General features: G+C 55.4%; 103 protein-coding genes, 8 tRNA genes, 3 rRNA genes, 4 pseudogenes and 1 other annotated feature (2 of these 119 cut by a window edge). Of the genes and pseudogenes, 76 read left to right on the top strand and 42 right to left on the bottom strand.

What is annotated here, in order from left to right:
* Positions 1–282, bottom strand: the 5' portion of a protein-coding gene (gene mutS / locus ACL2XG_RS10885; protein ID WP_413722177.1) for a DNA mismatch repair protein MutS. Its footprint begins 2283 nt before the window's first position; 282 of the gene's 2565 nt are visible here — the first part of the coding sequence; its start codon is at positions 280–282; the stop codon falls past the left edge of the window.
* 113 nt (positions 283–395) lie between these two features.
* Here mutS and ACL2XG_RS10880 point away from each other — a divergent pair.
* From ACL2XG_RS10880 to ACL2XG_RS10865, 4 genes and pseudogenes are all read left to right on the top strand, one after another.
* A pseudogene (locus ACL2XG_RS10880) lies at positions 396–557 on the top strand (integrase); the annotation flags it as partial.
* A 2-nt stretch (positions 558–559) separates the two neighbouring features.
* Positions 560–1731 (top strand): IS3 family transposase gene (locus tag ACL2XG_RS10875; protein WP_413723549.1). Its coding sequence is split into 2 segments (ribosomal slippage): positions 560–839 and positions 839–1731, totalling 1173 coding nucleotides; the frame shifts between segments, so codons are not numbered across the junction.
* 75 nt (positions 1732–1806) lie between these two features.
* On the top strand, positions 1807–2166 hold the full coding sequence (locus ACL2XG_RS10870) for a hypothetical protein (protein ID WP_413722178.1): 360 nt from the start codon (positions 1807–1809) through the stop codon (positions 2164–2166).
* Between the two features lie 2 nt (positions 2167–2168).
* Entirely contained in the window at positions 2169–2519 is a 351-nt protein-coding gene (locus ACL2XG_RS10865; protein ID WP_413722179.1) for a hypothetical protein, read from the top strand.
* A 66-nt stretch (positions 2520–2585) separates the two neighbouring features.
* Here the strand turns inward: ACL2XG_RS10865 and ACL2XG_RS10860 are convergent.
* Both ACL2XG_RS10860 and ACL2XG_RS10855 read right to left on the bottom strand, forming a co-directional pair.
* Positions 2586–3228 (bottom strand): annotated as a pseudogene (locus tag ACL2XG_RS10860) (transposase); the annotation flags it as partial.
* Positions 3229–3687: 459 nt separating this feature from the next.
* Positions 3688–4176: a MarR family winged helix-turn-helix transcriptional regulator gene (locus tag ACL2XG_RS10855; protein ID WP_413722180.1), complete on the bottom strand. Its 489-nt coding sequence runs from the start codon at positions 4174–4176 to the stop codon at positions 3688–3690.
* A 147-nt stretch (positions 4177–4323) separates the two neighbouring features.
* On the opposite strand from ACL2XG_RS10855, the gene ACL2XG_RS10850 reads away from it, so the two are divergent.
* From ACL2XG_RS10850 to ACL2XG_RS10835, 4 genes are all read left to right on the top strand, one after another.
* Positions 4324–5082: an alpha/beta hydrolase gene (locus ACL2XG_RS10850; RefSeq protein WP_410016326.1), complete on the top strand. Its 759-nt coding sequence runs from the start codon at positions 4324–4326 to the stop codon at positions 5080–5082.
* Between the two features lie 230 nt (positions 5083–5312).
* Positions 5313–5654 (top strand): zinc ribbon domain-containing protein YjdM, encoded by a 342-nt coding sequence (locus ACL2XG_RS10845; RefSeq protein ID WP_410016325.1) that lies wholly within the window; start codon positions 5313–5315, stop codon positions 5652–5654.
* A gap of 550 nt (positions 5655–6204) precedes the next feature.
* Complete coding sequence (locus ACL2XG_RS10840; protein WP_413722181.1) at positions 6205–7581, top strand: hypothetical protein; 1377 nt, start codon at positions 6205–6207, stop codon at positions 7579–7581.
* A gap of 820 nt (positions 7582–8401) precedes the next feature.
* Complete coding sequence (locus ACL2XG_RS10835; protein ID WP_413722182.1) at positions 8402–9415, top strand: hypothetical protein; 1014 nt, start codon at positions 8402–8404, stop codon at positions 9413–9415.
* A gap of 70 nt (positions 9416–9485) precedes the next feature.
* Here ACL2XG_RS10835 and ACL2XG_RS10830 read toward each other — a convergent pair whose 3' ends face one another.
* A complete protein-coding gene (locus ACL2XG_RS10830; RefSeq protein ID WP_410016322.1) occupies positions 9486–10145 on the bottom strand; it encodes an amino acid ABC transporter permease in 660 nt (219 codons plus the stop codon).
* 26 nt (positions 10146–10171) lie between these two features.
* A complete protein-coding gene (locus ACL2XG_RS10825) occupies positions 10172–10942 on the bottom strand; it encodes an amino acid ABC transporter substrate-binding protein (protein ID WP_413722183.1) in 771 nt (256 codons plus the stop codon).
* Positions 10943–11230: 288 nt separating this feature from the next.
* Here ACL2XG_RS10825 and pncC point away from each other — a divergent pair, with 288 nt between their 5' ends.
* The 12 genes from pncC to luxS all read left to right on the top strand — a co-directional run bounded on the left by pncC (position 11231) and on the right by luxS (position 20702).
* Positions 11231–11719 (top strand): nicotinamide-nucleotide amidase, encoded by a 489-nt coding sequence (pncC, locus tag ACL2XG_RS10820; protein WP_413722184.1) that lies wholly within the window; start codon positions 11231–11233, stop codon positions 11717–11719.
* Positions 11720–11828: 109 nt separating this feature from the next.
* On the top strand, positions 11829–12899 hold the full coding sequence (recA, locus tag ACL2XG_RS10815; protein ID WP_410016319.1) for a recombinase RecA: 1071 nt from the start codon (positions 11829–11831) through the stop codon (positions 12897–12899).
* Between the two features lie 51 nt (positions 12900–12950).
* Positions 12951–13442 carry a regulatory protein RecX gene (locus ACL2XG_RS10810; protein WP_410016318.1) on the top strand — a complete coding sequence of 164 codons (492 nt, stop codon included), beginning with the start codon at positions 12951–12953 and terminating at the stop codon, positions 13440–13442.
* 142 nt (positions 13443–13584) lie between these two features.
* Positions 13585–16212, top strand: coding sequence for an alanine--tRNA ligase (alaS, locus tag ACL2XG_RS10805; RefSeq protein ID WP_413722185.1), 2628 nt, complete (start codon positions 13585–13587; stop codon positions 16210–16212).
* 250 nt (positions 16213–16462) lie between these two features.
* Complete coding sequence (gene csrA, locus ACL2XG_RS10800) at positions 16463–16648, top strand: carbon storage regulator CsrA (RefSeq protein WP_132926210.1); 186 nt, start codon at positions 16463–16465, stop codon at positions 16646–16648.
* Between the two features lie 275 nt (positions 16649–16923).
* Positions 16924–17016, top strand: a tRNA-Ser gene (locus tag ACL2XG_RS10795).
* Between the two features lie 12 nt (positions 17017–17028).
* Positions 17029–17105, top strand: a tRNA-Arg gene (locus ACL2XG_RS10790).
* 49 nt (positions 17106–17154) lie between these two features.
* Positions 17155–17231 (top strand) — tRNA-Arg (locus tag ACL2XG_RS10785).
* 42 nt (positions 17232–17273) lie between these two features.
* A tRNA-Arg gene (locus ACL2XG_RS10780) sits at positions 17274–17350 on the top strand.
* 248 nt (positions 17351–17598) lie between these two features.
* Positions 17599–18165 carry a fructose-1-phosphate/6-phosphogluconate phosphatase gene (yqaB, locus tag ACL2XG_RS10775; protein WP_410016316.1) on the top strand — a complete coding sequence of 189 codons (567 nt, stop codon included), beginning with the start codon at positions 17599–17601 and terminating at the stop codon, positions 18163–18165.
* 299 nt (positions 18166–18464) lie between these two features.
* The gene (gene gshA, locus ACL2XG_RS10770) at positions 18465–20027 is read left to right on the top strand and encodes a glutamate--cysteine ligase (protein WP_413722186.1); all 1563 of its coding nucleotides are present in this window, start codon (positions 18465–18467) and stop codon (positions 20025–20027) included.
* 159 nt (positions 20028–20186) lie between these two features.
* The gene (gene luxS / locus ACL2XG_RS10765) at positions 20187–20702 is read left to right on the top strand and encodes an S-ribosylhomocysteine lyase (RefSeq protein WP_410016314.1); all 516 of its coding nucleotides are present in this window, start codon (positions 20187–20189) and stop codon (positions 20700–20702) included.
* 94 nt (positions 20703–20796) lie between these two features.
* Here luxS and ACL2XG_RS10760 read toward each other — a convergent pair whose 3' ends face one another.
* Positions 20797–22086: an HlyC/CorC family transporter gene (locus tag ACL2XG_RS10760; protein WP_410016313.1), complete on the bottom strand. Its 1290-nt coding sequence runs from the start codon at positions 22084–22086 to the stop codon at positions 20797–20799.
* 71 nt (positions 22087–22157) lie between these two features.
* On the bottom strand, positions 22158–22949 hold the full coding sequence (locus tag ACL2XG_RS10755; protein ID WP_410016312.1) for an inner membrane protein YpjD: 792 nt from the start codon (positions 22947–22949) through the stop codon (positions 22158–22160).
* Positions 22950–23115: 166 nt separating this feature from the next.
* On the opposite strand from ACL2XG_RS10755, the gene ffh reads away from it, so the two are divergent.
* The 7 genes from ffh (at position 23116) to tyrA (ending at position 29522) form a co-directional block, all read left to right on the top strand.
* Positions 23116–24477 (top strand): signal recognition particle protein, encoded by a 1362-nt coding sequence (gene ffh / locus ACL2XG_RS10750; RefSeq protein ID WP_410016311.1) that lies wholly within the window; start codon positions 23116–23118, stop codon positions 24475–24477.
* Positions 24478–24601: 124 nt separating this feature from the next.
* Positions 24602–24850 carry a 30S ribosomal protein S16 gene (gene rpsP, locus ACL2XG_RS10745; RefSeq protein WP_162363866.1) on the top strand — a complete coding sequence of 83 codons (249 nt, stop codon included), beginning with the start codon at positions 24602–24604 and terminating at the stop codon, positions 24848–24850.
* An 18-nt stretch (positions 24851–24868) separates the two neighbouring features.
* A complete protein-coding gene (gene rimM / locus ACL2XG_RS10740) occupies positions 24869–25417 on the top strand; it encodes a ribosome maturation factor RimM (RefSeq protein ID WP_410016310.1) in 549 nt (182 codons plus the stop codon).
* A 40-nt stretch (positions 25418–25457) separates the two neighbouring features.
* On the top strand, positions 25458–26210 hold the full coding sequence (gene trmD / locus ACL2XG_RS10735) for a tRNA (guanosine(37)-N1)-methyltransferase TrmD (protein WP_413722187.1): 753 nt from the start codon (positions 25458–25460) through the stop codon (positions 26208–26210).
* A gap of 66 nt (positions 26211–26276) precedes the next feature.
* The gene (gene rplS, locus ACL2XG_RS10730) at positions 26277–26627 is read left to right on the top strand and encodes a 50S ribosomal protein L19 (protein WP_331123114.1); all 351 of its coding nucleotides are present in this window, start codon (positions 26277–26279) and stop codon (positions 26625–26627) included.
* Positions 26628–27317: 690 nt separating this feature from the next.
* On the top strand, positions 27318–28394 hold the full coding sequence (locus tag ACL2XG_RS10725) for a 3-deoxy-7-phosphoheptulonate synthase (protein WP_410016308.1): 1077 nt from the start codon (positions 27318–27320) through the stop codon (positions 28392–28394).
* A gap of 6 nt (positions 28395–28400) precedes the next feature.
* Positions 28401–29522 carry a bifunctional chorismate mutase/prephenate dehydrogenase gene (gene tyrA, locus ACL2XG_RS10720; RefSeq protein ID WP_410016307.1) on the top strand — a complete coding sequence of 374 codons (1122 nt, stop codon included), beginning with the start codon at positions 28401–28403 and terminating at the stop codon, positions 29520–29522.
* A 67-nt stretch (positions 29523–29589) separates the two neighbouring features.
* On the opposite strand, the gene pheA is transcribed toward tyrA, so the two are convergent.
* The 4 genes from pheA to bamD all read right to left on the bottom strand — a co-directional run bounded on the left by pheA (position 29590) and on the right by bamD (position 32433).
* Positions 29590–30747, bottom strand: coding sequence for a bifunctional chorismate mutase/prephenate dehydratase (gene pheA, locus ACL2XG_RS10715; RefSeq protein WP_413722188.1), 1158 nt, complete (start codon positions 30745–30747; stop codon positions 29590–29592).
* Positions 30748–30772: 25 nt separating this feature from the next.
* Positions 30773–30898: a sequence feature (Phe leader region), on the bottom strand.
* Positions 30850–30897: a hypothetical protein gene (locus tag ACL2XG_RS10710; protein ID WP_218586196.1), complete on the bottom strand. Its 48-nt coding sequence runs from the start codon at positions 30895–30897 to the stop codon at positions 30850–30852. Its footprint overlaps the feature before it by 48 nt.
* A gap of 154 nt (positions 30899–31052) precedes the next feature.
* A complete protein-coding gene (raiA, locus tag ACL2XG_RS10705; protein WP_410016305.1) occupies positions 31053–31388 on the bottom strand; it encodes a ribosome-associated translation inhibitor RaiA in 336 nt (111 codons plus the stop codon).
* A gap of 313 nt (positions 31389–31701) precedes the next feature.
* Positions 31702–32433 carry an outer membrane protein assembly factor BamD gene (bamD, locus tag ACL2XG_RS10700; RefSeq protein ID WP_410016304.1) on the bottom strand — a complete coding sequence of 244 codons (732 nt, stop codon included), beginning with the start codon at positions 32431–32433 and terminating at the stop codon, positions 31702–31704.
* Between the two features lie 130 nt (positions 32434–32563).
* On the opposite strand from bamD, the gene rluD reads away from it, so the two are divergent.
* The 9 genes from rluD (at position 32564) to ACL2XG_RS10655 (ending at position 44679) form a co-directional block, all read left to right on the top strand.
* Positions 32564–33538, top strand: a complete 975-nt coding sequence (gene rluD, locus ACL2XG_RS10695; RefSeq protein WP_410016303.1) for a 23S rRNA pseudouridine(1911/1915/1917) synthase RluD — start codon at positions 32564–32566, stop codon at positions 33536–33538.
* 2 nt (positions 33539–33540) lie between these two features.
* Entirely contained in the window at positions 33541–34272 is a 732-nt protein-coding gene (gene yfiH, locus ACL2XG_RS10690; protein ID WP_413722189.1) for a purine nucleoside phosphorylase YfiH, read from the top strand.
* A 129-nt stretch (positions 34273–34401) separates the two neighbouring features.
* Positions 34402–36975 carry an ATP-dependent chaperone ClpB gene (clpB, locus tag ACL2XG_RS10685; RefSeq protein WP_410016301.1) on the top strand — a complete coding sequence of 858 codons (2574 nt, stop codon included), beginning with the start codon at positions 34402–34404 and terminating at the stop codon, positions 36973–36975.
* A 555-nt stretch (positions 36976–37530) separates the two neighbouring features.
* Positions 37531–39073 (top strand): 16S ribosomal RNA (locus ACL2XG_RS10680).
* 114 nt (positions 39074–39187) lie between these two features.
* Positions 39188–39263 (top strand) — tRNA-Glu (locus ACL2XG_RS10675).
* Between the two features lie 314 nt (positions 39264–39577).
* A 23S ribosomal RNA gene (locus tag ACL2XG_RS10670) occupies positions 39578–42570 on the top strand.
* Between the two features lie 230 nt (positions 42571–42800).
* Positions 42801–42916: ribosomal RNA gene (gene rrf, locus ACL2XG_RS10665) — 5S ribosomal RNA — on the top strand.
* The 16S, 23S and 5S rRNA genes sit together here with 2 tRNA genes alongside, the layout of an rRNA operon.
* Positions 42917–43351: 435 nt before the next feature.
* Positions 43352–43428, top strand: a tRNA-Asp gene (locus tag ACL2XG_RS10660).
* Positions 43429–43833: 405 nt separating this feature from the next.
* On the top strand, positions 43834–44679 hold the full coding sequence (locus tag ACL2XG_RS10655) for an endonuclease/exonuclease/phosphatase family protein (protein WP_410016300.1): 846 nt from the start codon (positions 43834–43836) through the stop codon (positions 44677–44679).
* Between the two features lie 72 nt (positions 44680–44751).
* Here the strand turns inward: ACL2XG_RS10655 and mltD are convergent, their stop codons facing one another.
* Both mltD and gloB read right to left on the bottom strand, forming a co-directional pair.
* Entirely contained in the window at positions 44752–46155 is a 1404-nt protein-coding gene (gene mltD / locus ACL2XG_RS10650; RefSeq protein WP_413722190.1) for a murein transglycosylase D, read from the bottom strand.
* Positions 46156–46226: 71 nt separating this feature from the next.
* Positions 46227–46979 carry a hydroxyacylglutathione hydrolase gene (gloB, locus tag ACL2XG_RS10645; protein ID WP_413722191.1) on the bottom strand — a complete coding sequence of 251 codons (753 nt, stop codon included), beginning with the start codon at positions 46977–46979 and terminating at the stop codon, positions 46227–46229.
* A 49-nt stretch (positions 46980–47028) separates the two neighbouring features.
* Here gloB and ACL2XG_RS10640 point away from each other — a divergent pair, with 49 nt between their 5' ends.
* Positions 47029–47739: a class I SAM-dependent methyltransferase gene (locus tag ACL2XG_RS10640; protein WP_410016297.1), complete on the top strand. Its 711-nt coding sequence runs from the start codon at positions 47029–47031 to the stop codon at positions 47737–47739.
* A gap of 8 nt (positions 47740–47747) precedes the next feature.
* Here ACL2XG_RS10640 and rnhA read toward each other — a convergent pair.
* A pseudogene (gene rnhA / locus ACL2XG_RS10635) lies at positions 47748–48316 on the bottom strand (ribonuclease HI).
* Here rnhA and dnaQ point away from each other — a divergent pair.
* Together dnaQ and ACL2XG_RS10625 are read left to right on the top strand one after the other, a co-directional pair.
* The gene (dnaQ, locus tag ACL2XG_RS10630; protein WP_410016296.1) at positions 48261–49028 is read left to right on the top strand and encodes a DNA polymerase III subunit epsilon; all 768 of its coding nucleotides are present in this window, start codon (positions 48261–48263) and stop codon (positions 49026–49028) included. The pseudogene rnhA and the gene dnaQ sit on opposite strands and share 56 nt — an antisense overlap.
* Before the next feature lie 135 nt (positions 49029–49163).
* Positions 49164–49240, top strand: a tRNA-Asp gene (locus ACL2XG_RS10625).
* 155 nt (positions 49241–49395) lie between these two features.
* On the opposite strand, the gene ACL2XG_RS10620 is transcribed toward ACL2XG_RS10625, so the two are convergent.
* Positions 49396–49779 carry a tautomerase family protein gene (locus tag ACL2XG_RS10620; RefSeq protein WP_410016295.1) on the bottom strand — a complete coding sequence of 128 codons (384 nt, stop codon included), beginning with the start codon at positions 49777–49779 and terminating at the stop codon, positions 49396–49398.
* Positions 49780–50017: 238 nt separating this feature from the next.
* On the opposite strand from ACL2XG_RS10620, the gene puuE reads away from it, so the two are divergent.
* Positions 50018–51004, top strand: coding sequence for an allantoinase PuuE (gene puuE, locus ACL2XG_RS10615; protein WP_413722192.1), 987 nt, complete (start codon positions 50018–50020; stop codon positions 51002–51004).
* Positions 51005–51051: 47 nt separating this feature from the next.
* On the opposite strand, the gene hpxZ is transcribed toward puuE, so the two are convergent.
* Positions 51052–51435 (bottom strand): oxalurate catabolism protein HpxZ, encoded by a 384-nt coding sequence (gene hpxZ / locus ACL2XG_RS10610; RefSeq protein WP_410016293.1) that lies wholly within the window; start codon positions 51433–51435, stop codon positions 51052–51054.
* Between the two features lie 594 nt (positions 51436–52029).
* On the opposite strand from hpxZ, the gene uraD reads away from it, so the two are divergent.
* Positions 52030–52530 (top strand): 2-oxo-4-hydroxy-4-carboxy-5-ureidoimidazoline decarboxylase, encoded by a 501-nt coding sequence (gene uraD / locus ACL2XG_RS10605; RefSeq protein WP_413722193.1) that lies wholly within the window; start codon positions 52030–52032, stop codon positions 52528–52530.
* Positions 52524–52871: a hydroxyisourate hydrolase gene (uraH, locus tag ACL2XG_RS10600; RefSeq protein WP_413723591.1), complete on the top strand. Its 348-nt coding sequence runs from the start codon at positions 52524–52526 to the stop codon at positions 52869–52871. Before uraD ends, uraH begins: the two co-directional genes overlap by 7 nt.
* Here the strand turns inward: uraH and ACL2XG_RS10595 are convergent.
* Together ACL2XG_RS10595 and ACL2XG_RS10590 are read right to left on the bottom strand one after the other, a co-directional pair.
* Positions 52868–53668, bottom strand: coding sequence for an amidohydrolase (locus ACL2XG_RS10595; RefSeq protein WP_410016290.1), 801 nt, complete (start codon positions 53666–53668; stop codon positions 52868–52870). The genes uraH and ACL2XG_RS10595 overlap by 4 nt on opposite strands.
* Positions 53656–54813, bottom strand: a complete 1158-nt coding sequence (locus tag ACL2XG_RS10590; RefSeq protein WP_413722195.1) for a pyridoxal phosphate-dependent aminotransferase — start codon at positions 54811–54813, stop codon at positions 53656–53658. Before ACL2XG_RS10590 ends, ACL2XG_RS10595 begins: the two co-directional genes overlap by 13 nt.
* A gap of 294 nt (positions 54814–55107) precedes the next feature.
* On the opposite strand from ACL2XG_RS10590, the gene ACL2XG_RS10585 reads away from it, so the two are divergent.
* The 3 genes from ACL2XG_RS10585 (at position 55108) to ACL2XG_RS10575 (ending at position 57352) form a co-directional block, all read left to right on the top strand.
* Positions 55108–55692 carry a YceI family protein gene (locus ACL2XG_RS10585; protein ID WP_413722196.1) on the top strand — a complete coding sequence of 195 codons (585 nt, stop codon included), beginning with the start codon at positions 55108–55110 and terminating at the stop codon, positions 55690–55692.
* Positions 55693–55962: 270 nt separating this feature from the next.
* Entirely contained in the window at positions 55963–56547 is a 585-nt protein-coding gene (gene lpcA, locus ACL2XG_RS10580) for a D-sedoheptulose 7-phosphate isomerase (RefSeq protein ID WP_413722197.1), read from the top strand.
* 37 nt (positions 56548–56584) lie between these two features.
* On the top strand, positions 56585–57352 hold the full coding sequence (locus ACL2XG_RS10575) for a class II glutamine amidotransferase (RefSeq protein ID WP_410016286.1): 768 nt from the start codon (positions 56585–56587) through the stop codon (positions 57350–57352).
* Here the strand turns inward: ACL2XG_RS10575 and dpaA are convergent.
* Complete coding sequence (gene dpaA / locus ACL2XG_RS10570) at positions 57323–58060, bottom strand: peptidoglycan meso-diaminopimelic acid protein amidase (protein WP_410016285.1); 738 nt, start codon at positions 58058–58060, stop codon at positions 57323–57325. The two genes, ACL2XG_RS10575 and dpaA, sit on opposite strands and share 30 nt — an antisense overlap.
* Before the next feature lie 185 nt (positions 58061–58245).
* Between dpaA and dinB the strand changes: the two genes are divergently transcribed.
* The gene (gene dinB / locus ACL2XG_RS10565; protein WP_413722198.1) at positions 58246–59331 is read left to right on the top strand and encodes a DNA polymerase IV; all 1086 of its coding nucleotides are present in this window, start codon (positions 58246–58248) and stop codon (positions 59329–59331) included.
* 19 nt (positions 59332–59350) lie between these two features.
* On the opposite strand, the gene pepD is transcribed toward dinB, so the two are convergent.
* Positions 59351–60811, bottom strand: a complete 1461-nt coding sequence (pepD, locus tag ACL2XG_RS10560) for a beta-Ala-His dipeptidase (protein WP_410016283.1) — start codon at positions 60809–60811, stop codon at positions 59351–59353.
* 233 nt (positions 60812–61044) lie between these two features.
* On the opposite strand from pepD, the gene gpt reads away from it, so the two are divergent.
* The 5 genes from gpt to proA all read left to right on the top strand — a co-directional run bounded on the left by gpt (position 61045) and on the right by proA (position 65890).
* Positions 61045–61503, top strand: a complete 459-nt coding sequence (gpt, locus tag ACL2XG_RS10555; RefSeq protein WP_162367625.1) for a xanthine phosphoribosyltransferase — start codon at positions 61045–61047, stop codon at positions 61501–61503.
* Between the two features lie 182 nt (positions 61504–61685).
* The gene (gene frsA / locus ACL2XG_RS10550; RefSeq protein WP_413722199.1) at positions 61686–62933 is read left to right on the top strand and encodes an esterase FrsA; all 1248 of its coding nucleotides are present in this window, start codon (positions 61686–61688) and stop codon (positions 62931–62933) included.
* A gap of 75 nt (positions 62934–63008) precedes the next feature.
* Positions 63009–63410: a sigma factor-binding protein Crl gene (crl, locus tag ACL2XG_RS10545; protein ID WP_410016281.1), complete on the top strand. Its 402-nt coding sequence runs from the start codon at positions 63009–63011 to the stop codon at positions 63408–63410.
* 113 nt (positions 63411–63523) lie between these two features.
* Positions 63524–64627, top strand: coding sequence for a glutamate 5-kinase (gene proB, locus ACL2XG_RS10540; RefSeq protein WP_410016280.1), 1104 nt, complete (start codon positions 63524–63526; stop codon positions 64625–64627).
* A 9-nt stretch (positions 64628–64636) separates the two neighbouring features.
* On the top strand, positions 64637–65890 hold the full coding sequence (proA, locus tag ACL2XG_RS10535) for a glutamate-5-semialdehyde dehydrogenase (RefSeq protein WP_413722200.1): 1254 nt from the start codon (positions 64637–64639) through the stop codon (positions 65888–65890).
* 240 nt (positions 65891–66130) lie between these two features.
* On the opposite strand, the gene ACL2XG_RS10530 is transcribed toward proA, so the two are convergent.
* A complete protein-coding gene (locus ACL2XG_RS10530; protein ID WP_413722201.1) occupies positions 66131–66553 on the bottom strand; it encodes a VOC family protein in 423 nt (140 codons plus the stop codon).
* Between the two features lie 255 nt (positions 66554–66808).
* Here ACL2XG_RS10530 and ACL2XG_RS10525 point away from each other — a divergent pair.
* The 3 genes from ACL2XG_RS10525 (at position 66809) to ACL2XG_RS10515 (ending at position 69200) form a co-directional block, all read left to right on the top strand.
* A tRNA-Thr gene (locus tag ACL2XG_RS10525) sits at positions 66809–66884 on the top strand.
* Between the two features lie 170 nt (positions 66885–67054).
* Positions 67055–67321, top strand: coding sequence for a hypothetical protein (locus tag ACL2XG_RS10520; protein WP_413722202.1), 267 nt, complete (start codon positions 67055–67057; stop codon positions 67319–67321).
* Positions 67322–67538: 217 nt separating this feature from the next.
* Positions 67539–69200 carry a methyl-accepting chemotaxis protein gene (locus ACL2XG_RS10515; protein ID WP_413722203.1) on the top strand — a complete coding sequence of 554 codons (1662 nt, stop codon included), beginning with the start codon at positions 67539–67541 and terminating at the stop codon, positions 69198–69200.
* A gap of 123 nt (positions 69201–69323) precedes the next feature.
* Here ACL2XG_RS10515 and ACL2XG_RS10510 read toward each other — a convergent pair whose 3' ends face one another.
* Together ACL2XG_RS10510 and ACL2XG_RS10505 are read right to left on the bottom strand one after the other, a co-directional pair.
* Positions 69324–70769, bottom strand: a complete 1446-nt coding sequence (locus ACL2XG_RS10510) for a DASS family sodium-coupled anion symporter (protein WP_413722204.1) — start codon at positions 70767–70769, stop codon at positions 69324–69326.
* A gap of 119 nt (positions 70770–70888) precedes the next feature.
* Positions 70889–71833 (bottom strand): 2-hydroxyacid dehydrogenase, encoded by a 945-nt coding sequence (locus ACL2XG_RS10505; RefSeq protein WP_413722205.1) that lies wholly within the window; start codon positions 71831–71833, stop codon positions 70889–70891.
* 1091 nt (positions 71834–72924) lie between these two features.
* Here ACL2XG_RS10505 and ACL2XG_RS10500 point away from each other — a divergent pair.
* The 3 genes from ACL2XG_RS10500 (at position 72925) to ACL2XG_RS10490 (ending at position 75701) form a co-directional block, all read left to right on the top strand.
* Positions 72925–73398 carry a YhcH/YjgK/YiaL family protein gene (locus ACL2XG_RS10500; RefSeq protein ID WP_413722206.1) on the top strand — a complete coding sequence of 158 codons (474 nt, stop codon included), beginning with the start codon at positions 72925–72927 and terminating at the stop codon, positions 73396–73398.
* Between the two features lie 30 nt (positions 73399–73428).
* Entirely contained in the window at positions 73429–74205 is a 777-nt protein-coding gene (locus ACL2XG_RS10495) for an SDR family oxidoreductase (RefSeq protein ID WP_413722207.1), read from the top strand.
* Between the two features lie 374 nt (positions 74206–74579).
* A complete protein-coding gene (locus ACL2XG_RS10490; protein ID WP_413722208.1) occupies positions 74580–75701 on the top strand; it encodes a JmjC domain-containing protein in 1122 nt (373 codons plus the stop codon).
* A 188-nt stretch (positions 75702–75889) separates the two neighbouring features.
* On the opposite strand, the gene ACL2XG_RS10485 is transcribed toward ACL2XG_RS10490, so the two are convergent.
* Positions 75890–76183, bottom strand: a complete 294-nt coding sequence (locus tag ACL2XG_RS10485) for a CsbD family protein (protein ID WP_410016270.1) — start codon at positions 76181–76183, stop codon at positions 75890–75892.
* A gap of 913 nt (positions 76184–77096) precedes the next feature.
* Between ACL2XG_RS10485 and ACL2XG_RS10480 the strand changes: the two genes are divergently transcribed.
* A complete protein-coding gene (locus tag ACL2XG_RS10480) occupies positions 77097–80924 on the top strand; it encodes an NAD(P)-binding protein (RefSeq protein WP_413722209.1) in 3828 nt (1275 codons plus the stop codon).
* Positions 80925–81042: 118 nt separating this feature from the next.
* A complete protein-coding gene (locus ACL2XG_RS10475; protein WP_413722210.1) occupies positions 81043–81675 on the top strand; it encodes an aspartate/glutamate racemase family protein in 633 nt (210 codons plus the stop codon).
* Between the two features lie 71 nt (positions 81676–81746).
* On the opposite strand, the gene ACL2XG_RS10470 is transcribed toward ACL2XG_RS10475, so the two are convergent.
* The 5 genes from ACL2XG_RS10470 to ACL2XG_RS10450 all read right to left on the bottom strand — a co-directional run bounded on the left by ACL2XG_RS10470 (position 81747) and on the right by ACL2XG_RS10450 (position 87710).
* Positions 81747–82820, bottom strand: coding sequence for an ABC transporter permease (locus ACL2XG_RS10470; protein ID WP_413722211.1), 1074 nt, complete (start codon positions 82818–82820; stop codon positions 81747–81749).
* Entirely contained in the window at positions 82813–84369 is a 1557-nt protein-coding gene (locus ACL2XG_RS10465; protein WP_413722212.1) for a sugar ABC transporter ATP-binding protein, read from the bottom strand. Before ACL2XG_RS10465 ends, ACL2XG_RS10470 begins: the two co-directional genes overlap by 8 nt.
* 182 nt (positions 84370–84551) lie before the next feature.
* On the bottom strand, positions 84552–85514 hold the full coding sequence (locus ACL2XG_RS10460; RefSeq protein WP_413722213.1) for a sugar ABC transporter substrate-binding protein: 963 nt from the start codon (positions 85512–85514) through the stop codon (positions 84552–84554).
* 153 nt (positions 85515–85667) lie between these two features.
* Complete coding sequence (locus ACL2XG_RS10455; protein ID WP_413722214.1) at positions 85668–86873, bottom strand: PfkB family carbohydrate kinase; 1206 nt, start codon at positions 86871–86873, stop codon at positions 85668–85670.
* Between the two features lie 360 nt (positions 86874–87233).
* Positions 87234–87710: a carboxymuconolactone decarboxylase family protein gene (locus tag ACL2XG_RS10450; protein ID WP_410016263.1), complete on the bottom strand. Its 477-nt coding sequence runs from the start codon at positions 87708–87710 to the stop codon at positions 87234–87236.
* A 134-nt stretch (positions 87711–87844) separates the two neighbouring features.
* On the opposite strand from ACL2XG_RS10450, the gene ACL2XG_RS10445 reads away from it, so the two are divergent.
* A complete protein-coding gene (locus ACL2XG_RS10445; RefSeq protein ID WP_413722215.1) occupies positions 87845–88744 on the top strand; it encodes a LysR family transcriptional regulator in 900 nt (299 codons plus the stop codon).
* Between the two features lie 42 nt (positions 88745–88786).
* Here the strand turns inward: ACL2XG_RS10445 and ACL2XG_RS10440 are convergent, their stop codons facing one another.
* Complete coding sequence (locus tag ACL2XG_RS10440) at positions 88787–89275, bottom strand: RrF2 family transcriptional regulator (RefSeq protein WP_413722216.1); 489 nt, start codon at positions 89273–89275, stop codon at positions 88787–88789.
* A 153-nt stretch (positions 89276–89428) separates the two neighbouring features.
* Here ACL2XG_RS10440 and ACL2XG_RS10435 point away from each other — a divergent pair, with 153 nt between their 5' ends.
* Positions 89429–89926 (top strand): cupin domain-containing protein, encoded by a 498-nt coding sequence (locus ACL2XG_RS10435; RefSeq protein ID WP_410016260.1) that lies wholly within the window; start codon positions 89429–89431, stop codon positions 89924–89926.
* A 129-nt stretch (positions 89927–90055) separates the two neighbouring features.
* On the opposite strand, the gene ACL2XG_RS10430 is transcribed toward ACL2XG_RS10435, so the two are convergent.
* Both ACL2XG_RS10430 and ACL2XG_RS10425 read right to left on the bottom strand, forming a co-directional pair.
* Positions 90056–91024, bottom strand: a complete 969-nt coding sequence (locus ACL2XG_RS10430; protein ID WP_413722217.1) for an alpha/beta hydrolase — start codon at positions 91022–91024, stop codon at positions 90056–90058.
* 87 nt (positions 91025–91111) lie between these two features.
* Positions 91112–91270, bottom strand: a pseudogene (locus ACL2XG_RS10425) (GMC oxidoreductase); the annotation flags it as partial.
* 352 nt (positions 91271–91622) lie between these two features.
* Here ACL2XG_RS10425 and ACL2XG_RS10420 point away from each other — a divergent pair.
* The 8 genes from ACL2XG_RS10420 (at position 91623) to ACL2XG_RS10385 (ending at position 101328) form a co-directional block, all read left to right on the top strand.
* Positions 91623–92756, top strand: a complete 1134-nt coding sequence (locus ACL2XG_RS10420; RefSeq protein WP_413722218.1) for a transporter substrate-binding protein — start codon at positions 91623–91625, stop codon at positions 92754–92756.
* Positions 92753–93346, top strand: coding sequence for an ANTAR domain-containing response regulator (locus ACL2XG_RS10415; RefSeq protein ID WP_413722219.1), 594 nt, complete (start codon positions 92753–92755; stop codon positions 93344–93346). Before ACL2XG_RS10420 ends, ACL2XG_RS10415 begins: the two co-directional genes overlap by 4 nt.
* A 2-nt stretch (positions 93347–93348) precedes the next feature.
* On the top strand, positions 93349–94191 hold the full coding sequence (locus tag ACL2XG_RS10410; protein WP_413722220.1) for an ABC transporter permease: 843 nt from the start codon (positions 93349–93351) through the stop codon (positions 94189–94191).
* On the top strand, positions 94191–95126 hold the full coding sequence (locus ACL2XG_RS10405; protein ID WP_413722221.1) for an ABC transporter permease: 936 nt from the start codon (positions 94191–94193) through the stop codon (positions 95124–95126). The genes ACL2XG_RS10410 and ACL2XG_RS10405 overlap by 1 nt, the downstream gene beginning before the upstream one ends.
* Positions 95123–96730 carry an ABC transporter substrate-binding protein gene (locus ACL2XG_RS10400; protein WP_413722222.1) on the top strand — a complete coding sequence of 536 codons (1608 nt, stop codon included), beginning with the start codon at positions 95123–95125 and terminating at the stop codon, positions 96728–96730. The genes ACL2XG_RS10405 and ACL2XG_RS10400 overlap by 4 nt, the downstream gene beginning before the upstream one ends.
* 53 nt (positions 96731–96783) lie before the next feature.
* Positions 96784–97731, top strand: coding sequence for an acetamidase/formamidase family protein (locus ACL2XG_RS10395; RefSeq protein ID WP_413722223.1), 948 nt, complete (start codon positions 96784–96786; stop codon positions 97729–97731).
* Positions 97732–97741: 10 nt separating this feature from the next.
* Positions 97742–99460 carry an ABC transporter ATP-binding protein gene (locus ACL2XG_RS10390; RefSeq protein ID WP_413722224.1) on the top strand — a complete coding sequence of 573 codons (1719 nt, stop codon included), beginning with the start codon at positions 97742–97744 and terminating at the stop codon, positions 99458–99460.
* Between the two features lie 146 nt (positions 99461–99606).
* The gene (locus ACL2XG_RS10385; RefSeq protein WP_413722225.1) at positions 99607–101328 is read left to right on the top strand and encodes a lysophospholipid acyltransferase family protein; all 1722 of its coding nucleotides are present in this window, start codon (positions 99607–99609) and stop codon (positions 101326–101328) included.
* On the opposite strand, the gene ACL2XG_RS10380 is transcribed toward ACL2XG_RS10385, so the two are convergent.
* Complete coding sequence (locus tag ACL2XG_RS10380; RefSeq protein ID WP_413722226.1) at positions 101325–102407, bottom strand: MBL fold metallo-hydrolase; 1083 nt, start codon at positions 102405–102407, stop codon at positions 101325–101327. The two genes, ACL2XG_RS10385 and ACL2XG_RS10380, sit on opposite strands and share 4 nt — an antisense overlap.
* Positions 102408–102627: 220 nt before the next feature.
* Between ACL2XG_RS10380 and ACL2XG_RS10375 the strand changes: the two genes are divergently transcribed.
* Both ACL2XG_RS10375 and ACL2XG_RS10370 read left to right on the top strand, forming a co-directional pair.
* Entirely contained in the window at positions 102628–103203 is a 576-nt protein-coding gene (locus ACL2XG_RS10375; RefSeq protein ID WP_413722227.1) for a TetR/AcrR family transcriptional regulator, read from the top strand.
* A 635-nt stretch (positions 103204–103838) separates the two neighbouring features.
* A complete protein-coding gene (locus ACL2XG_RS10370; protein ID WP_410016253.1) occupies positions 103839–104603 on the top strand; it encodes an SDR family NAD(P)-dependent oxidoreductase in 765 nt (254 codons plus the stop codon).
* A gap of 96 nt (positions 104604–104699) precedes the next feature.
* Here the strand turns inward: ACL2XG_RS10370 and ACL2XG_RS10365 are convergent, their stop codons facing one another.
* Positions 104700–105356, bottom strand: coding sequence for a LexA family protein (locus ACL2XG_RS10365; RefSeq protein ID WP_410016252.1), 657 nt, complete (start codon positions 105354–105356; stop codon positions 104700–104702).
* 213 nt (positions 105357–105569) lie between these two features.
* Between ACL2XG_RS10365 and ACL2XG_RS10360 the strand changes: the two genes are divergently transcribed.
* Entirely contained in the window at positions 105570–105794 is a 225-nt protein-coding gene (locus ACL2XG_RS10360; protein ID WP_410016251.1) for a PerC family transcriptional regulator, read from the top strand.
* A 63-nt stretch (positions 105795–105857) separates the two neighbouring features.
* Complete coding sequence (locus ACL2XG_RS10355; protein ID WP_413722228.1) at positions 105858–106088, top strand: phage holin; 231 nt, start codon at positions 105858–105860, stop codon at positions 106086–106088.
* A 157-nt stretch (positions 106089–106245) separates the two neighbouring features.
* On the opposite strand, the gene ACL2XG_RS10350 is transcribed toward ACL2XG_RS10355, so the two are convergent.
* On the bottom strand, positions 106246–106488 hold the full coding sequence (locus ACL2XG_RS10350) for a DinI-like family protein (protein WP_410016249.1): 243 nt from the start codon (positions 106486–106488) through the stop codon (positions 106246–106248).
* Positions 106489–106739: 251 nt separating this feature from the next.
* Here ACL2XG_RS10350 and ACL2XG_RS10345 point away from each other — a divergent pair, with 251 nt between their 5' ends.
* Both ACL2XG_RS10345 and ACL2XG_RS10340 read left to right on the top strand, forming a co-directional pair.
* On the top strand, positions 106740–107591 hold the full coding sequence (locus ACL2XG_RS10345; protein ID WP_413722229.1) for a hypothetical protein: 852 nt from the start codon (positions 106740–106742) through the stop codon (positions 107589–107591).
* Between the two features lie 216 nt (positions 107592–107807).
* Positions 107808–108629 (top strand): alpha/beta fold hydrolase, encoded by an 822-nt coding sequence (locus tag ACL2XG_RS10340; protein ID WP_410016247.1) that lies wholly within the window; start codon positions 107808–107810, stop codon positions 108627–108629.
* 63 nt (positions 108630–108692) lie between these two features.
* Here the strand turns inward: ACL2XG_RS10340 and azuC are convergent, their stop codons facing one another.
* The 7 genes from azuC to ACL2XG_RS10305 form a co-directional block, all read right to left on the bottom strand.
* Positions 108693–108776, bottom strand: coding sequence for a stress response protein AzuC (gene azuC, locus ACL2XG_RS10335; RefSeq protein ID WP_162367771.1), 84 nt, complete (start codon positions 108774–108776; stop codon positions 108693–108695).
* Between the two features lie 173 nt (positions 108777–108949).
* Positions 108950–109351, bottom strand: coding sequence for an acyl-CoA thioesterase (locus ACL2XG_RS10330; protein WP_410016246.1), 402 nt, complete (start codon positions 109349–109351; stop codon positions 108950–108952).
* Positions 109352–109451: 100 nt separating this feature from the next.
* Complete coding sequence (locus tag ACL2XG_RS10325; RefSeq protein WP_410016245.1) at positions 109452–110246, bottom strand: SDR family NAD(P)-dependent oxidoreductase; 795 nt, start codon at positions 110244–110246, stop codon at positions 109452–109454.
* A 243-nt stretch (positions 110247–110489) separates the two neighbouring features.
* Positions 110490–111377 carry a LysR family transcriptional regulator gene (locus ACL2XG_RS10320; RefSeq protein WP_413722230.1) on the bottom strand — a complete coding sequence of 296 codons (888 nt, stop codon included), beginning with the start codon at positions 111375–111377 and terminating at the stop codon, positions 110490–110492.
* Positions 111378–111503: 126 nt separating this feature from the next.
* Positions 111504–111986: a hypothetical protein gene (locus ACL2XG_RS10315; RefSeq protein ID WP_413722231.1), complete on the bottom strand. Its 483-nt coding sequence runs from the start codon at positions 111984–111986 to the stop codon at positions 111504–111506.
* A gap of 21 nt (positions 111987–112007) precedes the next feature.
* The gene (locus ACL2XG_RS10310) at positions 112008–112841 is read right to left on the bottom strand and encodes a hypothetical protein (protein ID WP_413722232.1); all 834 of its coding nucleotides are present in this window, start codon (positions 112839–112841) and stop codon (positions 112008–112010) included.
* Positions 112842–113020: 179 nt separating this feature from the next.
* Complete coding sequence (locus ACL2XG_RS10305) at positions 113021–113941, bottom strand: hypothetical protein (RefSeq protein WP_413722233.1); 921 nt, start codon at positions 113939–113941, stop codon at positions 113021–113023.
* Positions 113942–114300: 359 nt separating this feature from the next.
* On the opposite strand from ACL2XG_RS10305, the gene ACL2XG_RS10300 reads away from it, so the two are divergent.
* Positions 114301–115343 carry the 5' portion of a fatty acid desaturase gene (locus ACL2XG_RS10300; RefSeq protein WP_413722234.1) on the top strand. It continues 31 nt past the right edge of the window, so 1043 of the gene's 1074 nt are visible here — the first part of the coding sequence; its start codon is at positions 114301–114303; its stop codon lies beyond the right edge, outside the window.

The following is a 115343-nucleotide window of genomic DNA, read 5'->3' as shown; positions in this document are numbered from 1 at the left end:
CTCGCAAATGGCCACCGACTCGCCCAGCTGTACCAGCTTGGCCAGGTAGGTCTCCACCGCATGGTAAGGCACCCCGGCCATGGGGATCGGTTCGCCGGCGGATTGGCCGCGCCGGGTCAGCGAAATATCCATCAGCTGCGAGGCGCGCCGGGCGTCGTCAAAGAACAGCTCGTAGAAATCGCCCATCCGATAAAACAGCAAGATGTCAGGATGCTGCGCCTTGAGGCGCAGGTACTGCTGCATCATTGGGGTGTGTGCGTCGAAATTCTCTAGTGTACTCATCAGTTTATGATGTCCATTTTATTAAATTTTAAAGAGTTAGTGATATTTGTTGTTCTCATTGAGTTTCACTTTGTCTCATTGGATCTCATGAAATCCTACATTTCGTTTCATAAATGCGTAGGGAGCATGATAACGGAGTCTTTAGGGCAGGAAAACAAGAGGCAAAGCCACTGTCGTTTAAAGCGATAGAAATGATGAAGCCAGGTGACAAAGATAAAGCTGATATTGGCGAAAATCGTGGTTTACGTGTCTCCTGTGGTGCAACCGGGGTTAAGTGATCCTACCCAGATTTGACGGACATGCTGTTAAAAATAAGCTGCGCAATCAATACACGCCCGAGTTTCGCGAGCAAGCGTTGGCACTGGCCGACACCGTCGGCGTGGCTCAAGGTGCCCGAGAACTTAATCTCTATGAATCACAACTTTATACGTGGCGTTCTAAAACCCGCCGGCAGAACAACAACGGTGAGCGGGAACAACAGCAACTCGCCGTGATCGCCCGCCTTAAGCGCCAACTCGCCGAGAAAGATGAGGAATTGGCTATATTCCAAAAGGCGACCATATACTTCGCCAATCGCCTGAAATGAAGTATGTGTTTATGGAAAATCATCAGGCAATATTTAGGGTAAAAAGCATGGCGCGTGTGTTGCATGCTTCTCGCAGTGGTTTCTATGCTTGGCTGGCTCGTCAAAGAGTACCGTCATCTCGCCAGCAGGCCAGGCAAACCCGCGATACCCGAGTCCTTGCTGCATTTAATCAAGCCAAACAGCGTTATGGCGCACCGAGACTCACCCTGGACTTACGCGAAGCCGGTTTTGGCTGGAATCGCAAAACAGTGGCGGACAGTCTACGTCGCCAGGGGCTGAAGGCGCGTGCAGCACGGCGTTTTAAAGCCACGACGAATAGCAATCAGAGTCTGCCGGTGGCCCCCCACCTGTTGAATCAATGCCTTAACGCTGACATTCCGAATCAGAAATGGGTGGGTGACATTACGTACTTGTGGACAGAAGAAGGTTGGTTATATCTTTCTGTTATTATAGATCTTTATTCGCGCGCGGTAGTGGGTTGGTCCATGTCTGAACGGATGACGGCAAAACTGGCCTGCGATGCAATGAAAATGGCGTTACAGAGAAGAAAAAAACCTCGTGGTATCATTGTCCACACTGACAGAGGCAGCCAGCATTGTTCCCGAGATTACAGTAATATCTTAAAAGACAATAAGTTAAAGCCAAGTATGAGCGCTAAAGGTTGTTGTTATGATAATGCCTGCGCTGAAAGCTTTTTCCATAGCCTGAAGGTTGAGCTAAGCCATGGAGAATATTTTGCCAGCAGACAGGAAATAAAAGACGCGGTGTTCAGTTACATTGAAATTGACTATAACCGCTACCGTCGGCACAGTGCCAATGGTAGGCTAAGCCCGGAACAATATGAACGAAAGAATCTCGCTTAGGGCTGTGTCCGTTATTGCTGGGTAGGATCAGAATTACTGGAACTCATTTTTGCGACAAGCACATAAGGAATTGTCATGCTCAAGAAACTCGCGGTTATCGTCTGCATGTTTAGCTTAACGGGTTGTGTGGTCGCCGATATGGATTCCAGCAATTATACAAGCGTCCCTTATGTGCAGATCTTTCAGAAAAAAGGGCAGCACGGTCATACCGATCGTGCGCAGCGAACTCGGGATCTTCATGCCTGTGGCGTGCCTGAAAACGAAAACCCTGACTCGCCTCGCTGGCAACGTGTTGGCGTCGCGCCGGGGCAAACCGTGGATCAGGCATTAGCCCGAGCGCATAAACTTGAACAATGTATGCGCGATAAAGGGTATGACACGCTTGAATTTTCAGAGTGCGGTCCGCTAAAGGCCCCGACAGGAAAATGTAATTAACCATGCTGAATAAAGCCGTACTGTTTTTCTGCACTCTGCTCACTGGTTGCGTGGTCGCCGATATGGATTCCAGCAATTACACCTATTTCCCGTATGCACATACCATTCAGAAACCGGGCCAGCTCGGGCATACAGACGTTGCGCAGCGTACACGGGATCTCTACAGCTGCGGGCTGGATAAAAATATTGCGCCGGATTATTTTAGCCGGAATTATGTTCATCCTGGAGAAAGTCTTGAGCAGCATAAAAATCGTATCGGGAAAATAGAAAGTTGTATGCAGAGAAAAGGTTACATATTGCTTGACTACGGTGAATGCGGTCCGCTGAAAGCCCCGACAGGAAAATGTAATTAACGCTTCGTCTCTATTGATCGCGCTTTTCTGGCCCAACTCCACCGTTGGGCCAGATTATCAGCCTATCGCCTTCGTGAGGATATCCCGTTCCAGCTGTAACCGCTGTACTTGCTGTTTAAGCTGAGTAATTTCATCGAACAGAGCATCGCGCGTATCCTCAGGCGAAGCCACGTTACGTTTGCGCATGGATTGATATGCCTCGTCACCAAGCATTTCATCCTTCCATTTGTACAATACCTGCCGGCTGACGCCAAGCTTCTGTGCGATGACCCGCGCCGGGATGCGGCGCATGCACAGGTCCCTGACCGCCTGCCGCCTCTGTTCGGGCTCAAAAGTAATGTTATGCTTTTTGGTACTCGTGATCATCCGGAGCCTGCCGGGATGCAACTCGTCAATCCGGCGCACCAGAAGCTCACTGCAAGGGTATCCCAGTGTCCTGCAAGTAAAGGGTATCCCAGTGTCCTGCAAGTAAATGCTAAACAACAAGCGTGGGTCAGATAGTGCTCTACAGCAGCCTGTTTTTGCTCGGTCGTATAGCGGGACACCCGCCACTTTTTCCAGTTAATTCTCCTGAGAATTCCCATGCACGAACCCAGCGAATAAGGTTTTTACGAAACGGATACCCCAGCTCGCGAACAACCGGCGACGCTTTTCTGCCATATTTGACATAGAGTTCAACAGCACGGATACGCTCTTCGAACGAATACATGGACTACCTCCAAAGCAGTCCAAGTTTTCGTCCGCACTCCCGGTGGTCATAATTACATCGGTAGCGACACATAGAAATCCCCTCTGTATTCAGATTAGGATAAAATTCTACTTAGGCATGCACTGGTTTTTCGGGGGGATTACCATGGTTGTTCTCATGAATTATCACTCTATCGCAAGGACAATCGCTACATCTTACATTCAGGTCCAGCGCCCATGATAACGGAGTCTCCATGGCAGGGAAACCAGCGGGAATGCCCTATCGTCAAAACCGGCAACGTCCCGCACGTCACCCGACCGTGGTGTGCATCCAGCCCGGTGAGTTGCGACAGCGTCGCCGGCAGGGGCGCTGTGCCGCCGCCGGGCTGAAACCGAAAAATAGCCCAGGTAAATAGCCCGTGCTTTAAGCGACGGCGTCCCAGGGAGGCGATGGCACCCCCTACGCCGGATAGCGCGCCGTTCAGGCCGGTTTTTTCGCGCCGTGCCGGCTGACGATATTTTCCCGCAGCCTATTAATTTCCTGATTGAGCCTCTGCAACTGGGCAAGCTCCATATCGGCGTTGCAAAACAGCGCCTCGGACAGGCACGATGACGGCTCTTCCAGCCGTTGTCCTTTGTCGGTGATGGAGATCATGACCTGCCGCTCGTCCTCGGGATTGCGCACGCGTTCGATAAATCCCTCCGTTTCCAGCCGTTTTAGCAGCGGCGTCAGCGTACTGGTTTCCAGCCCCAGCGCGTCGCCAATGCTGCCGATGGATTGTTTGCCCTGTTCCCACAAGACATTCAGCACCAGATACTGCGGATAGGTCACGCCCATGGCGTCAAGCATCGGTTTATAAAGCCGCTTGATGGCGATGGAGGTGGAGTAAATGGCATAGCAAAGCTGCTCCGCCAGACGGGGACGATGTACCACGGCATGCTCCTTAAGCACCAGTCTGAACAGTATCATACCACCGTTAATCGCTTATTAGCTATCGCGATAACAAATAGCTTGACATCAAAGGGTGTGCTGCTAATGTTAATAGCATATTACTTATCGCGATAATTGTTATTGAGATAATTAATATCCACACCAACTATCAACGAGGAAAACTTTATGCTGAAGAAAACGCTGACACGTCTGGCCGCCGTCATGGCATTGTCTTTCGCCACCCTGGGCACCGCGCTGGCAAGTCCCGTTAAAAATATTGTCCTGGTCCATGGCGCTTTTGCCGATGGTTCCGGTTGGCAAGAGGTGACCCGCATCCTGGACAAGGCCGGCTATCATGTTGCCATTGTGCAGGAGCCGCAAACGTCTTTGGCCGACGACGTCGCGGCCACCCGCCGGATTCTCGGCCAGCAACAGGGCAAATCGCTGCTGGTCGGGCACAGCTATGGCGGCTTTATTATCAGCGAAGCCGGCCAGGATCCTTCCGTTGCCGGCCTGGTGTACATTGCCGCTTTACAGCCTGAAAAAGGGGAAACGCTCGCCGGTCTGTCAGGCAAAATCCCTCCGGCCACGAAAGGCATCGCCGAAACCGCCGACCATTTCCTCTACCTGAAACCCGAACTTTATCACGCCGATTTCGCAGCCGATCTGCCGGTGGGCCAGGCCAGCTTTATGGCACGCTCCCAGGTCATGCCCGCCGCCGCTATTTTCACCACGCCTGCGGCGGAACCGGCCTGGAAAACCAAACCCAGCTGGGCGTTGGTCGCGACGCAGGACCGGGCCATTAATCCGGATCTGGAGCGGTTCATGGCCAAACGCGCGCAAAGCCATGTCGTTGAAGTCAAGGCCAGCCATGCGGTCTTCGCCTCACAGCCGCGGCAGGTCGCGGCGCTGATTGAGAAGGCCGCGCAAAGCCTGTCCGAGTAACGCCGGCCGATAACGTCACCGCAAATCCAAGCCATTATCCCGGCGGTAAACGGGAAATGGCTTCAACCCCACTGAGTGAAATGCCAAGGCAACACGGATAACCACCGTCGCCATCCGCCAGGCCATGCTGTTCTCCGGCCCGGTAAACAAGGTAGAATCCCCGCGTGCCGTCATGGTGACGGCTCATCAGCAAGAGTTTGTCTCGTTATTGTTCTTATTAAGGAGTTAAAGTGAATCAATTACCCCATTGCCCCCAATGCGGATCCGCCTTCACCTGGCAGGACGCGGAGCACTACAACTGTCCGGAATGCGGGCATGAATGGTCGGCAACGGCGGATGCGACTGCCGCCGGGGAAGGGTTGATCGTTAAGGATGCCAACGGCAACCTGCTGGCGGACGGCGACACGGTTACCGTTATAAAAGATTTAAAGGTGAAAGGCAGCGCCTCGTCGCTGAAAATCGGCACAAAAGTAAAAGGCATTCGACTGGTTGAAGGCGATCATAATATTGATTGCAAAATCGACGGCTTCGGTGCGATGAAGCTGAAATCGGAATTTGTCAAAAAAAGCTGAATGGCAACCGGCGGTTATCCCTGGTTTGCGCCAGTATCAGGGATGGACGGGACCTTGATGGTAAACGAGACGATACCTGGGCGGCGGCTCGGGTTGTTGCCCGTGCCCTCACATCGCGGGTAAAAATCGCCTGCATGTCCCCTGTGCAGTGCATGCTCTATCTTAAGATTAATTATTATTTATTTTAAATTACATTCATACCAACTGAAATATATATCTCTGTTCAGGTACATAAGTTATTTCAAGGCAAAAAAGTTTAATTGCATGACAAAAATTAAATCCCACGCCATGATACGCATCGCCCAGACGGGCATGGCCGATATATAATTTCAGGATCTGCCTTTTGCGGACATGATATGTGGAATAAAATAGTATGTTACCTTGCTATCAGATAAATACAGCAGGTTATGGCGCACTGCCTATAAAAGAAGACACGGATGAGGATAAGGTTGATAGCCGGTTTCAGGACAATTCCCATGCGTCACATGCGCTAGAACAATCCCTAAAGTTACAGCAAGACCTCGCCGGTATAGAGGTTGCCACCGAACCATTGATAAAACATGCAACCAGTATTTGCCGCCAGCTGGATGCATTGGCGGGCGATTTATTAGCGACGCTGAAGGCCGATGAATTACCGGACGCGGAACGTATGCTGGATAGCGTAACGACTCTGCTTGAAAAGGGAGGAGACATTACGTTATCCACCTGCCCGGGCACGGCGGAGCATCAACTGGCGCTGCATCTTCGCCATGAGCTGCGTCAGCATCCCGGGGCGACGTTTTATGACCGCGGGCGTGTAATGATTGATTTTATCGGCGCCGTCATGAGCAATGATTATACCATTGTGACCGGTACCGGTGCGCGCCGCATCGCTAATGTTATTACCGTGGCGACGCGCACCGGCACTATTGTTGCTTTTACTACCCTGCTGCGGCAAATGGTCGGTTTTGCTGTGGAAAAGAATTTCTTCTTGCTGGGCGCGACAGCCTCGTTACCGCCACGCCTGGTCGCGGGCATTGTCTCGATGTTGTTGGGACCCGCGCTTAACCTGGCCGGCGCGGTGCGTGATGAAAGGAACGGCACCGCCACCGTCGTCTCGCGCGCCTCCCGCATTGCCATGGGATTATTAAGCTCCGGCGCGCTGATGCTGGTGGCAAGCCACCGGCCAGGTTTTACTCTTGGAACGCTGATGGGATCCGTGGGGGCGCAGACGCTGACCTATACCTTGATGCGGGATCTGCTTCAACTGTTTTTTCCCTTGCACGATAATGGCGGTCTGAATGCCGGCGGCCTTATCTGTTCCAGCCTGTTTTACGGCCTGGCGCAGGGGGGGCTGGGCGTCGCCATGACGGGGCTCGCACCGCATTCGGGCGCCGGCTATGTCATGGATGAAGCCGAACGGATCACCAAACAGATGATGGATTGGGCTTCCGCCGCCAGTGCGGCCGCGGTGGTTATACAGCCGAATATTGTCCATGACCTCCTGCGCGGCGCGTTGAATGCCCTAACCGAGGTATTTGACGATCTGCAGCGCCCGGCGCTGATGCGCTGGTTCGCCGCTACGCCGGCAACGCCACTGCTTCGTCGTCGCACCGGCCATTCTTGCGCCCCCAATACACCGACGTCGCGCCGGGAAGGGGTACGCGTCGGGCTAAGCCGGCCGCGCATCGGCAACGGCCACTGGCCGACCGCCGGGCAGGCCGCAGAACAATTTCTCACCACCAATGCCATGCGTACCTCCTTCTTTACCGCAGTGACCAGCATCGCCCTGACGGCGGCCTCGGTATTGGGTACCACCCGTTTGACCAATACCGATCAGCTTTTGGTGGTCAATACGCTTATCGCCGCCGTGGTGATGGTGGGCTATCCGGCTTTTATCGCGGCCCATGATAAACCACAGGCAACACCTGTCGCCGCGAAGGTGTGAGCAAGGCTAATGTGTTCTTTTGAAAGACGTCGATGTCTGCCCATCCGCTGGCACAGGCCAATCGGCTTTCTCCCGCTGTTGCGACGCGCTGGCTTTCAGCGACGATAGCGCTAATGGTTAAAAAAAAAGCATAAATCTTAACAGTTATAACGTCTCTGCCGGTACAGGACGGGCTGCTATGGTAAATGAACAGTCCGTTCCCCTTCGACCTGGCGCCGCTTGGTTAAAATACTATAATTTTTTTCAATAAACTGATATTAAAAGACTTAATGTAAGTTACTTGCATAGCCATTTGATTAAATTTATTCATCATTTTTTTGATGGAAAAGTTTGAATGGTCCGTTTATGGTTATCTGACAACCTCCGGAAAATAATGACCGGCCCTATTTTTTGATATTCACTGTCCGCTGGAGAATGCCATGGGGTAATATTAATACAGATACAGGCATCCAGCTTGATGCGGCGCGCTGATTAGCCACAAAAGCAAGTTGCATTAATTGATACACCATAATATGTCGCAGCAGCGTGAGAGGCAATCATCCCTGGATTTTTTTGCCAGTCACACCTGTGCCATCGGATAATATCGATCGCGGAAATGTGATGTGAACAGACGTTTTGCCGCCCGGTGGAGTCGATATGCCCATGGCGAAAGTAGTGCGAGTAAAAATTGATGCGCCCTTTGTTATATATTTTCTGATTTGGCAAAATACGCATTTGACAGGCACGCGAAGACTATAATACAACCTATAAATATTGTTGATTTATCATCAGAAAGGGATGATCGGTCATGGCTATTTATTAACTGTTGCTGGGGTGGGGCATGGACGGATCATTGATTTTCTGTCAAGACGCTATTTTGAGATTTCGTTCGGATTATGATGATTTGACGGCTATCCCATTGTTGTCTTTACAGTCGTGCCTGGAGGAAAATGATCCCTTTTTCTTGCTAAAATTTTTTCGTCATCCGGTTATCATTGAGCAAGATACCACTTTATCCCATATGATGCTGGCTATTGAGCCTTGGGCGATAATGTTAGGCATCTATCTTGATATAGACGTTATGGCCTATATTGATGAAGTGAGAAAACCCTCCCAGGCGCAATCCATATTTGACTGGATCGGCCTGCAAAAAGTGACATCGATTCATCGCGCTTATCAGCACCAGGACAGTAAGCCCGGTGACGTTTTTCCAACCTATTCAAACCGCGAACGCATTCCAACCAAGCGGTTTGATATTGAAGTCAACTACAGCGCCAATGGTTATAAAAATAATGATAAAGAACATTATAGTATCAGCGGCGATATCCATACCATCAAAAACGTACCTGTGGTGGTAAGCGACAGACAAGTCTTGGCCAGCTATGGTTATGAAAATGACAATCTCATGAATCGGGAATATGCAGGAGTGTCGGTTAATAATAAAATAAGATATATCCAGGGAGAAATGAATTTTTGTTTTTATGAGGTGATGGAAGCATTATTCAGTGATGGACTATTCTATTCATCCCCGCAGGCCGCAAATGCTAATCTGGCGATGATAAAAAAAATGGCGGAAATGCTGGACAGTAACGAACCCGATGGCCTGGAAGAACATGCCGATGAGAATTCAGATAATACTGACAACGTCTATACCGATAAAAAAATAGCCATCTCTATTGCGGAAGGCGTGCTGGATCCGCTGATCGACCATATCGAAGCAGAAAAAATGTATTGGCGCTACATAAAATCATTGTGTGATTCCAATAGCGAGCGGCCGGTAAGAATCGGCCGTATTGAGGAAGCCAGATTGCCGGAATATCGCTTTTCCAACTTTATCATGGAGGATGTCGATTGAGGCTATCGCGGCGTTGCGTATTCCAGCTTAAAAATATTGACGCCAGTGACGGCGTCAATACACAACAACTTTATTCGTAACGTCGGAAATAGACTTCCAGCCTGGCCTGTAGTTTGCTGAGCACGGTGCTGAACATGAGGTAAATAAATGCTGCCTCAATATACAGTATCAGGGGTTCATAAGTGACGGACACGATACGCTGCGCCGCCAGGAACATTTCCGGCACGGTGATCACCGCCGCCAATGAAGTATCCTTGATCAGCGAAATAAAGGAGTTGGCCAGCGGCGGCAGCGACACAAATACCGACTGCGGCAAGATTACGCGGCGCATGGCCTGGTTGCTGCTCATGCCGATGGCGTAGGCCGCTTCCCATTGTACCTTGGGGACCGACAGTATGGCGCCGCGGATAATTTCCGAGCTATAGGCGCCGACGCTGAGGATAAACCCTATCAGCGCAGCCGGAAAAGCGTCCAGGGTGATGCCGGCGCTGGGCAAACCATAAAAAATCAGGAATAACTGCACCAACAGCGGCGTACCGCGTATCACCCAGACATAAAAGTCCATTATCCCTTTTAGCGGCTGCGGACCGTACAGGCGGATCAGCGCCACCACGAAACCCACCGCCAGCCCGCCGATAAAGGAAAGTATCGCCAGCGGCAAGGTAAACATGACTCCAGCGGCGAACAATCGCCAGAAGGAGTCCAACATCAGTTGTAGCCACGGCGGCATCTGCTAGAACTCCTGCTGCAAAAACATTATTGAGAAATGTCCTGACCGAAGTAACGAATGGCGATGGTTTTATAGGTGCCGTCCGCTTTGACTTCATCCAGCGCGGTATTCAGCGCTTTCACCAGATCGGGCTGATTTTTGCGGATCAGGATGCCTGAAGGGGCGTTGGCGTCCTGGGTGGCGACGATTTTCAGCGGCGCGTCCGGTTTGTGTTTTTTGAAGTCCAGGAAGGACAGGTTATCGTTAAGCGTTGCGGTCGCGCGGCGGCTCAATACCAAATCCAGCGACTGGTTAAAACCGTCGGTGGGCACCAGCTCGGCACCGTACTTGGTGGCCACCTGGGAATAATTACTGGTCAGGCTTTGGGCGGCTTTCTGGCCTTTGAGGTCGTCGAAACTCTTGATGGTCGTATTGTCGTCACGCACGATCAGCACGACTTTCGAGTCGATGTAGGGCTTGGAAAAATCATATTTCGCCTGGCGTTCAGGCGTAATGCCCACCTGGTTTATCACGGCGTCATAACGCTTGGCGTCCAGGCCGGCGATCAGGCCGTCCCAGCGTCCTTCGATAAACTTCGCCTTAACGCCGAGTTTCGCGGCGACCGCCCGGCCGAGATCAACGTCAAATCCCACCAGCTTATCGCTGCTATCATGGTAGGTATAAGGCGCGTAGGTACCTTCGGTGCCGAAGGTGATGGTGCCGGCGGCTTTAATCGCCGCGAGGCCGTCTTCCGCCTGCGCCTGTACTGCGGTGACAAGCAGCGAACCGACTAAAAGTGCTAATGTCGTTTTTTTCATCGTTATTCCTGAAGTGACAAGGTTAAGGGCGCGCAACGCGCGCATGCCTGAAGATGTCGGGAATGCTAATCCACTTTGGATCTTCCAATAAATGTTATTAAGTAATTAGAAAGTACATAAAATTATAACAGATAGTTTAATAAGAACTTTAGTGCATCAATACAGTGGTTACAAGCGAAAAATGCGGCCTCCGTAACCCGGCCGGTTCAGGTTATACTCAATGACAACGATAGCCGCGACGGCGGACCTTTTCCCGTTTGACACCTCTGTTATCAGGATGGGAGTATCATGAACGACAGCGATCTTTTAATGCTCAGCACCCGGATTGGGGCGGCGCTGAAACAGACCGGCAGTGTTATCACCTGCGCCGAGTCCTGCACCGGCGGGTGGGTGGCCAAGGTCCTCACCGACGTCGCCGGCAGTTCAGGCTGGTTCGAGCGCGGGTTTGTCACTTACAGTAACCAGGCCAAATCCGAGATGCTGGGCGTCAAGGTCAGTACCCTCGAACAGCATGGCGCGGTCAGCGATCCGGTGGTATTGGAAATGGCCCGTGGCGCGCTGGCGGCGGCGGGGGCGGATTACGCCGTAGCCATTAGCGGTATCGCGGGGCCGGACGGAGGAACGCTGGAGAAGCCGGTCGGCACCGTGTGGTTTGGTTTTGCCGGCCGGCACCGGACGGTGTTCTCGCAGTTGATGCATTTTGACGGTGATCGGGATGCGGTGCGGCGTCAGGCGGTACATTTCGCGTTAAAAACCGTCATAGACACATTTCTCTGAAAATGTACTTGATACTGTATGATTGTACAGTATAATTAGCATCAGTATCGGCATAGATGTTTGGCGAAAAGAGGGTAGCGATGTCGCTCCCTGCTTGATAGGAGTTGAAATGGCTATTGATGAGAATAAACAAAAGGCGTTAGCAGCAGCGTTAAGCCAGATTGAAAAACAGTTTGGCAAGGGCTCTATCATGCGCCTGGGTGAAGATCGTTCAATGGATGTTGAAACAATCTCCACGGGTTCTCTTTCCCTTGATATTGCACTGGGCGCCGGCGGCTTGCCCATGGGACGCATCGTTGAAATCTATGGGCCGGAATCGTCGGGTAAAACCACCCTGACCCTGCAGGTGATTGCCTCCGCGCAGCGTGAAGGTAAAACCTGCGCGTTTATCGATGCCGAGCACGCCCTTGATCCTATCTACGCAAAAAAACTTGGCGTGGATATCGACAACCTGCTGTGTTCGCAGCCCGACACCGGCGAACAGGCCCTGGAAATCTGCGACGCCCTGACCCGTTCCGGCGCGGTTGACGTTATCATCGTCGACTCCGTGGCGGCGCTGACCCCGAAAGCTGAAATCGAAGGCGAAATCGGCGACTCGCACATGGGGCTGGCGGCACGTATGATGAGCCAGGCCATGCGTAAACTGGCGGGTAACCTGAAAAACGCCAATACGCTGTTGATATTTATCAACCAGATTCGCATGAAGATCGGCGTCATGTTCGGTAACCCGGAAACCACCACCGGCGGTAACGCGCTGAAATTCTACGCTTCGGTACGTCTAGACATACGCCGCATCGGCTCCGTCAAAGAAGGCGAAGTGGTGGTGGGCAGCGAAACACGCGTTAAAGTGGTGAAGAACAAAGTCGCCGCGCCGTTTAAGCAGGCTGAATTCCAAATCCTCTATGGCGAGGGTATCAATATCCGCGGTGAACTGGTGGACTTGGGCGTTAAGCACAAACTCATCGAAAAAGCTGGGGCATGGTATAGCTACAACGGTGAAAAAATCGGTCAGGGCAAGGCCAATGCCTGCGTGTTCCTGAAGGAGCGCCCGGAAATTGCGGCGGAGCTGGATAAAAAACTGCGTGATATGCTGTTAAACAGCCCTGAAACGACCAGTTTTGCCGGCGAAAGCGACGATATTGATGAAAGCGCGGCCCGTGAGAGCAGTGAAGAGGCATAATGCCGCCCGGGCAGGGGACCGGGGGCGGTTTGTCCCCTGGGTCGCCGGCTTATGAGCACATTGCTCGATCGCGCCTTACGTTTGCTCACGCTGCGCGATCACAGCGAAGCGGAGCTGCGTCGTAAACTGGCGACGCAGCCGGCCGCCAGGCAGAGATTCAAAGCAAGAGCGGTCGTTAAGGCAGCGGATGCGCTGGAGATCACAGAAGACGATATTCAGGAAGTTATTGACTATTGCCTGCAAAATGACTGGCTGGACGATGCCCGTTTCGCCCTGCGTTATGTGAACAGTCGCAGCAAAAGAGGCTATGGCGAACAAAAGATCCGCATGGAACTGTTGCAAAAGGGAATAGACAGGGAAATCATAGATAACGCCTTTACCGAAGCACAAATCGATCGGTCGGCGCAGGCGCAGGATGTTGCCTGGAAAAAATTCGGCCAACCGCTTCCCCCCGATCGGGAGGCCCGGGCCAAAGTGCAGCGTTACCTTCTTTCCCGCGGTTTTTCCTACGATGAGATTCGATCAATTTATATAAATTTTTAATTTGATGGCCTGTGGGATTTTACTTCCCCTCCAAGAAAATTTATCTTATTCCCACTTTTGAGTTCGTGAACGCTACTGTAGCGCCCCAATACTGCGCTATTCTGTTTCCGATCCGTTCGTTTAGCTTGATTCCAGGACAACTATGAGCAAGAGCACCGCTGAGATCCGTCAAGCGTTTCTCGATTTTTTCCATAGCAAAGGCCACCAGGTAGTTGCAAGTAGCTCCCTGGTGCCAGATAACGATCCGACATTGCTTTTTACCAATGCCGGCATGAACCAATTCAAGGATGTTTTCCTCGGGCTGGATAAACGCCAATACCGGCGTGCCACCACATCCCAGCGCTGCGTGCGCGCGGGCGGTAAACATAACGACCTGGAAAATGTCGGGTATACCGCGCGCCACCATACCTTTTTTGAGATGCTGGGTAATTTCAGCTTCGGCGACTACTTCAAGCAGGACGCCATCAACTTTGCGTGGGAACTCCTTACCGGCGCCGCCTGGTTCAACCTGCCGAAGGAAAAGCTCTGGGTGACCGTCTATGCCACCGACGACGAGGCCTATAACATTTGGGCGCGGGACGTCGGCGTGCCAGAAGAACGCATTATCCGCATTGGCGACAATAAAGGCGGCGCCTATGCGTCGGATAACTTCTGGCAGATGGGCGATACCGGTCCCTGCGGCCCGTGCTCGGAAATTTTCTACGATCATGGCGATCATATCTGGGGCGGTCCTCCGGGAAGCCCGGAGGAAGACGGCGATCGGTACATTGAAATCTGGAATTTAGTGTTTATGCAGTTTAACCGTCAATCAGACGGTACCATGCTGCCGCTGCCCAAGCCCTCGGTGGATACCGGCATGGGACTGGAGCGCATATCCGCGGTGCTGCAACACGTTAACTCGAATTATGACATCGACCTGTTCCGTACGCTTATCGAGGCGGTGGCGCAGGTGACCGGTTGCGCCGACCTGGGCAGCAAATCGTTACGCGTGATCGCCGACCATATCCGCTCCTGCGCCTTCCTGATTGCTGACGGCGTGGTGCCGTCCAACGAAGGCCGCGGCTATGTCCTGCGGCGCATCATCCGCCGCGCCGTACGGCATGGCAACATGCTGGGCGCCGGGGATGCCTTCTTCCATCGGCTGGTTGCGCCGCTGATTGACGTGATGGGTCCGGCCGCCGCGGAGTTGAAACAGCAGCAGGCAAGGGTTGAGCAGGTGCTGCAAACCGAGGAAGAACAATTCGCCCGTACGCTGGAGCGCGGCCTGGCCTTGCTGGACGAGGAACTGGGCAAGCTTAAGGGCGATACCCTGGACGGTGAAACCGCCTTTCGCCTGTATGATACCTATGGTTTCCCGCTGGACCTGACCGCCGATGTCTGTCGTGAGCGGCAACTGAAGGTGGACGAAGAGGGCTTTGAGCGGGCCATGGATGCGCAGCGCCGCCGCGCCCGCGAGTCCAGCGGTTTCGGCGCCGACTACAACAGCATGCTGCGCGTGGATAAAGCCACCCGGTTCTTCGGTTATGACGAAGCGCAGCATACCGGCACCGTGGTCGCGTTGTTTCGCAACGGTGAGCCGGTGCAGTCCATACGCCAGGGTGACGACGCCGTCGTGGTCCTGGACGAAACGCCGTTTTATGGCGAATCCGGCGGCCAGGTGGGCGACAAGGGCGAGCTTAAGGCCATGCAGGGGCTGTTTACGGTCGACGATACGCAAAAGTATGGCCAGGCGTTTGGGCACGTCGGCCGGCTGGCCATGGGCGAACTCAAGGTCGGGGATGCGGTGAGCGCCAGCGTGGACGAAGCGCGCCGCTCCCGTATTCGCCTTAACCATTCCGCCACCCACTTGTTGCACGCGGCGCTACGGCAGGTGCTGGGCTCCCATGTGGCGCAAAAAGGCTCTCTGGTCAACGATCAATACCTGCGTTTCGATTTCTCCCACTTTGAAGCGATGAAACCCCAGCAGATCCGTGCCGTGGAGGATATCGTCAACCAGCAAATCCGCCGGAACCTGCCCATCGAGACCGAGATCATGGATCTGGAGGCCGCGCGCGGCACCGGGGCCATGGCGCTTTTCGGCGAGAAGTACGACGCTAAGGTACGGGTGCTGCGCATGGGTGATTTCTCCACCGAACTGTGCGGCGGTATCCATGCCAGCCGCACCGGGGATATCGGCCTGTTCCGCATCATCTCCGAATCCGGCACCGCGGCCGGCATCCGCCGCATTGAAGCCGTGACCGGCGAAGGGGCTTTAGCCAGCCTGCATCAGCAAAGCGATTTGATTCATGGCATCGCCCAGTTGGTCAAAGGGGATAACCAAAGCCTGGCGGATAAGGTAAAAGCCCTGATCGAGCGCTCCCGGCAGTTGGAGAAAGAGATCCAGCAGCTCAAAAGCCAGCAGGCGGCGCAGGAAAGTTCGGCGCTGTCCGGCAACGTTAAGCTGGTTAACGGCGTGAAGCTGCTGGTCAGCAAACTGGATAACGTTGAACCCAAGATGCTGCGCACCATGGTGGATGATCTGAAAAACCAGCTGGGGTCGGCGGTGATTGTGCTGGCGACCGTCGCCGATGATAAAGTCAGCCTGATCGCGGGCGTCACCAAAGATTTAACCGACCGCGTTAAGGCCGGCGACCTTATCGGCCAGCTGGCCCAGCAGGTGGGCGGCAAAGGCGGCGGCCGGCCTGATATGGCCCAGGCCGGCGGTACCGACGTCAAGGCGCTGCCCGCGGCATTGGCCGGCGTAGAGGCCTGGCTGGCGACTAAAATCTAAAGCGGATAAGAATACGTTATGATAAACGCCATAGCTTTCTGTTAAGTTATGGCGTTTGGATTCGTATTATCCGCTGAGTCAAAAGTTAGGCGCGAAGCTGGTCATATCGACTAAACTTATACCAGATGTTGAAAGTCGTCAGCCTGCTGGCATTTTATGTCGCTTACATGACTTACGTTTTCACGGTATATGATGGATAATGGCGGGAAACTGAGAGACCCGACTCTTTTAATCTTTCAAGGAGCAAAGAATGCTTATTCTGACTCGTCGAGTTGGTGAAACCCTCATGATTGGCGATGAGGTAACGGTTACGGTTTTAGGAGTCAAGGGCAACCAGGTACGTATCGGTGTCAATGCGCCTAAAGAAGTCTCTGTTCACCGTGAAGAAATATACCAGCGTATCCAGGCTGAAAAATCACAACAGAATCCCTTCTGATCTTTTCAGGCGCCTTGCTTGCGCGGGGCGCTAATCTCTCCTTTCCTGCTGTAAAATCATTTAATTTTTACTGATTATTTCTACATAAAATCTTTACCAACAGCTTGCATTTTCCCGGATAAGGGCGGTGCCGGGCGTTATTGTGCTGTCAATCTGGTCAAGTTGCATGGCTTTTGCGCAAACGCTCGCCAGACGGGAAAAATTGTTTGACTTATCAGGCCGGGAAAGTAATATGTGCGCCACGCAGTGCCGATGAGCTTTAACATCGGCGCGTAGGTGAGGTGGCCGAGAGGCTGAAGGCGCTCCCCTGCTAAGGGAGTATACGGTCAAAAGCTGTATCGAGGGTTCGAATCCCTCCCTCACCGCCATTATTTAAGAATGCATCCATAGCTCAGCTGGATAGAGTACTCGGCTACGAACCGAGCGGTCGGAGGTTCGAATCCTCCTGGATGCACCATTAATTGACCTGTTGCACGGTCAGGAAAAATCAGTTTTGTTACTACAATGCATCCATAGCTCAGCTGGATAGAGTACTCGGCTACGAACCGAGCGGTCGGAGGTTCGAATCCTCCTGGATGCACCATTTTTTATATTTAGACCCTCTGCTTTACGGCTTATCTTATTTGCATCCATAGCTCAGCTGGATAGAGTACTCGGCTACGAACCGAGCGGTCGGAGGTTCGAATCCTCCTGGATGCACCATGTCGGTGCTTCTGTTGTTGCCAGCGCTGCTCGCGCATTGTCTACGGCCTCGACGTTTTCCCCCTCTCTTTGTTATTTGCCTGGCCTGCTTTCCCTGCGGCGTACCGGTGATATTCCTAATTTAACGCGTGCCACTCTTTCCCCCTACGGCATTCGCCCCCGGTCCGGCTCGCCGCAATACAGAAAAAGCGACAATTTTATGACTTTGCGTTACAGTAAAGGCTTATTTTTAGCATCAGGAAACGACGATGTACGATCGGTACGCAGGGTTGATCTTCGATATGGACGGCACGTTGCTCGATACTGAGCCGACCCATCATAAAGCCTGGCACCAGGTGCTTGGTAAACACGATATGCATTATGATGGTGCAGCCATGGCCGGCTTAAATGGATCGCCAACCTGGCGTATTGCCAAAACCATTATCGACAACCATGGATCCAGTATGGATCCTTACCTGCTGGCGCTTGAAAAAACCGCGGCGGTGGAATTGATGCTGCTGGACAATGTCCGGCCGTTGCCGTTAATCGAGGTGGTGAAAGCCTACCATGGCAAGCGTCCCATGGCGGTGGGCACGGGCAGCGAGCATCGCATGGCCGTGTCGCTGCTGGAACACCTCGGGCTATTACACTATTTCGACGCCATCGTCGGTGCCGATGATGTGACCCGGCATAAACCCTTTCCTGATACTTTTTTGCGTTGCGCCGAGCTGATGGGCGTGGCGCCAGGAAAATGCGTCGTCTTCGAAGACGCCGATTTTGGCATTCAGGCTGCCCGCGCGGCCGGCATGGCATTTGTCGATGTGCGGATGCCATAAAAAAACCTTGACGCCATGGTGGCCGGCTTGCCATTGTCATCGCCTGGCGTGCGGCGCCGGCATAAACCATGCTGCTGCCTTCTTATCGCCGCCGCCGTGGCGGCTTGGCGTCCGGTTAAGCGCAAAGCCCGTAATGATCTCTTTATAGTTGGGAAAAGCATTACATTAGGACCTATCAATCCGGTTAACATTTCCGGGACTCACCTGATGATGAATGCGTAAATGATAACGATAGATAGCGATAAACGAGCAGATTCAATTATGCTTACCCAATACAAAATTAACTGCGGGAGGTCAATTTGATCCCGGACGTATCTGAAGCACTTTCATGGCTGGAAGCCAATCCTCATGCGTTGGAGGGGATTCGCCGGGGTGTGGAGCGCGAAACCTTGCGCATCACCGCCAATGGCCGTTTGGCGCAAACCCCGCATCCGGAATCACTGGGCGCGGCGTTGACGCATAAATGGATTACGACGGATTTTGCCGAAGCATTGCTCGAATTTATCACGCCGGTGGACGAAGATATCGATCACCTGCTGGCCTTCTTGCGCGACATCCATCGTCATGTGGCGCGCAATCTTGGCGAAGAACGCATGTGGCCGATGAGCATGCCGTGTTTTATCGATCATAGCCAGCCGATCGAACTGGCTCAATACGGCTCGTCCAATATCGGGTGTTTCAAGACCCTGTACCGCGAAGGCCTGAAGAACCGTTATGGCGCGCTGATGCAGATCATCTCCGGGGTACATTATAATTTTTCGCTCCCCCTGGCGTTCTGGCAGGCACGGCTGGGCGTCACGGATGAGCTCAGCGGCAAAGCGGCGATTTCCGACGGGTATCTACGCCTTATCCGCAATTATTATCGCTTCGGCTGGATAATACCCTATCTGTTCGGGGCGTCGCCGGCGGTCTGTTCTTCATTCCTTGACGGCCGCGAAACCGATTTGCCGTTTGAACGCTCGACATCCGGCATGATTTACCTGCCGTTCGCAACGTCGCTGCGACTGAGCGATCTGGGTTATACCAATAAGTCCCAAAGCCAGCTGGGGATTACCTTCAACCGGATTGACGAGTATATCGCCGCCCTGAAGCGGGCCATTAAGACGCCCTCGGCCGATTACCAGCGTATCGGGTTGGAAAAGAACGGCAAGCGGCTGCAAATCAACACCAACGTACTGCAGATCGAAAACGAACTCTATGCGCCGGTACGCCCCAAGCGTGTGACCCAAAAAGGCGAATCACCTTCCGACGCGTTAGAGCGCGGAGGCATCGAATATATCGAAGTGCGGTCGCTTGATATCAATCCCTTCTCGCCGATCGGCATTGACGAACAACAGGCGCGCTTTCTGGATCTTTTCCTGATTTGGTGTACGCTGGCTGAGGCCCCGGAAATGAGCGCGGAGGAGGTGCTGTGCACCCGCACCAACTGGAATAAAGTCATTCTGGAAGGACGCAAACCCGGCCTGACCCTGGGGGTAGACTGTGGTTCACAGCAGGAGCCGCTGGCCGAGATCGGCAAGGCGCTGTTCCGTGATTTGCGCCGTGTGGCGGTCATTCTTGATGGCAATAACCATAATTATCACTACCGCCAGGCCTGCGATAACCTGGTGGCCGGCTTTGACGATCCGGCCCTGACCTTCTCGGCGCGCATTCTTGAGGCGATGAAGGAACATGGCATTGGCGGCCTGGGCTTGATTCTGGCGAATAATTATCGTCAGACCCTGTGCGATGAGCCGTTGGAAATACTGAATGAAGAGCTGTTGGCAAAGGAGCAGGCGCGTTCCTGGCAACGGCAGCGCGAGATTGAAGCGGGTGATAGCGTAAGTTTTGAGCAGTTTGTTGCGCAGCATAACGCCGGCTGAAAAAGAAAAGGCCACAGAGGACTGTGGCCAAATAAACATCTCTGAATACAGGGATGATGATAACAAATGCGCGTCTTTCACTAATTCAGACTCGCGCCAAGGAAAAAAGTTTCCTTACAATGGTAAAAAAAATTAATTTTTTCTAAGAGGAGGTGACGTATGCCACTACTGGATAGCTTTACCGTAGACCACACCCGCATGGCAGCCCCAGCGGTTCGTGTTGCGAAGACCATGAAAACTCCCCATGGCGATACCATCACCGTCTTTGATTTGCGTTTTTGCCGGCCTAACCTGGAAGTGATGCCTGAGCGCGGCATTCACACCCTGGAACATTTATTCGCCGGTTTTATGCGTAATCACCTGAATGGCGACGGTGTGGAAATCGTCGATATTTCCCCCATGGGCTGCCGTACCGGCTTTTATATGAGCCTTATCGGCGCGCCGGATGAAGTGCGTGTCGCCAACGCGTGGAAAGCCGCCATGGCCGATGTGCTGAAAGTCACCGACCAGAACAAAATCCCCGAGTTGAATGAATATCAATGCGGCACCTATCATATGCATTCCCTACCGGAAGCGCAGGAGATTGCCCAGCATATTCTGGACAACGATATCCGGGTGAACCATAACGAGGAACTGGCGCTGCCGAAAGAAAAGCTGGCAGAGCTGCATATCTAAACCCGAGCAGTGCCCGCGGGTGTGATGGGCAAGACAGCTACGCTTCACCCTCCTTGCCCATGATACCCGCCCCCGGCCTGTGGGCCGGTTTAAGCTAGGCTTCGTCCACGCCCTTTTTAAAGGCCTTCAGCGGCGTAATGCGCACCTGCTTGATCATATTGTCCTGCACCGCCATGATTTCAATCTTGTAGCTATCTATCTGGGTATGCGTGCCCACCGGCGGGATATCCTGCAGCGCTTCGAGCAGCATGCCGTTAACCGTACGCGCCTCGGCTTCCGGCAGCGTCCAGTTAAAGGCTTTATTCAGTTCGCGGATATTGGCGCCGCCGTCGATCAAGACCGACCCGTCGCTTTGCGGTATCACTTCCTCCGCCAGGGTGGGGGACATGGACGTGGTAAAGTCGCCGACAATCTCCTCCAGTATGTCCTCGACCGTCACCAGTCCCTGGATATCCCCGTATTCATCGACGATAAGACCGACCTTTTCCTTGTTCCGCTGGAATTTCACCAACTGGATATTCAGCGGCGTGCCCTCGGGAATGTAGTAGATCTCATCGGCGGCGCGCAGCAGGTTTTCCTTGGTGAATTCCTGCTTCTCCGTCATCAGGCGGTAGGCTTCGCGCACCCGCAGCATGCCGATGGCATCGTCGAGATTATCGCGGTACAGCACGATGCGTCCGTGGGGCGAGTGGGTCAGCTGGCGGATGATATTGCGCCATTCATCGTTGACGTTGATACCGACAATTTCATTGCGCGGCACCATAATGTCGCCGACGCTCACCTTTTCCAAATCCAGTACCGAGAGCAGCATGTCCTGGTTGCGCCGCGAAATCAGCGAGCGGGACTCATTGAAGATGGATCGCAGTTCATCCTTGCTCAGGGCGTCGTTCAGATTAGACGGGACTTTAATGCCCATGATGCGCATCAGGAGGCGGGTAATGATATTCAGCAGCCAGACCAGCGGCATCATGATTTTTTGCAGCGGCGCCAGCAGCAGGCTGCTGGGCAGGGCAATATGCTCTGGGTACAGCGCCGCCACCGTTTTTGGCAGCACTTCGGCGAACAGCAGGATGACAAAAGTCAGGATGCCGGTGGCGATCGCCACGCCGATATCGCCGTACAGGCGCATGCCGACGATGGTGGCCAGCGCCGAGGCCAGGATATTCACCAGGTTATTGCCAATCAATACCAGGCTCAACAGTCGGTCGGTACGGCGCAGTAACTTCTCGACGCGCCGGGCGGCGCGGTTGCCCTGTTTGGCCAGGTGTCGCAGGCGGTAACGGTTGAGCGTCATCATGCCGGTTTCAGAGGCCGAAAAATAGGCGGACACCAGTACCATAATCACCAGGATAATTATCAGCGTACTGGTTGAAACATGTTCCAACGTGGGCATTCCTTGTAGGGGTGAATAAAGCGGTTAACGACCAGCCGTAACGGGTGGTCGTTGACTTCTCGCTAGCCGGCCAGAATATTCTGCCAAATGCGGCTGCCGAAATAGGCCAGGGTCAGCAACAGCACGCCGACCAAACTCAGCCATACCACGCGGCGCCCGCGCCAGCCTTTACGATAATGGCCCCACAATAAAACAATATAGACCAACCAGGCGACGAAGGAGAGCACTGCTTTATGCAGATTCTCACCGCTGAACATATTTTGCATATACAGCAGGCCGGTGCTCAGGGTCAGCGTAAGCAGCACCACCCCGACCTGGGTAATATGGAACATCTTGCGCTCAATGCCCATCAGCGGCGGCATATCGGCGCTGAATGTCAGCCGTTTTGTCTTGAGCAGATGATCCAGCCAGGCCAGTTGGAAGGCGTATAAAGCGGCGATGATCAGCACCGCATAAGAAAACAGCGCCAGGCCGATATGGATCAGCAGCCCCGGGGTGGCCTCGAGGTGGGTGATAAATTCGCCGGGCATCAGGGTGGAGGCGGCCAAATGAATCATGGCGAAAATATACACCACCGGCAGCAGAAACCAGCCGCGGTTACGCGCGGCGACGATGGTCATGACAATGGCTATCAGCAGGCTCACCAGGGAGCCGATATTCAGCAGGCTCAGGTTCTGGCCGGCATGAACGCCGAATATACGCAAATACAACGTGCAGGCGTGGCAAATCAGCGCCACCGCGGCGGACAGCAGCGCCAGGCGGCGATAGGCGTCGTTCCTGCGCAAAACGGTGGGCAGGATCAGGCCGAGACTTACGGCGTAGGCAACAAAAGCCAGTAGGGCAATCCAGGACATATCGCAAATAGGCTTTGGCAAGGAATAAAGAGGCGACCAGTATAGCCTCAGCGGCGTCCCGCACCAAACGTTCTCGTCGCGGGGCAGCGATCTGCCGCTGCTTCGTGTTATACTTGCCGGCAATAATGTCGCACAAGCGGCCGGACTCCAGGTTGAGTAAAGAACGATGTTTGAAAATTTATCCGACAGATTATCGCGCTCGTTGCGCAATATCAGCGGCCGGGGCCGCCTGACAGAAGAGAACATTAAAGACACCCTGCGCGAGGTGCGCCTGGCGCTGCTCGAAGCCGACGTGGCTCTGCCCGTGGTGCGTGATTTTATCAATCGGGTAAAAGAGCGCGCGGTCGGGCAGGAAGTCAATAAAAGCCTGACGCCGGGCCAGGAATTCGTCAAAATCGTGCGTACCGAGCTGGTCAGCGCGATGGGCGAGGAAAACAGCGAACTCAACCTGGCGGCTCAACCGCCGGCGGTGGTGCTGATGGCGGGCCTGCAAGGGGCCGGTAAAACCACAAGCGTCGCCAAGCTTGGCAAATACCTGCGCGAAAAGCATAAGAAAAAAGTGCTGGTGGTGTCCGCCGACGTTTATCGGCCGGCGGCCATCAAACAGCTGGAAACCCTGGCTGAGACGGTGGGCGTGGATTTTTTCCCGTCCGATGCCGGCCAACGGCCCATTGATATCGTCAAGCAGGCGTTGCAGCAGGCAAAGCTGAAATTCTACGACGTGTTGCTGGTGGATACCGCCGGCCGTTTGCACGTCGATGAAGCCATGATGGACGAGATCAAGCAGATCCACGCGGCCGTGGTGCCGGTGGAGACGCTGTTCGTCGTCGACGCCATGACCGGCCAGGACGCCGCCAATACCGCCAAGGCGTTTAACGAGGCGCTGCCCCTCACCGGCGTGATTCTGACCAAGGTCGACGGCGACGCGCGCGGCGGGGCGGCGTTGTCCATTCGCCATATCACCGGCAAACCGATTAAATTCATGGGCGTGGGGGAAAAAACCGACGCCCTGGAGCCATTCTACCCGGAACGCATCGCCGGACGGATCCTGGGCATGGGCGACGTACTGTCGTTAATCGAGGATATCGAAAGCAAGGTCGACCGCGTCCAGGCTGAAAAGCTGGCTAATAAGCTGAAAAAGGGCGATGGTTTCGATTTAACCGATTTTCTCGACCAGCTTAAGCAAATGCGTAGTATGGGCGGCATGGCCAGCATGATGAGCAAGCTGCCCGGCGCCGGCCAACTGCCGGCCAATGTTAAATCGCAAATGGACGACAGCGTCCTGGTGCGCATGGAGGCTATCATCAATTCCATGACGTTCAAGGAGCGCGCGCAGCCTGAGATTATCAAAGGGTCGCGTAAACGCCGTATCGCCACCGGCTGTGGTTTGCAGGTGCAGGACGTAAACCGTATGCTCAAGCAGTTCGACGATATGCAGCGTATGATGAAAAAGATGAAGAAGGGCGGAATGGCGAAAATGCTGCGCGGCATGAAAGGCATGATGCCGCCCGGATTCACCGGGCGTTAACTATCGATTGCTTTTTGCCCCAAAACGCGTAGAATTTCGGAGCTTTTTATACTACTGCTTTAAATGGCAACTGGGCCCCGTTCCTCGATGGGGCCCGGTTGTTTTATTAACTAAAGAGGATGTTATGGTAACAATTCGTTTGGCACGTGGCGGCGCAAAAAAACGCCCGTTTTATCAAATCGTCGTGACTGACAGCCGCAATGCGCGTGATGGTCGCTTTATTGAACGTATTGGCTTCTACAACCCGATCGCTTCCGGTCAGGCTGAAGGCCTGCGTTTAGACCTGGATCGCATCGAGCATTGGGTCGGCCAGGGCGCCACCGTTTCAGAACGCGTTTCTGGTCTTATCAAAGACGCGAAGAAAGCGGCTTAAAGGATCTCGGTGGCGGCTATGAGCAAACAAATCCGTACCGCAATTCCCACCAACCCCATTATCGTGGGCAAAATGGGATCGACGTATGGCATTCGCGGTTGGCTCAGAGTGTTTTCTTCCACTGAAGAATCCGAAAGCATTTTTGATTACCAGCCCTGGTTTATCAAACGGGCGGGTGAGTGGCAGTGTATCGAGCTGGAAGGCTGGAAGCGCCACAGTCAGGATTTGATCATCAAGGTCAAAGGCATGGAAGACCGGGAAGCGGCGTCTCTGCTGACGAACTGTGAAATCGTCGTGGATTCAACGCAGCTGCCGGCTCTGGACGCGGGTGATTATTACTGGAAAGACCTTACGGGTTGCCGGGTAGTAACCACTGCGGGCTACGAGCTGGGCGGCGTCATTGATATGATGGAAACCGGCTCTAACGATGTCATGGTGGTAAAAGCCAACCTGAAAGATGCCTTCGGTATCCAGGAGCGGTTGATTCCGTTCCTCGACGGACAGGTTATCAAAAAGGTGGATCTCGGCGCTCATGTGATTGAGGTCGATTGGGATCCAAGTTTTTGAGCCCCGGTGGTAAAACAGTGATAATGGGTGGAACGGCGTTATGTGGATTGGTGTTATCAGCCTGTTTCCCGAAATGTTTCGCGCCATCACTGATTACGGGGTAACTGGCCGGGCAGTGAAAAACGGCCTGCTGAGTATGCAGTGCTGGAGTCCGCGTGATTTCACGCACGACAGGCATCGTACCGTGGACGAACGCCCGTATGGCGGCGGACCGGGCATGCTGATGATGGTGCAGCCCTTGCGGGACGCGATTCACGAGGCAAAAAAACAAGCAGGCGCCGGGGCGAAGGTTATTTATCTTTCCCCGCAGGGACGTAAGCTCAATCAGCAAGGTGTGAGCGAGCTGGCCGCCAACCCGAAGATGATTCTGGTGTGCGGCCGTTATGAAGGTATAGACGAGCGGCTGATAGCCACCGAAATTGATGAAGAATGGTCAATCGGTGATTATGTGCTCAGCGGCGGTGAATTGGCGGCCATGGCGCTGATTGATTCCGTCTCCCGGTTTATTCCGGGGGTATTGGGTCATGAGGCCTCGGCGGCGGAGGACTCCTTCGCCGAGGGCTTGCTGGACTGTCCGCACTATACCCGTCCCGAAGAGTTGGCAGGCATGGAGGTTCCGCCGGTGTTACTGTCGGGCAACCATGCGCAGATACGCCGCTGGCGTTTGAAACAGTCACTGGGCCGTACCTGGCTTAGAAGACCTGAACTTCTGGAAAGCCTAGCTCTGACTGACGAGCAAGCAAAGTTGCTGGCTGAGTTCCAACGGGAATATCAGCCCGAGCGACAAAACTAATAGGGGTATGCCAGCCTTGTTGCTGACAGCCCGAACACTCAGTTTACCTAGGGTAAGAGACCTATTATGAGCAACATTATTAAACAGATTGAAGAAGAACAGATGAAGCAGGACGTACCTGCATTCCGTCCGGGTGATTCCGTGGAAGTGAAGGTATGGGTTGTTGAAGGCAGCAAAAAACGTCTGCAGGCATTCGAGGGCGTGGTTATCGCTATTCGTAACCGCGGTCTGCATTCTGCATTCACTGTTCGCAAAATTTCCAATGGCGAAGGTGTTGAGCGTGTGTTCCAGACTCATTCACCGGTTATCGACAGCATCACGGTTAAACGCCGTGGCGCCGTGCGCCAGGCCAAACTGTATTACCTGCGTGAACGTACTGGTAAGTCTGCGCGTATCAAAGAACGTCTTAACGCCTAGTACGCTTTCGCAACATCCGAAAGCATTTAGTTATCAAAGGCCGGCCGGTAGGCCGGCCTTTTTTCTCTTTTTTACCTTGCCCTGCAAAAAATTTCTGTATTGGTTCATTACGTGATCCAGCGACCTGTAATCCTCGTCTGTGCTGTTTTCACTGTCCCGCGCTAAGGCCTCTCAGGCAATCGACAGGGTCGATTTGCGCGCTGCCGGACCCTCACCCCGCCATATCGTTAGCGCACGATAGACATTCCTTCGGCGCTATCGGGAATACTCCTGTTTTGCAGCGGATGGCGAAAGCTGATTAAAGGGAGTGGCCGAAGGTGATCACCGATTCCGATCTGACTTTGCGGCGTGCGCGGCGGCACGTTGTTCAATGGGTTTATCGTAAATATATATTTACAGTAAAATGATTTTAGCCTGAAGTTTACGTCCACATAGAGGATGGGTAAAATCACCCTATGCGGTAAATTTGTTATAATATATTGTAAATAAAGGTTTTTTGTTTGATGGAGTAGGGCGGTGTTCGCGCGGTATCGCCCCGTTTACGCGGATGCTAAAAAGGAATACGATTGGTACCATAATATTTACACATATGGATTGAAAACTTTACGGAGCATGGTATGGTATAGCCCATACGCAGCGGGAATACGCTTTTGCGACCCGCGGCAATAACCTCTGGTCAGGACTTCTCTCATGCAAAAAGACGCGCTCAATAATGTTCATATCCTTGATGAACAAGTGATGATAACGCCGGAAGAACTAAAACGGCAGTTCCCTTTAACCGATGCCGAGCAGCAGGCTATCGCCGCGGCGCGGCAAACCATTGCCGATATTATCCACGGCCGCGATCCCCGGCTGCTGGTGGTATGCGGCCCCTGTTCCATCCATGACCTGGATTCGGCGCTGGACTATGCCCGGCGGCTGACGGAACTGTCGGCGGAGCTGAGCGATCAGCTGTATATCGTTATGCGCGTCTATTTCGAAAAACCCCGCACCACCGTGGGCTGGAAGGGCCTGATTAACGACCCGTACATGGACAACTCCTTCGACGTGGAGGCCGGCCTGAAAATTGCCCGCGGCCTGCTGCTGGATTTGGTGCGCATGGGCCTGCCGCTGGCCACCGAGGCGCTGGATCCGAACAGCCCGCAGTATCTTGGCGATCTGTTCAGCTGGTCCGCCATCGGCGCGCGCACCACCGAGTCCCAGACCCATCGTGAAATGGCCTCCGGCCTGTCGATGCCGGTCGGTTTTAAAAACGGCACCGACGGCAGCCTGGCGACCGCCATCAATGCCATGCGCGCCGCCGCCATGCCGCACCGCTTTGTGGGCATCAACCAGGCGGGGCAGGTAGCGCTACTGCAAACCCGCGGTAATCCTGACGGGCACGTCATTTTGCGCGGCGGCAAGCAGCCCAATTACCATGCCGCCGACATTGCCGACTGTGAACAGCAGATGGCCAAGGCCGGTCTTAACGCGGCGCTGATGATTGATTGCAGCCATGGCAATTCCAATAAAGATTATCGTCGCCAGGGCGAGGTGGCGCAATCGGCGCTGGCGCAAATCAAGGCGGGAAACCGTTCCATTATCGGCCTGATGCTGGAAAGCCATATACACGAAGGCAACCAGTCCTCCGAGCAGCCCCGAGCCGCTATGCGCTATGGCGTATCGGTAACGGACGCCTGTATCAATTGGCAAAGTACCGATACACTGTTACGACAACTGCACAATGAACTGCGCGGCGTCCTGGCGGGACGGCTGGCGGGAGAATAAGAGCGTATGGTAGCGGAGCTTAACGCGTTACGGGATCAGATTGATGAAGTGGATAAGTCCTTATTAGCTTTGCTGGCCCGGCGGCTGCAGCTGGTGGCCGAGGTGGGCGAGGTGAAAAGCCGTTACGGTCTGCCGATTTATGCCCCCGATCGCGAGGCGGCCATGCTGGCGTCGCGCCGGCAAGAGGCGGCGGCGCAGGGTGTGCCGCCTGATTTGATCGAGGATGTGCTAAGACGCGTGATGCGCGAATCCTATTCCAGCGAAAACGATAAGGGTTTCAAATCGCTTTGTCCGCAGCTGCGACCGGTGGTGATTGTCGGCGGCGGCGGCCAGATGGGCGGGCTGTTTAAAAAAATGCTGCAGCTCTCCGGTTACCAGGTCAGGATACTGGAACAGGATGACTGGGCGCGGGCATCGGAACTGTTGGCGGACGCGGGCATGGTGATCGTCAGTGTGCCAATCCACCTGACGGTCGAGGTCATTGAGCGCCTGCCGCCGTTGCCGGAGGACTGTATCCTGCTGGATCTGGCGTCGATAAAAAACGCACCGCTACAAGCGATGCTGGCCGCCCATAACGGGCCGGTTTTGGGACTGCATCCGATGTTCGGTCCCGACAGCGGCAGCCTGGCCAAGCAGGTGGTAGTCTATTGCGATGGCCGGCAGCCTGAGGCCTATCAATGGCTGCTGGAACAAATCCAGGTATGGGGCGCCCGGCTGCACCGCACCAGCGCCGTGGAGCACGACCAGAATATGGCGTTTATCCAGGCGCTGCGCCATTTCGCCACCTTTGCTTATGGCATGCACCTGGCGGAAGAGAATGTCGAGCTGGAACAGCTGCTGGCCTTGTCGTCGCCGATATACCGCCTGGAGCTTGCGATGATCGGACGCTTATTTGCCCAGGATCCGCAATTGTATGCGGACATTATTATGTCCTCGGAAAGTAACCTGGCGCTGATTAAGCGTTATTACCAGCGCTTCGGCGAGGCCATTTCCTTGCTGGAACAAGGGGATAAACAGGCGTTTATCGCCCGCTTTAAAAAGATAGAGCATTGGTTCGGCCGCTACGCCCAAAGCTTTCTGGAGGAAAGTCGCTTGCTGCTGCGCCAGGCCAATGATATCCGCAAATAGCCGGGTTCAACCAACGCAGGGCCATGTGATATGGCCCGTTTCATGTCAGCGCCAGTGAGCGCGCGATTTATTGTGGATCGACCGGCACCACGTTTTCCGACGGGTAGCAACCCAGCACTTTCAGCGACCGGGTGATGGCCTGTAGCCCGATCAACGCCTTTTGCATCGCCGCGCCGCGTAAATTAGCCTGTACGTCGATATAAAACATTTCTTCGCGCGGATTGCCGTGAATGGGCCGCGACTCCAGCCGCGTCATCACAATACCCTGATCGCGCAGCACCAGCAGCGCCTCCACCAGCGCGCCGGACTGCTGGCCGGTGGCCATAATCAGGGTGGTCTTGGCCGGTACCTGCTCGGACACGTCAATCGCCTTGCGCGCCAGCACAATAAAGCGGGTGAAATTTTGCTGTTGATTGGCCAGATTGTGTTCCAGCACCTGCAGGCCGTACAACGCGCCGCCAGGGCCGCTGCCGAGCGCCGCCGCATGCGGGGAGCGCAGCGCCGCCACTTTTTCCATGGCGGCGGCGGTGCTTTCGCAATACTCAATCTTCCACTGCGGATAGCGGCTGATAAACTGGCTGCACTGCTGGAACGGCTGCGGATGGCTATACACCACCTCTATTTGGTCGAGACTGCTCTCGCCGGTGACCAGCATACAGTGATCGATGGGATTGGTCAGTTCCCCCACCAAGGAGAGATGGGTATGTTGCAGCAGGTCGTAGACGTCGTTAATGGATCCTGAGCTGCTGTTTTCAATGGGCAGCACGCCATAATCGGCCTGGCCGGTCTCCACCATCTGGATGATGTCGGGAAACTTCTGGCAACCGCATTCCACCACCTGATCAAAATAGCGTGCGCCGTATTGCCGCGCGGCCAGATGTGAATAAGAGCCTTTCGGCCCCAAAAAAGCGATGCGTGCCGAGCGCTCCAGGGTTTGGTTCAGGTTGGATTGCAACAGTGCCTGCTGGGTCAGCACGGAATCTTCGATAATCAGCTGAAACAGCCGCGTAATATAAAATCCGTCGAGATTGAGTTTTTTGCCTTCCGTGACCAGGTGTTCCAGCAGCATCCGTTCACGTTCCTTATCGCGGATGGGACGGTGGGTGGTTAATTTGCTGCGCGCCACATCGAGCGCCAGCCCGCGTCTTTCCGCCAGCAGTGATAACAGCTTTAAATCCAGCGCGCTGATGCGTTCGCGCAGTGCCAATAATGGGTTGTCGCTCATGTTGTTAGCTACCTTTCAATCGGTCATAAAAAAAGCCTCCTGTTTTCAGGAGGCTTTTTTGTTCGTCTTCGTATTCTTTCTCATAGGACGACGGCCTCCCGTTCAGGGGAAGATAAAAAAGAAGGCGAAGAAAAACGGTGTGGTATGCATGGTATCGACTTTGTAGTTATCCGGAGGCTTACAGTAACCGCTGGCTTTTCATTCTGTCAATATAAAACGCGCCATTAAGGCGCGTTATGATCGTTGTATCGGCTATCCAGGCCTGCCCGCTGCCGGGATGGGATCATCGCCCGGCCGGCATGCGGTTATTCTTCGACAATGTTTGTCGCGGCGGTCTTGACGCATTCCGCGGCGCGGCGGGCTTCGCCCTTATGCTGTACCTTATTGAGCTGGCGTTCCAGCTTGGTAATCAGTTCGTTGATGGCAGCATACATGTCCTGGTTGCTGGCGCTGGCGACTAATTGCCCGTTAGGCGTATTGAGGGTGGCATCGGCCACAAATCCCTGAGGTTGCTTGGAGAGGATTATATGAGGATTTATCAGTTGGGTCTGCCATTTAGCCAGTTTAGCCAGGCGTTCTTCCGCATGTTGACGAATGGCCGGAGTAATATCCATTTGCTTACTGGTAATATTGATAATCATATCACTACCTCTCTACCTATTTCCGTCTACGTAATTTAAGCATACCCCCAGAATGACGGGAAAGTGTGATTTATGTCACTTATTTTTCGGGGTTGAGCGGGCGATCACAGGTTTTGTGACACCCTCGCGCTAAAGCGGGCGCGAGACTTGAGTGTTGCGGATGAATGGGGCATTATCGAATGGATAAGTCAGGTGGCGTCCTGTCGATTTATCCCGCCCAAGCCCTCCCCAATTTCCTTTTTAATGCCCCGTCCTGACCAAAAAAAACGGTAGCCGAAGCTACCGGGATTTCGTTGTCGGCGTGCGCCGGTAATCAGGCTGGATTGGCGCTGATGACTTTTGCCACTTTGTCGGCCTGTCCCTGAAGCTGCAACTGCCGGTAAGCATTTTGCATCAAAGGCAGCGCGTCGCGTGTGGCCTGGGCGTCGGGGAAATCACGCAGCATCTGCTCGACCCGGTTGACCACCGCGACATAGGCGCCGCGTTTGGTGTAAAACTGTACGACGGCCAGCTCATACTTGGCCAGGCGATCCTTCAGATAAACCAGACGTTTGCCGGCATCCGTGGCATACTGACTGTTCGGATAGCCGCGAACCAGTTGCGTAAAATCACGATAGGCCGCGCGGGCATGCTCCGGGTCGCGGTCGGAACGATCCACGCCGAAGAACCCTTGCAATGCGCTGTCGTCCAGCGCCATATCTGTCAGGCCACGCATGTAGAGGACATAGTCGACGTTTGGATGCGTCGGATTCAGGCGCAGAAAGCGATCGATCGAGGCTTGGGCTAAAGTGAGATCCGCCGATTTATAATAGGCATAAATCAAGTCAAGCTGAACCTGCTGCGCATAGGGACCGAACGGATAGCGGTTATCCAGTGCTTCCAGTTCCCTGATGGCTCCCTTATAGTTGCCGTCCTGCAATTTGAGCTGTGCGGAAGCATAAATCTCGGCGGGCGGATTATCCGGAACGGGATCCTTGGAACTGGAGCAACCGACCAGCATCAGGCTCAATGTGGCTGCTGCCACCAGATATTTCATACGCATCATGACGTTTTGCTTATCCTCGAGTGTTATTCCGGGAGACTGTCCGTTAAGCTCCCGAATGAGACCAGCTACAATAGCATATTATTCTAAACGGCATTGCCGTGAAAACCCTTTGATAACGAAGAAGCTGCATATGGCACAACAACTACTACTCACCGGTGTGGTGAATGAATCACAACTCGGGCAACGATTAGATCAGGCTTTGGCCGAAATGTTCCCTGATTATTCCCGATCGCGCATAAAAGTCTGGATTCTGGATGGACTGGTCCAGGTTAACGGGATCGTGCTCCCAACGCCGAAAGAAAAGGTGCTGGGAGGAGAAAACATTGAAATCAATGCGGTTCTTGAAGAGGACACGCGCTGGGCGGCCCAGGATATCGCCCTGAATATCGTCTATGAAGACGACGATATCATGGTGCTGAATAAACCCCGCGATTTGGTGGTGCATCCCGGCGCCGGCAATGCCGACGGCACTATCCTGAACGCGTTGCTGCATTATTTTCCGCCGATTGCCGAAGTTCCCCGGGCCGGCATCGTCCATCGCCTGGATAAGGATACCACCGGGCTGATGGTGGTCGCCAAGACGGTTCCGGCGCAGACCCGGCTGGTGGAATCCCTGCAGGCGCGGGAAATTACCCGTGAATATGAAGCGGTGGCCATCGGCAATATGACCGCCGGCGGCACGGTGGAGCAGCCGATTTCCCGCCATCCCAGCAAGCGTACCCATATGGCGGTGAGCCCGATGGGCAAACCCGCGGTCACCCATTATCGCATCATGGAGCATTTCCGTGTGCATACCCGTCTGCGGCTGCGGCTGGAAACCGGCCGCACCCATCAGATCCGGGTGCATATGGCGCATATCAACCATCCTCTGGTGGGCGACCCTTTATACGGCGGCCGGCCGCGTCCGCCCAAAGGCGCCTCCGACGCCTTTGTCGCACTGTTGCGCGGCTTCGATCGCCAGGCGCTCCATGCCACCATGTTGCGCCTGTATCATCCCATCACCTCCATTGAAATGGAATGGCATGCGCCGCTGCCGCAGGATATGGTGGATTTGATCGCCGCGATGCAGGCGGACGTCGCGATGGCCAACGAGCAGATGGAATAACCATGAGCCGGCCGATCGTCCCCGACTGGCCCGCGCCCGCCAATGTGCGCGCCTGTTCTACCACCCGCCGTGGCGGGGTAAGCCATCCGCCCTACGACTCGCTTAACCTGGGCGATCATGTCGGCGACGATGCGGACGCGGTGGCGGAAAACCGGCAACGGCTGATTGCGCTGGCGGGACTGCCCGCCGCGCCGCGCTGGCTGCAACAGGTCCATGGCACCGACGTCGCTACGCTGACCGGGGACGCGCCGGCGCTTAACCAGGCCGATGCGGCCTATACCCGCGAGATCGGGCAGGTCTGCGCGATCATGACCGCCGATTGTCTGCCGGTGCTGTTCTGCGATCGCGCCGGCACGGAGGTGGCGGCCGCCCATGCGGGCTGGCGGGGTTTATGCGCCGGCATCCTGGAAAATACGCTGGCGGGATTCCATGCCGACGCCGGTTCGATCATGGCCTGGCTTGGACCGGCCATCGGCCCGGCCTCGTTTGAGGTCGGCGCTGAGGTTAAGGCGGCGTTTGTTGACCGGGATCCGCAGGCCGCGGACGCTTTTCTTCCCCATGGCGATAAATATCTCGCCGATATCTATCACCTGGCCCGATTGCGGCTGCGCGCCGCCGGCGTTGGCCAGATCTATGGCGGGGATCGCTGTACTGTGACCCAGGCAGCATCATATTTCTCCTATCGGCGCGATGGTGTCACTGGACGTATGGCAACTTTGGTCTGGCTGATATAATCTCTTTCACCAAGACGGTCCATGGCGGATAAGCGGTATCTCCCACTTATTTGGCGAAATATCCTTGAATTTTAAATAAACGACCTTATTTAATCTCCAGTAGCAATTTTGACCAATATGGGAGGAGTTATGCGCTTGGATCGTCTTACCAATAAATTCCAGCTTGCCCTCGCCGACGCTCAATCACTAGCGCTTGGGCGCGACAATCAATTTATCGAACCGCTTCACGTCATGCAGGCCTTGCTTAACCAGGAGGGCGGCACGGTGCGTCCGTTGCTGCAATCCGCGGGCATCAACCCCGGGCCGTTGCGCACCGAGATTGAAAAAGCCATCGAGCGCCTGCCCCAGGTGGAAGGCACCGGCGGCGACGTGCAGCCTTCCCAGGATCTGGTGCGGGTACTGAACCTGTGCGACAAACTGGCGCAAAAACGCGCCGATAGTTTTATTTCGTCCGAACTGTTCGTGCTGGCGGCGCTCGATTCGCGCGGGACCCTGGCGGATTTGCTCAAATCAGCCGGCGCGAGCACGGAAAAAATCACCCAGGCTATCGAGCAAATGCGGGGCGGGGACAACGTGAACGATCAAGGTGCCGAAGATCAACGGCAGGCATTAAAAAAATATACCATCGATCTGACCGAGCGGGCGGAGCTCGGCAAACTGGACCCGGTTATCGGCCGTGACGAGGAAATCAGGCGCACGATCCAGGTCCTGCAGCGCCGCACCAAGAATAATCCGGTGTTAATCGGCGAGCCGGGGGTGGGTAAAACCGCCATCGTCGAAGGACTGGCGCAGCGTATCATTAACGGCGAAGTGCCCGAAGGCATGAAAAACAGCCGGGTGCTGTCATTGGATATGGGCTCGCTGGTGGCCGGGGCAAAATATCGCGGGGAGTTCGAGGAACGCCTGAAAGGGGTGCTGAGCGATCTGTCGAAACAGGAAGGCCACATTATCCTGTTTATCGATGAGCTGCATACCATGGTCGGCGCCGGTAAAGCCGACGGGGCGATGGATGCCGGCAATATGCTTAAACCCGCGCTGGCGCGCGGCGAGCTGCATTGCGTCGGCGCCACTACGCTCAATGAGTACCGGCAGTATATCGAGAAGGACGCCGCGCTGGAGCGCCGGTTCCAGAAAGTATTTGTCGCCGAACCGAGCGTGGAGGATACCATCGCCATCCTGCGCGGCCTGAAAGAACGCTATGAGCTGCATCACCATGTGCAGATCACCGACCCGGCCATCGTGGCCGCGGCGACGCTGTCCCATCGCTATATTTCCGATCGGCAACTGCCGGATAAGGCTATCGACCTGATAGACGAAGCGGCCTCCAGCATCCGTATTCAAATGGATTCCAAACCGGAGGCGCTGGACCGTCTTGAACGGCGTATTATCCAGCTTAAGCTTGAGCAACAGGCGCTGAAGAAGGAATCCGACGACGCCAGCATCAAACGGCTGGAGATGCTGGAAGCCGAACTGTCGCAGAAGGAACGGGAGTATTCCGAACTGGAAGAAGAGTGGAAAGCCGAAAAAGCCTCGCTTTCCGGTACCCAGTCCCTGAAAGCGGAGCTGGAGCAGGCGAAGCTTTCCATTGAGCAGGCCAGGCGGGTAGGGGATTTGGCGCGCATGTCCGAATTACAGTACGGTAAGATCCCCGAACTGGAAAAACAGTTGGCGGCGGCGGCCCAGGCGGAAGGCAAAACCATGCGCCTGCTGCGCAACCGGGTCACCGATGTCGAGATTGCCGAAGTCCTGGCGCGCTGGACCGGTATTCCGGTCTCGCGCATGCTGGAAAGCGAACGTGACAAACTGGTGCGCATGGAACAGGAACTGCACCATCGGGTCATCGGCCAGAACGAGGCGGTGGAGGCCGTGTCCAACGCCATCAGGCGCAGCCGCGCCGGATTGGCGGACCCCAACCGGCCCATCGGTTCGTTTATGTTCCTCGGTCCGACCGGGGTGGGTAAAACCGAGCTGTGCAAAGCGTTGGCGACCTTCTTGTTTAGCAGCGACGACGCCATGGTACGTATCGACATGTCGGAATTTATGGAGAAGCACTCTGTTTCGCGGCTGGTGGGCGCGCCTCCGGGATATGTCGGTTATGAGGAAGGCGGTTATCTGACGGAAGCCGTTCGCCGCCGCCCTTATTCGGTTATCCTGCTCGATGAAATCGAAAAGGCGCATCCCGATGTGTTCAATATCCTGCTGCAGGTGCTGGACGACGGGCGCTTAACCGACGGTCAGGGGCGTACGGTGGATTTCCGCAATACGGTGGTGATCATGACCTCCAACCTGGGGTCCGATATTATCCAGGAGCGGTTTGGCCAGATGAACTATCAGGAAATGAAAGATATGGTGCTGGGTGTGGTCAGCCATCATTTCCGTCCGGAATTCATTAACCGGGTCGATGAAGTGGTGGTCTTCCATCCCCTGGGTCGCGAGCATATCGCTGAAATCGCGCAAATCCAGTTGCAGCGTCTGTACAAACGGCTGGAGGATCGCGGCTACAGCATGACGCTGAGCGCCGAGGCGCTGGCGCTGCTCAGCGAGGAGGGGTTCGATCCGGTATACGGCGCGCGGCCGCTGAAACGCGCTATCCAGCAGGAAATAGAAAACCCGCTGTCGCAGCAGATGTTGTCAGGTACGCTTATCCCGGGCGTCCCCATCCGGCTGGAAGTGGAAAACGGCCATATCGTGGCCAGGCAATAACCGCATATCACAATAACCTGGCAAAAAAGCCCCGCCGTGTTCACGGCGAGGCTTTTTTACTATGTCCGGCCTGCTGTTTGGTCGCACCGGGCATTCATATCCGTATCGATCGCCACCGTCCCCGTGATGCTTGGCTTGGCCCCGGCCGCTTGACCGCGCCTTCTGCGGGCTGGATAAAACGCCGTTTACCCACGTTTTGCGCTAATAATGAGCACTTGAAATTTTTTTTCGAAATAGCCCTTGTCACCTGCGAGAAAGTCCCTATAATGCGCCTCCACTGACCGGGAACAAACGCTAACGCGATGCCGGGTCGGGAAGGGAAAAGCGCCCGGTACGGGCAAATAAAAGCTTGACTCTTCAGCGGGAAAACGTAATATACGCAACCCGCGCCAGGTGAGATTAATGCACGCTGGCCATGCTCTTTAACAATTTATCAGACAATCTGTGTGGGCACTCACAAGACCGTATCGAAACACAAAATACCAAGTCTTGAAGAGTGAACAAACAGTTAATTCATAAGATTAACAGTATGACAATCTTTGAGCATCAAGCTTTTAATTGAAGAGTTTGATCATGGCTCAGATTGAACGCTGGCGGCAGGCCTAACACATGCAAGTCGAGCGGCAGCGGGAAGTAGCTTGCTACTTTGCCGGCGAGCGGCGGACGGGTGAGTAATGTCTGGGGATCTGCCTGATGGTGGGGGATAACTACTGGAAACGGTAGCTAATACCGCATAACGTCGCAAGACCAAAGTGGGGGACCTTCGGGCCTCACGCCATCGGATGAACCCAGATGGGATTAGCTAGTAGGTGGGGTAATGGCTCACCTAGGCGACGATCCCTAGCTGGTCTGAGAGGATGACCAGCCACACTGGAACTGAGACACGGTCCAGACTCCTACGGGAGGCAGCAGTGGGGAATATTGCACAATGGGCGCAAGCCTGATGCAGCCATGCCGCGTGTGTGAAGAAGGCCTTCGGGTTGTAAAGCACTTTCAGCGGGGAGGAAGGCGATAAGGTTAATAACCTTGTTGATTGACGTTACCCGCAGAAGAAGCACCGGCTAACTCCGTGCCAGCAGCCGCGGTAATACGGAGGGTGCGAGCGTTAATCGGAATTACTGGGCGTAAAGCGTACGCAGGCGGTCTGTTAAGTCAGATGTGAAATCCCCGGGCTTAACTCGGGAACTGCATTTGAAACTGGCAGGCTAGAGTCTCGTAGAGGGGGGTAGAATTCCAGGTGTAGCGGTGAAATGCGTAGAGATCTGGAGGAATACCGGTGGCGAAGGCGGCCCCCTGGACGAAGACTGACGCTCAGGTACGAAAGCGTGGGGAGCAAACAGGATTAGATACCCTGGTAGTCCACGCTGTAAACGATGTCGATTTGAAGGTTGTGGCCTTGAGCCGTGGCTTTCGGAGCTAACGCGTTAAATCGACCGCCTGGGGAGTACGGCCGCAAGGTTAAAACTCAAATGAATTGACGGGGGCCCGCACAAGCGGTGGAGCATGTGGTTTAATTCGATGCAACGCGAAGAACCTTACCTACTCTTGACATCCAGAGAAGTTTGCAGAGATGCGAACGTGCCTTCGGGAACTCTGAGACAGGTGCTGCATGGCTGTCGTCAGCTCGTGTTGTGAAATGTTGGGTTAAGTCCCGCAACGAGCGCAACCCTTATCCTTTGTTGCCAGCACGTAATGGTGGGAACTCAAAGGAGACTGCCGGTGACAAACCGGAGGAAGGTGGGGATGACGTCAAGTCATCATGGCCCTTACGAGTAGGGCTACACACGTGCTACAATGGCGCATACAAAGAGAAGCGAACTCGCGAGAGTAAGCGGACCTCACAAAGTGCGTCGTAGTCCGGATTGGAGTCTGCAACTCGACTCCATGAAGTCGGAATCGCTAGTAATCGTGGATCAGAATGCCACGGTGAATACGTTCCCGGGCCTTGTACACACCGCCCGTCACACCATGGGAGTGGGTTGCAAAAGAAGTAGGTAGCTTAACCTTCGGGAGGGCGCTTACCACTTTGTGATTCATGACTGGGGTGAAGTCGTAACAAGGTAACCGTAGGGGAACCTGCGGTTGGATCACCTCCTTACCGAAATAGATACTAGATTGTGTAGTGTCCACACAGATTGTCTGATAACTGTAATGAGCAAACAGCTCGTATGGTTTTTTTTGCGAAGCAGCACTGCTTCGTGATCCTATCTTTGTCCCCTTCGTCTAGTGGCCTAGGACACTGCCCTTTCACGGCGGTAACAGGGGTTCGAACCCCCTAGGGGACGCCATATCCCGCTGTCTATTTCAGAGCACACTCTTATGAGTATGCTGCGAAATACATGCTCTTTAACAATCCGGAACAAGCTGAAAATTTGAAAAAAACATGCTGAGCAAAATCAGTATGCGATTCTCTCAAAGCAAGCAAACCTAATAAGGTCGCCGTGTCGATGGCGCCCTTGTTGAGGGATGAGCGAGAAAGTCCCGGCCAAGGCGCACGGCGCGCAGCCAGCGGAGTGGACTGTATGTCCATGAGCATGGCGAGCACCGCGCAACACCGGCGGGGACCTTTCGCAGCCATTCCGAAGACACTTTAGGGTTGTGAGGTTAAGTGAATAAGCGTACACGGTGGATGCCTAGGCAGTCAGAGGCGATGAAGGACGTGCTAATCCGCGAAATGCGCCGGTGAGCTGATATGAAGCGCTATCAGCCGGCGATGTCCGAATGGGGAAACCCAGTGCAATTCGTTGCACTATCATTACGTGAATCCATAGCGTATTGAGGCGAACCGGGGGAACTGAAACATCTCAGTACCCCGAGGAAAAGAAATCAACCGAGATTCCCCTAGTAGCGGCGAGCGAACGGGGAACAGCCCAGAGTCACCATCAGCATTTGTATCAGGAGAACGGTCTGGAAAGTCCGGCAACACAGGGTGATAGCCCCGTATCCGAAGGTGCAAGTGCTGTGAGCTCGATGAGTAGGGCGGGACACGTGATATCCTGTCTGAAGATGGGGGGACCATCCTCCAAGGCTAAATACTCCTGACTGACCGATAGTGAACCAGTACCGTGAGGGAAAGGCGAAAAGAACCCCGGCGAGGGGAGTGAAATAGAACCTGAAACCGTGTACGTACAAGCAGTGGGAGCCTTGATTTATCAGGGTGACTGCGTACCTTTTGTATAATGGGTCAGCGACTTATATTCTGTAGCAAGGTTAACCGAATAGGGGAGCCGTAGGGAAACCGAGTCTTAACTGGGCGTTAAGTTGCAGGGTATAGACCCGAAACCCGGTGATCTAGCCATGGGCAGGTTGAAGGTTGGGTAACACTAACTGGAGGACCGAACCGACTAATGTTGAAAAATTAGCGGATGACTTGTGGCTGGGGGTGAAAGGCCAATCAAACCGGGAGATAGCTGGTTCTCCCCGAAAGCTATTTAGGTAGCGCCTCGTGAATTCATCTTCGGGGGTAGAGCACTGTTTCGGCTAGGGGTCCACCCCGGATTACCAACCCGATGCAAACTGCGAATACCGAAGAATGTTACCACGGGAGACACACGGCGGGTGCTAACGTCCGTCGTGAAGAGGGAAACAACCCAGACCGCCAGCTAAGGTCCCAAAGTCATGGTTAAGTGGGAAACGATGTGGGAAGGCATAGACAGCCAGGATGTTGGCTTAGAAGCAGCCATCATTTAAAGAAAGCGTAATAGCTCACTGGTCGAGTCGGCCTGCGCGGAAGATGTAACGGGGCTAAACCATGCACCGAAGCTGCGGCAGCGGACATATCACTTAAGACAATTGTACGGAAAACGATTGACGGAGCGCAGCGACGTCAATGCGTTCATCACGTCGAGTTGGCTTAAGGATATGTCCGTTGGGTAGGGGAGCGTTCTGTAAGCCTGCGAAGGTGGCCTGTGAGGGCTGCTGGAGGTATCAGAAGTGCGAATGCTGACATAAGTAACGATAAAGCGGGTGAAAAGCCCGCTCGCCGGAAGACCAAGGGTTCCTGTCCAACGTTAATCGGGGCAGGGTGAGTCGACCCCTAAGGCGAGGCCGAAAGGCGTAGTCGATGGGAAACAGGTTAATATTCCTGTACTGGGTGTGACTGCGAAGGGGGGACGGAGAAAGCTAGGTTCGCCGGGCGACGGTTGTCCCGGTTTAAGCGTGAAGGTGGAAAGAGCAGGTAAATCCGCTTTTTCATTCAACACTGAGGCGTGATAACGAGCCACTACGGTGGTGAAGGAATTGATGCTACGCTTCCAGGAAAAGCCTCTAAGCTCCAGGTCACATCGAATCGTACCCCAAACCGACACAGGTGGTCAGGTAGAGAATACCAAGGCGCTTGAGAGAACTCGGGTGAAGGAACTAGGCAAAATGGTGCCGTAACTTCGGGAGAAGGCACGCTGGCATTAGGTGGAGGGACTTGCTCCCCGAGCTGAAGCCAGTCGCAGATACCAGCTGGCTGCAACTGTTTATTAAAAACACAGCACTGTGCAAACACGAAAGTGGACGTATACGGTGTGACGCCTGCCCGGTGCCGGAAGGTTAATTGATGGGGTTATCCGTAAGGAGAAGCTCTTGATCGAAGCCCCGGTAAACGGCGGCCGTAACTATAACGGTCCTAAGGTAGCGAAATTCCTTGTCGGGTAAGTTCCGACCTGCACGAATGGCGTAATGATGGCCAGGCTGTCTCCACCCGAGACTCAGTGAAATTGAACTCGCTGTGAAGATGCAGTGTACCCGCGGCAAGACGGAAAGACCCCGTGAACCTTTACTATAGCTTGACACTGAACATTGAGCCTTGATGTGTAGGATAGGTGGGAGGCTTTGAAGTGTGGACGCCAGTCTGCATGGAGCCAACCTTGAAATACCACCCTTTAATGTTTGATGTTCTAACTCCGGCCCGTAATCCGGGTCGAGGACAGTGTCTGGTGGGTAGTTTGACTGGGGCGGTCTCCTCCTAAAGAGTAACGGAGGAGCACGAAGGTTAGCTAATCACGGTCGGACATCGTGAGGTTAGTGCAAAGGCATAAGCTAGCTTGACTGCGAGAGTGACGGCTCGAGCAGGTGCGAAAGCAGGTCTTAGTGATCCGGTGGTTCTGAATGGAAGGGCCATCGCTCAACGGATAAAAGGTACTCCGGGGATAACAGGCTGATACCGCCCAAGAGTTCATATCGACGGCGGTGTTTGGCACCTCGATGTCGGCTCATCACATCCTGGGGCTGAAGTAGGTCCCAAGGGTATGGCTGTTCGCCATTTAAAGTGGTACGCGAGCTGGGTTTAGAACGTCGTGAGACAGTTCGGTCCCTATCTGCCGTGGGCGTTGGAAGATTGAGAGGGGCTGCTCCTAGTACGAGAGGACCGGAGTGGACGCACCACTGGTGTTCGGGTTGTCATGCCAATGGCATTGCCCGGTAGCTACGTGCGGAAGAGATAACCGCTGAAAGCATCTAAGCGGGAAACTTGCCTCGAGATGAGTCTTCCCTGTGGCTTTAAGCCACCTGAAGGGACGTTAAAGACGATGACGTTGATAGGTCGGGTGTGTAAGCGCAGCGATGCGTTGAGCTAACCGATACTAATGACCCGTGAGGCTTAACCTTACAACACCTAAAGTGTTTGACGCAAAGAGAGCGTTGCCCCAAGGGGTGGCGAGAGAATTTTCAGCTTGTAACGGAAAGTATTAAACACAGCCGGTCGAGATATTGACGGGTTGTCAACAACGCGGAGCGTTGGCCTTGCACAGGGGAAATGACAAAATCGCCGGGAGCGATTTTGTACAGCGCACAGCGCTGGCCCGCAGGGCGAGTCTCAGGATGAGACGAGAAATTTGCCTGGCGGCACTAGCGCGGTGGTCCCACCTGACCCCATGCCGAACTCAGCAGTGAAACGCCGTAGCGCCGATGGTAGTGTGGGGTCTCCCCATGCGAGAGTAGGGAACTGCCAGGCATCCATTAAGACCAATACCTTGAGCGAAGCGAAAGGCGTTGTGAAGTAACCCTGGCAGTTCGCTACTCGAGTAAGAGAGTAGGACAACAGGCGGAGCCTGTTGAACGCCGCTTGCGGCGGCCCGAAGGGGGCCTGACGCAGTCAGGCATCAACTGCCAGGCATCCATTAAGACCAATACCTTGAGCGAAGCGAAAGGCGTTGTGAAGTAACCCTGGCAGTTCGCTACTCGAGTAAGAGAGCAGGACAACAGGCGGAGCCTGTTGAACGCCGCTTGCGGCGGCCCGAAGGGGGCCTGACGCAGTCAGGCATCAACTGCCAGGCATCCATTAAGACCAATACCTTGAGCGAAGCGAAAGGCGTTGGTCAAGCACCGCAAACGGTTTTAACATGCGTTGACCCCGCAAATGTTATGTTTGGGTGTAGTACCGAATCGTGGTGCGGTAGTTCAGTCGGTTAGAATACCGGCCTGTCACGCCGGGGGTCGCGGGTTCGAGTCCCGTCCGCACCGCCACCCTAAATAAGGCCCTGAACATATGTTCAGGGTTTTTTTTATGCCTGATGTTACCCCTGCTATCTCACGACAAATATTTTCCCTTCCTCACGCACCATCCCCGCTGGGCAAACTCCAGGGTAAAATCATTATTTATCATAGATCTTTGACTAATTAATGCGGCCCATTAATAACAGGCAAATCGTTAGGCGGCGGGGCAAACAGGCGCATGGCCCCGGTTAAAACAAATTTTATGGTACAATGAGTGAAACCGATGCCGTATTGTGCTTCGGCGTTGAATTTAAAAATTAAACATTCTATAAAAGATCATGATCGTAACAATGTCTGTGGATAAAAAATAGCTGTCCAAATGAATCCATTAATCATGACACAGACGCAAAAGAAACAGTTAAATAGGCGGTAACCGTGGCAAAAAAAACATATTCAGTCAGGTATGTTGCGGGACAGCCGGTTGAGCGTATTTTCCCCCCACTTGCCTTCAGTCGCCTTGGTCAAGCGTTGCCTCCCGGCGAGCCGTTGCCGGGATCCAAGCTATTGCGGGTAATGGTCTGGAACATCTACAAACAGCAGCGTGCTGATTGGCTCTCCGTGCTGCAAGGGTTCGGCAAGGATGCCCAACTGGTATTATTGCAGGAGGCACAAACCACGCCGGAGCTGGTGAGGTTTGCTACATCAAATTATCTGGCGACCGACCAGGTGCCGGCACTGATATTTCCGCAGCATCCGTCGGGTGTCATGACATTGTCCGCGGCACATCCGGTTTATTGTTGCCCGCTGCGCGAGCGGGAACCGCTGTTGCGTTTGGCGAAATCCGCCCTGGTCACCGTTTATCCCCTGTATGACGGGCAACTGATGATGGTGGTCAATATCCATGCGGTTAACTTCAGCCTGGGCGTGGACGTCTACAGCAAGCAGCTGGGGCCGATTGGCGAGCAAATCCTGAATCATCAGGGACCGGTGATCATGGCGGGTGATTTTAATGCCTGGAGCCGGCAGCGGATTACGGCTTTATACCGTTTTGCCGATCGGATGACGTTGCGCGAAGTGAAGTTTATCGACGATCAGCGCCGCCGCGCTTTTGGCCGTCCGCTGGATTTTGTGTTTTACCGGGGGCTGAAAGTCACCGAGGCATCGGTACTGGTCACGCAGGCCTCGGATCATAATCCGCTGCTGGTTGAGTTTGAACCCCATAAGCGCACCGATAAATCGGTGCCGGAAACCAAAATCGTCGGAATACCGAATGCCGGTTAGGTGAGCGGGGCATGATCCAGGCATAAAAAAAACAAGCACCGCGGTGCTTGTTTTTTTATGTGCCGTAACCCGTCAGGAGTCGGTGGCTTTGCCGTTGACAAACAACGTCAGCTTCAGGCCTGGCTGCAAGGTGCCCGCGTTATCCAGCGCGCCGTTCCAGCGCTTGACGTCCTGTATATCGACACCGTGCCGTTTGGCAATGCTGGACAAGGAATCACCCTTACGTACCCGGTAGGTGATGCTGCCGCCGTTATTGGCCACCGGCAGCGCCTGTCCGGTTTTGCCGCCGAGGCTATTGTCCGCCACCTGCAATGTTTGCCCGACTTTCAGGCTGCTGCTGGTACGCAGGTTGTTCCATTTCAACAAGTCGCTCGCCTTCACATTCAGACGTTTGGCAATGCCCGACAAGGTATCTCCGGAACGTACCTGGTATTTCGCGCCGCTGACTGCCGTATCCGCCAACTGGGTGGATTGCTGCACCGCTGCGATGTCGCCTACCGCCAGCGAATCCCTCAGCTGTGTGGCGTGGGCTTTGGGCAACATAATGTAATGCGGGCCGTTTGGCGCGGTTACGTTACGCTTGTAGCCGGTATTGAAGCTTTTCAGCTTCGTTAACGACAAACCCGACATTTCCGCCGCCTGGCTCAAACCTATTTGCTGACCCACTTCTACGCGCGCTAAAGCGCGGTCGTCATTGCTTTTCGGCAGGGCGACGCCGTATTGTTTGCTATTCTTAATAATATTACTAAGCGCAAGCATTTTCGGCACATAGATAGTGGTCTCGCGCGGCAATGACAGTGCCCAAAAATCGGTGGGTTTCCCCTTCGCTTTATTGGATTTCATCGCCTGAATGACCCGTCCTTCACCGCTGTTATAAGCAGCAATCGTCAACAACCAATCGCCGTCGAACATGCGATTGAGACGTTGCATCATATCGAGTGCAGCGGTGGTGGACGCGACGACATCGCGACGACCGTCATACCATTGGTTTTGCTTTAGGCCATAATTCCTGCCAGTTGTGGGCACAATCTGCCAAAGGCCAGCCGCGTTTGAGGCGGATGTTGCCTTAGGGTCAAAAGCGCTCTCCACTATGGGTAGCAGTACCAGTTCCATCGGCATTTTTCGTTGCTTAATCTGCTCGACAATCCAGTACATGTACGGCTCTGCCCGTAATGTTACATCGTGGAGATAGCTCTTATTACTTAAATAACGCTTTTTTTGCTCGCGGATCCGGGCGTTTTCCGGTATCTGCATCTTCAGCTCGTCGCTAATGAAGTTCCACAAATCAGGCTGCGCGAGGCTTGAATCTCCAAGCCATCGCGCCGAGATCGCTCGGCCGTCTGTGTACTTTCCTGCTTCACCTTGACCTGCCGAAGAAACACTCTGTGCATGCTGTTCGGGAGGTGAGTCGGCCGACCTGGACGACTGACAACCCACGAGCAAGACCGAGGCGATTAAGATCGCATGAGTCTTCATTCTGTATGTCAATAGTTGCTTAAAAGACAAGCAATAATACTTTGAACATTCCGACATTACAACCTAAACCTTCAGAAATGATCCTTCTTCTCCCGTAATAAGGCAAAAATACGCCATTCCTCGTGCAGTGCATGATGTGGGTCTAACTTTCTTTGTAAATCAATGTCATGGCAACGTAAGAATAGGTTAATTTTACCCTCTAAATGTAGTTTTGAGGGCAGGCTGGCTTGGTTTTTTGCCCGTAACTGCTTAATTTCACGCTCATAAGCGGCGATCGTTGTATCTTCGGGTAATATCGACCGCGCAAAGGCGAGATTGGCTAAAGTATACTCATGCGCGGCGCAGAGCAATGTCTCGGGTGGTAGTTGTTTAACTTTTTGAAAAGACTCATACATTTGCTTTGGCGTGCCTTCGAATAAACGCCCGCAGCCGGCGGAAAATACCGTGTCGCCACAAAATAAATAGGGCGCGCTATAAAATCCGATATGTCCTAATGTGTGGCCGGGCAAGGCCAGCACGGAAAAGGATATATTAAGCGCTTCCACCCGATCGTTTTCCCCGACAATATGGTCGGCGCCCTTGGCGGCGGTCTCCTGCGGTCCATAGACCGGGACACCGAAATGCCGGCGCAGCTCCGGCACGCCGCCCACATGATCCTGGTGGTGATGGGTTAAAAAGATAGCTTTCAGCGTCAGGCGCCTGGCGGTCAGTTCAGCGATGACCTGCGCCGACTCGCCGGGGTCGACGATAATGCATTCCTGGGCGTCGTTATGCAAAAGCCAAATGTAATTATCCGCAAACGCGGGAATACTGATAAGATTCATTGATCACCTCTGTTCATTTTTTCTTATGGCACTTAGAAGATAGTCAAACATGAAACCAGCGCAAATTACGCAGCCTATCATCGCGCCAACCTCATGGGATGACCTCCCATACGGAGCTAACTACCGTCGGGCGCTGGAGACCAGCCTGTTGCCCTGGTGGCCCAAATTATTCGGTTTTCATCTCATTAAAATAGGCGCGCTCAGCGGGGACATCGATACCAGTGAATGCGCTATTTCACATCAGGTCAATGTCGGCATCAAAGGTGATAACCTGGACGTCATCGCCGATCCCTTTCAATTGCCGTTCGCCAACAAATCCACCGACGCCTGCCTGCTGGCCCACACGCTGTCCTACACCTCGGATCCGCACCGTCTGCTGCGGGAAATCGACCGGGTGTTGATTGATGACGGCTGGCTGATTATTACCACGTTCAACCCGGTGAGTCTGCTGGGCATCGGCAAACTCTGCCCAATCGTGCAGCGCCGGCAGCCCTATCGCAGCCGGATGTATACCCAGATGCGGTTACTGGACTGGCTTAGCGTGCTGAATTTTGAAGTGATGCACCGTTCGCGTTTCCAGGTGCTGCCGTGGCGTCGCCGGGGCGGGCGTCTGTTGAGCGAGCATCTGCCCGCTATTGGATGCCTGAGCATGATTGTCGCGCGCAAACGTACCTTCCCGCTCACGCTCAATCCCCTGAAAAGCAAAACCCTCAAGGCGTCGCTCCGGCGCACGGTAGGCGCCGCCAGCCGGAGCAACTGATGCGCCCGCTATTTTTCCGGCTGGTAACCGATATCGTCGAACGCCGGATTGCACGCCGCGCTGCGGGCAAGCTCGTCGCAGCGTTCGTTTTCCGGATGGCCGGCATGGCCCTTTACCCAATCCCAGCGCAGGACATGGGTTTGGATAGCTAAATCCAGCCGCTGCCACAGATCAACATTTTTGACCGGTTTCTTTTCGGCAGTTTTCCAGCCGCGCTTTTTCCAGTTATGAATCCATTGGGTAATGCCCTGGCGTACATACTGGCTATCGGTGCTGATAACCACTTCGCAGGGGTCTTTAAGCGCCTCCAGCGCGACAATGGCCGCCATGAGTTCCATGCGGTTGTTGGTGGTAAGCCGGTAACCGGCGCTGAATATTTTTTCATGCTGCTTATAGCGCAGTATGGCACCGTATCCGCCCGGGCCGGGATTGCCCAGACAAGATCCATCGGTGAAAATTTCTACCTGTTTCTGCATCTCTGGTAGACTACCTTCATGTTAAAAAAACCAAGTCTGACATAAATGAACGCAACGGGCACTGGAATTACGCGCCAGATTGTTCTGGATACTGAAACCACCGGTATGAACAAACTGGGGGTTCATTACGAAGGTCATAAGATCATCGAGATCGGCGCGGTCGAGGTCATCAACCGTCGGCTTACCGGCAGGCACTTCCATGTTTACCTGAAGCCGGATCGGCTGGTCGACCCGGAAGCCTATAATATCCATGGCATCAGCGATGAATTCCTGGCGGATAAACCCACGTTTGAGCAGGTAGCGGACGAATTTATCGAGTTTATCCGCGGCGGCGAGCTGGTCATCCATAACGCGCCCTTCGATATCGGCTTTATGGATTACGAGTTCGGCAAGCTTAACCGCGGGATCGGCAAAACCGATACCTTCTGTAAAGTCACCGATAGCCTGTTCCTGGCGCGTAAACTCTTCCCGGGCAAACGCAACAGCCTGGATGCGCTTTGCGATCGTTATTTGATCGATAATACCAAGCGTACCCTGCACGGCGCCTTGCTTGACGCCGAAATCCTGGCGGAAGTGTACCTGGCCATGACCGGCGGGCAGACGTCGATGCGTTTTTCCATGGAAGGGGAGAGCGGGCGACGCAACGCTGACGGCGGCGAGAATATTCAGCGGGTGGTGCGCGCGCAGTCGCAGCTAAAGGTTATTTATGCCAGCGAGGAGGAAATGGCGGCGCATGAATCACGGCTCGACCTGGTGAAGAAAAAGGGCGGCAGCTGTTTGTGGCGACCGGAAAGCGAAGAGCAAACACACTGATATCCGCTATTCCGGCTGAATAAACAACGTTATGTCCAAATAATCGCCAAACAACATATTGCCGGGTGAAAAGCATTGACGACGACCGGCGCTGACCGTACTATTCGCCTCGCTTTCCCGACAAAGCACATGTGCGGTGTGGTAGTTCAGTCGGTTAGAATACCGGCCTGTCACGCCGGGGGTCGCGGGTTCGAGTCCCGTCCACACCGCCAACTAATTCCCAATGGGCTGCTGCGTTTACGCTGCGGCCCATGTTGTTTTTTAACACCCTTGGCGAGCGCGCGGCGTGTTTCTGGTTAACCTCTTTTGCGATAGCGCGGCGTGTTTCAGGCGCCGCGCGATGTCACGATAATAATCTAGGCGCCCGTCAGCCTGCGTATTGGGCAATGCCGTTGCCAAACGACCAATTCTCTTTCTTTACTTCGATAAGATTAATAAACACATCCTCGGGCGATACGCCCAGCGCCTCGCGCAGTCCACCGGCAATGGTTTTGTAGAGCGATTTTTTCTGCTCGATGCTGCGGCCCTCATTCAGGGTAATCTGGATGATGACCAGCTTATCCGTACGGTTAATGCCGAGGTAACCGGCATCATAAATAAAATGATCGCCGTCGTGCTCGCCGAGAATCTGGAAATTATCATGTTCGGGCACATTGATGGCGCTTTTCATCGCCTGATAAACGACTTTACCCACCCGGCCAATATAGGTCGGGTCGGGATTTTTCTTGATATCGATACGAACCAGCGGCATAACGTTCACTCCACGGCAAAATTGAAGAATATCCGGCCATCCGACTATCCATGGCCGCGAATGCAGCAATAGTAGGGTATGACCCCACGCCATGCAAGAGCACGTTCCCCGGAGGGTATACCGGCAGTGCCGTAGCGGATGGCGGGTGGGCAGGCGGCGGTATTTCTGCGGGTGAGAGAACTATCAGCGCCTTTTTGCAGACTAAACTTAGACACCGGATCTTTAAAAGGAACTGATCATGAGTGAAGCGACCGACAAAAAAAGTTTTTCGTTTAATAAAAACTATCCGCGCGACCTGATCGGTTATGCCGGCAAGCCACCTCACGCCGCCTGGCCGGAACAGGCCCGCATAGCAGTGCAGTTCGTGCTGAATTACGAAGAAGGTTCCGAAAACAGCGTATTGCACGGCGATACGGGATCCGAGCAGTTTCTGTCGGATATTATCGGCGCGGCAAGCTACCCCGAGCGCCATATGTCCATGGAATCTTTATATGAGTACGGATCCCGTGCCGGTTTCTGGCGCATCCAGCAGGAGTTTGAACGGCGCGGGTTGCCGCTGACCGTGTTCGGCGTAGCTATGGCGTTGGCGCGTAATCCCGCGGTGGTCGAGGCCATCAAAGGCGCGGGTTACGATGTGGTCAGCCATGGCTGGCGCTGGCTGCATTATCAGGGGATGGACGCCAAAACCGAGCGCCAGCATATGCAGCAGGCGATAGACACGTTAACCGAACTGTTCGGCAAGACGCCGCTGGGCTGGTATACCGGCCGTGATAGTCCCAATACCCGCAGGCTGGTGGTGGAACATGGCGGCATTCTCTACGACAGCGATTATTATGGCGACGACTTGCCCTTTTGGACTCAGGTGGCCTGTACGGACGGCTCGGTAAAACCGCATCTGATCATCCCTTATACCCTCGAGGCGAACGATATGCGGTTTAACACGCCGCAGGGATTTAACAGCGGCGAGCAATTTTTCACTTATCTTAAAGACAGCTTTGACGTGTTGTACGCGGAAGGGGAAACGTCGCCGAAAATGATGTCGGTGGGGATGCATTGCCGGATACTCGGGCGGCCAGGACGTTTCCGTGCCCTGCAGCGTTTCCTGGATTATGTGCAGCAGCATGAGCGGGTCTGGATTTGCCGCCGGCAGGACATCGCCGATCACTGGATAACCCATCATCCTTTCGCGGCCGGGCATACCACGCCGGAAGATAAACCGGCCTGAAATCCCTCCCGCGCGCTCTCGGCCGGCCAAGCGCGGGGAGGGCCGTTTCAGCTCATCTGGCTGATATGCGCGGCGACAATGCGCCAGCCGCAGGCCAGTTTGACCCAGGTCTGGGTTTGACGACCGATCTTATCGTTGCCAGAGCGGGTAAATTCGGTGCAGGCCACCGCCAAATCATCGCCAAAGGTGGTGATGGCCGTATTTTGCAACACCCGATCCAGGCCCGCCGGCGACCGCGCCGCCCGGAAAGCCTGGATGGCCTCGATACCGTAAAGGTTTTCACCGGCGCCGTACCTGACGGTGCGGGGATCGTGCCAGAACAGCTCGTCGAGCGTGGCGACATCATTCGTGATCAGCGCTTGTTCATATTGGTAAAAGGCGGCGTTAACTTCCGCCAGGATGGCCGGACGATCGATATATTCACTTTTCATGCTGCGTTTACTCTTGCTATGGTCACGTTGACAATGCCGCGCTGCTCCGGTGCCCAGGGGTAGCGGCTAGAGTAACATTGCCGGGGTCCGCCGGTATCATTATCTTTACTCAATGCTGGATTAAGCAAGAGACGTTCCAATATAACGGCGGGGCACGGCCCGGGCGGGCGCAGACGCACGCCAATGGTGCGCCGGTGAATGAGGTTTTTTGGTGCGCGGGTGAGTGATGTTGCGCTGTAATGGTGCGTTGCCTGCCGGAGAGTATGCCGTTGCGTCGCCGCCCCATAGATATTGCGCGCATCTTGCCCGGCGCATTATGCAGACTATGGCGCGCAAATGCCGGCAATCCACCGTGGCCGCACCATGGCACGGCAGTTGCACAGGGCAGTTGCATAAGGCAGTTGCAGTAGTTATCGCCATCCAGGCAAGCGTTACGGTTCAGGCGCATTCTTTATGCCGCTCATCCGCCCCGGCGCGGTGCGCCGGCCTGCGAAGCGGCGGGCTGTGCCAGACGGCGATCATCTCTTTATTGTTCCGCGTCGATACAGGGTCGCGGCCCAGCGTGGGATTGATAACCGGCAGAGGAGACGGCCTATGACGCTCGATGAATTTAATCAGGCCCCGCAGTCGGCGGTGGCGGAGCTCCTGCTCGCCTGCGCGGCTATCCCCGCCTGGGCCGGGAAAATCGTGGCGGCCAGGCCGTTTACCTGCGTGGATCAGCTGCTGGCGTTTGCCGGTGAGCTGGCGCTGGCCTGGTGCGCGGAACAGGTGGACCTTGCCCTGGCGCATCATCCCCGCATCGGTGAACGCCCCGGCGGCGATAGTGCCGGCGCCGGACATTCCCTGCGCGAGCAGGCGGGGGTCGATCCTGCCGACGCGCGTCTGGCCGCCGATTTGCGGGAGGGCAACCGGCGCTACGAACAACGCTTCGGGCAGGTGTTCCTGATCCGCGCCGCCGGGCGCAGCGGTCATGAAATCCTGGCGAACCTGCGCCGCCGCCTGGATAATAGCCCCGAAGAGGAAACGCGCGAAACCGCGCTGCAGTTAAGGGAAATCGCCCTGCTACGTTTAAGCAAGGAGCTGGAGGAATGTTGATGACCGGTTGCAAGATTACCACCCATATCCTGGATACCTCACGGGGCACGCCGGCGGTACAGGTGAAGGTGAAGCTGGAAAGGGAAAAGTATTTCACATGGGAGGCGATCGCGCGGGGATTAACCGACAGCGACGGCCGGCTCACCACGCTAACGCCCGACGGCATACCGCCGGGACATTACCGGCTTAGCGCGGCATTCGGCGCCTGGTTTGCCCAACAGGGCATCAGCGCCTTATACGGCTCGGCAATAATCGATTTTTTTGTGCGCGAAGAGCAGGACCATCTGCATTTACCCCTGCTGATCAATCCCTACGGCTGGTCCACCTACCAGGGCAGTTAAGCCAGGCCGGCGGCACCGGGCGCGGGCGCATCAAGCGTAAAGCTATCGGCGTCGAGCCAGGCGGGAAACGCCGCGCGATACTCGCGCAGGCTGGCGAGGGATAGAGTGGCATCCAGGCGCTCGGCCCGCCCCGGCCCGCCCTGGGCCAGCACGTTACCCGCCGGGTCAATAATCATGCTGTCGCCGCTGTACTGATGACCGTTGCCGTCGGTGCCGACACGGTTGCAGCCCGCGACATAGGCCTGGTTCTCGATGGCGCGGGCCGCCAGCAGGGTTTGCCAGTGAGACGCGCGCGGCGCCGGCCAGTTGGCGACATACAGCGCCAGATCGTAATCCTGACGGTTGCGCGACCATGCCGGAAAGCGCAGGTCATAACAAACCTGCGGCAGGATGCGCCAGCCGCGCCAGTCCACCACCACCCGCTTTTGCCCGGCCTGGTAGTGATGATGCTCATCCGCCATGCGAAACAGATGGCGTTTATCATAAAGATGAACCCGACCCTGCGGTTCCACCAGCAAAAAGCGGTTTACCGCGCCCTCCGGCGTGCCGATGGCCGCGCTGCCGCCGATCATGGCGCCGGTGGCGTCGGCCCATTGTTGCAGCCACGCCACCACCCGGCCCTGCGGCAGCGCGCGGCCGGCCGCTTCCATGGCGAAGCCGGTGGTGAACATTTCCGGCAGGATAATCAGATCGCGTCCCTGGGCTTCGGCCAGCAGGCCGTCGAAATGAGCCAGGTTAGCCTCGCCGTCCATCCAGGCCAGAGGCTGTTGCAACAGGCTGATATTCAAAGTTGACATAAACGCTCCGCGGCGGCATCAAGGGTGGCATCCTGTTTGGCAAAACACAGCCGAATCAGTTTGTGGGCAAAGGGATCGGCGCAGAACACCGACAAGGGAATGGCGGCAACGCCGATGTTCACGGTGAGCCACCGGCAGAACGCCACATCATCCATATCCGAGACCGCGCTATAGTCGGCCAGCAGGAAATAGGTGCCCTCGCAGGGCAACAACTCCAGCCGGCTCGGCGCCAGCGCCTGCACCAGGTGATCGCGCCGGTCGCGGTAAAACGCGGGCAACTGTCGCCAATGTTGCGGCTCGTCGCGCAGCATATCGGCCAGCGCCAGCTGCGCCGGGGTATTGACGGCAAAGGTCAGGTACTGATGAATCTTACGTACTTCGGCGCTGAGCGCCGCCGGAGCCACGCAATAACCCACCTTCCAGCCGGTCATATGGTAGGTTTTACCGAATGACGAGACGGCAATGGCGCGCTGGCGCAGCTCGGGGTGCGTCAGCACGCTGGCATGGCCGCCGGCGGCAAAACAGATATGTTCATACACCTCGTCGCTGAGCACATAGATTTCCCGCCCGGCGATGGCCTGCCAAAGCGCGGCGAAATCGTCGTCCCGCCATACAGTGGCGGAGGGATTATGCGGCGTGTTCAGGATCACCAGGCGGGTGCGATCGTTAAGCTGCGCGCCAAACGCCGCCCAGTCGACGCGAAACGACGGCGGCGTCAGCGCAATGTGCCGGGTCACGCCGCCGGCCAGGGTGACCGCCGGGGCGTAGCTGTCATAGCTGGGATCAAAGCAGATCACTTCATCACCGGCGCGCACCAGGGCGCTGATGGCGGCGAACAGGGCTTCCGTGGCCCCGGCGGTGACCGTAACCTCCTGATCCTGGTCTGGCCGCCAGCCGTACAGTTGTTCGGTTTTATCGGCAATCGCCGCACGCAGCGCAGGTACGCCGGTCATCGGCGCATATTGATTAGACCCTTGGGCCACATGGTACGCCAGCCGCGCCTTAAGATGTTCCGGGCCGTCAAAATCCGGAAACCCCTGCGAGAGGTTGATGGCCTGGTGCTGCTGCGCCAGCGCGCTCATCTGGGTGAAAATAGTGGTGCCCAAGGCGGGGAGTTTGCTTTGCGGAACGTAGATGCTGCTCATGGCTAATTACCACTCTTAAAAGCCGGTTTTTATCTCAATATAACACGCTCAGCATAATTAACAATCGGGACGTTTAGATGGTTAAACGGCTAAATCCGCCGTTGGGCGAGTTTTATATCGCAGCACCTAAACGGCGCAAAAGCGATAACATACTCTCACTCTTCTGTTTTTGGCCCGATGACATTTCAGTCGGTCAAAACGACTGAATTAATAGGACAAATTTTTTCGGCAGCATGCGGTGCTTAAAAAGGCCACTATAATTGCTTCTTTGAACCGCAACGGAATGAGAGACAGATGATTAACGCAAAAAGAATCGCAGCACCCCTGGTTATCGGCTTTGGGCTGCTTTCCGGTTTTGCCCAGGCGGCGACCCAGACCTATGCCATGGATCCCGCGCACACCTCAGTGGTGTTCTCCTGGAACCATTTTGGCTTTTCCAATCCGACCGCTGATTTTTCAAACGTTACCGGTAATATTCATCTGGATGATGCCGACATCGCCCGTTCGACGGTGGATGTATCTATTCCGGTTGCCACGGTGGATACCCACGTCAAGGCGCTGACGGACGATTTCAAGGGTAAGGACTATTTCGATCTGGCCGCTTACCCCCTGGCCACGTTCCGCAGCACAAAAATCGTCAGCGAGGGCGCCAATAAATATAAAGTTTACGGTGAACTGAAAATTAAAAATATCACCAAACCGGTGATCCTGGACGCGGTGCTGAACAAAAAAGGCGAGCATCCGATGGCGAAAAAACAGGCGGTCGGGTTTAATGCCACCACCACCATCAAGCGCTCTGATTTTGCCATGGACAAATATGTGCCTATGGTCAGCGACGCCGTGGCTATCAGCATTTCCACCGAGGCCCTGGTGAAGTAACGGTCATGGCGTGAATGCAACCCCACCGGCCGGCGCCAGGCCCGCCGGTGCAAGCGCCGCCGTTGGGCGCAGCGCCGGCGGGCATAGTCTCCGCCGTCGTTGCTTCGCCGTTGCTTTTTGCGGCATCACCATTCCATCCTGGCTCTAAACTGCAAATTCCATGTGGTAACGCAAGGGCACGGGATTAACTTCGCTTCTCGTGGTTTAGCCGATCCGGTAAACTGATGGCTGGGATAACGATTAAATTAGCCAGCCTATACCGAGGGAACCATGTATCAGGACTTGATTCGTAGTGAACTTAACGAAGCGGCGGCAACGCTTGCCAAATTTCTCAGCGACGATCGCCATCTGCAGTCGATAGAAGACGCCGCCATTATGATTGCCGATTCTTTTAAAGCCGGCGGCAAGGTGCTCTCCTGCGGCAACGGCGGTTCCCATTGCGACGCCATGCATTTCGCCGAGGAACTGACCGGCCGTTATCGCGATAACCGCCCGGCGTATCCGGCCATCGCCATTTCCGATCCCAGCCACCTGTCCTGCGTCAGCAATGATTTTGGCTACGACTTTGTCTTTTCACGTTACGTGGAAGCGCTGGGTAATAAAGGCGATGTCCTGCTGGGCATCTCCACGTCCGGCAATTCGGCCAATATCATCCGCGCCGTGGCGGCGGCCCGCGCCAAAGGCATGAAAGTCATCGTGCTCACCGGCAAGGACGGCGGCAAGATGGCCGGCACCGCCGACGTGGAAATCCGTGTGCCGCATTTCGGTTATGCCGATCGTATTCAGGAAATCCATATCAAGGCGATCCATATCCTGATCCAACTGATTGAAAAAGAGATGGCGGCGGGCGCGTAATTACGGCGTTCAGACGCCCTGGCATAGGAGACGGGTCATGTGCGAACTGCTCGGGATGAGTGCCAATGTACCGACGGACATTTGCTTCAGCTTTACCGGGTTAGTACAACGCGGCGGCCGTACGGGGCCGCACAAGGATGGCTGGGGTATCACCTTTTACGAGGGCATGGGCTGCCGGACCTTCAAGGATCCGTTGCCGAGTTTCAATTCGCCTATCGCCCGGCTGGTGCAGGATTATCCGATTAAATCCTGCGCGGTGGTGTCGCATATCCGCCAGGCCAACCGCGGCAAGGTGTCGTTGGAAAATACCCATCCGTTTACCCGCGAGCTGTGGGGACGCAACTGGACCTTCGCCCATAACGGCCAGCTGCGGGGGTTTCGCCAGTTGGATACCGGCTGTTATCGCCCGGTGGGGAAAACCGACAGCGAATATGCCTTTTGCTGGCTGCTGGCCCGGCTGGCGGCGCGCTATCCGCGCACCCCGGCTAACTGGCCGGCGGTATTTCGCTATATTGCGGTGCTTGCCGGCGAGCTGCGGCAAAAGGGCATCTTCAATATGTTGCTGTCGGACGGCCGTTTTGTGATGGGGTATTGTTCCACGAATCTGTATTGGATCACCCGGCGGGCACCGTTTGGCAAGGCGACATTGCTTGACCAGGATGTGGAGATCGATTTCCAGCAGCAGACCACGCCAAACGACGTGGTCACCGTTATCGCCACGCAGCCGCTGACGGGGAATGAAACCTGGCACAAGATTGCGCCAGGGGAGAGCGTATTATTTCGTTTCGGAGAGCGCGAACTGTGAAATTACCGGGGTGCCGCTGTTTAACTGCAGCGGCGCGTTGATGGTGTATTGACCGTTGACGACCGCCACCGCCGGCGGCTGGTGGTAGCGGGCAAAATAGGCATAACCCGGTTCAAGTGAACGCCAGAAAGGATAATACGTCGAAAAACGGTGGCGCTGCAGGTTTGCCTCGGTCATCCGGAACGGGAAAATATGGATATTGACCTGGGCCTGTCCGTTTTGCAACGCGGCTTCCACATAATGATAAATTTCGGCGATATATCCATCGGTCATGGCATAACAGCCAATAGAGCGGCAGTCGCCATGGATCATCAGCATCGCGCCGGAATAGCCTTGCGATTGATCGTAGGCGTTGGGAAAACCGATATTTATCGCCCGATAATAATGACTGTTCGGATTTAGGTTACGGTTGGTAATTGAATAAAACCCTTCCGGGCTTTTAAAATCCCCTTCCCGGCGTTTCGGACCCAGGCCGCCGGAGAAATTACAAATGCGGTAGCTGCCCAGCATGCGGTATTCATTACCCATTTTGGCATACAGTTCAAGCGTTCGTTCTTCTTTGAAGATCTGAATAAAAACCGGTGAGCCTAATAGTTGTGCTTTTAATTCTTTCGATACCTGCGTCTGCGCCTGCTCACTGGCATAACTGACGGACGTCATGGCCGGTATACAAAACAATATCGCAAACAACAGTGCGATTTTGCCCATTATCATTCCTGCGTAGTCAAAATAATAAAGATGCCGGGCAACGGGGCGTTGTCGGCGGACCCTTTAAAAAACGGCAAGTAAAACAACTAAAACAGCGACAAGATATCACTGCCTGTATATTTATCAAGATACGTTTTGTATAAATTCGTCGCCTTACTGTATACTTGTACAGTTAAGGGGGATAAATGCGTAAAATCATACATGTCGATATGGATTGCTTCTTCGCGGCGGTGGAAATGCGCGACGATCCGACTTTACGCGATATCCCCATCGCCATCGGCGGCCGGGCGGACCGGCGCGGGGTCATCAGCACCGCTAATTATCCGGCCCGGGTATTCGGCGTGCATAGCGCCATGTCGACCGCCATGGCGCTGAAACTCTGCCCGCATTTAAAACTGCTGCCCGGGCGCATGGCGGCCTACAAAGAAGCCTCGGAACATATCCGGCATATATTCAGCCAGTATACGCCGCTGATTGAACCGCTGTCGCTGGACGAAGCTTTCCTGGATGTGACGGACAGCCATCATCACAGCGGGTCGGCTACGCTGATGGCCCAGGCCATCCGCCGCCAGATTGCCGACGAGCTGAACCTTACCGCCTCGGCGGGCGTGGCGCCGGTAAAATTCTTAGCCAAGATTGCTTCGGACCTGAATAAGCCCAACGGACAGTATGTGATTACTCCCGGGGACGTGCCGGCTTTTCTGGCGCAGTTGCCGTTAGGCAAAATACCCGGCGTGGGTAAAGTCACCGCCAAAAAACTCGCCGACATGGGCTTAACGACCTGCCTGGATGTACAACGCTGTGACCTGGCGACGCTGCTGCGGCAGTTTGGTAAATTCGGCCGGGTGATCTGGGAGCGTTCACAGGGTATCGACGAACGGGAGGTCTCGTCCGATCGCCTGCGCAAATCCGTCGGCGTCGAGCGCACGCTGGCGGAAGATATCGTCGCCTGGGTGGAGTGCGAGGCCATTATCGAACAGCTTTATCCGGAACTGGAGCGACGCCTTGGCCGGGTCAGGCCGGATCTGCATATCGCCCGGCAGGGCATTAAGCTGAAGTTCGCCGATTTCCAGCAGACCACCCAGGAGCATGTCTGGCCGAAGTTGAACAAAGAGGATTTGCTGCATATTGCGCGGCAGGCCTGGGAGCAGCGGCGCGGCGATCGCGGCGTGCGGCTGGTGGGGCTGCATGTGACGTTATTGGATCCGCAAATCGAGCGTCAGCTCATGCTTAATTGGGAAGACGATTTGCGCCACCGGCCTCTTCCCTGAGGCGCGGGGGCGTTACGCTTTAGTGCTTTTCAGGAATGGCTTTCAGCAGCGCGGTAAGCAATATCCAGTATTGGCCGACGCTTTTAATATGCACCTGTTCATCCGGGGAGTGCGGTCCTGTAATGGTCGGCCCGATGGACACCATATCCATGCGCGGATAGGGTTTTTTAAACAGACCGCATTCAAGACCGGCGTGGATCACCTGGATATTGGGGGTTTTGTTAAACAGCTTCTGGTAGGTCTCGCGCACCAGATGCATCACCGGCGAATTGGCGTCCGGTTTCCAGCCCGGGTAGCTGCCCTTGGCGGCTGTTTCGGCGCCGGCCAACTGGCCCAGGGCGGTGAGCGTGCCCACCACCTCTTCCTTGCCGCTGTCGATAAGCGAGCGGATCAGGCAGCGAATCATCGCTTGATCCGTCGCCATCGAGACCACGCCGACGTTCAGCGAGGTTTCCACCACGCCTTTGACGTCGTCGCTCATGCGGATCACGCCGTTGGGCGTGGCGTTAAGCAGGGCGATAAACCGATCGCCGCAGGCTTTGGTCAGCGCCTGCGCGTCCGACGTCGCCGGCTCAATCTCAATCGCCAGTTTCTTTTCAACCGCCGCCAGTTCGGCCTTGATGACCGCAAGGTATTCCTGCGCCAGGGCGTTCAGGCTCTCGGCGTTTTCCTGCGGCAGGGCGAGGGTGGCAAAGGCCTCGCGCGGAATGGCGTTACGCAGCGTGCCGCCGTTAAGATCCAGCAGGCGGATATCCAGCTTTTGCGCGTGCCGGGACAGGAAACGGGCCAGCAGTTTATTGGCGTTGCCCAGTCCCAGGTGGATATCGCCGCCGGAATGGCCGCCTTTCAGTCCTTTAACGGTCAGCTTGAGGATCTGGTAGCCGGCCGGCACCGCCTCGCGCTCAAGGGGCAGGACGGTTTTAAAATCAACCCCGCCGGCGCAGCCCATATAGATTTCGCCTTCTTCCTCGGAATCGGTATTGATCAGGATCTCGGCCTGCAGCCAGCCCGGCTGTAAACCAAAGGCGCCCGCCATGCCGGTTTCCTCGGTCATGGTCAGCAACACTTCCAGCGGGCCGTGCTGCACACTGTCGTCGGCCAGCACCGCCAGCGCGGAGGCCATGCCGATACCGTTATCGGCGCCGAGTGTGGTGCCGCGCGCCTTGACCCAGTCGCCGTCGACATAAGGCTGGATGGGATCGGTGGTAAAATCATGGATGGTATCGCTGTTTTTCTGCGGCACCATATCCAGATGCGCCTGCAGCACCACCGGCTGGCGTTTCTCATACCCCGGCGTGGCGGGCTTGCGCAGCAGGACATTGCCGACCGCGTCGCGCTCCCCATGCAAGCCTTTTTCCTGCGCCCAGCGCAGGATATGGGTAGCCAGCGCTTCTTCATGATAAGAGGGATGGGGAATCGAGCAGATCTTGGCGAATATCTGCCATAACGGCTGAGGTGAAAGTTGAGTCAGTTCAGACACGATAAAAACTCCTGTTACAACGTAAGACCCGGTCTGGTCATTAATAAACAGCCCGCAGACGGTCGGATGGTTACCAAAGAGAAATAAAGAATACCACTTTACTTTGCCCGGGTGGGAAACCGCGGTTAAAAAGGGAGGTAGCGCTGGTATTTCGGCGGTGGCGTCTTTATAATCTCGCGCAACCTTTTTTCCCTGTACTTTTAAGCCGACCCAATCCGGCTGGGACAGCATTTATGAGCGAAAAATACGTCGTAACCTGGGACATGTTGCAAATTCAGGCGCGGAAACTGGCCCAACGGCTACTCCCCGCAGAACAGTGGAAGGGCATTATCGCGGTCAGCCGCGGCGGCCTGGTCCCGGGATCGCTGCTGGCGCGCGAGCTGAATATCCGCCACGTGGACACCGTTTGCATCTCCAGCTATGACCATAACAACCAGCGCGAACTCAAGGTGCTTAAACGCGCCGAGGGCGACGGCGAAGGCTTTATCGTCATTGACGACCTGGTGGATACCGGCGGCACCGCCAAAGCCATCCGCGATATGTACCCCAAAGCCCATTTCGTGACGATTTTCGCTAAGCCCGCCGGCCGGCCGCTGGTGGATGACTATATGGTCGATATTCCTCAGGACACCTGGATCGAACAGCCATGGGATATGGGCGTGGTGTTTATTCCCCCGTTAGTCGGTAAATAAACAGCGGGGAAATAGTCCGTCGCACCCTCGCCCCGGGTTGGCTTCACGGCCGTTAATCCGGGGATGATTCCCGACCGCACGCCCGGCACCATGCCGGGCGTTGGTTTATTTGTCGCGCAATGAGCAATCTTGCTAATATAACCCCTCATTCATAGATTTTGGCTGATGGAGGCAATAGCTCAATGAGCGGCACCAATCTGAGCGAAGTACTGTTTAAACCCACGTTCAAGCAACAGGAAACCTCGACACTGGTCACCCGGCCGCGCCATATCGGCAGGCAAGCCGCCATCCTCGCCGCCCTCGAGGGCACCAACCCCGGTAATTGGTATCGCATGATCAACCGCCTGCTGTGGATTTGGCGCGGTATCGATCCCTGGGAGATTGAAGAGGTGCTGGCCCGTATCGCCGCCAGCAAAAGCGAAAGGACCGACGATCGCCTGCTGGATACCGTGATCGGCTACCGGCCCGGCAACTGGATTTATGAGTGGTCCCATCAGGGCATGGCGTGGCAACAGCGCGGCATGGATGAGCCGGATGCCGCGCTTGCCGGGCGGCATTGGCTGCAGGCGGCCAATTTCTACAGCGTGGCCGCGTATCCCCATTTGTGCGGCGACCTGTTGGCGGAACAGGCGCAAACCCTGGCCAACCGCGCCTGGGAGGAAGCCGCCTCCCGGCTCAGCTATGAGCTGAAAGCGCTGACCTTCCCCGTTGCCGGCGGCGGCAGCGTGACGGGATTTTTGCATTTGCCGGCGCAGGGAAAAGGCCCGTTTCCCACCGTACTGGTGTGCGGTGGCCTGGATATGCTGCAAAACGACACCTACCGCCTGTTCCATGACTATTTTGCCCCGGCGGGCCTGGCAATGTTGACCATTGATATGCCGTCCATCGGTTTTTCGTCGAAATGGACCCTGAACCAGGATTCCAGCTTTCTCCACCAGCAGGTGTTAAAAGGCCTGGCGGATATTCCGTGGGTCGACCCCAGGCGCGTCATGGCTTTCGGGTTTCGTTTCGGCGCCAATATCGCCGTCCGGCTGGCGTATCTGGAGTCCCGGCGCCTGCGCGGCGTCGCCTGCCTCGGACCGGTGGTGCACGCGCTGCTTACCGATCCGGCGCGCCAGGATCAGGCGCCGGATATGTATATGGACGTGCTGGCCAGCCGCATGGGCATGGCCAACGCCTCGGATGCGGCGCTGAAAATCGAGCTGAGCCGTTATTCGCTCAAGATCCAGGGACTGCTGGGCAGGCGCTGCCCAACGCCGATGCTGTCCGGCTTTTGGGATAACGATCCCTTTAGCCCGAAGGAAGAGGCCGCGCTTATCGCGTCGTCATCGTTGTCCGGCACCTTATTTCGCATAAAATCGGCGCCGGTGTATCAGAATTTTCATCGGGCGCTGCTCGAAATCCGCGACTGGCTGGCAAAATGTGACTAAGTAAGTTTGCTTAATCCTATAGATTTGCTACATAAAGAAGTCAGTATTCATTTTGAGGCATTTGAGGTTATCAGCATGGCGTTAGTAAGTGGACATCCGAAAAGCAGGTTGATGAAAGGATTTACCGCGCTCGGCCCCTATATCCGCGAAGGGCAGTGCAGCGACAATCATTTTTTCTTTGATTGCCTGGCGGTATGCATCAATATGCAGCCCTCGCCGGAAAAACGTGAATTCTGGGGATGGTGGATCGATCTGGAAGCTGAAGAGAACCGTTATACCTATGCCTATCATCTGGGCATGTTCGATAAAGCGGGTCGCTGGAATGAGGAAAAAATCAGCGATCCGGCGGTAATCGATAAGCTGGAAAGTTCGCTGCGCGCTTTTCATACCCGCCTGCGCGCTTATATCCTGTCGCTTGAGATGACGCTGGAACCGGCGGATAACTTCAAAGAAGAGCCCTTTGTCCTGAAAGACTAACGCCATCACGCACCTGCTTTTTATCTTATTTCGCGTTATGCTGGCGGGCATAACGCTTTTTCTTTTTATAAAGACCAGGCACGCCTTTTTAACTTTATTACGGTAGATATGTTATGGATGGCAGCCAGACATTGGTTGTGAAGTTGGGCACCAGCGTTTTGACCGGCGGATCGCGCCGGCTTAACCGCGCCCATATCGTCGAGCTGGTGCGCCAGTGCGCGCAGTTGCACGCCGCCGGCCACAGGATTGTGATTGTCACTTCCGGCGCCATTGCCGCCGGTCGCGAGCACCTGGGCTATCCGGAATTGCCCGCGACCATTGCGTCAAAACAGCTGTTGGCCGCCGTCGGCCAAAGCAGCCTGATCCAGCTCTGGGAACAGCTGTTTTCCATTTACGGCATCCATATCGGCCAGATGCTGCTCACCCGCGCGGATATGGAAGATCGCGAGCGTTTCCTCAACGCCCGCGACACGCTGCGCGCGCTGCTGGATAACCGCATCGTGCCGGTTATCAATGAAAACGACGCGGTGGCCACCGCTGAAATAAAGGTGGGCGATAACGATAATCTCTCGGCGCTGGTGGCCATTCTGGCCGACGCCGATAAACTGCTGCTGCTGACCGACCAGGCCGGGCTGTATACCGCCGACCCGCGCACCAACCCCGACGCTACGCTTATCACCGAGGTCACGGCCATTAACGACGCCCTGCGCGCCATTGCCGGCGACAGCGTCTCGGGCCTGGGCACCGGCGGCATGGCGACCAAAATCCAGGCGGCGGACGTCGCCAGCCGGGCCGGCGTCGATGTGGTCATCGCCGCCGGCAGCAAGCCGGGCGTGATTGGCGATATGATGGCGGATCGGCCGGTGGGCACCCGTTTCCATGCGCAGCAAATGCCGCTGGAAACGCGCAAGCGCTGGCTGTTCGGGCCGCCGCCGGCAGGGGATATCACCGTCGATAACGGCGCGCTGGCGGCGATCCGCGAGCGGGGCAGCTCGTTATTGCCCAAGGGCATCCGCTCGGTGGACGGCGATTTCTCCCGTGGCGTGGTGGTGCGTATCCGCGGTCTTGACGGCCAGGATCTGGCCCATGGCGTCAGCCGTTACAACAGCGACGCGCTGCGCATGATCGCCGGCCGCCATTCGCAGGACATCAGCGCCATCCTCGGCTACGAGTACGGGCCGGTCGCCATCCATCGCGACGATATGATTATTTATTAAGGAGTAGCTATGCTTGAGCAAATGGGCAAAGACGCCAAAGCGGCATCCTGGCAACTGGCCGTGCTGAGCAGCGCCGACAAAGACCGGGCCCTGCTGGCCATCGCCGATCGCCTGGAAGCGCAAAGCGGGGATATCCTGGCGGCCAATGCGCTGGATATGGCCGACGCGCGGCAAAACGGCCTGAGCGATGCCTTGCAGGACCGTCTGCTGCTTACCCCGGCGCGTTTATCCGCCATCGCCGCCGACGTGCGCCAGGTTTGCCGCCTGACGGATCCGGTCGGCCAGGTGATCGACGGCCGCCAACTGGACAACGGCCTGAAGCTGGAACGACGCCGCGTACCTTTGGGCGTGGTGGCTGTGATTTATGAAGCGCGCCCCAACGTCACGGTGGACGTGGCGGCTTTATGCCTGAAAACCGGCAACGCGGTGATCCTGCGCGGCGGCAAAGAGACCCACCGCACCAATGCCGCCACCGTCAAGGCTATTCAGCAGGCGCTGGTGGACTGCCAGTTGCCGCCTGGCGCGGTACAGGCCATCGATAATCCCGATCGCGCCCTGGTGAACGAACTGCTGAGGCTCGATCGCTACGTGGATATGCTGATCCCGCGCGGCGGGGCGGGGCTGCATAAGTTATGTCGCGAAAATTCCACGATCCCGGTGATTACCGGCGGTATCGGCGTATGTCATATCTATGCCGATGAGACCGTCGATATTGAGCCGGCGCTCAAGGTTATCGAGAACGCCAAAATCCAGCGTCCCAGCGCCTGCAACTCCCTGGAGACTCTGCTGGTGCACGAGGCTGTCGCGCCGGCCTTCCTGAGCCGTTTAAGCAGGCATATGCACAGCCTAGGCGTGACGCTGCATGCCGACCACGGCGCGCGGCCGTTCCTGGCCGACGGTCCGGCGGCCTGCGTGCCGGTGGAGGAGGCCAATTATCAGGATGAATGGCTGTCTCTGGATTTGAACGTCAAGGTGGTGAAAGGCTTTGACGAGGCGGTCGATCATATCCGCAGATACGGCACCCAGCATTCGGATGCCATTCTCACCCAGTCGCTGGCTAACGCGGAACGCTTTGTGCGCGAGGTGGATTCGTCGGCGGTATATGTCAATGCGAGCACTCGCTTCACCGACGGCGGCCAGTTCGGCCTGGGCGCGGAAGTGGCGGTAAGCACCCAAAAGCTTCATGCGCGCGGCCCGATGGGTTTGGAAGCGCTAACTACCTATAAATGGGTTGGGTATGGGGATAATCTCAGCCGGGCGTGACAGCGCTCAGGTGTTGATGGCCTTAGCGCCCGCCAGGACCGGACGGGGACGGGCGCCGGTGGCGGCAATCGCTCCTGTGGCGCGGATACCGGCCAGGCCCCTAGTGCGTTAAGACGCTTATCGTGATAGCAGGCGCTTACTTCTATCATTACCGTCAGGCGCCGCAACTATTCTCGGCGGCGCCTGACGATGCGCAGGCGGCCGGGCCTGTTTTTTGGCAACGCCATCGCGTCCGTTCTTTTATTCCAACCCATCATCATACGCGCTGAATATTCCCCGGCCCCGTTCTATAAACTCCAGGGTATTGCCCTCCGGGTCATCCAGGAAAAGCGTGCCGATACCGTTATCCAGCTGGCCGGCGCCGTCGGTGAGATAATACACTTCCATCGTGACGGACATCTGGTATGGCTGGAGTCCTTGTGCAAGCAGAAAGCCGGCGCAGCGGTTAAGGTCACCCACCTGGAAGGCGATATGCCGAGATGGATCGCGTGGCGCCAGCGTGCCGTTCGACGGCATCAGGTGCAGGCAAAAGCCCCGGCCGGCGTTCAGCCAGTTACGTTTAATGGGGTGAGGCCGCATGCCGAGCGCGTCGCGATAATATGCCAGCATAAGATCCATATCGCTCACCGCCAGTGCGGCATGATGGATGCCTTGCAGTTGCATTGATTCCTCCGGGCAGCGCTGACAGAGTCCATCAGACTTATGGGAAAATAATAGTTAGTACTTACTATAGAGCATCCTGTCAGCGATGACGCGGCGCGGTATGGCAGGATAAGTGGCGATAATGTAGGCGCGGGTTGATCTTAAACGGCTATTTGCTGTTTTTATCGGCATACGCGCGCCCGCCTATTGACTCTTTCACCGCTTTTGCATAACGTGTCCCACCGAGATTCATCCCGCATGACACAGCTTCATCATGCCGATATAGCTCAGTTGGTAGAGCAGCGCATTCGTAATGCGAAGGTCGTAGGTTCGACTCCTATTATCGGCACCATTTCAAACTTTTCCCAAGTCTACCGAAATAAATTAACAGCCCGTATACTAAGCAGTGTAGCCCGTTTCTTATCTCCCATTATCTACCAGACTGATCTTCCCCGCAGTAATCAGGACCAGGCTAAACGGGAATTTTCTGTCCCCCTTTTCTTTAAAAAAAACAATCCAGACATGAAAAAGATCCGCTGTACCGAAGAGCACATTGCTTTTGCCCTGAAGCAGGCTGAAACCGGCCCTCGCGCGGGCTATTTCATGCCTGTCATCCAGCCGTCACCTTCCTCACCTATTCTCACCCTGTCATTATTTAATTGCCCCATTTCGTTTTCGCCCGCCATCTGGTGGGCTTTTTTATGCGGGCAATGTCAAATGTTAAAGCCTACGCTCAATGCTATCTATGACGCTGACAGTCCAGGGGCCGTATCTGGCTGGATTGATTAGAATGTCTGTGCCCGTCTTCAATCATTACCTCTTCTTCGGGGAGGGTTTAGCCTGCCGGAATTCTGCTTTTAACGGGAGAAAAAATCGGTCTTGGGTCAATCTCGGGATAATGGCAAGTTTAATTAACTATTTTCTGTCTGACGCCGATAGTTAAGGGCTGCTGAATGGTTTACGACATGCAGCCCTTCTATCCGGCACATCTCAGGTGAAAATAAATATGACAATTACACAGCGTCTGTTCTTGGTCTTTTCTCTGCTGTCAGCCTCACTTATTGCCCTGGTGATTGTGGCCGTTCTGGTAGTAACAGGATTTCAGGCACGTTTTCAGTATGTCCAGAGCAATACTGTTCCTTCCATTATCGACTTAAGCAAAATGGTGGATGGCAGCAACCAGCTGATTATCTGGATGTACCGGCATCAGAGCGTAACCGACCCGGCCAGACAAGCCAAAGTTGAGAAAAAACTCAGCGAGCTGGTAAGTAATCTGAAGTCTCTCAATCAGTTCTATCTGGATAACGAAATTTCCAACGACAGCGACCGGCAAATGACGGAGGCTGGCCTGGCCAGCATACAAGATATCCAGAACAAACTGCCGGCCTTCCTGAAAGGCTCCCGTGAGCAGAATAACGCGGTCTCCCTCGGTGAGCTCCAGGGCGACGCCGGTGTAGGTGAAGCCGCCCGCGGCCTCATCGCCGGCTACATGAAGCAGTTGCAGTTGAACGTAGACGTCGGTGAAACGCTCAAAAATCAGAATACCCAAATCTATCAGTTGACGTTACGGGGCATGATTGGCGGGTCGGCACTGGTGATCCTTATCCTCGGCTTATTCAGTGTGAAGACGATAACCGGTATCCGCAGAAACCTTAACGCCATGCGTTCCACCATGGAGAATGCCAGTTCCCGCTTGGACCTGACCCTGCGGGCGGATGATTCACGTAAAGACGAAATTGGCCTGACGGCAAAAGCATTCAATGCCCTGGTGGAAAATGTTGCCGCCTCGCTGTTGTCCGTGAGCGCGTCCTCCCAATCCGTCACTACGGCCTCGACGCAGATATCGGCAGGCAACGAGAACCTTTCGTCCCGTACCGAAGAGCAGGCTGCCTCCCTGGAGCAGACGGCGGCCAGCATGTCAGAGTTGAGTGAAACGGTACGGCAGACTGCCGAAAATACCGGTATGGCAAGCCAGCTTTCACAGAATGCCCGCCGGCTCTCGGAAGACAGCTCAGCTAAGGTCAGCACCATGCTGGGCACAATGTCCGATATCAGGAACAGTTCTGCAAAAATTACCGATATCATCTCGCTTATTGAAGGTATTGCTTTCCAGACCAATATTCTGGCGCTGAATGCCGCAGTTGAAGCGGCGCGGGCCGGGGAACAGGGGCGCGGATTTGCAGTCGTTGCCGGTGAAGTCCGTAGTCTGGCACAGCGCTCATCGTCTTCAGCCCGTGAGATCAAAGTGCTGATTGAGTCTTCCATGAGTTTCGTGGAGAAAGGGGCGGGTCAGGCGGAAGAAGTCGGGCAGAATATGGCCGGTATGAAGGACGCAATCAGTCAGGTCGCAGACCTGGTGAATGAAATCGCGGCCGCCGCTAAAGAGCAGATGCTGGGTATTGGCCAGGTCCACCAGGCGGTTAACCAGATGGACGACGTGACGCAGCAGAATGCGGCACTCGTACAGGAAGCCTCGGCCGCCTCGCACTCGCTAATGGAGCAGGCCACCGTCCTCAATCAGCTGGTAGCCACGTTTGTTATCGAATCACCGTCAACGGGAAAATCCCCCTCCGCGCTAAGCCCGACAGGAGTGGCGAAATCGTCACCTTATGGACTGACAACGAAGAAAAAGACAGCGGAGATGGAAGAAGGCTGGCAAAGTTTCTAACCCGCGTAAAAAAGTCAAGGTGAGGCAGCGGGATTCAGAACCCTGCCTCATGCAACTCCGTGGATAATTACCGATAAAAAAAGCCCAGCATGACGGCTGGGCCTGATGCTCAATATTGCCATGTTACCAAAGTCCGATGATCTTCCACCAGAAAGCGCCCAGTATTGACCATACCAACACATTAAATAAGGTCACGATAAAACCTAACTTCCACCACTCCCTTTGTCCTATATATCCTCCAGCAAAAAATATTGCCGCCGGGCCAGACGAATAATGCGTAATGGCCTGATATAAAGAAGAGCAAAAGGCTAATAATAAGCATACCAGCATCGGCGGTGCGCCCACAGCAATGCCTACGGTTATAAATGCTGGATACATGACGAGAATATGCGGGATCCCCCCCGCAAAGAAATACGCAGAAAAAACATAGATGCTGACCAGTATGATCAATACGGGCAGAACCGGCATACCCGATAAGCTGACCTGTACCCAATCCGCAAATACCTTAAAGAAACCTGATTTTGATAAATTTTCCGCCAAGCCGTACATACCGCCCAACCACACCAGCGTGTCCCAAGCGCCACTTTCATTGATCACGTCCTTCCAGTCGATGACTTCCGCCAGCAACATAAGACAGACGCCGGCCAGGGCAATAACGGTCGCGGAGATTTTAGTCATTCCGCTGGTGCCCCAACCGATAATGGTCAATACCAGGATTATGCAAAGTAAAATTTCTTTAAAAGACATTTTGCCCATGGCCTGAAGCGACGATTTGGCAATCTGTTTGGTTTCCGGAGTCTGGTTCGATTCAGGTGGGTAAATCTTGTGCAGCAAATACGGCATGATCAACAGACAAAACAGCGCCGGCACAAACGCCGCCATTGCCCATATGCTCCAGGAAATTTCTATGCCCGCGATTTTGGAAGCAAACGCCACCATTAACAGATTGCCGGCTTGCCCCGTTAGGGTCAGGCAGGCGGCAACGCTGTCGACTTGTACCACCGTCTGCACGAGGTACGCCCCCAGTTTCCTGGCGGAGCTGCCGGGTTTAGAGCCGCTGACCTCCGCTACGCTTCGGACAATGGGAAACATGATGCCCCCACAGCGCGCGGTCGCCGAGGGAACGCAAAAGCTTATCAGGACATCGCTGAATGCCAGGGTATAGCCAAGCTTAAGGGAACTGCTGCCAAAGCGCTGCAACAAGGCATAAGCAATCCGGTTGCCCAGGCCGGTTTTAATCAAGCCGCGTGAAAAGAGAAACGCAGCGACGATAAGCCACACCACATCGGCACTGTAGCCGACCAGCACCCCTTTGACATCCAAAACGCCAAACATCGCCGCGACAACCAGGGATGCAATGGTAATAACCCCCAACGTCAGGGGCTGCAGCATAAAACCGAAAGCGGTGGAAAAAAATATTGCAAATAAATGCCAATTTTGAGGCGTAAACCCAATCGGGATGGGAATATTCCAAATGATGGCGCCAAACAAAACGCAAATGCCGATCCTGGCCCATTTTTTCTTAAGGGCAGAATGGTCAGGCATTTTTTCAAGCATGACAGCGCTCATAGAGAGTTCCTTGTAAGTATATCTATGTGCAAAAATATCCCTTCATAAAAAATGAATAATATAAAAGCAAATAGACATGAGAAGCTTTAGGCGAAAATAACAGTCACCATGGAGATGAATTATTTTACCGGCGTAATAGCCTGCCCTTCTTCGAAATAGCTTCTGATATTACGCACCGCTAAGTTTGCCATATCAGTACGGGTCTCAACGGTGTTGCTTGCCAGGTGGGGGGTAAGGACAACGTTGTCAAATTGGAACAGCTCACGCGGGATAACGGGCTCGTCTTCAAATACGTCTAGCCCCGCACCCAAGATGTCCTTATTATTTAATGCCTCGATCAATGCCGCAGTGTCGACAACAGTGCCGCGGGCGATATTTACCAAGATCCCGGATTTACCCAAGGCTTGTAATACCTCTTTGTTTATCGCATGGAAAGTTTCAGCACCACCCGGTAGGGTCAATACTAAAAAATCACAGGATTCCGCCAGCGCCACCAGGGTATCGAAACGTTTGAAGTTTTGTTCTTTGGAATAGGGGTCATAAAAATGTATTGGCATGCCAAAACCCTGCGCCCTGGTTGCTACCGCCTGCCCGACATTGCCCAGGCCCGCAATCCCGCATATTTTGCCGTGCATCCGTGAGGCGGAAGGAAATTGTCCATTTAACCAGGATTTAGAACGGGAAAAACGATCGGCCTCGCAAATACGGCGAGAGACGCTTAACATCAGCGCCAAACCGGTATCCGCCACACATTCACTGAGGACCTTAGGTGTATTCGTCACCACCAGATTACGGGCACGCGCCGCATCCAGATCGACGGCATCCAGGCCAACGCCAAAAATCGACACCATCTCCAGCTGAGGCAAGGCATTGATAATTCTTCTATTTATTCCAAGATGGGATCGGGTCACCACCCCGCGTATCCGCGTGGCGGTTTGGCTTAATAATTCTTCTTTGTCTTCCGTCAACCAATAATTATGTATGGTAAATGTCTCTGCCAGTTCGTCCAGCATAACCGGGGGAAGAGGCGAAATAACCATTACTTCTATTTTTTTAGTGTCCATAACATATCCCGTTTAAAGTTTAAAGCGACATAACGTGACGGCTAATCCGGCGCAGCGAATTATCCTCATCCCATGATGATATAAATTAACATTTGCAGGCAATGTGACTAATAACACCCCAAGCAATTAACATACGGATGGGTAACATCGACATTTTGATACCAGAAACAGCCGTTGTTTATAATCGATCAGCATCCATATTATCTTTTCATTATTTAATTGCAGTCACTATGCAAAGATATGTAAACAACAGCATTGGGCAAAAGCTCAAAGATAAATTATAAAATTGGTACATAAGCCAAGATAATTTGATGCAAATCCCAAATTTGAACAATAAATTTGAATTTACGTTATATTGGAAAAATATGCGTAATATGTCGCATCATTTTTAAAATAAATGATATTTTGAAAATTTATATCAATTATATGATAGTCATCACATATAAATGTTAATTGATTTATGGTTTACTTGTGTCCATGTGTTTACCGTCTCATTTTGTTATAACCGTATCGCGTTACCCTGGTTAAAAAGAAATAGTGCTGATGCCTTGCTCAAGCGCAATGATAAAGTCTGCGCGGGGCCAATGAGGGTGCCTGCGCGACGTTAACGGATTTTAACAGTCAACCCGCGGCGGGCTGTTTCGCTCAAAGTGTAATAGAGAGTCGCAATGGGTTTGTTTTCGTGATATCGGTCACTGATAAGCGGTCAATTGCCTAGATTGTCGCGCTGATCAATTTTTAAAAATGTGCATTTGCATAACCGTTGGGCCAGCAATTTGATTTATACTTAATATACTTCAGCATTATCGCAGTAACATTGGCAAAAAAAGTGCACGGTAAATACCCGGCAGAGGGAATAATCTCCTGCGGAGGTTTTTTCTGACGATCTTCCGTTTTAGGTGCGATTTATATGGGATGCCGCAGCAAAAAACGTCTTAGTGTAAATGTAATGTTGCATTTGCTTGGCAGTGGTTTAACGCTATGGCACAAACGAGGGTTGTGGGTGTAATAACATCTGTTATGTCTTACGGATTGTTTATACTTACTGCCGGTTGATGACGACGTCATGATTCATTCTGAAGGGATACGCAATGATATTCAGTAAACTGGCCGACTGGAATAAAGAACAAAGCGCATTTCATCCGGTGTTCAATACAATAATAGATTATATACGCAACAATGATTTAGCCGGTCTTATGGTGGGTAAACACATCATAATTCCTGATAAGCTCTTCTTTTTTATGCAATCGTACGACACCATTGACCTGAGTGAATGTAAACCGGAATCCCATGTGGAATATGTTGACTTTCAGTATTTGTTGTCTGGGGAGGAAAAGATTGGCTTTTCTCGCGTGGATGATGGCGTAAAGATAACAGAAGACAAAACGCCAGGTAGCGATATGATTTATTACGATCTCAACACTCGGCAAGATGTTTTAACCATAGGGCCGGGGGAGTTTGGTATTTTTTTTCCTGATGATATCCATCGGACTCGAGGCCGTAGCGGTAATGATACATCCATACTAAAAGCGGTTTTCAAAATCCACTTGAGCATGTTGGTATAATTCAGGTAATGCAATTTACAGGAGATAGGTATGTCCGAGTCAATACAGCAAGTAGAAAACGCCAGGATAGCGCTCGTCACGGGCGCCGGTAGCGGTATAGGCCGAGCCGTTGCTTTGGGATTGCTCCAGGACGGATTTACCGTTGTTCTCACCGGGCGGCGCATTGAGCCCCTGCTTGAAGTCCAGGATGCGGCAAAGGCGGCGGGACAGCAGGCGATTGCCATAACCGCAGATGTTCGCGACCCTGAAAGCGTGGAAGCGTTATTTGCCCAAATCGCGGCACGGTATGGCCGCCTTGATGTGTTGTTTAATAACGCGGGCGTCAATGCGCCCGCCGTTCCAATGGATGAATTGCCCTTGGACAAATGGCTCAATGCCATCAATACCAATGTCACCGGTGTATTTCTTTGCGCCCGCGCGGCCTTCGGTTTAATGAGGAAACAAACGCCCCAGGGCGGACGTATCATCAACAACGGTTCGATCTCCGCACATACTCCCCGGCCCTTCACCGCGCCCTATACTGCCAGTAAACATGCCGTCTCGGGTTTGACGAAAAGCATTGCTCTGGACGGGCGCGCGTTTAATATCGTTTGCGGCCAGATTGATATCGGCAACGCGTTGACCACGTTGTCGGAACGGATGACCAGAGGCGTTTTGCAAGCGGATGGACGCACGGCGGCGGAACCGATGGTCGACGTTAAATATATTGCTGACGCGGTGCGCCACATGGCGGCTTTACCTTTATCTGCAAATATTCTCACTATGACGGTAATGGCCAGCAATATGCCCTTTGTCGGGCGCGGATAAACCGGCGCTCAGTCTTAATCATTATTGCCTGGGACCCCGGCGCTATCAGGGACGATGAGGCTGTACCATAGCGCGCTTATCAACGGGGTTCTCAATCACTGCACCTATTGTCGCAGGCCCGGCATCCTCCTCCGGGCCTGCAAGCGTCAGTCGTTCAGCTTTACCTCACTGATGTCTTGAATAAATATGGTAAAATATCAGTCAATTACTCCAGATGGCGTCACGCATTACTAGCGTGGGAAAACGCGCAGGACATCTTTTGACGGCGGCGGTTATTTTGCTTTGCTGAACGCCCAGGTTGACCCATGACAAGGCGGCACCCGCGTGCGGCCCTTTATAATCAGGCCCGTTTGTTTTCTTATTGGCGTGCAAGCATGGCTTATCAACTTAATCTCAATTGGCCCGAGTTTTTAGAGAAATATTGGCAAAAACAACCCGTTATATTAAAAAACGCCTTCCCGGATTTTGTCGATCCCATTACGCCGGACGAATTGGCCGGCCTGGCGATGGAGGCAGAGGTTGACAGCCGGCTGGTCAGCCATGCAAATGGCCAGTGGCAGGCCAGCAATGGGCCGTTCGAGCATTTTGATAATCTGGGAGAAACCGGTTGGTCGCTTTTGGCCCAAGCCGTTAACCACTGGCATGCCCCGTCTGCCGAGCTGGTGCGTCCGTTTCGCGTGCTGCCGGACTGGCGTTTAGACGACCTGATGATTTCTTTTTCCGTGCCGGGCGGCGGCGTCGGACCGCATATCGATCAGTACGATGTCTTTATCATCCAGGGGATGGGACGCCGCCGCTGGCGTGTCGGCGCTAAACTGCCCCTGAAGCAGTTTTGCCCGCATCCGGCGCTGCTGCACGTCGAGCCGTTTATGCCCATCATTGATGAAGACCTTGCGCCCGGCGATATTTTATACATTCCGCCCGGTTTTCCGCACGACGGTTTCACTCACGAAACCGCCCTTAACTATTCCGTAGGCTTTCGCGGACCAAACGGCAGGGATTTAATCAGCAGCTTCGCCGACTATGCGCTGGAAAACGATCTGGGCGGCGAGCACTACAGCGATCCTGATTTAACGTGCCGGGAACATCCGGGCCGTGTCGAAAATGCTGAATTGGACCGTCTGCGCGCGATGATGATCGAGATGATCAATCAGCCGGAAGATTTTGCCCAGTGGTTTGGCCGCTTCGCGACGACCCCGCGCCACGAGCTGGATATCGCGCCCGCACAGCCGCTCTACAAGGAAGATGAGATTGTCGGCGCCCTTATGGCGGGCAAGGTTCTGACGCGCTTGGGCGGCTTGCGGGTCCTGCAGGTCGGCGAGAGCTTTTTCGTCAACAGCGAACGGCTGGAAACGGCCGATCCCGCAGGCGCCGACGCCCTGTGCCGCCACACCCTTATCGGTAAGGAAGCGCTGGGCAAGGCGCTGGACAACCCGGCTTTCGTTACGGCGTTAACCGCGCTGGTTAATCAGGGTTATTGGTTCCTTGACGAATAGATTACAGGCGCCGTGAATGGCATTTTCAGGGATGTCCGCGCACCAACGCATCGACGCGACAGGGCATTGCCGGCGGAGAAACAGCGGTAATGATTACCAAGGCTGCTTGGAGCGGGCCCGGCAACGATCGTCACGGGCAGTGTGGGTGAATCCAGGAAGGAAAGGGGCGCTGGACACGCCCCATGATCTTATTTGCTGCGGCCCAGGATAAAGCCGAGCAGCAGTCCGATGGTGCCGATGGCGGCAAGTCCCACCAGCGGGTTTTCACGGACATGTTCCCTAACACCGGCAGCCGCATCGTTTAATGCTTCGGAGACTTTCGCCGTGGCCTGCCTGGCGGCGCCTTTAGCTTCTTGTTCGGGGGAATCTACGGCCTCGCCGAATTTTTTCTGGGCAGCCCCAGCGAATTGTTCTGCTTTGTTCTTTGCCTTGTCGGCAACATCACCGATGGTATCATTATTGGTTTTTGTGATCTCAGACATAACTTTCCCTCCTTTAATTATCGACAAGAATAAGCGTAGTTAAGTTTTGCTAATAGACATAATCGCAGGCCAGCTTTCGGACTATTGGAATATTGCAAAGCCCATCCCGGGTCGGCGGCATGGCCGCTACGCTGAAAAGGCCTTGTCCAGGCGAGCATACCGGCAGTCAGAACCGCGGCTGGAAACGGGCAAAAGAAATGTGGGCGATAGCCCAGGCTTGTCCCTGGCCGGATGGCGGGTTCTGCTGACGATTCCACGGTGGCGTAACTGGCGTTACTAAGGCAATAACCGGCCACCGCTTTGCGCCTGCGCAGCGTCAGGCGACTGGGGTCATCGCCAGGGGGATCTGCGAAAACGCTGATCATGGCGGTATTCAGCGGATAATGCCTTATCCTTAACGGCATCGATAAGCTGCTGTAAAAATTAATATAATCCACCGCGGTGCATCTATAATGCACTATCGCAATGCACTATCGCGAACAATACTCTGGTACTGTTTAACGCCACTTAAGATAAATAGTTATATCTTCTAAGGTGTTAATCTTATTTAAGCGCAGCGGTAATATTTAATTTTTATTAAAAACAGATAGCTAGATAATAATTGTAAAAAATAATACATGACGGGTTAGCGAAAATTTCGCCATGTTCTATAGTATGGTAAAAGAAAGGTAAGCTTTGTTTAAGTCTCTCCCGCCATTTTGCCGCGAGACGCGTTATTCATGGATATGCTTTGTTAGTGACAGGCATTCGGCGTCTGTATTTCTGTTTTAAATAAAAAATATCAATTATTTGAATTTTGTTATCCGGCAAGTCAGCGGGGTCTTCATGCCCCATGCCTGAATATTAGTTAGAACGCATAATTTCCACGGCCGATTAACAAAGAGATAAAGTTTTAAAATCTAGAGGCGGCGGCATGACTATTTTCAGCAGTTTTTGGCAGGCGGGATTTGAAGCTGCGGATCATCGTAACCGGCTGGGTGAAATACTTGCATTAAACGAGGCAACCGGGCATATAGAACGCGTTCTGCAGGATTATAACGCGTTAAAGGCATTTAATATCACCACGGTTCGAGAAAGTGTCGGCTGGCGCCTGGTTGAAAGTAAGGAGGGTTATGATTTTTCTTCCCTGGCGGTCCGGATGGCGGCGGCAAATAAATCAGGCATGCAACTATGCTGGACGATATGCCATTACGGTTGGCCGGAAGATATTGATGTGTTTTCGCCAGACTTTGTTTCCCGCTTCGCCCGTTTATGCGGCGCCGTGGCCGCGTTTCTACGGCCCTATTATTCCCATGCCCCCGTCTATTCGCCGATAAATGAAATCTCTTTTACCAGTTGGGGAATTTCGGTGGGGTTATTTTCATGTTCAGCGCCGCCCGGGGTGGAGATAGGAAAATCAAGTAAACGCCAATTGGTTCGGGCATGTCTTGCCGCATGTGATGCTATTTGGGCAGCGGATCCGCGGGCGCGGATTCTACATTGTGACCCGATTATTTTTACCGTGGCTTCGGATAGCCGGCCTGAGGGGATGCGGCAGGCCGCTGATTGGCAAGCCGCCCAGTTTGAATCCTGGGACATGCTGTCAGGCGTTAGCGCGCCTGAACTGGGCGGCGCGCCGCGCTATCTGGATATCATTGGAGCCAATTATTATCATGATAACCAATGGGAAAGCGAAAATAACCAACGGCTCTTCTGGCATTTGGGCGACCCGCGGCGCCGTCCCCTGCACGATATGTTACAAGAGCTCTACCATCGCTACAAACGACCCCTACTCCTGGCGGAAACCAGTCACGTGGGCAGCGGACGCGGAGCCTGGATAGGCCAGATTGCCGCCGATATCGCCCAGGCGCAAATAGCGGGAGTCGAGCTGCTGGGCATTTGTCTTTATCCCATTATCGACCGACCTGACTGGGAAAATAAAAACGTCTGGCACCATAGCGGATTATGGGACCTCGACCGTGAGGGGCCGGACCCGCTGGCTCGGATACTGGATGCTGTTTATGCCTCTGCTCTCCTGCGAGCCCAGCATATGCTGGCGCTTTTCCAAAGACAATTAGGCGTATTAGCAAGCGCCGGAGAAAATACTTATATTATGAAAAATATATACGTTTTTAGCCATCTGCGGTGGAATTTCGTTTTTCAGCGCCCTCAGCATCTCATGACGCGCCTGGCGCAACATTATCGAATCTTTTTTATAGAAGAACCTATTTTCTCTCTGCTGGAACCTGGCCTGAATATAACGACCCCGGCGCCGAATATCACTGTTGTCCAGCCGCATACGCCTATACAGGCCGCAGGTTTCCATGATAGCCAGATTCCCTATATTCAACAGCTTCTTGCTGAGTTAATGCCAGAAAACGAGATGCCCATCGTCTGGTTTTATACGCCTATGGCGTTGCCGTTACTGGCTGTCTTTACTCCTGCGCTGGTTATTTATGATTGCATGGATGAGCTGTCTGCATTTGAAAAAGCGCCCAGACAACTTATGCAACGCGAATCCGCCTTGCTGGCGCGTGCCGATATCGTTTTTACCGGCGGGCCCAGTTTATATGCCGCCAAGGCGGGGCGACACCCTAATGTGCACTGTTTTGCCAGCAGCGTGGATACCATTCATTTTGAACAAGCCCGGGACAGGACAAATCATCATCCGCTCCAGGATCACCTGCCCCATCCGCGGCTGGGGTATTTCGGCGTGATTGATGAACGCATGGATCTGGCTTTGCTTGCGGCCCTGGCGGACGCGCATCCGCAATGGCAGTTGATAATGGTTGGGCCGGTAGTCAAAATAGATCCTGCTTTCCTTCCCCAGCGGCCCAATATTCATTACTTTGGCATGCAGCCTTATCAGGCATTGCCCCAGTTTCTTGCCGGGTGGGATGTCTGCTTAATGCCTTTTGCCCTGAACGCATCAACGCGTTTTATCAGCCCGACCAAGGTGCTTGAATATATGGCGGCGTTATTGCCGGTGGTGAGCAGCGCCATTACCGATGTTGAGGAACCTTATGGTCATGTCGTCGCTATTGGACAGGATCACGCAGGCTTTATTCGCGCTTGTGAAGACGCGCTGGCGATACCGCCGGCATCCCGGGCAAGGCAACAGCAGCAAATGAAAGCCATTGTTGATGCGACCTCCTGGGACAAAACAGCGCAGGCGATGCATGAGTTAATAGAAAATGAGCTGACCGTTTCGCCATCTCGTCCTACAGCGGACACGCCTGTCGCGCAGGCGGAGCAAGGATCGCCTGTAAAGCCGGCTTTACGGCTGACGCCGCCCCACCCGGCAAGCGCATCGCCCGTCCGCTGTCTTATCCTCGGCGCGGGGCCGACGGGGCTGAGCGCTGCATATCATTATGGTTCGGGCGCACTGCTGCTTGAACGCAACAAGACGGTAGGCGGATGGTGCCGCTCCGTCGAAGATCGCGGCTTCACCTTTGATTATGCAGGACATATCATGTTTTCCAATGATCCCTATGTCCTCGCCATGTATGACATGCTGTTGGGCGATAATATCCATTGGCAAGAGCGTGAGGCATGGATTTACACCGACGGTATTTACACCCGTTATCCTTTTCAGGGCGCGTTGCATGGACTGCCGGCCGCTATCATAAAGGAATGTATCCTTGGGGCGATAGCGGCGCGTTATGAACCGCCCGGCGCCGCCGGCGCGCCGATGCTAACAGAACGCTGCGTTACCCATGGCGTGGAGGAGCATGGCACGCATACGGACTGCTGCGCCGATGGCGCGGTACCGGATTTTGTTCTTGGCCGCGCCACCGACCGGCATGGACGGAAAGAAGATTTTGAGCAGTTTATCTACCGGACCTGGGGTGCGGGCATCGCCAGGCATTTCGCCATTCCTTACAATAAGAAATTATGGACGGTTCCGCTCGCGGATATGGAAACCTCCTGGCTGGGCGGGCGTGTGCCGCTGCCTGACCTGGCGCAAATCATTGAAGGCGCCCTGGGGTGGACAGCCAAGCCCATGGGACCTAATGCCCGCTTCGGGTATCCGCTGCGTGGCGGCTTTCAGGCGTTGATGTCGGGTTTCCTGCCGCATATCGGCGGTACGGTTGAAACCGGCGCCGAGGTGAAGCAAATCCTGGCGCACCAGCATATCGCCGTCCTGGCCGACGGCAGGCAATACAGTTATGAGCAGTTGATCAGCACCATGCCGCTGCCGGAATTGATACGCATCATCGGAGACGAGGTTCCTGTAGACGTCAGGGCTGCGGCGGCCGGGTTACGCCATGTGTCGGTCCGCTGCGTTAACCTGGGTATCGGTCGCGCCAATTTGACCGATAAACATTGGATTTATTTTGCCGGCAATACCGTTTTTCATCGGATTTTCGTCCAGGGCAACGCCAGCCCCTTATGCAACCCTCCCGGCGGGTGCGGATTGACCTGCGAAATAAGCTATTCACCGCTTAAACCGCTCCCCGCAGAAGGAAAACAGCTTATCGACAGGTGCATCGCCGAGTGTATTGCCGTGGGGATGTTTAGCGCGGAGGATACTGTTATCACGGCTAACCAAATTGACATTCCTTATGCCTACGTGATTTACGATCATGCCCGTGAACAGAATATTGCCACGGTGCGTCAGTGGCTATTGCTTCACGATATCGTGCTGTCAGGGCGCTACAGTGAATGGGAGTATTATAATTCCGACCATGCTTTCATCGCCGGGAAAACAGCGGCTGAAAAAGTGAAAAGCCGTGCCTATCGGCAGGGAGCGGGATCCTAGGAACGGATGATGCTAAGGTTAAACAGATCACTGCCGGCCGGCGTTATCGTTTACGGGCGCTACCCTGTATGCTGACGTTCTGGCCGCGGGCTATTGTGATGTTTAACAGGAGTTTTTTATGCTGGGCATTATCAGAGTCTTAACCCATGACGATCGGGCCTTTGTGGAAGAGCATGGCCGTCTGATCCAACAGCAGTATGGGACGATCTCCCTGAGTCGTTGCATCCCCGACCAACGCCAAGGTATTTATGACGATGCCAGCCAGTCCCTGGCAATACCGAAAATTATCGCGCTGGGACAGGCGCTGCAGGCGGAAGGCTGTAATGCCTTATTCCTGAGCTGTGCGGCCGATCCGGGACTGGCGGAACTGCGCCGGGCGGTGACCATTCCCGTCATCGGCGCCGGCAGCGCGTCCGCAAGCGTGGCCGCCATGCTTAAACGTCCTGTGGCGGTGATGGGGATAGGGGCCGGCGCGCCGGCGCCGTTTAAACAACTGCTTGGCGAAGCGGTGGTTTATGCGCGGCCGGAAGGGGTTTTCAACACGACGGATCTTCTCAGCGCGCAGGGGCGGGAAAGCGCGCTGGCTTGCGCCGATACGCTTTATCGCCAGGGCGCGGAAGTCATTGCTTTTTCCTGTACGGGGTTTTCCACCATCGCCCTGGCCGACAGCATCCGCCGTCATTTAGGCAAGATAGCCATTGATGCGGTCAGCGCGGCGGGGTTGTTTATCAGCCAACTGACGCCGCGTTAAAATCACCTGTCGCCGGCTCCTGGCGCTAGGTTAAAGAGGGGGGGGGGCCGCTGTTTTCATCAGGGCATAGCTCAACAGAGCCGATGTCTATGCCCTCGGATGTGCCGTGCGCGGCACCGGGTCGGGGCGTTATTTTTTTTGCCGCTGGCTGCGGTAGGTGTCCAGCACCACGGCCACAATGATGACCGCGCCGGTAATGACCCGTTTCGCGGTTCGCTTGCGCCTATTTGCGCCAGTCCCGCCGCCAGCACTGAAATAATCAAAGCGCCCAGGAAGGTGCAAATGACGGAACCGCGTCCGCCCATCAGGCTGGTGCCGCCGATGACGACGGCGGCTATCACCTGCAGTTCCATACCCACGCCGCCGTTGGGGTCCGCCGCTTCGAGACGGGCGACCTGGAACAGCGACGCCAGGCCGGATAATCCCCCCATCAGGGCAAATACCGCGATTTTATAGGGACCGGGATTGATTCCCGCCAGGCGTACGGCTTCCTCATTGGTGCCGATGCCAATAAGATGGCGGCCGAAAATGGTACGGGTTAATGCCAGGTGCCCTAATAAAATCACCAGGGCGGCGATCACAAACGATGGCGAGATCCCAAGGACAATCGGATCGGCCAGATAATCAAAAATTGAACCGATATAGGCCGTCCGGGAATCGGTTAATTGATAGGCCGCTCCCCGCGCCATTTCCAGCATGCCCAACGACACGATAAACGAAGGGATACGCCAGAAGACCGTGATAAATCCGGTAAGCGAGCCCACGAGCGTCGCCAGCGCCACGCCCGACAGCGCGGCAAGCCAGGGATTCCAGTGCAGATTGAGGTAGGTGACGCTGACAACGGCGGCGGCTAATGCCAGCAGCGAGCCCACGGAAAGATCGATGCCCGCGATGATCAACACAAAGGTCATCCCTACCGACATCACCATTAAATCCGGGATCTGATTGGCAATGGTGCTGAAGGTATTCATGCTTAAAAAATGATCGCTGAGAAAGGAAAACAGCACGATCATCGCCAGCAGCGCGCCGATCAGTCCCAGATAACTGCTCAGGCCCCGCCAGGTAGAGGGCGATAACCTTTTTTCCGCCTGTAGTGATTCCCTATTCAGCGGCCCGGTGTGATGAGATAATGGTGTTTTACGCATCGAGTGGTTTCCCTGGGCCGGCCTGGGTGGCGGCAACCTTTTCTGTTTGTTGATAGCCGGAAAATGCCGCGGCCAGAATACCGTCCTGCGTCCAGGCGCCGCGTGTAAACAGGCCTGCTAATTTCCCGGCGGAAAGGACGGCGATACGGTCGCAAATCAGCATTAATTCGCGCAGGTCGCTGGACACGACGATCAGGCCTTTGCCGTCCTGGGTTAGCTCATTCATGAGTAAATAGATATCCCGTTTGGCCCCCACGTCTATCCCGCGCGTTGGTTCGTCAAATAAAATGACGTCGCAGTTGCGCTCCAGCCAGCGGCTGATCAGCACCTTCTGCTGGTTGCCTCCGGACAAGCTTTCGACCGGCTGGCCGCTGCCCGTGGCGCGAATGCCCAGGTTGTCGATGTGTTTTTGCGCCAAACGCTGTTCATGGCGCGCGTTGACCACGGAGAAGCGGCTTATTTTATCGCGGTTTCCCAGGGAGATATTGGCGGCGATAGACTGCGGCAATAGCAACCCCTCGCCTTTGCGATCTTCGGTAACCAGCGCAATCCGGTGGCGGATCGCGTCGGCGGGGGAGCGAAGGGTGACCGGCAGCAGCGGATCGCCCACGGATAATTGCCCGTGCTCCACCGGGTCCGCACCAAATATGGCGCGCAATAATTCGGTCCGTCCCGCGCCAACCAATCCACCGATCCCCAGGACTTCGCCACGATGCAGGGTCAATGAAACGTCCTGGATAATATGACCCCGCCTGAAGTGCTCTACTTTTAAAATGGGCGCGCCCTGCCGGCGCGCGCTGATATCCAGGGTACTTTCCAGATCGCGACCCACCATTAACGACACCAGTTGGTCGCTGCTGTAGCGTCTGATATCGTCTGTGCACACGACATGGCCATCCCGTAAGACGGTAACATCGTCGGCAATCATCGCCAGTTCATCCAGACGATGGGAAATATAGATAAGCGAGACGCCGCGCTGCTTAAAGCGCTTAATTTGGCTGAACAATAATTCGACTTCGCGACTGGTCAGCATCGCTGTCGGTTCGTCTAAAATAAGGATGCGGCTTTCACCGATTAAGTTACGGGCAATCTCAATCATTTGCTGATGGCCCAGGCCAAGTTCACCGACCAGCGTATCCGGGTCAATCATTTGCAGGCCCACCAGCGCCATTACCGGCCGGGCCATGTCGCGCAGGCGTTTGCGATTGATCCAGCCCGCGCGGTGAGGTAATTGATCGATAAATAAGTTTTCCGCCACCGAAAGGGTTGGCAGCAGGTTGAGCTCTTGCATCACCATGCGGATACCTCTTTTTTCCGCGTCTTTTCTGCTCGCCGGCGTATAAGGCTGGCCCTGGTACAGCATAGTGCCCGTGGTGGGTATGACCAGGCCGCCGATTATTTTGGATAACGTGCTTTTACCCGCGCCGTTTTCACCCGTCAGCGCCAGGACTTTTCCCGGGTATAATTTCAGGTTCACATCCGTCAGCACCGGCTCGCTATAGGTTTTGCCGATACCCTTTATTGCTAGAATTTCATGCCGGTCTGTCATATTCAGGGTTATCCGGTGATGGCAGCATAACTGCGTTAACGGGCGGGTCAAAATACCGGGAACAGGTGCGCTTTGTTTGGCGCTAACCCTTGGCGTTTAACGCTGCCGCGGCGTGAGCGGCAACGTTAAACCACAGGGATATTCCGGTCCCAGGCATCAGCACCGCTCAGCGGCCCGGGTGTTTATTGCTTGACGATCAGTTTGACCGGCGTTTCTACGCTGCTGGCCAGTTCGCTTTGCTTTTTCCCGTTTTCCAGGGCGGTTAACGCGGCATTGATACCAAAAACCGCCTGCTGAGAGGCAAACTGATCGGCGGTCGCCAATACCCGCCCATCGGCCAGCATCGGTTTGATCGCCGCGATATTGTCATAGCCCACCACCTGGACCTGGCCCTTTTTCCCGGCTGCGCGAACCGCGGAAACCGCGCCCAGCGCCATATTATCGTTATCCGCCAATAACGCCTTGATATTGGGGTATTCGCTTAACATCGCCGCGGCAATGGCATTGGCATTATTAATCTCCCACTGTCCGGACTGTACCGACACGACTTTTATGCCTGCCTGCGCCATGGCATCCTGGTAGCCCTGCGTGCGCTGCTGGGAATTGGTCGAGGTAGGGATGCCTTCAATAATGCCCACCTGATCGCCGGCCTTAAGATGTTTTGCTAAATAATCCCCGATGCTTTTAGCGCCTTTACGGTTATCCGGGCCGACAAAGGGCACATTTAAGCCTTTGTCCTTCAGAACGGCGGCATCAAACTGATTATCGATATTGATAACAATAATGCCGGCATCAATCGCTTTTTTAACCACGGGTACCAGGGCTTTGGAGTCCGACGGGGCAATAATAATGGCGTCCGCCTTTGACACAATCATCTGTTCCACAATTTGAATCTGATTAGCTGTGTCGGTTTCATTTTTAATGCCGTTGGAAATAAGATCGAATTTATCGGCATGTTGTTTCTGGTAATCTTTCGCACCCGTTTCCATCGTCAGGAAAAATTCATTTGCCAGTGATTTCATGACCAGCGCGATCTTGGGTTTGTGATGCTGCGTGTCAGCGGCGGAAACCGGCAACGCAGCGGCGGCGGAAAACACCAGTACCGCAACGGCACCTATAACTTTAAGAAATGGTACATTTTTCATGAAATTATCCTTTCTAGAGAGACACTATAAAGACAACAGCGTTGCGGTTGCCACAGCCCTGTTGTGCGTATACCCCGTTCCGCCGGCAACGGTACGCAAAACGTGGGTATAAATGAAAAGACCTCCTTTATCGGTGAAACAGCCAATAAGAATCTATTGTTGCATTCGATGATAAACCAGCGAGCTGTTCGGCATATTTGATGCCCCTTTACGCTCGACTTTCAGGGAGGCGAACGCGCAGGCATATCGCACGGCATCGGTTAATTTTTTACCATTGGCTATGCATCCGGCCAATGCGCCGGTAAAAGCATCTCCCGCGCCGCTGGTATCCATTACCGCTGATTTATAGGCGGGAACATAGGTAAAAATATCGCCGTCAAATAATAAACAACCCCGCTCGCCGAGCGTGATGATGACACATTTAGCCCCTTGGTTATGGATGCTTTTCGCCGCGGTTTTTGCTGAATGAATATCGGTGATTGCGATGCCGGACAGCGCTTCCGCCTCGATTTTATTCGGCGTGATAATATCAATTAAATGCAATATTTCCTTCACTTCCGAGACGTAGGGCGCAGGATTCACTACTATTACGCACTGAAATGATTTAGCTTGCATAATGGCAAAGCGGGTAATGGGAAAATTATTCTCCAGCTGGGTTAAAAATACTTTACAGCTCTGGATGATATTTAAATCGAATAAAATATCTTCTTGTGTAAAGGTTTCGTTGGCGCCAAGGTCGATGCTGATCATGTTATCGCCAGTGGTATTGGAAACCCAGACAATGGCGATCCCCGTGGCAGCTATTTCATTTTCAAAAATAGTGAACGAGGAAATTTCAGTATTGGTAATGTATTTTCTCGCTTTCTCTGAAAATTCATCCATTCCCAATTTTATTGCCAGATGAACGTTATTATTTATTTTCGCTGCCGCCACCGCCTGATTGGTTCCTTTGCCGCCGGCATAAAAATGAGTGGACGATGACCGGATGGTTTGACCTATTTGCGGCAACATCATTGTTTCCGATACTATATCGACATTGAACGAGCCGAGAATATAGATGCCGTCGTCGAGAAGCTTTTCTTGTTGATCGGATTCCGTATAAGAATCCATGCTGCTGTCACCCAGGCCTTTGAGAATGGTATTGATGACGGATTTCTCAAAGAGTGATTCATCAGCGACCTCAGCTAACTTAGCGCCGCCGTGAAATAGCATGCAGTTGGCATGTGAACTCAATTCTTTCAGATCATTGCGAATGGTGCGCGTAGTGACGCTTAACTCTTTCGCCAGCTCTGCGACATAGACATTTTTATCCCTCACCAGCTTAACTCGAATCGCTTTTTGTCTTTCGCTTTTGTTCATCAAGTCTTACCCCGGAACCCATAATATGAAATGAGGAACGGTGTTTATCACGCAAAGCTCATAAAAAAGCCTAAAAAAGGGAAAATTTTTTTCCGATTACCGTTTAAACGGCAAGATCAGGAGATGCGTCACATAATAGCATTGGCGCAAGGAGCGACTGGGTTTGGAATAACCCGGGCGCAATACTGGCGTGTCATTGGGACGAGGGCAAACCGTTTTTATTGTGCCCGGGAAAGGGTGACGCAGGGAGCGCCGATCTGGCCGGTACCGCCATTGATAACGATTTTCATCATTGCCTACCTCGCGCCCCGGCCACGGGGCGCTTTGTCGTGATATGACGAAAGCCGCGAATCGGCCGCCTTAACGCAAACCCGCCTTGTCGAGACCGAATACCTTGTCGGCCGAACCCGGTACGGCCCGGAAAGCCACGCCGGCGCGATTCCAGGCGTTAATCGCCATGACGGCGAAAGTCAGATCGGAAATTTCCTTTTCGGAAAATTGGCCGCGCACGTGTTCATAGAGCTCATCCGGCACATCGCCCGACAGTTTGGTGAGGGATTCGGCCCACGCCAACGCCGCGCGCTCGCGCGGTTGGAATAGGGGGGATTCGCGCCAGATTGCCACGTGATGCAGGCGCAGCGCGGACTCTCCGCGGATGGTCGCCTGTTTGATATGCATATCGAGGCAGAAGCCGCAGCCGTTAAGCTGGGAGGCGCGCACCTCGATCAAATCGATAATTCCCTCCTCGATAACGCCGTTTCGCACGGCGGCCGAGAACGCGATCAGTTGCTGATACTGCTCGGGGGACAACTGGGCATAATTGAGGCGTTGGGTCATTTGTCATTTCTCCGGGTGATTAAGGATATTTGTTATCCTTATGGATATATAATATCCTTAATTAAGCGCCTGTAAAGCTGCGCCGCAGCGAGACGGCGGCATAGGGGCTATAACCAAAAGTATGGAGCGACCTTATGGACATTGTATCCGCCTTGCGCAGCTTTCTGCGCGTCGCCGAAACCGGCTCGTTTTCCGCCGCCGCCGCCGATCTGGGTGTCACCCAGCCAGCCGTTTCCCGGCAGGTTTCGGCGCTTGAAAGCCATTTAACGATCCGGCTGCTGCACCGGACCACCAGCGGTCTGGCGCTGACGGCCGAGGGGGAACGGGCTATTCCTTTTGCGCTAAGGGTACTGGCGGCCGTCGACGAACTGGGCGACGCGGCCGGCCTGGGCTGCGCCGCCGCCTCGGGCAAGGTGCGCCTGAGCGTGCCGGGGCCGCTGGGGATGTATCTGGGCGGGCTGCTGGCGCCGTTTCTGGCGGCCTATCCCGGTTTGTCCGTTGAACTGGTGCTGCGGGAAAACCCGTCTGACCTGCTGGAAGAGGGGATTGATCTCGAAGTCCGGCTGGGGCCGGTGTTGGCGAATGGACTGATCTGCCGGCATATCGGGTGGACAACGGCGTTTCTTGTGGCGGCGCCATCCTATCTGTCCAGGCGCGCGGCGCCAAGCGCGCCGGCGGAGTTACAACACCATGAGTGTCTTTACTACAATCGCGGCGGGGAGGGCATGACCTGGTCATTCTCCGACGGTTCGGCGGAGACGGCCGTGCGGGTGGCGCCAAGGCTGATTTCCAATAATGCGCTGGCGGTGTATCGCGCGGCGCTCTCGGGTGCGGGGCTGGCGATCCTGTCCCATCTCGTTGCCGGCCCCGATATCGCGACGGGCCGGCTTATCGCCGTGATGCCAGGCTTTCCGCCGTCCCGGTTGCCCATGCATGTGGTCTATCTCTCGCGCCGCAATATTCCGCTGCGCGTCAAGGCGGTGCTGGATTTCCTGATGACGGCGGTAGGGGCCGATCCGGCGATGTCCCGGTAGCATGGTGAAAGAACAACGGCGCGGGATAGGGCGCACGCGGTGTCAGCCGGAGCGTTCCAGCAGCCAGTCCATGGTGCGTTTGAGCAGGTCGTCCGGGACATCCTCGGCCAGGGTCAACGCGAGGGAAGCCAGGCTTACGCCCGCGAGGGAATGGCGCCAGGCCGCATCGGCATCCCACATGATGCGCGCTATCGGACAGGGTTTGCTGTCGCAGGTTCCCTTTGCCCGGCAGGGGTTGTTGCCCCGTATTTCATTGCAAATAAACGTCTGGCGTTTACCCTCGACGGCTTCGACGATATCCAGGAAGGTGATCTCAGCCGGCGCCCTGGCCAGCCGGTAGCCGCCGCCCGGGCCGAGCGTGGTCGCGACCAGGCCGGCTTGGGAGAGACTTTGCAGCGCTTTCGACAGATATTCCTTCGGCAGGCCGTGAAATTCCGCCAGGGTTTTCGTGGACAGATAGCGTTCCGCCGGCATACCGGCGAGCAGGGCGCAGCAATGGAGGGCCCACTCGACCTGACTCTTGAGGATCATGATTTTATCCGTTACAACACAACGACGGTTACGGATATATAATATCCGTAACTGAGACGTTTTGTAAATATGCCGCCCAAGTAAACCTATTCTGAGCTATTTTTTTGAATAATGGCTTCTAACGATACAATCAGCGTAAGGGAGGATCACAATATGCGTCCGGAATTTATCAGGCATTGGCGTGAGCTGGAGGGTGACGACGTGGCGGCCTATGAAGATAGCGGCGAGCGCATGTCGATTGGCGCGCCGTTGGGCCGAATGCTTGGCCTTAGCCGGATTGGTATTCATCATGAACGGCTGCCGCCGGGGCGCCGGACCACCTATCCCCATGCTGAAAGCGCGGAGGAGGAGTTTATCTATGTGCTGGAAGGGCATCCGCATGTCTGGATAAACGGCGTTATGCATCAGCTCTCGCCGGGTGAAGCGGTGGGATTCCCAGCCGGCACAGGCATCTGCCATACCTTTATCAATAACAGCGAACGAGAAGTCCGGCTATTGGTGGTCGGCGAGGCGTCCAAACCCGATAACAGGATCCATTACCCAAAAAACCAGCAATATGAATTGACGCGCAAAGACCGCTGGGTGTCACCGCCAGAGCAGGAATTTGGCGCACATGAGGGCATGCCGGACCGGCCGGAGGGCCAGTCGTAATCAAGATACGATTTGAGTCAGCCGGGGGCCGGATTCAGATAAGCGATGCCGGGCCATTCCCTCTGGTCAAAAAAGGGGCTCCAGGGCAAGAGCGGTCGCATGGGCATGCGTTTGGGATTGCCTGTATCATTAGGCCCCCGGTTGTGCCGGGTTAAAGCGGCTTAAAGAAAGCTGCCGGTCTTTGCGGGCGCGGCGGGCGATATCCGCGTTGGGATCGCCGTTAAAACCATGGAACCCGCCGGGGTAAACGTTCAACGCTACCGGCACGCCCGCGCGGATTAACCTGCGGGCATACTCCAGATTTTCGTCGAGAAACAAATCCAGCGTGCCCACCCCAATCCAGGCTGGCGGCAAACCGCCCAGGTCATTCGCTCTCGCCGCCGCCGCATACATGCAAATATCCTCGCCGCCCGGCTCGGCGCCCAAATACGACTGCCAGCCGAAACGGTTGCTTTCCCGCGTCCAGATAAATTCGCCGGTTACCGGATTAGGATCGGTCTCCACCACCGTGCGGTCATCAAGCATCGGGTACATCAGGTTCTGAAAAGCCAGCGCCGGTGCGCCACGGTCCCTGGCGAGCAGCGCCAGCCCGGCGGCCAGTCCCGCGCCGGCGCTGTCGCCCATCACGCCGATGTGCCGGGGATCGACGCCCAGTTCACCCGCGTATTGCGCCATCCAGGCCAGCGCGGTAAAACAATCTTCCAGCGGACCGGGGAAGCGCGTCTCGGGCGACAGCCGGTAATCAACCGAGACAACGACGCAATCCTGCCGGCTTGCGGTGAGGCGGGTAAGCGGCAGCGATTGTTCCGGGCTACCCATCAGAAATCCGCCGCCGTGGATATGGAGGATGCCCATCCGGCCTTTTTTCACCGCGAGCGGAGCGATAACCATCACCCGCACCGGCGGCGCGCCGTCCTGCCCGGGGATTAAATGTTCGGTCATGGACAGCGCCAGCCCATCGTCGCGCGCGGCGTTGTCCAGCGCGGCCGCCTGCCGTTGGGCGCGCATCGCCGGCAGGACCTGGGCATCAAGCGTGGGATGTTCCAGTTGTGATAATAATGGCTGCAGTTCGGGATCGACTAAATGGTAAGTACTCATCCGTGAAGGTCCTTCGGGCGGGTTTACGCTAAAAAATAACACCGCGGCTCGCCGGGAAGCAAGCCGCGGCAGAATTTAACGCTTAACTTATACCTTTACCACCTTCAGCAGATGATCCGCCAAACGCAGGCTTAATGCCGCGCCGGTAAGCGTGGGGTTCATGCAGGAGGTGGAGGGCATCACGCTGGTGCCGGCAATAAACAGATTAGGGTGATCGTGAGAGTGGCAATGACTGTTTACGACGGAGTGATTGATTATGTTCACGCTGGAAAAAGACAGCTTCGGGCAAACGCCCAAACCTAAGGCCTTCGGTATCCGATAACCCTGGCGATAAGAGGGGGTATTGCGCCTCACGCGGCCGGCGCTGAATGTTCTATTATGGTGTATCACTGCCCCGTTATGGGGCATCGTCCGCCGGTACATTTGATTAACGCCTTGTTATTGCTATTTATTGCAAATTGGCACGTTTCTTTCATATTCCTTCGTGTCAAGCCGGGGCACGGTCCCATAAGTCTTGTGAAAATTTAACCTTTACAGGTAATGAAGCCTGATCCCCTTTGCGGGTGGTCAGGCTTTTTTTTTGCGAGGAAGGCAGCAGATGCGCGCAGTGATTGAGGTCGGTATCTTACTTTCCACCGAAGGCACCTACCGCCATATGGCGGAAAGCGCGCTGGCCGGGATGCGTCACGCATTGGCGGAAACCAATGCCGATCCCTGTTTTCCGTATATCCTGAACGCCACCCATATCAACCCGGCGGGTAATCTTAGCGCCTATAGCGCGGGGGTCGAACGGCTGATAAGCGCCGGCGCGCGGCATATCTTCGGCACTATCACGTCCGCCAGCCGTAAAGAAATCATTCCCGATCTGGAGCAACATAATGCCCTGCTGTGGTACGGCTGTCCGTATGAAGGATATGAGAGCAGCGAGCAGGTTATCTATCTGGGCGGCTGTCCCAACCAGACATTATTGCCGCTATTGCGCCTGGCGCTGGGGGAATTCGGCAAACGCGCCTGGCTGACGGGATCAAACTATGTCTGGGGCTGGGAAAGCAACCGCATCGCCCGGGAAGCGATCGAGATTGCCGGCGGCGAGGTGCTGGCGGAGAAATACCTGCATCTCGGTCATACCGCGGTGGAGGAACTGGCGGAGCAGACCCTGCGGGCCGCGCCGGATTTTGTACTCAATAACCTGGTTGGCGAGTCTTCTTATGCCTTTTTACGCCGGCTGGATCGGCTCTGCGCCCAGGCCGGCCGGATGTTGCCGGTATTAAGCTGCAACCTGACCGAAGCGGAAACCAGCCAGTTGGGGGAAATACGCGCGCTGCGGCTGCTCTCCTGCGGTCCGTTTTTTGCCGCCACCAATACCGCCTTCTGTCATCGGCAACAATTGCTGCATGGCTGGACCCGTTTTTCCCACTATTACACCGGGGCCTGGCTGGCGGTAAAACTGTTCGCCAACGCCCTGCAACAGTCCATGGACAGCGATCCGGACGCCATCCGCCGGGCGCTGTATCTTAACGGGCAACAAACTGCCCTCGGCGCCCTGTCTGTCTCGTCACGCAATAACCACACGTTTTTGCCCTGCCATATCGCGGAACTGCGCCACGGCGCGTTTCACCTGTTGTACAGCGAGTCGCACCCGGTCGCGCCCGACCCGTATTTAACGGCGACGGATCTCCAGGCTGCTTTTGCCCCGGCATCGACGCGGCCCGTATTGAGGATCGTAAAATGAAGACACTCTCCCCTCCGGATTTTGACACGCGGCCGCTGTTATTAGTGGATTGCGACCCCCGCACGCTGGCGACGTTGGAAAAATGCCTGCCGCGCATGGGCGGGCGCTGGGTTACGCTTTGCGCCGACGGCCCGCTGCCGCCTGGCCCGGTTTGCGCCGCGCTGGTGGAGCTGGAATATTTCGCCAGTCCCAGGACCCTGGAGATGCTGCGACAACGCGCGGTGCCCATCGTGGTGCTGACGTCCCATGAAGCTTTATCGCAAATCCAACGGGCGCTGTTGCTCGGCGCGACCGCGCTACTGCCGAAACCGATTAATCAACGCGCCATCTATACCACCCTGATGATGGCTATCGGCCTGCGCCACCAGCTTACGACGCAGGAGGAACAACTGATGCAGCTACGCCTGCGCGTCAGCGCCATGCCCGTGGTGAGCCGGGCCGTCGCGGCGCTGATGGTGGACGGTAACTGCGATGAACAGCAGGCATGGGCCGGGCTGCGCGGCGAAGCCATGCGCCACAACCTGCGTATGGAAGAGGCGGCGGAAAAATACCTCGCTTTCCGGCAACAACAACGGTTGGGAGAAGGTTAACCATGTTATTGCGTTTATACCGCCGTCCGATGCTGTTGCTGTCCGTGCTGTTTATTGTGCTGGTGATACTGGCGGCGCTGTTCGCCCCCTGGCTGGCCCCGTTCGACCCGGATGAGCAGTTTGTCGAGGGCCTGAGCCTGGACGGCGCGCCGCTGCCGCCGGATCGCGGCTTCTGGCTCGGTACTGATTTGCTGGGCCGAGATCTGCTCTCAAGGCTTATCTGGGGGGCGCGCACCTCCCTGCTGGTGGGCGTGGTCGCCAATGGCATGGCGGTGCTGATTGGCGTGGTGGTCGGTCTATGCGCCGGCTATATCCAGGGGCGCATCGGCAATCTGCTGATGCGTATCACCGATTTGATGATGGCATTTCCGGCGCTGCTGCTGGCTATCGCCCTCGCCGCGATTTTCCAGCCCAGCGTGTGGATCGTCGCGTTGGTCATCGCCATGGTGAACTGGGTCCAGATTGCGCGGGTGATCTATGCCGAAACCGTCGCACTCAGCGCGCGTGATTTTGTCGCCGTGGAGCGCACCATAGGCGCCGGACCGTGGCGAATCCTCATCGTGCATCTGATTCCCCACCTGGTGCCCACCATTCTGGTCTGGGCCACCCTCGGCATCTCCACCACCGTATTGCTGGAAGCCACGCTCTCCTTCCTGGGGGTCGGGGTACAACCGCCGATGGCGAGCTGGGGCAATATCATTTTTGAAAGCCAGACCTATTTTACGTCGGCGCCCTGGCTGGTATTCCTGCCTGGCGCGGCAATCGTATTGCTGTCGCTGGCGTTTAATATCGTCGGCGACGCCCTGCGCGATGCGCTGGATCCCACCCTGAAACGAGGTCTGTGATGCCGTTTATAAGCCGTCGTTTGCTGCACGCCGCCCTGATTTTATTAGGTGTGACCTTTATCAGCTATATGCTGCTGTTTTTACTGCCCGCGGACCCGGTGCGCCAGATTGCCGGGCGCAGCGCCACCCCGGAAGTGATCGCCAGCATCCGCCATCAACTGGAGCTGGACCTGCCGTTCTGGCAGCAATATACCCACTATCTGCTGCGGTTGCTGCATGGCGATCTCGGCCGTTCATTTATCCAGCGCAGCGAGGTTAGCGCGCTGATTTCTGCGCGCATCGGCCCGTCCCTGGAACTGATGGCGGCGGGGATCCTGTGCGAACTTTTACTTGGCATTACCCTCGGCACCCTGGCGGCGGTCAAACGCAATACCGTGCTCGACAAACTGCTGATGGCCTTCTCGTTTATTGGCGTTTCCGCACCGCAATTTATCGCCGCGATGCTGTTTCTGTATCTGTTTTCGGCGGTGCTTGACTGGTTTCCGATGGGTGGCTACGGCGGTTTTAGTCACCTGGCGCTACCGGCGCTGACGCTTGGCGTGCTGGGCAGCGGCTGGTATTCGCGCATGCTGCGCTCAATGATGATTGACGTCCTCCATGAGGATTTTGTCCGTACCGCCCGGGCCAAAGGATTAAGCCGGGCGCGGGTGCTGTTCCGTCATGTGCTGCCCAACGCCGTATTGCCGCTGATCCCGATGATTGGCATTGATATCGGCATCTTCCTGGGCGGGCTGGTGGTGGTGGAGTCGGTGTTTGGCTGGCCGGGGATCGGGCAATTGGCCTGGCAGGCGATCCAGCAGGTCGATATTCCGGTAATTGTCGGCGTTACCACGGTATCTGCGGTGGCGATTGTCGGCGGCAACCTTATTGCGGATCTGCTGCTGCCATGGGTGGATCCGCGCATTGATATCAAGAACTCGAGGGGAAGACCATGAAAAAGCGCTTAGTGATGATGGCGGTGGCGGCGGCATGTTTCGCCGGGGCGGCCCATGCGGAGGAGGCGAGGCAGGGCGGCAATGCGGTGGTCACGTATCAGAATGACGTGGCGACGCTTGATCCGGCGATTGGTTATGACTGGCAGAACTGGTCGATGATCAAAAGCCTGTTTGACGGCCTGATGGATTATAAACCGGGCACCACCGACCTGGTCAACGACCTGGCGGAAAATTACACCGTCTCTGATGACGGGCTGGTCTATACGTTTACGCTGCGCAAAGGCGTGAAGTTCCATAACGGCCGCGAGATGAAGGCTGCCGACGTGAAATACTCGCTGGAGCGCACCGTTAATCCGAAAACCCAAAGCCCGGGGGCCGGGTTCTTCAGCTCCATTGCCGGCTACGATGATATGGCGTCCGGTAAAGCGGAACACCTTGCCGGTATTGAAACGCCGGACGATTATACCGTCAAGATCACCCTCAAGGCGCCGAATGCCACCTTCCTGCATGTGATGGCGCTGAATTTCGCTTCTGTCGTTCCCCATGAAGCGGTGGAACAATGGGGCGCGGATTTCGGCAAACATCCGGTTGGCACCGGGGCTTTTGAGTTGAGCACATGGAAGCTTGGCCAGGAATTGGTGTTCAAGAAGAATCCCAACTACTTCCGCAGTGGTCTGCCGCACCTTGATACCATCACCTTTGAAGTGGGGCAGGATCCCTCGGTGGCCCTGCTGCGCCTTGAGCGCGGGGAAGTGGATATCGCCGGTGACGGCGTGCCGCCGGCCCGGTTCCTGCAATTTAAGCAAGACCCCAAATATAAGGGGCTGCTGGTGACCGGCGATCAGCTCCAGACCGGTTACCTGACCATGAAAACCACCCTAAAGCCGTTCGATAACCTGAAGGTGCGTCAGGCGGTCAATATGGCCATCAACAAAGATCGTATCGTGCGCATTATCAACGGCCGCGCCGTTGCGGCCAACCAGCCGCTACCCCCGGCGATGCCCGGCTATGACACCGCCTATAAAGGGCTGGGTTATGACGTGGCGAAGGCCAAACAGCTGCTTGGCGAGGCAGGGTTTGCCAATGGTTTCAGCACCGAACTGTATGTGATGAATACCGATCCGCAGCCGCGCATCGCCCAGTCTATCCAGCAGGATCTGGCCAAGGTGGGTATTCGCGCCAGCATTAAATCTCTGGCCCAGGCCAACGTCATTGCCGCAGGCGGTTCAGCCGATCAGGCGCCGATGGTCTGGTCCGGCGGCATGGCGTGGATTGCCGACTTCCCGGATCCATCCAACTTCTGGGGACCGATCCTCGGCTGCGGCGGCGCGGTGGATGGCGGCTGGAACTGGGCGCGCTACTGTAATAAAACCCTGGACGCCGAAGCCGAAAAAGCCGACAGCATGGCCAAACCCGATCAGCAGGACGCGCGTATCGCCGCCTGGCGCAAAATTTTCATCAGCGCCATGGATGATGCGCCCTGGGTGCCCATTTTTAACGAAAAACGTTTCACGGTACGTTCCGCCAATATGGGCGGGGAGGACGCGCTGTACGTCGACCCGGTGCATGTTCCGGTCAACTATGACTATATCTGGAAAAAATAATCCGCCTGGCGGGCCGGCCGGCACCGGTTCGCCGCTATTGAAGGAGAGATGGCATGTGTCAAAACTGCCTGGTTAAAACCATTCATCACGCGCAGCACCATTTCGGCTGGGATAACAGCCTTGTCCCCGAGGCCCGCGTCGCGTCCGGCACCACGCTTGAGTTTCACTGTCTTGACTCGTCCAACGGTTTTTTCACGCCGCAATCCACCGCCGCCGATGTCGGCGCCATGCCGTTTGACAAAATCAATCCGGTTAACGGTCCTGTATACGTGGAAGGCGCCGCGCCGGGTGATGTGCTGAAAGTGACTATCGACGCCTTCCGCCCCTCCGGTTTCGGCTGGACGGCCAATATCCCCGGCTTCGGGCTGCTGGCGGATCAGTTCACCACGCCGGCGCTGGCCTTATGGCATTACGATAAAACCACGCTGGCGCCCTGCGCGTTTGGCCGCCATGGACGGGTGCCGCTGAAGCCTTTTGCCGGCACCATCGGCGTGGCGCCGGCCGAGGCGGGCCTGCATTCCGTCGTGCCGCCCAGGCGGGTGGGCGGCAACCTGGATATTCGCGATCTCAACGCGGGTTGTACCCTTTACCTGCCGGTGGAAGTGGAGGGCGCGCTGTTTTCGATCGGCGATACCCATGCCGCGCAGGGCGACGGCGAGGTGTGCGGCACGGCGATTGAAAGCGCCATGGACGCGGTGGTGAAACTGGAGGTGGTAAAAAACATGCCGTTGGCCACGCCGCGTTTTTCCACCCCAGGGCCGGTGACCGATCATCTCGACAAGGCGGGATACGAGGTATTTACCGGCGTAGGTCCGGATCTGATGACCGCCGCCCGTGACGCGCTGCGCTACTGTATCGACGCCCTGTGCCGGGAGCAGCATATGAGCCCGGAGGATGCCTATATGCTGTGCTCGGTCTGCGGCGATCTCCGCATCAGTGAAATTGTCGACATGCCGAACTGGGTGGTGTCGTTCTACTTTCCGAAACTGGTTTTACAGTGAGGTACTTGCGATGCAGCCAGCCCTGATTTCAGTGGAGCGTCTGTCAATTGAATTCGGCTCCCGCCGGGTGGTGGATGATGTCAGCTTTGCATTATTGCCGGGCAAAACGTTGTGCATCGCCGGGGAATCGGGCAGCGGCAAATCCCTGGCGTCCCTGGCCATTATGGGGCTGCTGCCCAATGAGGCGAGCGTGCCCGGCGGGGCCATTGTATTTGACGGCCGCGATCTGCTGAGCCTGTCGGATCCTGAGATGCAGCCGCTGCGCGGCAAGCAGATCGGCATGATTTTCCAGGAGCCGATGACCTCCCTTAACCCGCTGATGACCGTCGGGCAACAACTGGAGGAAACGCTGCAACGCCATGAACCCTTCGATCGCCGTGCCCGGCGTATGCGGGTCGTGGAGATGCTGGACGCGGTAAAATTCACCCAGGTGGAAAAGCGTCTTAAACAGTACCCGCACGAACTGTCCGGCGGGATGCGCCAGCGGGTGATGATTGCCATGGCGATGCTGTGCAAACCTCGTGTACTGATTGCCGATGAGCCGACCACCGCGCTGGATGTCACCATCCAGGCGCAAATCCTGCAGTTAATGCGCGAGCTGCAGCGGGAGTTCAATACCAGCGTATTGCTGATCACCCATGATATGGGGGTGGTGGCGGAAATGGCGGATGACGTGGTGGTCATGAACCAGGGACGCATCGAGGAGCGCGCCCCGGCGGCGCAGCTGTTCCACGCGCCGCGGGCAGCCTATACCCGCAAGCTGCTGGCGGCGGTGCCGGTGCTGGGCAGCGCGCCGCCGATTGCCCCGGTGGAGCATGCCGAGCCGCTGCTGTCGGTAAACCGCCTGACGGTACGTTTCCCGGTGCGCCGGGAGGGCTTTAGCCCGCGCCGCCAGGTCTTTGCGGTGGATAACGTCACGTTTGATCTCTGGCCGGGAGAGACCTTAGGCATTGTGGGCGAAAGCGGTTGCGGTAAGTCCAGCCTCGGCAAGGCGCTGATGAATATGGTGCCGTTCGAGGGCAGCGCGCGGCTGGCCGGGCAGGAACTTAACGGCCTGCGAGGGGACGCGCTCAACGCTGTGCGCCAGGAGATCCAGATGGTGTTCCAGGACCCGTACGCCGCGCTTAATCCACGCCAATCGGTTTTTGAACTGGTGGGGGAGCCGATGCTTATCCATCAGCGCATGCGCGGGGAGGAAAGACGCGCGCGCGTGGGCCAGCTGCTGGAACAGGTCGGGTTGCCGGCCGGTGTCATGGATCGCTATCCGCACCAGTTCTCCGGCGGCCAGCGGCAGCGTATTTGCATTGCCCGGGCGCTGGCGCTGAACCCCCGGCTTATCATCGCCGATGAATCGGTATCGGCGCTGGACGTGTCGGTGCAGGCGCAGGTGCTGGCGTTGCTGGAGGCGTTGCGCGGGGAGTACCGGCTCAGCTATGTCTTTATTTCCCATGACATGGCGGTGGTTGAGCGCATTTGCCATCGGGTCGCGGTCCTGTTCGCCGGCCGGATTGTCGAGATTGGCCCACGGGATCAGGTATTGCATCATCCGCGTCATCCCTACACCCGCCGGCTGCTGAGCGCGGTGCCCATGCCGGACGTCAGCCAAAAACGGGATTTCCACAGTCTGCTGACCGATATGGCCCGCCCGGACCCCATCAAGCCGCTTGGCTGGCAAAGTCCGCCGCAGCAGTTTACCGACTACGGCAACGGACACCTGGCTGCCTGTTAAGCATGACATGGCCGCGAGCGGCTGTGTCGTTCGCGAAGCAGCGGTCCTGAGCCGCAGATGAGGGATTACCCAATCTGTCATCTGCCCGCCATGTCGTTGTCATCGATGCTGTTTATGGTCGGAGGAACGCATTTGGAGGTGTTCCTATGTTTAGCATGGAAACGGTGCTTCAGGATCTGAACCCACGGCATAAAACCGCGCCCTGGCAGCTCAGGCTGCTGAAATGGCTATTTCGAGAAAAAGAGTTTCATCAGTTAGCCGATAATTACCGGCATCTGAAGGGACTGGACATGGTGGAGCAGATCCTTGAATTTTTAAATATCCAGTGCGAACTGACCGAGCGCGATCTTGAGCAAATCCCCAGCTACGGTCCGGTCGTGGTGGTGGCCAACCATCCGATCGGCACCATCGACGGGCTGGTGTTGCTGCGCGCGGTCGCGTCGGTGCGCAGCGATGTCAAGGTGGTGGCGAACCGGCTGCTGTCGCGCGTGGAATCGTTAAGCAGCCTGATGATCCCGGTGGATAATATGGGCAACCGCACGCGCCGTACGCAGGTGGCGCTGATGCAGGAACACCTCGATAACCAGGGCGTGCTGATCGTGTTCCCGGCGGGAGAAGTCTCGCGTCTTGGCAGCAAAGGCGTACGTGACGGCTGCTGGCGCACCGGTTTTATCCGTCTGGCCGCCAAAAGCCGTGCGCCCGTCGTGCCGGTGCATATCGGCGGCGGCAACAGCGCGTGGTTTTATCTGTGTTCGCTGCTTTACCGCCCGCTGTCCTCGCTGTTATTGGTGCGGGAGATGTTCCGCCAGCGCGGCAACCGCCTTAAATTACATATCGGCGCGCGCATACCCTACGCCAACTGGCATGATGGCCATACCGACGTCAATGTCCTGGCCGGACGCTTTCGCCGTCATGTTTACCGCATCGGGCTGGGTAAAGACGGTTTGTTCGCCACCGAGTCGGCCATTGCCCGCGCCGAAGATCGCGCCGTCCTGAAGCGCGCGCTGTCCGCCAGCGAAACGCTGGGCCGGACGCCTGATGGCAAAATCATCTATTTATACCGGCGCGCCGGCGAAGAGTACGTGCCGATATTGCGCGAATTGGGCCGTCTGCGGGAAATCGCCTTTCGCGCCGTCGGGGAAGGCAGCGGCCGCCGCCGCGATCTCGATAGCTATGACGACGATTATTATCACCTGGTGCTCTGGGATCCGCAGGAGCTGGAGATCATCGGCGCCTACCGCTTTATTCCCACCGCCGGGCACATTAAGCAAAAAGGCATTGCGGGTCTCTACAGCCAGAGCCTGTTCCATTATGGCCATGAAATGGATCCCATTCTCGATCAGGGTATCGAGCTGGGGCGGAGTTTTATCCAGCCCCGGTATTGGGGCAAGCGCGGCCTGGATTACCTGTGGCTGGGGATTGGCGCGTATCTGGCTACCTATCCGCAATACCGCTATCTGTTCGGCCCGGTGTCGATTTCCGGCGGCCTGCCGCTGGCGGCGCGGGATATACTGGTCGCGTTTTACCGACTCTATTTTGCCCCGGCGCTGCCGCTGGCGACATCGCGGCGGCCCTATCCGGCGTCGCTGCCCGAGGTGCTGGCGCAATTTACCGGGGATGATTATCAGGCGGATTTGCAAAAGCTGAAGCAGTTGTTAAGTCATTTTGGCTGCAGTATCCCGCCGCTGTACAAGCAGTATTCTGAACTGTGCGCCACCGGCGGCGTGCAATTTATCGACTTCGGCAGCGACCCCGCGTTCAACAACTGTATAGACGGACTGGTGCTGGTTGACCTGACCCAACTCAAACCCGCGCGTTATGCCCGCTATATTGGCTTCCATAACGCCGCGCTTAAGCAGCCCGCTTAACCGTCAGTCTTTTCCCACCACCGGGTGAATGCCTGCCCCGGGCGGTCCAGCAACACGGCTTCGCCAATCGCCGGCGTCAAGAGTCTGTAGGTTTTATCCCGGCTGGCGGCGGACAGGCGGATGTACGGATCGTCCCAGGCATGGTTGGACATGCAAAACCGCCCGGAGTGGCCGGCCAACAGCGCGCCGGCGCGCACGTCCGTCGCCGCCAGGGCAACTTGCTCAGGCATCATATGAATGTACTTCCAGCTCTTGTCGTATTGCCCATTCTCCATAATGGCCAGGTCGACCGCGCCAAAGCGGTCGCCTATAGCGGCAAAATGCGGCCCGTAGCCGCTGTCGCCGCTGTAAAAAACCTTGCGGGCCGGTGTTTCCAGCATAAAGCTGGCCCACAACGTTTTGTTGCGGGCCAGGCCACGGCCGGAAAAATGACGGGCCGGCAGGACATGGACGGTAAAATCGGCGGCAAAAACCCATTCCTGGTCCCAATCCGATTCATGGATAATCTCCGGTGAGAATCCCCAATATTCCAAATGCGCGCCGACGCCCAGCGGGCAAAGGATGGTTTTTATTTTTGTCCTCAGGGCGGTCAGGGTGGGATAATCCAGATGATCCCAATGATCGTGGGAAATAATCAGGTAATCGATCTCGGGCATATCCGCGGCGGAATACGGATAGTCGCCCTTAAAAGCCCGGTTAAAAACAGAAAAGGGCGCGGCGTAGGCGCTGAATACCGGGTCTATCAGGATCCTGTGGCCGCCAAGCTGCATAAAATAAGACGAATGCCCCAGCCATAGCACTGTATCCTGGCCGGCATCAAGCGCTTTCAGGTCTGTTTTCACCATCGGCAGGGCACCCGCGGGTTTCACCCGTTGACGGCTACCGAAAATAAATTCCCATAACAGCGCCACATATCCGGCGCCTTCTGTCAGCTGGGGCGTGGGCAGTGGGTTACGAAACTCGCCGTCGGTGAAGTTAACGGAGGCGCTGATACGCTCAAAACGCTTTCCCGCAGGCAATTTACCGAATGCCGGCAGAGAAAAAAAAGAGGAAAAACCGCTGGATCTGTCTGATAACATGGTGATCACGACCGTTGGGCTAACGTTCTATTGGCGGAGTATGCCTTGGCGCTACGGGCGGGCATGGTAAAATGGCTTGAATATGAGTGATTACATACTCATTATAGGGGGAACGGATTTACCGTCAATATGATCTTGCCCGTTGCGGCAAAAACCGTTGATTGCCAGACGATAAGGCGGCAGGGGTCTATCTTTTGATGACGAAAAAGGAGGGTGCCGCGTGGCTCGCCCGAAAAGTGAAGAGAAAAGGCTTGCCCTGCTCGAGGCCGCGACGGTGACGGTCGCGGAGTTTGGGTTGGGCGCGTCCACCGCGCGCATAGCCGTAAGGGCGGGTGTCGCCGAAGGCACGCTGTTCCGGTATTTCGCTACCAAAGACGACTTGCTGAATGCACTCTACCTGCACCTCAAGCAAAACCTGTGCGGAGCGATGATGCTGGATTATAACCGCGCCGGGCCGATTAAGGAGCGCGCGCGCGCTGTATGGAACAGTTATATCGAGTGGGGCTTGGTTAACCCAGCCGCTAATAAAGCGATGCGCCAGCTGGCCGTGTCTGAAAAGATAAGTCCCGCCACTCTCGCCAGCGTGGCCGAACTGTTTCCGGATTTAAAGGCGCTGTCCGATGCCTGTTTTTTCAATCATGTTTTTATAACAGGGCAGTCGGCTTTTGCCGAGGCGATATTTATGGCGCTGGCGCAAACCACGATGGAATTTGCAGCGCGCGGAACGGATGAAATCGCGGCCTACAAGGCGGCAGGATTCGATGCCATGTGGCGGGCTTGCGCCAACGAGCAATGAACCGCGCCGCGCGCCAGGCAAAGAGATTCATCAGGGCGGATAAACCCCGGCACGGCGTCAGGGCGTGTATTCATCCAACGCTTTGCCAATAGGATATTGATATTATGTTAGCACGCTGGTATAGCTTTATAGGATGCGAACGGCGGCAATAACACGTCGTGCAGCGGCAGTCGTGCGCATGTCCCGGTTTTTAGGGCCGTGGAAAGGCGGAGGTCAAGGCGATGGTATGGGCATGTTTTATTAGCGAGGAAAAATATGACCGAAAATAAATGCGAATTAACTTACTCCCAGGTAACAACGCTGTGCTTTATGGCTTTTTTTATCCTGGCCGCGGGCATCTGCTGGATTCACGTCTGGCCATAAGCTGATCGCGTATCAGCGTCGCCTGTTCGGTTAGCCCGGCGGTGGCCTTGTCTCAGGATGCTGCATCCGCCCGGATGTAGCCAATGCCTTGCGTCCTTAATTTGTCGTCATTCCCCCTCTTTGTTCACCGCGCAAAAATAACGCCGGCCGTCGTTGACATAATAGATGTCGATCAACATATAATCGAAATTAGATGTCAGTCATCATCTAAATAACGTGGCAACGCATTATCCGCTCCGCTAAATCATAACAACAGAGACAGGGGAACAACCATGGGTTTACTGCAAGGTAAGGTGGCATTGGTTACCGGCGGCACGTCGGGCATCGGCAGGGCCAGCGCTATCCTGTTCGCCCGCGAAGGCGCGCGGGTGGTGTTAACCGGGCGGCAGGAAGACGCCGGGCGCGCCGTGGTGGCCGAGATTGTCAAGGCGGGCGGCAGCGCATTATTTATTGCGGCGGACCTGACGCGCACAGAGACTATCGCCGCGGTCATTGAGCAGGCGGCGGCGCATTACGGCAGGCTGGACTGCGCGTTCAATAATGCCGGCGTGTCCGGCGGCGGTCCGATAGACTCTCTCGACGAAGCGCTGTGGGATCGCGTTCTTGACACCAACCTGAAAGCGGCGTTCTTTTGCCTGCAGGCGGAAGTCGCTCAGATGAAGCGTCAGGGAGGCGGCGGCGCGATTGTCTTTAACGGTTCGGTACTGGCGAACATCGCCCAGCCCGGGACGACGGTTTACAGCGCCAGCAAAGGCGGCATAGTCTCGCTCGCCCGCGCGGCGGCCGTGGAGTTTGGGCCGGCCGGTATCCGGGTGAATTCCATTAATCCGTCCATCACCCGCACGCCGATGACGCAGGGCCGTATTACCACCGATGAACAAGGCAACGCCTCGCATCCCTATGCCGTGGGCATCCCGCTGGGACGCATGGCGGAACCGGAAGAAATGGCGCAGGTCGCGTTGTTCCTGCTATCGGATCGCGCCTCCTATGTGACGGGACAGGCGCTGGTGGTGGATGGCGGCCAAAGCGCGATGTAACAAAAGGGAAGAAGGCCGGCGCGATGTCGCAAAACTGACGCCGGCAGATAAAGCCGTTCAGGTTTGAAAACCGACCTGCCGGTGATACGGCAAGGCTTACAAATCCATAATGATTTGTTTGACGACGCCGATGATCCGGCAGTTGCCGTTTACTTCGAGCATTTTATAGTTGGGATTGAGCGGTACCAGATATTTAAACGGGCCGTCGGTGGTGAATTTTTTCAGGGTGGCTTCGTTGCTGCCTTCCAGTTGGGCGACCACGATCTTACCGTTGGCTTCATCACTGCCGCCAAAATCGGGATCGACCACGACCACCGAACCGTCGGGGATACTGGGCGCGCCATGGGGATTGGTCATGGAATCCCCCCTGACCTTAAGGGCAAAAGCGAACTCCGACACCGAGGCCGTGGTATAAATCCAATCCCTGGCATCATCGAGGGTGACGGGTTTTTCCGATTCGGTCCAAATACCGGCCTGCACCCAGGATAACAACGGGATTTCCTTAATGCCGAAACGCGCGGTTGGCGGCAGGGGCGGATGCCCGGCGCCGGCTTCCCCTTTACCGTCCACAAGCCAGGCGGGGCGACACTGCAAGGCTGCGGCCAGCGCCTGGAGATTGGCGCCGCCGGGCTGGTAATCTCCCGACTCCCATCCCGTCACCGTGACGCGGCTGACCCCCACCAGGTTGGCCAGGACCTGCTGGGTGATGTTTAACTCTTTGCGCCTGGCACGAATGCGATTGCTCATTTCCATGTCGGTTATCCTACCATTATCTGATGTAAGTTTTATTGACTTTTTTATGTCAGATATCCTACTATTTAAAGGTCAGTATATCTGACATCAAGGTCTTTATGAAGCAAAAAGACAACATATCCTACGCATGATGTCGGGGGTGCGGCCTCCGGACATAAAAAAGCACCCCGGCAACCCTCGCCCGGCGCGGTGCTGGAGAAGGAGGTACCCACGATGACGGAACTAATAACAGCAATCACCCTGGCCAAGCGGCTGGAGAGCCGCCGGTTATGGCGGCGCGCCGCGCGCCAGTGGCTGGCGGTAATCGATATTACGCCGGATACGCATGAACGCCTGCGCGAAGGATTTATCGCCCGTAGGGAAAAATGCATTACGAACGGCAACTGTTTTTGCGGCGATTACGGCGGCATCAGCGAGGCAAGGATCATTGAGCAATGAACGTCCGCCGGGGATTGTCCCTGAACGGGGGGCAAGCTCTGCGCGACAGGTGGAGAACAGCGTATGCCCGGGAAATTGACTACCGCAGGAGCCTATTCTATGTCCGGTTTTCTTATCGCTATCGGCAACATCGGTACCTGGCTATGCCATCTGGACTGGGACAAAATCGCCATCATCCTCGGGGTGGTGATTGGCATAGCCACTTATTTCACCAATCTGTATTTCCAGCGGCGGCAGACCAAAGCCATTGAGCGGGCCGCGCAGAAAGGCAATACCCTTATTCCGCCGTTGTAACGCCGGGGCGCCGGGCGATACCGGCACCCAGGCTTGATTAACCGGGGGAGGGCGCGGGACTACCCGCATTGTCCGGGCTGGACCTATGGGATTTCATCGGAGAGGGGACATGATAACGTAGCCCCGGCGGGCGCCGGGGCATGCGGTTGACTCCCTGTTATTCTGCAAGGGTAAGCCATTCCGCCGAGTCATCGAACATTTCCTCAACGATGCGGGCCAGGATGGCTTTATCGCTTTTGCTGGCATCCGTATCCAGGCCGTTGCGCTGCATCGGCTTGATGTTGACCTCGGCGTCAGGGAAAACCTGCTGTACGCGTTTGGTCAGCTCGGCCAGGATAAGACCGCCGGCGTCGGGCAAGGCGGTAAAATTTCTTTTGTCGTAAATCAGTTCAACATGCATGATCTATCCTTTTATTTATACTGGGTAAATATACAGTTTTTTCCGGAGCGAATGCAAGTTGCTTTGACGGTTTCTCGCGGTAAAAACGGCGCCGCGTCGATCGGGGCGGCATTGAGCCGCCGTATTCGGGCGTAATCATGGCGCCGGCCTGCCTGGCGGGGTATACTTTTACGGTGCGCTAAATCCTGTTCGCCGCTGTAATTACCTGATTTTTGATGGTAACCGAATCGCAGGTATGCCTGGGAAAACATATGATTAATCCAATTTACCGATTGCCGGTGTTGATCCTGCTGGCCGGCCTGGCCGTCAATGCGGCCGCGGCTGAAAAAGAATGCCCCGCGGCAAAAAAAAATATCAATGACAGTAATAACCTCATCATGCTGAGCGGCACCGCCAAAGGCGACATCCGGCTGGTGGTGGCGGGGATGGTGGGAAAAGATCTGGATGAACAGGCCCGCTCAAGCATCAGTTTCGACACCTGCGGCGCCCTTATCGAGGAAGCGTACGATTACCACAAAACGGAGGGCCGCATGACCCTGCGCATGTCTAATCACACGGTAAAATCCGCTGATGGCTGGGAGAGCGAGTACGATATCGCCATCATTCTCGATCAAGACGGCAAGCCAACGCTGGTTAACCATAAGCAGGGCAAAAGCCGGTTTTTTACCGGTAAAAACGGCGTGATCACCTCCTCGACCGATGCCTTTACTATTAACGAGCGGCCCGGATTTACCACCGGGACCTATGACTACGATAATAATTTGCGTCTGGTCAAAAGCACGGCGCGGGGCACCGACGCGTTCAGCAACGATGAATATATTTACGCCTATGATAAAAAAGGTTATTTCATCTCGATGCGTTCGAACCATGGTCAAACCCGTTATCAGTATGATGCCGACGGCAGGGAGGCGGGTTCTTTCTCGGTGTCACGGACGCCGGTAAGCCAGCTCACCAAAGTGGAGCAGTGCCAGCGCAACGACGACGTGGGCAACTGCATCCTGAGTTATGGCAGCGACACGGAAATTTTACCGCAGTCGATTATCAGACGACACCGCAGCACGGCCACGCAATACCAGTATTGGGACAGCGCGGAATCACATTGATTTTCCCGTGACTTAGGCCTGCATATTCTTTTTGCCGGCATCAAGCCGCCATTATCTTTTGGCGGCGGATGGCGGCTTACTCTTTTCGTTCCTAATCTTGATAGGTTGACCCGGAAATTGATGGCGCCCGCCAGGCGTTCTCATGCCCCGTATGCAATGCTGACGATAGCGTCGGCGGCTCTTATCCCCACTCACCCGAAAAAAGGATCAGACAACATGAGCACTATCACAACCGATGACGGGACGCAGATATTCTATAAGGACTGGGGCACCGGCCAGCCGGTGGTTTTTTCCCACGGCTGGCCGCTGACCGCCGATGCCTGGGACAGCCAGATGATGTTCCTTGCCGACAAGGGCTATCGGGTTATCGCCCATGACCGGCGCAGCCATGGCCGGTCGGCCCAGACGTGGGACGGGAATGATATGGATACCTATGCCGATGATCTCGCGGCCCTTATCGCCAGCCTGGATCTGCAGGACGCCATCCTTATCGGCCATTCCACCGGCGGCGGGGAAGTGGCGCGCTATATCGGTCGCCATGGTACCGGACGCGTGGCCAAAGCGGTGCTGATAAGCGCAGTGCCGCCGCTGATGCTGCAAACGGCGGCGAATCCCGAGGGCGTGCCGATAACGGTTTTCGACGGTATCCGGGCCGGCGTGTCGGCGGATCGATCGCAATTTTATCAAGATCTCGCGGTCTCGTTTTATGGTTATAACCGCGACGGCGCCAAACTCTCCCAGGGGGTGATAGATGCTTTCTGGCTGCAGGGGATGGCGGGCGGCATCGCCGGGCAATATGCCTGCATCAAGCAGTTCTCGCAGACGGATTTCACCGAGGATCTGAAAAAATTCGACGTGCCGACCCTGGTGCTGCAGGGCGATGACGATCAAATCGTGCCGCTAGAGGTTTCGGGCCGTAAATCAGCCAAGATCATTCCCGACGCCACGTTAAAAGTATTGGCCGGCGCGTCCCACGGTATGTGTACCGTGGATGCCGATAAGGTGAACGCCGCGCTGCTTGAATTTCTCCAGGCCTGATTTCATCAGCGTTTTTTTGCCAAAAAAAAAGCTGCCGCGGCAGCTTTTTTGACGTCATGGAAATTAATACATGGCACCGGGCGGTACGTCTTTCACGGTATTAACGTATGACAGCAGAATTTTTTTCAGGAATTTACGGAATTTCATATGCTTTCCCTCACCAGGTTTGTTCGCCTGTAACGTGTTTGCGTTTGATGAGGTAATAATATGACCTCCGTCACATAAATGCAAATATTTGTGATGCGCATCACATAAAAAAGAGCATTTTTTTACAATCCCGGCGACGTGTTTTAACACATCGCGTCAATCCGGGGCGGGGATTATAACAGCGGGGTCGCTTTGTCATTTTCATCCACCGCGACAAAATTAAACTGCCCCCGCACCACTTCCTCCCGGCCCGCCGCGTACATATCTTCAAGGAAAATGGCGACATCCACGGTGATGCTGGTCCTGCCCACCCGGCTTACCCTGCCCACCAGCTCGATAATGGTGCCGGAAGGAATGGGCCGGCTGAAGGTGATTTTTTCCGTGGATACCGTTACCAGCCGTTTGCGGCAGAAGCGGGTGGCGGTGATAAAGGAAACCTCATCCATCCATGCCAGGGCGGTGCCGCCGAACAGGGTCGAATGATGGTTTATGGTGGTGGGAAACACCACCTTGGCGACGGTGGTGGTGGATTGCAGGATTTTTTGCTTTATTTCTGCGCTTAACTCATCGTGCATAGCAATACCTTCACATCTTTTTAACAAGTTAGTGAAGTGATTATGCCTGATATCGCGCGCGCATCCCAGAGGTGCGGCAGGGCCGGAGTTCAGGTCGCCGCTAGACGATACTGTTGATAACCCCGCCGTCCACCCGCAGCGCCGCGCCGGTGGTGGCCGATGCTTGCCGGGAGCAGGTATATACCACCAGGTTGGCCACTTCCTCGGGGGTCGCCAGCCGTTGGATAATAGAGGTTGACCGGTGGGTGCGCACAAAATCGGTTCCCGCCTGTTCAATACTCACGCCCGCATCCCGGGCGGAATCCTTCAGCATCTCGCGCACGCCTTCGGACAGCGTTGGGCCGGGCAGTACCGAGTTTACCGTGACCCCGGTGCCGGCGGCGAGTTTGGCCAGCCCGCCCGCGACGGCCAGCTGCGCCGTTTTGGTCACCCCGTAATGGATCATTTCCGGCGGGATATTAAGCGCCGACTCCGATGAAATAAACACGATGCGCCCCCAGTCGCGTTCCAGCATGCCTTGCAGGTAAAAACGCGCCAGTCGTATGCCGGACATAACGTTGGTCTGGAAATAACGCTCCCACTCATCGTCATCCACGTCGAAAAAAGGCTTAGGGCCGTAAATGCCGGCGTTATTGACGATAATATCGGCGGCGGGTACGGCGCCGGTAAGCGTAGCCACGCCCGCCGCATCGGACAAATCAGCCGCCACGCCTTCAACCGCCGCCTGCGGCACCGTGTGTCGCAACTGGCCCAGCGCCTTGTCTACCGTGGTCTGGCTGCGGCCGTTAATCACCACTGACGCGCCGGCGCGCGCCAGCCCAGTGGCGATGGCAAAACCGATGCCGCCGGTGGAGGCGGTGACGATGGCGCGTTTTCCCGATAAATCAATATGCATAATAATCTCCAGAAAAAAATGCGAGGACATGGCGCGGGACAACCTGTTCACCAGCTTATCTCCGTCGGCCGTAAGACGCGACATAAGTTCGCTTCTGATGATGCTGAAGGCGTGCGTCTGAATGAATGATAGGTCATGATGGTTGCGGCGTTAAGCGGGGCAAGGCGAACCCGTGCGTCTTTGTGACGCGGTCCTCACGCGGCGCCGGCGATATCGGGCAGGCAAACTGCCGTCGGCCTGCGGTTATGCCAGGTTTTCAGCCAGGAAGTGCAGTAGCCGTTTGATGCGGGGCGGCTGGAATTTATTCCGGTTATACAAGGCGAAAAGGGGCGCCGGTTCGATAAAATACTGATCCAATACCGTCACCAGCCGGCCCGCGGCCAGGTCTTCACTGATATCCAGGATCGACTTATAAGCGAATCCGTATCCCATGACGGCCCATTTGCGGCTGATGTCGTCGTCATTGGTGGTGTAGGCGGGGGTCATGGTCAGCTGCCGCGGCATTTTTGCTTCATCGCGATAAACCCATGGCTCCTGATTGCCCAAGGTATTAATCAGGGCAATGGACGGCAATGCCTGCAAATGGGGGGGGGCCAGCGGTGGATCCAATTGCGCCAGCAGCGCCGGAGCAGCGCATACCACCCGATGACTGTCGGCCAGTTTATAGGCCGTCATGCTGGCGTCGTCGTGCTGTCCATAGCGGATGGCGATGTCAATGTCGTCGCCGATCGGGGCGGTCGTGGCGTCGGCCAGAGAGAGAATAAAGTGAATGGCGGGAAAGTCTTGGCGAAAGCGCTCCAATAAGCCGATCAGACGATTGCGGCCAACATCGGAGGGGGCGGTAATGCGTATCGCGCCTTTGATGTCATCCTTGCCCGAACGCAACAGCTCGGTGACGTCATTAAGCTGTTCCACGGCGCGCTGGCTATAGCTTAGGAACAGCTTGCCCTCGTCGGTCAGCCTGAGCTGGCGGGTGGTCCGTTCAAACAGGCGCACCTTGAGACCGGTCTCCAGACGCACGATGCAGGCGCTCGCCGCCGCCGGAGAACAACCGAGCTTACGTCCCGCCGCCGAAAAACTGCCCAACATCGCCGCTTCGATAAAAAGTCGCAAATCACTTAAACGTTCCACTCATTATCCTTAATCTCATCTCTTTTACATTAGCATCCTTTATTATGCTGGATGACGGCGGAATTCGCCTCATTCTGCCGTTGCGTTAATTCCCCATGCCAACATAAAGTATTGACAACGGCTAATTTAAGGTATATGGCCAGCGTCTTGACCCGCGCGCGCCGCCGCCAGCCGCGCCCTGAAATCATTCAGCGCGCTAATCTCTCGCCGCAGCGCGTTTGCCCGCGCCGTCTGCCCGCGCCGGACCGGGCTTATGTCGGTACCGGGAATCAGCCTGGCCAACGCCGCCAGCAGCTCAGGCAGGGGCTGGTTTTTGTTCTGCCTGACAAAATGGCTAAGCGCGGCATAAGTCAGCGGAATATAAGCTGATTCATTATGCACAATCATCCGTGGATGACGGCGGTAGAAGCCCAACAGCTGGATTTTCGCATCCGCGACAATCTCATTTTCCCGGCAAGTGCCTTCACGGGCCGGCGCCTGCGCCGGCCTGAAACGACGGTCCTTCGCCCGAACTCCCGCGGCCGGCGGCAGGCCGCTTAGCCGCCCGGCGCCGATATCCGCGAAAACGCCCAGGGCGGCACTGACAAAAGAAATATCTGACCATCGCATATCAACTTCCTCTGAAATGAGTCACAGTGGTTGGTTCTGGGTTATCCGCTGATGCAGCAGGTCATCGACGATAAGCAGGTCCTGCCGCCAAAGCGCGCATGCCTGGTCCAGGTCATCATTAATGCCGGTTAACCTTTGTTCGCGCCTTGTTATCGCCCGGCCGACAAAATAATCCAGTGAATCCAGCAGGGCGGCGGCGGCGCGGGCGCGGGCGGCGGCGAGCCCCCCGGGATAGCACGCGATCAAATCATCCAACTGCCGTCGTACTTCCCCGCTCAGCGCGTTGTTTCTGTCGCCGTCCATAAGATGATCCTCCAGGGACAGCGTAATAAGGCGGGGAGGATGGGGCAGCAGCGGCGCCAGGCTGTTTTCCAATGCGCAACGGGTTGTCTCGCGCGGTTTCCCCTCCTCGTCATGCAGTATCATTATCAGCCGTCGCCCGAGATCGGGAAAACGGTTCTGCAAGGCGGCCAGAAAACGGATTTCCGGCTGAGCCAGCCCCGGCTGGCCCGCGCCGTGGACATACAGGATCCAGTCCGCGCCGATAGCGCCGGCCAGCGCGCCGGCGGGGGAGTCGTTGATATCGTCGATAAAGAGACAGCGGCGGGAGGGGTGATCAACGCCGCTTTTTTCTGGCGAATGGCGGTCGCTCAGGGCCGTGCGCGCATTACCGCTGATGGCGGCAGGCAATACCTTCTCCAGGACGCGTTTGCCCGTACCGCGTAAACCGCACAGCGCGATACGGTGTTCGGATAACGGACGAGCATGATTTGTCCGAAATTCCCGATAAAAAATGGCAAATTCAGGATCTTCTTTGCATAAGTAGTGCAAATTATCGCGCTCAGTCCTGTTCATTCTTCATGATTTCCCATGACATACTTAAGTCCCGCTAAGGTTATCGGCAGACCTTGCCTGATGTTTAACCTTCTGTTGCCCGGGTATGGCAGGAATGGTTCGATAATGCCGGGTCGAAAGCCCGCCGACCCTCATGAGCCATGAGGTTTTTGCTTATCAATACGGCGAGATATAAAACTTCAGGCAAGAAATAATTTTACTGAGCGGCTAATAAGGTTGATGTCTTCTCCCATTTGTATTATGGCACTGATATTATTAGTTTCTCTTGGCGTTGACATGTGCTCATTGCGTGCCTGTAGCAATCTTTCATGCAAGTATTGCCCAAGCGCTGTTTCAGCAGGGAGATCCGTAATAAATGTCTCTTCCGACAGGCTATGGGCCAGGGCCAGATATTTACTCATAAAAGGCACGACGAGATATTTTAGCAGATGGTTGCCTGGACTAAATACGTTGGCAAACATTTTGTCTAGACATTCCCGCAGACGTTCGGAGATGCTCTCCAGTTTATCCTGCAGGCGGCCGGTTTTCCCGGTGTTAAAATGCGAACGTTGATCATAGATGTCCGTTGCTAAGATAACACCCATTTCTTTCATGATACTAAAATAAATAGGCGCGGTTATTATGGTTTTTTCAGGGTTGTTCTTAATGTAATCTTGCACCAGGTAATGTAATTCAGCATAACTTTTAATAAAATATAAATAATTTTTATCCCTTCGGTTATGGTATTTGTTTTTAACCTTGTGCGCCGACTTTCCCGCCAGGGCAAAAAAAAGGGCTAGACTGCGCTGCGAATATTCCTGCTCGAAACTGTCTGTTCCCATTCCCTTGGCGGCAAGGAGGGCGCGGACATCGCCTTGCGGCGCGTTTGTTCCGCGGTCACCCGGTGTATCAACGGCGGCGACTGGTGCGGCGCCGCTATCAGCGCGCGATTCATCGCCGGCCATAGTGACGTGGCGGGTAAAAAGGGGAACAGGAGCGGGTCTTGCCAGGACCAACGCGTTCCGATAGTTATTCTGCCGTGGCTGTGTTTCCCTGCCGCACAGGTTGGCGCCATAAGAAAACGTGCAGGCAATACTCGTTTGCGAAATAATGTTACCCATTATGCTCCGATGGCGTTTAAGCGAACCACTATCAATAAAATAATATGATTGTAGTTTGAAAATAACCGTTATTGTATTTTGCCATGCCTGTTGTCAGGTCCTGCATGGGATATTAACAGAGGGAAATAACTTCGTAAACGCCGGTAATGACAAGAATATTGCGCGGACGATCATCCTACGTAATGAATTATAGATGATTATTATATTTTTTATAAAATCAGGATGGTGTTTTTTTAATGCCCCCAGCGCCGGCGGTACACCTATAACCTGATCTTTCGTCGTGGTGCTTGCTGAGGCCCCTTATCTCATTTCCCGCCATTCTATTGCCGTTTTAATTCGTTGGTTGCGCCGCCGGGGTGATGAATACTGACAAAAAAACCACCGGGGTAGACGCCATGTCAGAGCCAGGAAGAAAAACCGCGCACTATTTGCATGACGGCCAGCGCGATCGCATCAGGCAACTGGCGTCCACCCGATTGTGGCGCTGGGAACTGCCGACCTGGGGCCTGATCGCGCTTATTTATGCCGGGTGGTTCGGCACGGTGCATTACTGGACGGCGCTGGGGCCGTGGGTCGGCACGCCGCTGCTTATCTGGTTCACTACCTGGTATCTGTCGCTGCAACATGAGCTGATTCACGGTCATCCTACGCGCCTGCCGTGGCTGAACCAACTGTTTGGCCTGCTGCCGCTGGCGGTATGGTATCCCTATGGCCTGTACCGCGATTCACATTTGCGCCATCACCGCGACGATCATTTGACCGATCCGGTGGAGGATCCCGAGGGCTATTATTTCAGCGGCGAGAGCTGGCAGGGATTTTCCGCGCTCCGGCGGCGTCTGGTCCGGGTACGTAACACCTTGGCCGGACGTGTGCTTATCGGGCCGGCGCTGGATATCTACCGCGCGCTGCGCGGCATGGTGGCGGCCGTGGCCGGCGGCAATCGCCGCGCTGTCGGGATGTGGCTTATGCATGGCCTGCTGCTGCTGGCCCTGCTGCACTGGGTGGCGTCATCGGGTTTGCCGGTAGGGTATTTTCTGCTGGCCATAAGCTATCCGGCCCTGGCCATCACCAAAATCCGCTCGTTTATGGAGCATCGCGCCGCCCGCGATCCCCAGGCCCGCTCTGTTATCAACGAGGCGGCGTGGCCCTGGCGGTTGCTATTTCTTAACCTGAACTATCATTTAGTCCATCATGATTTACCCGCCGTGCCCTGGTATGCGCTGCGCCGGGTCTATCTGGCCGATCGGGCCGCCTATCAACGGCGCAACGGCGGCTTTGTCGTGCAGGGTTATGCTGAATGGCTGGGCGAGTACGCCTTCAGGCCGGCCGAGGTCGAAGTACATCCGTCATCGTTGGGCGACACCAGGCTTTCCGGGATGCCGGAACCTGTAAAGGACGCTTT

The organism is Sodalis sp. RH24, assembly GCF_047324145.1.
Lineage (GTDB): Bacteria > Pseudomonadota > Gammaproteobacteria > Enterobacterales > Enterobacteriaceae > Acerihabitans.
The sequence above is the reverse complement of the archived record's forward strand: the minus strand, read 5'-3'. Positions and strand labels throughout refer to the sequence as shown.

What these genes read in the sequence shown, in the direction of transcription:
- ACL2XG_RS10480 (WP_413722209.1), top strand. Translation starts at nt 77,097, where the DNA reads ATGACTATTTTCAGCAGTTTTTGGCAGGCGGGATTTGAAGCTGCGGAT.
- rluD (WP_410016303.1), top strand. Translation starts at nt 32,564, where the DNA reads ATGGCACAACAACTACTACTCACCGGTGTGGTGAATGAATCACAACTC.
- ACL2XG_RS10385 (WP_413722225.1), top strand. Translation starts at nt 99,607, where the DNA reads ATGTTTAGCATGGAAACGGTGCTTCAGGATCTGAACCCACGGCATAAA.
- ACL2XG_RS10410 (WP_413722220.1), top strand. Translation starts at nt 93,349, where the DNA reads ATGTTATTGCGTTTATACCGCCGTCCGATGCTGTTGCTGTCCGTGCTG.
- ACL2XG_RS10340 (WP_410016247.1), top strand. Translation starts at nt 107,808, where the DNA reads ATGAGCACTATCACAACCGATGACGGGACGCAGATATTCTATAAGGAC.
- frsA (WP_413722199.1), top strand. Translation starts at nt 61,686, where the DNA reads ATGAGCGGCACCAATCTGAGCGAAGTACTGTTTAAACCCACGTTCAAG.
- alaS (WP_413722185.1), top strand. Translation starts at nt 13,585, where the DNA reads ATGAGCAAGAGCACCGCTGAGATCCGTCAAGCGTTTCTCGATTTTTTC.
- ACL2XG_RS10350 (WP_410016249.1), bottom strand. Translation starts at nt 106,488, where the DNA reads ATGCATGTTGAACTGATTTACGACAAAAGAAATTTTACCGCCTTGCCC.
- ACL2XG_RS10530 (WP_413722201.1), bottom strand. Translation starts at nt 66,553, where the DNA reads ATGCAACTGCAAGGCATCCATCATGCCGCACTGGCGGTGAGCGATATG.
- bamD (WP_410016304.1), bottom strand. Translation starts at nt 32,433, where the DNA reads ATGATGCGTATGAAATATCTGGTGGCAGCAGCCACATTGAGCCTGATG.
- ACL2XG_RS10520 (WP_413722202.1), top strand. Translation starts at nt 67,055, where the DNA reads ATGAAAAAGATCCGCTGTACCGAAGAGCACATTGCTTTTGCCCTGAAG.
- pheA (WP_413722188.1), bottom strand. Translation starts at nt 30,747, where the DNA reads ATGAGCGACAACCCATTATTGGCACTGCGCGAACGCATCAGCGCGCTG.
- ACL2XG_RS10370 (WP_410016253.1), top strand. Translation starts at nt 103,839, where the DNA reads ATGGGTTTACTGCAAGGTAAGGTGGCATTGGTTACCGGCGGCACGTCG.
- luxS (WP_410016314.1), top strand. Translation starts at nt 20,187, where the DNA reads ATGCCACTACTGGATAGCTTTACCGTAGACCACACCCGCATGGCAGCC.
- proB (WP_410016280.1), top strand. Translation starts at nt 63,524, where the DNA reads ATGGATGGCAGCCAGACATTGGTTGTGAAGTTGGGCACCAGCGTTTTG.
- ACL2XG_RS10495 (WP_413722207.1), top strand. Translation starts at nt 73,429, where the DNA reads ATGTCCGAGTCAATACAGCAAGTAGAAAACGCCAGGATAGCGCTCGTC.
- clpB (WP_410016301.1), top strand. Translation starts at nt 34,402, where the DNA reads ATGCGCTTGGATCGTCTTACCAATAAATTCCAGCTTGCCCTCGCCGAC.
- ACL2XG_RS10390 (WP_413722224.1), top strand. Translation starts at nt 97,742, where the DNA reads ATGCAGCCAGCCCTGATTTCAGTGGAGCGTCTGTCAATTGAATTCGGC.
- rpsP (WP_162363866.1), top strand. Translation starts at nt 24,602, where the DNA reads ATGGTAACAATTCGTTTGGCACGTGGCGGCGCAAAAAAACGCCCGTTT.
- pncC (WP_413722184.1), top strand. Translation starts at nt 11,231, where the DNA reads ATGAACGACAGCGATCTTTTAATGCTCAGCACCCGGATTGGGGCGGCG.
- ACL2XG_RS10515 (WP_413722203.1), top strand. Translation starts at nt 67,539, where the DNA reads ATGACAATTACACAGCGTCTGTTCTTGGTCTTTTCTCTGCTGTCAGCC.
- ACL2XG_RS10450 (WP_410016263.1), bottom strand. Translation starts at nt 87,710, where the DNA reads ATGACCCAACGCCTCAATTATGCCCAGTTGTCCCCCGAGCAGTATCAG.
- tyrA (WP_410016307.1), top strand. Translation starts at nt 28,401, where the DNA reads ATGGTAGCGGAGCTTAACGCGTTACGGGATCAGATTGATGAAGTGGAT.
- ffh (WP_410016311.1), top strand. Translation starts at nt 23,116, where the DNA reads ATGTTTGAAAATTTATCCGACAGATTATCGCGCTCGTTGCGCAATATC.
- ACL2XG_RS10330 (WP_410016246.1), bottom strand. Translation starts at nt 109,351, where the DNA reads ATGCACGATGAGTTAAGCGCAGAAATAAAGCAAAAAATCCTGCAATCC.
- ACL2XG_RS10445 (WP_413722215.1), top strand. Translation starts at nt 87,845, where the DNA reads ATGGACATTGTATCCGCCTTGCGCAGCTTTCTGCGCGTCGCCGAAACC.
- ACL2XG_RS10510 (WP_413722204.1), bottom strand. Translation starts at nt 70,769, where the DNA reads ATGAGCGCTGTCATGCTTGAAAAAATGCCTGACCATTCTGCCCTTAAG.
- ACL2XG_RS10490 (WP_413722208.1), top strand. Translation starts at nt 74,580, where the DNA reads ATGGCTTATCAACTTAATCTCAATTGGCCCGAGTTTTTAGAGAAATAT.
- ACL2XG_RS10470 (WP_413722211.1), bottom strand. Translation starts at nt 82,820, where the DNA reads ATGCGTAAAACACCATTATCTCATCACACCGGGCCGCTGAATAGGGAA.
- hpxZ (WP_410016293.1), bottom strand. Translation starts at nt 51,435, where the DNA reads ATGAAAAGTGAATATATCGATCGTCCGGCCATCCTGGCGGAAGTTAAC.
- ACL2XG_RS10810 (WP_410016318.1), top strand. Translation starts at nt 12,951, where the DNA reads ATGAGCACATTGCTCGATCGCGCCTTACGTTTGCTCACGCTGCGCGAT.
- ACL2XG_RS10380 (WP_413722226.1), bottom strand. Translation starts at nt 102,407, where the DNA reads ATGTTATCAGACAGATCCAGCGGTTTTTCCTCTTTTTTTTCTCTGCCG.
- uraH (WP_413723591.1), top strand. Translation starts at nt 52,524, where the DNA reads ATGTTGATGACCGGTTGCAAGATTACCACCCATATCCTGGATACCTCA.
- rimM (WP_410016310.1), top strand. Translation starts at nt 24,869, where the DNA reads ATGAGCAAACAAATCCGTACCGCAATTCCCACCAACCCCATTATCGTG.
- ACL2XG_RS10420 (WP_413722218.1), top strand. Translation starts at nt 91,623, where the DNA reads ATGCGCGCAGTGATTGAGGTCGGTATCTTACTTTCCACCGAAGGCACC.
- ACL2XG_RS10500 (WP_413722206.1), top strand. Translation starts at nt 72,925, where the DNA reads ATGATATTCAGTAAACTGGCCGACTGGAATAAAGAACAAAGCGCATTT.
- ACL2XG_RS10430 (WP_413722217.1), bottom strand. Translation starts at nt 91,024, where the DNA reads ATGAGTACTTACCATTTAGTCGATCCCGAACTGCAGCCATTATTATCA.
- ACL2XG_RS10305 (WP_413722233.1), bottom strand. Translation starts at nt 113,941, where the DNA reads ATGGGTAACATTATTTCGCAAACGAGTATTGCCTGCACGTTTTCTTAT.
- ACL2XG_RS10460 (WP_413722213.1), bottom strand. Translation starts at nt 85,514, where the DNA reads ATGAAAAATGTACCATTTCTTAAAGTTATAGGTGCCGTTGCGGTACTG.
- ACL2XG_RS10360 (WP_410016251.1), top strand. Translation starts at nt 105,570, where the DNA reads ATGACGGAACTAATAACAGCAATCACCCTGGCCAAGCGGCTGGAGAGC.
- ACL2XG_RS10725 (WP_410016308.1), top strand. Translation starts at nt 27,318, where the DNA reads ATGCAAAAAGACGCGCTCAATAATGTTCATATCCTTGATGAACAAGTG.
- dinB (WP_413722198.1), top strand. Translation starts at nt 58,246, where the DNA reads ATGCGTAAAATCATACATGTCGATATGGATTGCTTCTTCGCGGCGGTG.
- proA (WP_413722200.1), top strand. Translation starts at nt 64,637, where the DNA reads ATGCTTGAGCAAATGGGCAAAGACGCCAAAGCGGCATCCTGGCAACTG.
- ACL2XG_RS10310 (WP_413722232.1), bottom strand. Translation starts at nt 112,841, where the DNA reads ATGAACAGGACTGAGCGCGATAATTTGCACTACTTATGCAAAGAAGAT.
- ACL2XG_RS10315 (WP_413722231.1), bottom strand. Translation starts at nt 111,986, where the DNA reads ATGCGATGGTCAGATATTTCTTTTGTCAGTGCCGCCCTGGGCGTTTTC.
- rplS (WP_331123114.1), top strand. Translation starts at nt 26,277, where the DNA reads ATGAGCAACATTATTAAACAGATTGAAGAAGAACAGATGAAGCAGGAC.
- ACL2XG_RS10830 (WP_410016322.1), bottom strand. Translation starts at nt 10,145, where the DNA reads ATGCCGCCGTGGCTACAACTGATGTTGGACTCCTTCTGGCGATTGTTC.
- raiA (WP_410016305.1), bottom strand. Translation starts at nt 31,388, where the DNA reads ATGATTATCAATATTACCAGTAAGCAAATGGATATTACTCCGGCCATT.
- ACL2XG_RS10365 (WP_410016252.1), bottom strand. Translation starts at nt 105,356, where the DNA reads ATGGAAATGAGCAATCGCATTCGTGCCAGGCGCAAAGAGTTAAACATC.
- ACL2XG_RS10585 (WP_413722196.1), top strand. Translation starts at nt 55,108, where the DNA reads ATGATTAACGCAAAAAGAATCGCAGCACCCCTGGTTATCGGCTTTGGG.
- ACL2XG_RS10355 (WP_413722228.1), top strand. Translation starts at nt 105,858, where the DNA reads ATGCCCGGGAAATTGACTACCGCAGGAGCCTATTCTATGTCCGGTTTT.
- ACL2XG_RS10870 (WP_413722178.1), top strand. Translation starts at nt 1,807, where the DNA reads ATGCTCAAGAAACTCGCGGTTATCGTCTGCATGTTTAGCTTAACGGGT.
- recA (WP_410016319.1), top strand. Translation starts at nt 11,829, where the DNA reads ATGGCTATTGATGAGAATAAACAAAAGGCGTTAGCAGCAGCGTTAAGC.
- ACL2XG_RS10395 (WP_413722223.1), top strand. Translation starts at nt 96,784, where the DNA reads ATGTGTCAAAACTGCCTGGTTAAAACCATTCATCACGCGCAGCACCAT.
- ACL2XG_RS10850 (WP_410016326.1), top strand. Translation starts at nt 4,324, where the DNA reads ATGCTGAAGAAAACGCTGACACGTCTGGCCGCCGTCATGGCATTGTCT.
- ACL2XG_RS10620 (WP_410016295.1), bottom strand. Translation starts at nt 49,779, where the DNA reads ATGCCGCTGGTTCGTATCGATATCAAGAAAAATCCCGACCCGACCTAT.
- ACL2XG_RS10855 (WP_413722180.1), bottom strand. Translation starts at nt 4,176, where the DNA reads ATGATACTGTTCAGACTGGTGCTTAAGGAGCATGCCGTGGTACATCGT.
- ACL2XG_RS10455 (WP_413722214.1), bottom strand. Translation starts at nt 86,873, where the DNA reads ATGAACAAAAGCGAAAGACAAAAAGCGATTCGAGTTAAGCTGGTGAGG.
- ACL2XG_RS10590 (WP_413722195.1), bottom strand. Translation starts at nt 54,813, where the DNA reads ATGAGCAGCATCTACGTTCCGCAAAGCAAACTCCCCGCCTTGGGCACC.
- ACL2XG_RS10440 (WP_413722216.1), bottom strand. Translation starts at nt 89,275, where the DNA reads ATGATCCTCAAGAGTCAGGTCGAGTGGGCCCTCCATTGCTGCGCCCTG.
- yqaB (WP_410016316.1), top strand. Translation starts at nt 17,599, where the DNA reads ATGTACGATCGGTACGCAGGGTTGATCTTCGATATGGACGGCACGTTG.
- ACL2XG_RS10505 (WP_413722205.1), bottom strand. Translation starts at nt 71,833, where the DNA reads ATGGACACTAAAAAAATAGAAGTAATGGTTATTTCGCCTCTTCCCCCG.
- ACL2XG_RS10415 (WP_413722219.1), top strand. Translation starts at nt 92,753, where the DNA reads ATGAAGACACTCTCCCCTCCGGATTTTGACACGCGGCCGCTGTTATTA.
- ACL2XG_RS10865 (WP_413722179.1), top strand. Translation starts at nt 2,169, where the DNA reads ATGCTGAATAAAGCCGTACTGTTTTTCTGCACTCTGCTCACTGGTTGC.
- ACL2XG_RS10485 (WP_410016270.1), bottom strand. Translation starts at nt 76,183, where the DNA reads ATGTCTGAGATCACAAAAACCAATAATGATACCATCGGTGATGTTGCC.
- dnaQ (WP_410016296.1), top strand. Translation starts at nt 48,261, where the DNA reads ATGAACGCAACGGGCACTGGAATTACGCGCCAGATTGTTCTGGATACT.
- mltD (WP_413722190.1), bottom strand. Translation starts at nt 46,155, where the DNA reads ATGAAGACTCATGCGATCTTAATCGCCTCGGTCTTGCTCGTGGGTTGT.
- dpaA (WP_410016285.1), bottom strand. Translation starts at nt 58,060, where the DNA reads ATGGGCAAAATCGCACTGTTGTTTGCGATATTGTTTTGTATACCGGCC.
- ACL2XG_RS10575 (WP_410016286.1), top strand. Translation starts at nt 56,585, where the DNA reads ATGTGCGAACTGCTCGGGATGAGTGCCAATGTACCGACGGACATTTGC.
- ACL2XG_RS10825 (WP_413722183.1), bottom strand. Translation starts at nt 10,942, where the DNA reads ATGAAAAAAACGACATTAGCACTTTTAGTCGGTTCGCTGCTTGTCACC.
- ACL2XG_RS10835 (WP_413722182.1), top strand. Translation starts at nt 8,402, where the DNA reads ATGGACGGATCATTGATTTTCTGTCAAGACGCTATTTTGAGATTTCGT.
- ACL2XG_RS10405 (WP_413722221.1), top strand. Translation starts at nt 94,191, where the DNA reads ATGCCGTTTATAAGCCGTCGTTTGCTGCACGCCGCCCTGATTTTATTA.
- azuC (WP_162367771.1), bottom strand. Translation starts at nt 108,776, where the DNA reads ATGAAATTCCGTAAATTCCTGAAAAAAATTCTGCTGTCATACGTTAAT.
- puuE (WP_413722192.1), top strand. Translation starts at nt 50,018, where the DNA reads ATGAGTGAAGCGACCGACAAAAAAAGTTTTTCGTTTAATAAAAACTAT.
- ACL2XG_RS10345 (WP_413722229.1), top strand. Translation starts at nt 106,740, where the DNA reads ATGATTAATCCAATTTACCGATTGCCGGTGTTGATCCTGCTGGCCGGC.
- ACL2XG_RS10435 (WP_410016260.1), top strand. Translation starts at nt 89,429, where the DNA reads ATGCGTCCGGAATTTATCAGGCATTGGCGTGAGCTGGAGGGTGACGAC.
- gpt (WP_162367625.1), top strand. Translation starts at nt 61,045, where the DNA reads ATGAGCGAAAAATACGTCGTAACCTGGGACATGTTGCAAATTCAGGCG.
- ACL2XG_RS10755 (WP_410016312.1), bottom strand. Translation starts at nt 22,949, where the DNA reads ATGTCCTGGATTGCCCTACTGGCTTTTGTTGCCTACGCCGTAAGTCTC.
- csrA (WP_132926210.1), top strand. Translation starts at nt 16,463, where the DNA reads ATGCTTATTCTGACTCGTCGAGTTGGTGAAACCCTCATGATTGGCGAT.
- ACL2XG_RS10325 (WP_410016245.1), bottom strand. Translation starts at nt 110,246, where the DNA reads ATGCATATTGATTTATCGGGAAAACGCGCCATCGTCACCGCCTCCACC.
- ACL2XG_RS10475 (WP_413722210.1), top strand. Translation starts at nt 81,043, where the DNA reads ATGCTGGGCATTATCAGAGTCTTAACCCATGACGATCGGGCCTTTGTG.
- yfiH (WP_413722189.1), top strand. Translation starts at nt 33,541, where the DNA reads ATGAGCCGGCCGATCGTCCCCGACTGGCCCGCGCCCGCCAATGTGCGC.
- ACL2XG_RS10595 (WP_410016290.1), bottom strand. Translation starts at nt 53,668, where the DNA reads ATGTCAACTTTGAATATCAGCCTGTTGCAACAGCCTCTGGCCTGGATG.
- gloB (WP_413722191.1), bottom strand. Translation starts at nt 46,979, where the DNA reads ATGAATCTTATCAGTATTCCCGCGTTTGCGGATAATTACATTTGGCTT.
- ACL2XG_RS10640 (WP_410016297.1), top strand. Translation starts at nt 47,029, where the DNA reads ATGAAACCAGCGCAAATTACGCAGCCTATCATCGCGCCAACCTCATGG.
- lpcA (WP_413722197.1), top strand. Translation starts at nt 55,963, where the DNA reads ATGTATCAGGACTTGATTCGTAGTGAACTTAACGAAGCGGCGGCAACG.
- crl (WP_410016281.1), top strand. Translation starts at nt 63,009, where the DNA reads ATGGCGTTAGTAAGTGGACATCCGAAAAGCAGGTTGATGAAAGGATTT.
- ACL2XG_RS10400 (WP_413722222.1), top strand. Translation starts at nt 95,123, where the DNA reads ATGAAAAAGCGCTTAGTGATGATGGCGGTGGCGGCGGCATGTTTCGCC.
- uraD (WP_413722193.1), top strand. Translation starts at nt 52,030, where the DNA reads ATGACGCTCGATGAATTTAATCAGGCCCCGCAGTCGGCGGTGGCGGAG.
- trmD (WP_413722187.1), top strand. Translation starts at nt 25,458, where the DNA reads ATGTGGATTGGTGTTATCAGCCTGTTTCCCGAAATGTTTCGCGCCATC.
- ACL2XG_RS10465 (WP_413722212.1), bottom strand. Translation starts at nt 84,369, where the DNA reads ATGACAGACCGGCATGAAATTCTAGCAATAAAGGGTATCGGCAAAACC.